At 71.9% G+C, this 115343-nt stretch carries 95 protein-coding genes, 2 tRNA genes and 1 pseudogene (1 of these 98 running past the window's edge); 61 read left to right on the forward strand and 37 right to left on the reverse strand.

Annotation, left to right across the window (positions count from 1 at the left end):
- Nucleotides 1-172: 172 nt before the first annotated feature.
- The 22 genes from P3X83_RS21865 to P3X83_RS21970 all read left to right on the forward strand — a co-directional run bounded on the left by P3X83_RS21865 (nucleotide 173) and on the right by P3X83_RS21970 (nucleotide 26357).
- Nucleotides 173-1462 (forward strand): folylpolyglutamate synthase/dihydrofolate synthase family protein, encoded by a 1290-nt coding sequence (locus P3X83_RS21865; protein ID WP_277307193.1) that lies wholly within the window; start codon nucleotides 173-175, stop codon nucleotides 1460-1462.
- Nucleotides 1463-1477: 15 nt separating this feature from the next.
- Nucleotides 1478-1816: a DUF4233 domain-containing protein gene (locus P3X83_RS21870; protein ID WP_277307022.1), complete on the forward strand. Its 339-nt coding sequence runs from the start codon at nucleotides 1478-1480 to the stop codon at nucleotides 1814-1816.
- Nucleotides 1817-1827: 11 nt separating this feature from the next.
- Complete coding sequence (locus tag P3X83_RS21875; RefSeq protein ID WP_277307023.1) at nucleotides 1828-3414, forward strand: hypothetical protein; 1587 nt, start codon at nucleotides 1828-1830, stop codon at nucleotides 3412-3414.
- A gap of 60 nt (nucleotides 3415-3474) precedes the next feature.
- A complete protein-coding gene (gene ndk / locus P3X83_RS21880) occupies nucleotides 3475-3885 on the forward strand; it encodes a nucleoside-diphosphate kinase (protein WP_277307024.1) in 411 nt (136 codons plus the stop codon).
- Nucleotides 3886-4094: 209 nt separating this feature from the next.
- Nucleotides 4095-5126: a rod shape-determining protein gene (locus P3X83_RS21885; protein ID WP_277307025.1), complete on the forward strand. Its 1032-nt coding sequence runs from the start codon at nucleotides 4095-4097 to the stop codon at nucleotides 5124-5126.
- Entirely contained in the window at nucleotides 5126-6388 is a 1263-nt protein-coding gene (locus P3X83_RS21890) for a rod shape-determining protein MreC (RefSeq protein WP_277307026.1), read from the forward strand. Before P3X83_RS21885 ends, P3X83_RS21890 begins: the two co-directional genes overlap by 1 nt.
- Before the next feature lie 91 nt (nucleotides 6389-6479).
- On the forward strand, nucleotides 6480-7004 hold the full coding sequence (mreD, locus tag P3X83_RS21895; protein WP_277307027.1) for a rod shape-determining protein MreD: 525 nt from the start codon (nucleotides 6480-6482) through the stop codon (nucleotides 7002-7004).
- Nucleotides 7005-7006: 2 nt separating this feature from the next.
- Nucleotides 7007-9073: a penicillin-binding protein 2 gene (gene mrdA, locus P3X83_RS21900; RefSeq protein ID WP_277307028.1), complete on the forward strand. Its 2067-nt coding sequence runs from the start codon at nucleotides 7007-7009 to the stop codon at nucleotides 9071-9073.
- Entirely contained in the window at nucleotides 9070-10227 is a 1158-nt protein-coding gene (gene rodA / locus P3X83_RS21905; RefSeq protein WP_277307029.1) for a rod shape-determining protein RodA, read from the forward strand. The genes mrdA and rodA overlap by 4 nt, the downstream gene beginning before the upstream one ends.
- A gap of 131 nt (nucleotides 10228-10358) precedes the next feature.
- A complete protein-coding gene (locus tag P3X83_RS21910) occupies nucleotides 10359-10655 on the forward strand; it encodes a hypothetical protein (protein ID WP_277307030.1) in 297 nt (98 codons plus the stop codon).
- Nucleotides 10652-12082, forward strand: coding sequence for a hypothetical protein (locus P3X83_RS21915; RefSeq protein ID WP_277307031.1), 1431 nt, complete (start codon nucleotides 10652-10654; stop codon nucleotides 12080-12082). Before P3X83_RS21910 ends, P3X83_RS21915 begins: the two co-directional genes overlap by 4 nt.
- Nucleotides 12079-12972 carry an aminoglycoside phosphotransferase family protein gene (locus P3X83_RS21920; protein WP_277307032.1) on the forward strand — a complete coding sequence of 298 codons (894 nt, stop codon included), beginning with the start codon at nucleotides 12079-12081 and terminating at the stop codon, nucleotides 12970-12972. Before P3X83_RS21915 ends, P3X83_RS21920 begins: the two co-directional genes overlap by 4 nt.
- Nucleotides 12973-12990: 18 nt before the next feature.
- Entirely contained in the window at nucleotides 12991-14901 is a 1911-nt protein-coding gene (locus P3X83_RS21925) for a TIGR03960 family B12-binding radical SAM protein (protein WP_277307033.1), read from the forward strand.
- A gap of 154 nt (nucleotides 14902-15055) precedes the next feature.
- The gene (locus tag P3X83_RS21930; protein WP_346742732.1) at nucleotides 15056-15835 is read left to right on the forward strand and encodes a TIGR03936 family radical SAM-associated protein; all 780 of its coding nucleotides are present in this window, start codon (nucleotides 15056-15058) and stop codon (nucleotides 15833-15835) included.
- A 97-nt stretch (nucleotides 15836-15932) separates the two neighbouring features.
- Nucleotides 15933-18734, forward strand: coding sequence for an Rne/Rng family ribonuclease (locus P3X83_RS21935; RefSeq protein WP_277307034.1), 2802 nt, complete (start codon nucleotides 15933-15935; stop codon nucleotides 18732-18734).
- 201 nt (nucleotides 18735-18935) lie between these two features.
- The gene (gene rplU, locus P3X83_RS21940) at nucleotides 18936-19238 is read left to right on the forward strand and encodes a 50S ribosomal protein L21 (RefSeq protein ID WP_277307035.1); all 303 of its coding nucleotides are present in this window, start codon (nucleotides 18936-18938) and stop codon (nucleotides 19236-19238) included.
- 18 nt (nucleotides 19239-19256) lie between these two features.
- Entirely contained in the window at nucleotides 19257-19514 is a 258-nt protein-coding gene (gene rpmA, locus P3X83_RS21945) for a 50S ribosomal protein L27 (protein WP_277307036.1), read from the forward strand.
- 98 nt (nucleotides 19515-19612) lie between these two features.
- Entirely contained in the window at nucleotides 19613-20965 is a 1353-nt protein-coding gene (obgE, locus tag P3X83_RS21950) for a GTPase ObgE (RefSeq protein ID WP_277307037.1), read from the forward strand.
- Between the two features lie 29 nt (nucleotides 20966-20994).
- Nucleotides 20995-22143, forward strand: a complete 1149-nt coding sequence (proB, locus tag P3X83_RS21955) for a glutamate 5-kinase (protein ID WP_277307038.1) — start codon at nucleotides 20995-20997, stop codon at nucleotides 22141-22143.
- Nucleotides 22136-23422 (forward strand): glutamate-5-semialdehyde dehydrogenase, encoded by a 1287-nt coding sequence (locus tag P3X83_RS21960; protein WP_277307039.1) that lies wholly within the window; start codon nucleotides 22136-22138, stop codon nucleotides 23420-23422. The genes proB and P3X83_RS21960 overlap by 8 nt, the downstream gene beginning before the upstream one ends.
- Nucleotides 23423-23531: 109 nt before the next feature.
- Complete coding sequence (locus P3X83_RS21965; RefSeq protein ID WP_277307040.1) at nucleotides 23532-24176, forward strand: DoxX family protein; 645 nt, start codon at nucleotides 23532-23534, stop codon at nucleotides 24174-24176.
- A gap of 141 nt (nucleotides 24177-24317) precedes the next feature.
- Nucleotides 24318-26357: a serine/threonine protein kinase gene (locus P3X83_RS21970; RefSeq protein WP_277307041.1), complete on the forward strand. Its 2040-nt coding sequence runs from the start codon at nucleotides 24318-24320 to the stop codon at nucleotides 26355-26357.
- 10 nt (nucleotides 26358-26367) lie between these two features.
- On the opposite strand, the gene P3X83_RS21975 is transcribed toward P3X83_RS21970, so the two are convergent.
- The gene (locus P3X83_RS21975) at nucleotides 26368-27381 is read right to left on the reverse strand and encodes a M48 family metallopeptidase (protein ID WP_277307042.1); all 1014 of its coding nucleotides are present in this window, start codon (nucleotides 27379-27381) and stop codon (nucleotides 26368-26370) included.
- A gap of 95 nt (nucleotides 27382-27476) precedes the next feature.
- Between P3X83_RS21975 and nadD the strand changes: the two genes are divergently transcribed.
- The 4 genes from nadD (at nucleotide 27477) to P3X83_RS21995 (ending at nucleotide 29372) form a co-directional block, all read left to right on the forward strand.
- Nucleotides 27477-28094: a nicotinate-nucleotide adenylyltransferase gene (gene nadD / locus P3X83_RS21980; RefSeq protein WP_277307043.1), complete on the forward strand. Its 618-nt coding sequence runs from the start codon at nucleotides 27477-27479 to the stop codon at nucleotides 28092-28094.
- Between the two features lie 36 nt (nucleotides 28095-28130).
- Nucleotides 28131-28535, forward strand: coding sequence for a ribosome silencing factor (gene rsfS / locus P3X83_RS21985; protein ID WP_277307044.1), 405 nt, complete (start codon nucleotides 28131-28133; stop codon nucleotides 28533-28535).
- Nucleotides 28532-29173: a histidine phosphatase family protein gene (locus P3X83_RS21990; protein WP_277307045.1), complete on the forward strand. Its 642-nt coding sequence runs from the start codon at nucleotides 28532-28534 to the stop codon at nucleotides 29171-29173. The genes rsfS and P3X83_RS21990 overlap by 4 nt, the downstream gene beginning before the upstream one ends.
- A 126-nt stretch (nucleotides 29174-29299) precedes the next feature.
- Nucleotides 29300-29372 (forward strand) — tRNA-Ala (locus P3X83_RS21995).
- A gap of 41 nt (nucleotides 29373-29413) precedes the next feature.
- Here the strand turns inward: P3X83_RS21995 and P3X83_RS22000 are convergent.
- The 4 genes from P3X83_RS22000 to P3X83_RS22015 form a co-directional block, all read right to left on the reverse strand.
- Nucleotides 29414-31582: a hypothetical protein gene (locus P3X83_RS22000; protein ID WP_277307046.1), complete on the reverse strand. Its 2169-nt coding sequence runs from the start codon at nucleotides 31580-31582 to the stop codon at nucleotides 29414-29416.
- Between the two features lie 48 nt (nucleotides 31583-31630).
- Nucleotides 31631-32419 carry a hypothetical protein gene (locus tag P3X83_RS22005; RefSeq protein WP_277307047.1) on the reverse strand — a complete coding sequence of 263 codons (789 nt, stop codon included), beginning with the start codon at nucleotides 32417-32419 and terminating at the stop codon, nucleotides 31631-31633.
- 97 nt (nucleotides 32420-32516) lie between these two features.
- The gene (locus tag P3X83_RS22010; protein ID WP_277307048.1) at nucleotides 32517-33749 is read right to left on the reverse strand and encodes a cytochrome P450; all 1233 of its coding nucleotides are present in this window, start codon (nucleotides 33747-33749) and stop codon (nucleotides 32517-32519) included.
- An 86-nt stretch (nucleotides 33750-33835) separates the two neighbouring features.
- Entirely contained in the window at nucleotides 33836-34939 is a 1104-nt protein-coding gene (locus P3X83_RS22015; protein ID WP_277307049.1) for an FAD-dependent oxidoreductase, read from the reverse strand.
- 186 nt (nucleotides 34940-35125) lie between these two features.
- Between P3X83_RS22015 and P3X83_RS22020 the strand changes: the two genes are divergently transcribed.
- Nucleotides 35126-36046, forward strand: a complete 921-nt coding sequence (locus P3X83_RS22020; protein WP_277307050.1) for a GNAT family N-acetyltransferase — start codon at nucleotides 35126-35128, stop codon at nucleotides 36044-36046.
- 26 nt (nucleotides 36047-36072) lie between these two features.
- Here the strand turns inward: P3X83_RS22020 and P3X83_RS22025 are convergent, their stop codons facing one another.
- Together P3X83_RS22025 and P3X83_RS22030 are read right to left on the reverse strand one after the other, a co-directional pair.
- Nucleotides 36073-36585 (reverse strand): DUF523 domain-containing protein, encoded by a 513-nt coding sequence (locus tag P3X83_RS22025; RefSeq protein ID WP_277307051.1) that lies wholly within the window; start codon nucleotides 36583-36585, stop codon nucleotides 36073-36075.
- Nucleotides 36533-38734, reverse strand: coding sequence for an MMPL family transporter (locus P3X83_RS22030; protein WP_277307052.1), 2202 nt, complete (start codon nucleotides 38732-38734; stop codon nucleotides 36533-36535). The genes P3X83_RS22025 and P3X83_RS22030 overlap by 53 nt, the downstream gene beginning before the upstream one ends.
- Nucleotides 38735-38862: 128 nt before the next feature.
- Here P3X83_RS22030 and P3X83_RS22035 point away from each other — a divergent pair, with 128 nt between their 5' ends.
- From P3X83_RS22035 to P3X83_RS22065, 7 genes are all read left to right on the forward strand, one after another.
- Nucleotides 38863-40086 (forward strand): histidine kinase, encoded by a 1224-nt coding sequence (locus tag P3X83_RS22035; protein WP_277307053.1) that lies wholly within the window; start codon nucleotides 38863-38865, stop codon nucleotides 40084-40086.
- Nucleotides 40083-40730 carry a response regulator transcription factor gene (locus P3X83_RS22040; protein WP_277307054.1) on the forward strand — a complete coding sequence of 216 codons (648 nt, stop codon included), beginning with the start codon at nucleotides 40083-40085 and terminating at the stop codon, nucleotides 40728-40730. Before P3X83_RS22035 ends, P3X83_RS22040 begins: the two co-directional genes overlap by 4 nt.
- A gap of 65 nt (nucleotides 40731-40795) precedes the next feature.
- Nucleotides 40796-41158 (forward strand): hypothetical protein, encoded by a 363-nt coding sequence (locus P3X83_RS22045; RefSeq protein ID WP_277307055.1) that lies wholly within the window; start codon nucleotides 40796-40798, stop codon nucleotides 41156-41158.
- The gene (locus tag P3X83_RS22050) at nucleotides 41155-41565 is read left to right on the forward strand and encodes a hypothetical protein (RefSeq protein ID WP_277307056.1); all 411 of its coding nucleotides are present in this window, start codon (nucleotides 41155-41157) and stop codon (nucleotides 41563-41565) included. The genes P3X83_RS22045 and P3X83_RS22050 overlap by 4 nt, the downstream gene beginning before the upstream one ends.
- Before the next feature lie 73 nt (nucleotides 41566-41638).
- Complete coding sequence (locus P3X83_RS22055; RefSeq protein ID WP_277307057.1) at nucleotides 41639-42319, forward strand: SRPBCC family protein; 681 nt, start codon at nucleotides 41639-41641, stop codon at nucleotides 42317-42319.
- A 179-nt stretch (nucleotides 42320-42498) separates the two neighbouring features.
- Entirely contained in the window at nucleotides 42499-43782 is a 1284-nt protein-coding gene (locus P3X83_RS22060) for an MFS transporter (protein WP_277307058.1), read from the forward strand.
- Nucleotides 43727-44584, forward strand: a complete 858-nt coding sequence (locus tag P3X83_RS22065; RefSeq protein ID WP_277307059.1) for a metal-dependent hydrolase — start codon at nucleotides 43727-43729, stop codon at nucleotides 44582-44584. The genes P3X83_RS22060 and P3X83_RS22065 overlap by 56 nt, the downstream gene beginning before the upstream one ends.
- 13 nt (nucleotides 44585-44597) lie before the next feature.
- Here P3X83_RS22065 and P3X83_RS22070 read toward each other — a convergent pair whose 3' ends face one another.
- From P3X83_RS22070 to P3X83_RS22090, 5 genes are all read right to left on the reverse strand, one after another.
- Nucleotides 44598-45149: a TetR/AcrR family transcriptional regulator gene (locus P3X83_RS22070; RefSeq protein ID WP_277307060.1), complete on the reverse strand. Its 552-nt coding sequence runs from the start codon at nucleotides 45147-45149 to the stop codon at nucleotides 44598-44600.
- A 1-nt stretch (nucleotide 45150) separates the two neighbouring features.
- Entirely contained in the window at nucleotides 45151-46002 is an 852-nt protein-coding gene (locus P3X83_RS22075; RefSeq protein ID WP_277307061.1) for an alpha/beta hydrolase, read from the reverse strand.
- Between the two features lie 49 nt (nucleotides 46003-46051).
- On the reverse strand, nucleotides 46052-46453 hold the full coding sequence (locus P3X83_RS22080) for a hypothetical protein (protein ID WP_277307062.1): 402 nt from the start codon (nucleotides 46451-46453) through the stop codon (nucleotides 46052-46054).
- Nucleotides 46454-46532: 79 nt separating this feature from the next.
- Entirely contained in the window at nucleotides 46533-47834 is a 1302-nt protein-coding gene (locus P3X83_RS22085) for a hypothetical protein (protein WP_277307063.1), read from the reverse strand.
- 1 nt (nucleotide 47835) lies between these two features.
- A complete protein-coding gene (locus P3X83_RS22090; RefSeq protein ID WP_277307064.1) occupies nucleotides 47836-48570 on the reverse strand; it encodes a VOC family protein in 735 nt (244 codons plus the stop codon).
- Between the two features lie 81 nt (nucleotides 48571-48651).
- Between P3X83_RS22090 and P3X83_RS22095 the strand changes: the two genes are divergently transcribed.
- Nucleotides 48652-51852 carry a BTAD domain-containing putative transcriptional regulator gene (locus P3X83_RS22095; RefSeq protein ID WP_277307065.1) on the forward strand — a complete coding sequence of 1067 codons (3201 nt, stop codon included), beginning with the start codon at nucleotides 48652-48654 and terminating at the stop codon, nucleotides 51850-51852.
- A 13-nt stretch (nucleotides 51853-51865) separates the two neighbouring features.
- Here P3X83_RS22095 and P3X83_RS22100 read toward each other — a convergent pair whose 3' ends face one another.
- The 3 genes from P3X83_RS22100 to P3X83_RS22110 form a co-directional block, all read right to left on the reverse strand.
- On the reverse strand, nucleotides 51866-52663 hold the full coding sequence (locus P3X83_RS22100) for an alpha/beta fold hydrolase (protein WP_277307066.1): 798 nt from the start codon (nucleotides 52661-52663) through the stop codon (nucleotides 51866-51868).
- 145 nt (nucleotides 52664-52808) lie between these two features.
- Nucleotides 52809-54014, reverse strand: coding sequence for a copper amine oxidase (locus P3X83_RS22105; RefSeq protein WP_277307067.1), 1206 nt, complete (start codon nucleotides 54012-54014; stop codon nucleotides 52809-52811).
- 2 nt (nucleotides 54015-54016) lie between these two features.
- Nucleotides 54017-54739, reverse strand: a complete 723-nt coding sequence (locus P3X83_RS22110; protein ID WP_277307068.1) for a hypothetical protein — start codon at nucleotides 54737-54739, stop codon at nucleotides 54017-54019.
- Nucleotides 54740-54948: 209 nt separating this feature from the next.
- On the opposite strand from P3X83_RS22110, the gene P3X83_RS22115 reads away from it, so the two are divergent.
- Nucleotides 54949-56505 (forward strand): MFS transporter, encoded by a 1557-nt coding sequence (locus P3X83_RS22115; RefSeq protein ID WP_277307069.1) that lies wholly within the window; start codon nucleotides 54949-54951, stop codon nucleotides 56503-56505.
- Nucleotides 56506-56514: 9 nt separating this feature from the next.
- On the opposite strand, the gene P3X83_RS22120 is transcribed toward P3X83_RS22115, so the two are convergent.
- Together P3X83_RS22120 and P3X83_RS22125 are read right to left on the reverse strand one after the other, a co-directional pair.
- The gene (locus P3X83_RS22120) at nucleotides 56515-57009 is read right to left on the reverse strand and encodes a DUF1990 domain-containing protein (protein WP_277307070.1); all 495 of its coding nucleotides are present in this window, start codon (nucleotides 57007-57009) and stop codon (nucleotides 56515-56517) included.
- Nucleotides 57010-57029: 20 nt separating this feature from the next.
- Nucleotides 57030-57860 carry a YndJ family protein gene (locus P3X83_RS22125; protein WP_277307071.1) on the reverse strand — a complete coding sequence of 277 codons (831 nt, stop codon included), beginning with the start codon at nucleotides 57858-57860 and terminating at the stop codon, nucleotides 57030-57032.
- A gap of 95 nt (nucleotides 57861-57955) precedes the next feature.
- Between P3X83_RS22125 and P3X83_RS22130 the strand changes: the two genes are divergently transcribed.
- A complete protein-coding gene (locus P3X83_RS22130) occupies nucleotides 57956-58699 on the forward strand; it encodes a methyltransferase domain-containing protein (RefSeq protein ID WP_277307072.1) in 744 nt (247 codons plus the stop codon).
- A gap of 23 nt (nucleotides 58700-58722) precedes the next feature.
- Here P3X83_RS22130 and P3X83_RS22135 read toward each other — a convergent pair whose 3' ends face one another.
- The 3 genes from P3X83_RS22135 to P3X83_RS22145 form a co-directional block, all read right to left on the reverse strand.
- On the reverse strand, nucleotides 58723-59907 hold the full coding sequence (locus P3X83_RS22135) for a serpin family protein (protein WP_277307073.1): 1185 nt from the start codon (nucleotides 59905-59907) through the stop codon (nucleotides 58723-58725).
- Nucleotides 59908-60131: 224 nt separating this feature from the next.
- Complete coding sequence (locus tag P3X83_RS22140; RefSeq protein WP_277307074.1) at nucleotides 60132-60734, reverse strand: hypothetical protein; 603 nt, start codon at nucleotides 60732-60734, stop codon at nucleotides 60132-60134.
- Nucleotides 60735-60750: 16 nt separating this feature from the next.
- On the reverse strand, nucleotides 60751-62148 hold the full coding sequence (locus P3X83_RS22145) for a selenium-binding protein SBP56-related protein (RefSeq protein ID WP_277307075.1): 1398 nt from the start codon (nucleotides 62146-62148) through the stop codon (nucleotides 60751-60753).
- A gap of 211 nt (nucleotides 62149-62359) precedes the next feature.
- Between P3X83_RS22145 and P3X83_RS22150 the strand changes: the two genes are divergently transcribed.
- Both P3X83_RS22150 and P3X83_RS22155 read left to right on the forward strand, forming a co-directional pair.
- The gene (locus P3X83_RS22150; protein WP_277307076.1) at nucleotides 62360-63937 is read left to right on the forward strand and encodes a von Willebrand factor type A domain-containing protein; all 1578 of its coding nucleotides are present in this window, start codon (nucleotides 62360-62362) and stop codon (nucleotides 63935-63937) included.
- Nucleotides 63938-64067: 130 nt separating this feature from the next.
- Nucleotides 64068-64143, forward strand: a tRNA-Ala gene (locus P3X83_RS22155).
- A 52-nt stretch (nucleotides 64144-64195) separates the two neighbouring features.
- Here P3X83_RS22155 and P3X83_RS22160 read toward each other — a convergent pair.
- Together P3X83_RS22160 and P3X83_RS22165 are read right to left on the reverse strand one after the other, a co-directional pair.
- Nucleotides 64196-66454 (reverse strand): hypothetical protein, encoded by a 2259-nt coding sequence (locus P3X83_RS22160; RefSeq protein WP_277307077.1) that lies wholly within the window; start codon nucleotides 66452-66454, stop codon nucleotides 64196-64198.
- A 358-nt stretch (nucleotides 66455-66812) separates the two neighbouring features.
- Nucleotides 66813-67775, reverse strand: a complete 963-nt coding sequence (locus P3X83_RS22165) for a winged helix-turn-helix domain-containing protein (protein WP_277307078.1) — start codon at nucleotides 67773-67775, stop codon at nucleotides 66813-66815.
- A 73-nt stretch (nucleotides 67776-67848) separates the two neighbouring features.
- On the opposite strand from P3X83_RS22165, the gene P3X83_RS22170 reads away from it, so the two are divergent.
- A complete protein-coding gene (locus P3X83_RS22170; RefSeq protein WP_277307079.1) occupies nucleotides 67849-69081 on the forward strand; it encodes an MFS transporter in 1233 nt (410 codons plus the stop codon).
- Here P3X83_RS22170 and P3X83_RS22175 read toward each other — a convergent pair.
- The gene (locus P3X83_RS22175) at nucleotides 68997-70067 is read right to left on the reverse strand and encodes a helix-turn-helix domain-containing protein (protein ID WP_277307080.1); all 1071 of its coding nucleotides are present in this window, start codon (nucleotides 70065-70067) and stop codon (nucleotides 68997-68999) included. The two genes, P3X83_RS22170 and P3X83_RS22175, sit on opposite strands and share 85 nt — an antisense overlap.
- 71 nt (nucleotides 70068-70138) lie before the next feature.
- Between P3X83_RS22175 and P3X83_RS22180 the strand changes: the two genes are divergently transcribed.
- Together P3X83_RS22180 and P3X83_RS22185 are read left to right on the forward strand one after the other, a co-directional pair.
- Nucleotides 70139-71428 (forward strand): MFS transporter, encoded by a 1290-nt coding sequence (locus tag P3X83_RS22180; protein WP_277307081.1) that lies wholly within the window; start codon nucleotides 70139-70141, stop codon nucleotides 71426-71428.
- Nucleotides 71429-71492: 64 nt separating this feature from the next.
- The gene (locus P3X83_RS22185; RefSeq protein ID WP_277307082.1) at nucleotides 71493-72170 is read left to right on the forward strand and encodes an aminoacyl-tRNA hydrolase; all 678 of its coding nucleotides are present in this window, start codon (nucleotides 71493-71495) and stop codon (nucleotides 72168-72170) included.
- A 9-nt stretch (nucleotides 72171-72179) separates the two neighbouring features.
- Here P3X83_RS22185 and P3X83_RS22190 read toward each other — a convergent pair whose 3' ends face one another.
- A complete protein-coding gene (locus tag P3X83_RS22190; protein ID WP_277307083.1) occupies nucleotides 72180-73229 on the reverse strand; it encodes a DUF3616 domain-containing protein in 1050 nt (349 codons plus the stop codon).
- A gap of 451 nt (nucleotides 73230-73680) precedes the next feature.
- Here P3X83_RS22190 and P3X83_RS22195 point away from each other — a divergent pair, with 451 nt between their 5' ends.
- Together P3X83_RS22195 and ftsH are read left to right on the forward strand one after the other, a co-directional pair.
- Nucleotides 73681-74181 (forward strand): DUF1269 domain-containing protein, encoded by a 501-nt coding sequence (locus P3X83_RS22195; protein ID WP_277307084.1) that lies wholly within the window; start codon nucleotides 73681-73683, stop codon nucleotides 74179-74181.
- Between the two features lie 72 nt (nucleotides 74182-74253).
- Nucleotides 74254-76332 carry an ATP-dependent zinc metalloprotease FtsH gene (gene ftsH / locus P3X83_RS22200; RefSeq protein WP_277307085.1) on the forward strand — a complete coding sequence of 693 codons (2079 nt, stop codon included), beginning with the start codon at nucleotides 74254-74256 and terminating at the stop codon, nucleotides 76330-76332.
- 195 nt (nucleotides 76333-76527) lie between these two features.
- Here the strand turns inward: ftsH and P3X83_RS22205 are convergent.
- Nucleotides 76528-76940: pseudogene (locus P3X83_RS22205) on the reverse strand (ATP-binding cassette domain-containing protein); the annotation flags it as partial.
- Nucleotides 76941-77071: 131 nt separating this feature from the next.
- On the opposite strand from P3X83_RS22205, the gene P3X83_RS22210 reads away from it, so the two are divergent.
- The 3 genes from P3X83_RS22210 to P3X83_RS22220 all read left to right on the forward strand — a co-directional run bounded on the left by P3X83_RS22210 (nucleotide 77072) and on the right by P3X83_RS22220 (nucleotide 78837).
- Nucleotides 77072-77227 carry a hypothetical protein gene (locus P3X83_RS22210; RefSeq protein WP_277307086.1) on the forward strand — a complete coding sequence of 52 codons (156 nt, stop codon included), beginning with the start codon at nucleotides 77072-77074 and terminating at the stop codon, nucleotides 77225-77227.
- A 103-nt stretch (nucleotides 77228-77330) separates the two neighbouring features.
- The gene (locus P3X83_RS22215) at nucleotides 77331-77921 is read left to right on the forward strand and encodes a nucleoside triphosphate pyrophosphatase (RefSeq protein WP_277307087.1); all 591 of its coding nucleotides are present in this window, start codon (nucleotides 77331-77333) and stop codon (nucleotides 77919-77921) included.
- A gap of 94 nt (nucleotides 77922-78015) precedes the next feature.
- Nucleotides 78016-78837: an EI24 domain-containing protein gene (locus P3X83_RS22220; RefSeq protein ID WP_277307088.1), complete on the forward strand. Its 822-nt coding sequence runs from the start codon at nucleotides 78016-78018 to the stop codon at nucleotides 78835-78837.
- On the opposite strand, the gene P3X83_RS22225 is transcribed toward P3X83_RS22220, so the two are convergent.
- Nucleotides 78734-79963 carry a DUF4192 domain-containing protein gene (locus tag P3X83_RS22225; RefSeq protein WP_277307089.1) on the reverse strand — a complete coding sequence of 410 codons (1230 nt, stop codon included), beginning with the start codon at nucleotides 79961-79963 and terminating at the stop codon, nucleotides 78734-78736. The two genes, P3X83_RS22220 and P3X83_RS22225, sit on opposite strands and share 104 nt — an antisense overlap.
- A gap of 173 nt (nucleotides 79964-80136) precedes the next feature.
- Complete coding sequence (locus tag P3X83_RS22230) at nucleotides 80137-80475, reverse strand: hypothetical protein (RefSeq protein ID WP_277307090.1); 339 nt, start codon at nucleotides 80473-80475, stop codon at nucleotides 80137-80139.
- A 540-nt stretch (nucleotides 80476-81015) separates the two neighbouring features.
- Here P3X83_RS22230 and P3X83_RS22235 point away from each other — a divergent pair.
- Nucleotides 81016-81642: a DUF1707 and DUF4870 domain-containing protein gene (locus tag P3X83_RS22235; RefSeq protein ID WP_277307091.1), complete on the forward strand. Its 627-nt coding sequence runs from the start codon at nucleotides 81016-81018 to the stop codon at nucleotides 81640-81642.
- A 32-nt stretch (nucleotides 81643-81674) separates the two neighbouring features.
- Here the strand turns inward: P3X83_RS22235 and P3X83_RS22240 are convergent, their stop codons facing one another.
- From P3X83_RS22240 to P3X83_RS22250, 3 genes are all read right to left on the reverse strand, one after another.
- Nucleotides 81675-83201, reverse strand: a complete 1527-nt coding sequence (locus P3X83_RS22240) for an ATP-dependent DNA ligase (protein ID WP_277307092.1) — start codon at nucleotides 83199-83201, stop codon at nucleotides 81675-81677.
- Between the two features lie 22 nt (nucleotides 83202-83223).
- Entirely contained in the window at nucleotides 83224-83985 is a 762-nt protein-coding gene (locus P3X83_RS22245; RefSeq protein WP_277307093.1) for a general stress protein, read from the reverse strand.
- Nucleotides 83986-84068: 83 nt separating this feature from the next.
- Nucleotides 84069-85508, reverse strand: a complete 1440-nt coding sequence (locus P3X83_RS22250) for a GuaB1 family IMP dehydrogenase-related protein (RefSeq protein ID WP_277307094.1) — start codon at nucleotides 85506-85508, stop codon at nucleotides 84069-84071.
- 169 nt (nucleotides 85509-85677) lie between these two features.
- Here P3X83_RS22250 and P3X83_RS22255 point away from each other — a divergent pair, with 169 nt between their 5' ends.
- A complete protein-coding gene (locus P3X83_RS22255; protein ID WP_277307095.1) occupies nucleotides 85678-86148 on the forward strand; it encodes an effector binding domain-containing protein in 471 nt (156 codons plus the stop codon).
- A gap of 25 nt (nucleotides 86149-86173) precedes the next feature.
- Here the strand turns inward: P3X83_RS22255 and P3X83_RS22260 are convergent, their stop codons facing one another.
- Entirely contained in the window at nucleotides 86174-87337 is a 1164-nt protein-coding gene (locus P3X83_RS22260) for a CaiB/BaiF CoA-transferase family protein (protein ID WP_277307096.1), read from the reverse strand.
- Nucleotides 87338-87461: 124 nt separating this feature from the next.
- Here P3X83_RS22260 and P3X83_RS22265 point away from each other — a divergent pair, with 124 nt between their 5' ends.
- From P3X83_RS22265 to P3X83_RS22275, 3 genes are all read left to right on the forward strand, one after another.
- On the forward strand, nucleotides 87462-89069 hold the full coding sequence (locus tag P3X83_RS22265; RefSeq protein WP_277307097.1) for a serine/threonine-protein kinase: 1608 nt from the start codon (nucleotides 87462-87464) through the stop codon (nucleotides 89067-89069).
- 275 nt (nucleotides 89070-89344) lie between these two features.
- On the forward strand, nucleotides 89345-90721 hold the full coding sequence (locus P3X83_RS22270; RefSeq protein WP_277307098.1) for an FAD-binding oxidoreductase: 1377 nt from the start codon (nucleotides 89345-89347) through the stop codon (nucleotides 90719-90721).
- 13 nt (nucleotides 90722-90734) lie between these two features.
- Entirely contained in the window at nucleotides 90735-91994 is a 1260-nt protein-coding gene (locus P3X83_RS22275) for a cyclopropane-fatty-acyl-phospholipid synthase family protein (RefSeq protein WP_277307099.1), read from the forward strand.
- A 138-nt stretch (nucleotides 91995-92132) separates the two neighbouring features.
- Here the strand turns inward: P3X83_RS22275 and P3X83_RS22280 are convergent, their stop codons facing one another.
- Nucleotides 92133-93668: a long-chain fatty acid--CoA ligase gene (locus P3X83_RS22280; protein WP_277307195.1), complete on the reverse strand. Its 1536-nt coding sequence runs from the start codon at nucleotides 93666-93668 to the stop codon at nucleotides 92133-92135.
- A gap of 217 nt (nucleotides 93669-93885) precedes the next feature.
- Between P3X83_RS22280 and P3X83_RS22285 the strand changes: the two genes are divergently transcribed.
- From P3X83_RS22285 to P3X83_RS22295, 3 genes are all read left to right on the forward strand, one after another.
- A complete protein-coding gene (locus P3X83_RS22285; protein WP_277307100.1) occupies nucleotides 93886-95448 on the forward strand; it encodes a GMC family oxidoreductase N-terminal domain-containing protein in 1563 nt (520 codons plus the stop codon).
- 101 nt (nucleotides 95449-95549) lie between these two features.
- Entirely contained in the window at nucleotides 95550-96728 is a 1179-nt protein-coding gene (locus P3X83_RS22290) for a cytochrome P450 (protein WP_277307196.1), read from the forward strand.
- 63 nt (nucleotides 96729-96791) lie between these two features.
- Nucleotides 96792-98063, forward strand: coding sequence for a cytochrome P450 (locus tag P3X83_RS22295; RefSeq protein ID WP_277307101.1), 1272 nt, complete (start codon nucleotides 96792-96794; stop codon nucleotides 98061-98063).
- A gap of 28 nt (nucleotides 98064-98091) precedes the next feature.
- Here the strand turns inward: P3X83_RS22295 and P3X83_RS22300 are convergent, their stop codons facing one another.
- Entirely contained in the window at nucleotides 98092-99339 is a 1248-nt protein-coding gene (locus P3X83_RS22300) for a hypothetical protein (RefSeq protein WP_277307102.1), read from the reverse strand.
- A 480-nt stretch (nucleotides 99340-99819) separates the two neighbouring features.
- On the opposite strand from P3X83_RS22300, the gene leuS reads away from it, so the two are divergent.
- Nucleotides 99820-102273 (forward strand): leucine--tRNA ligase, encoded by a 2454-nt coding sequence (gene leuS / locus P3X83_RS22305; RefSeq protein WP_277307103.1) that lies wholly within the window; start codon nucleotides 99820-99822, stop codon nucleotides 102271-102273.
- A 10-nt stretch (nucleotides 102274-102283) separates the two neighbouring features.
- Here the strand turns inward: leuS and P3X83_RS22310 are convergent, their stop codons facing one another.
- On the reverse strand, nucleotides 102284-103177 hold the full coding sequence (locus P3X83_RS22310; protein ID WP_277307104.1) for a DUF4429 domain-containing protein: 894 nt from the start codon (nucleotides 103175-103177) through the stop codon (nucleotides 102284-102286).
- A gap of 9 nt (nucleotides 103178-103186) precedes the next feature.
- Nucleotides 103187-104347, reverse strand: coding sequence for an aminotransferase class I/II-fold pyridoxal phosphate-dependent enzyme (locus P3X83_RS22315; protein ID WP_277307105.1), 1161 nt, complete (start codon nucleotides 104345-104347; stop codon nucleotides 103187-103189).
- A gap of 286 nt (nucleotides 104348-104633) precedes the next feature.
- Here P3X83_RS22315 and P3X83_RS22320 point away from each other — a divergent pair, with 286 nt between their 5' ends.
- Nucleotides 104634-105419: a putative protein N(5)-glutamine methyltransferase gene (locus P3X83_RS22320; RefSeq protein ID WP_277307106.1), complete on the forward strand. Its 786-nt coding sequence runs from the start codon at nucleotides 104634-104636 to the stop codon at nucleotides 105417-105419.
- 42 nt (nucleotides 105420-105461) lie between these two features.
- Here P3X83_RS22320 and lexA read toward each other — a convergent pair whose 3' ends face one another.
- On the reverse strand, nucleotides 105462-106166 hold the full coding sequence (gene lexA, locus P3X83_RS22325) for a transcriptional repressor LexA (protein WP_277307107.1): 705 nt from the start codon (nucleotides 106164-106166) through the stop codon (nucleotides 105462-105464).
- A gap of 745 nt (nucleotides 106167-106911) precedes the next feature.
- Between lexA and P3X83_RS22330 the strand changes: the two genes are divergently transcribed.
- The 3 genes from P3X83_RS22330 to P3X83_RS22340 all read left to right on the forward strand — a co-directional run bounded on the left by P3X83_RS22330 (nucleotide 106912) and on the right by P3X83_RS22340 (nucleotide 111018).
- Complete coding sequence (locus tag P3X83_RS22330) at nucleotides 106912-107217, forward strand: LysM peptidoglycan-binding domain-containing protein (RefSeq protein WP_277307108.1); 306 nt, start codon at nucleotides 106912-106914, stop codon at nucleotides 107215-107217.
- Between the two features lie 322 nt (nucleotides 107218-107539).
- On the forward strand, nucleotides 107540-108031 hold the full coding sequence (nrdR, locus tag P3X83_RS22335) for a transcriptional regulator NrdR (protein WP_277307197.1): 492 nt from the start codon (nucleotides 107540-107542) through the stop codon (nucleotides 108029-108031).
- Nucleotides 108032-108186: 155 nt separating this feature from the next.
- Nucleotides 108187-111018: a vitamin B12-dependent ribonucleotide reductase gene (locus P3X83_RS22340; RefSeq protein WP_277307109.1), complete on the forward strand. Its 2832-nt coding sequence runs from the start codon at nucleotides 108187-108189 to the stop codon at nucleotides 111016-111018.
- 57 nt (nucleotides 111019-111075) lie between these two features.
- Here the strand turns inward: P3X83_RS22340 and P3X83_RS22345 are convergent, their stop codons facing one another.
- Nucleotides 111076-112089, reverse strand: a complete 1014-nt coding sequence (locus P3X83_RS22345) for an Lrp/AsnC family transcriptional regulator (protein ID WP_277307110.1) — start codon at nucleotides 112087-112089, stop codon at nucleotides 111076-111078.
- Between the two features lie 761 nt (nucleotides 112090-112850).
- On the opposite strand from P3X83_RS22345, the gene P3X83_RS22350 reads away from it, so the two are divergent.
- Nucleotides 112851-115343, forward strand: the 5' portion of a protein-coding gene (locus tag P3X83_RS22350) for a serine/threonine-protein kinase (RefSeq protein ID WP_277307111.1). It continues 1011 nt past the right edge of the window; 2493 of the gene's 3504 nt are visible here — the first part of the coding sequence; it begins with the start codon at nucleotides 112851-112853; its stop codon lies off the right edge, out of view.

Below are 115343 nucleotides of genomic sequence, written 5' to 3' on the forward strand. Positions count from 1 at the left end.
GAGAGTAGGTCGCCGCCGCACGATCTTTGAATATGAAGGGGAGGGGTTCCCGCGCTTCGGCGCTGGGAGCCCCTCCCCTTTCTTGTTTGCCGCACTCGGGGCGGCGGGCTTGGCACCCTGTGGGATCAGTAGGGTTGGTCATGTGGAGTATCGCGAGGTAGAGCAGGCCATCATGGGCCGTGGCGTCGAGTGGCAGTTCGATCCGACACTCGATCGGATCAACGCGCTCATGGATGTGCTCGGCACGCCGCAGCGCTCCTATCCCGTCGTGCACATCGCCGGCACCAACGGCAAGACGAGCACCGCCCGGCTGGTCGAGAGTCTGCTCGCCGAGCGCAACCTGCGCGTGGGCCGGTTCACCAGTCCGCACCTGACGTCCGTCCGTGAGCGGATCTGCGTGGACGGGGCGCCGCTGTCCGAGGAGCGGTTCGTCGAGGTGTACCAGGACGTCCTGCCGTACATCGAGATGATCGACGAGCGGCTCGGCAAGGTGTCGTTCTTCGAGACGCTGACCGCGATGGGGTATGCGGCGTTCGCCGACGCCCCCGTTGACGTGGCCGTCGTGGAGACCGGCATGGGCGGCACGTGGGACGCCACGAACGTCGCGGACGGCGTGGTGTCGGTGATCACGCCGATCTCGCTGGACCACACCGACTACCTCGGTGACGACGTGGTGACCATCGCGGGGGAGAAGGCCGGCATCATCAAGCCGGACGGCACCGTCGTGATCGCGCAGCAGGAGGTCGAGGTGGCCGAGGTGCTGCTGCGCCGGGCGGCCGAGGTCGACGCGGTGGTGGCCCGTGAGGGGCTCGAATTCGGCGTGCTGGGCCACGAGCTGGCCTTCGGTGGCCAGTTGCTGCGGCTCCAGGGCCTCAAGGGCGTCTACGAGGAGGTCTTCCTGCCGCTGTACGGCGCGCACCAGGCGAGCAACGCCGCGTGCGCCCTGGCGGCCGTGGAGCTGCTGACGGCGGGCGACGAGCCGCTGGAGCAGGACCTCGTACGGCAGGCGTTCGCCGGCGTCACCTCTCCCGGCAGGCTGGAGGTCATTCGCCGCGGCCCCACAGTCCTGGTGGACGCCGCCCACAACCCGGGCGGCATGCGCGCCTCGATCGAGGCGGTCCACGACTCCTTCGACTTCTCCCACCTGATCGGCGTGGTCGGCGTGATGGCCGACAAGGACGTGCGCGGCCTGCTGGAGCTGCTGGAGCCGGTGCTCGCCGAGATCGTGGTCACCCGCAACTCCTCCCCCCGCGCCATGGACGTAGGGGAGCTGGCCGAGCTGGCGGAAGGCCTGTTCGGCGCCGATCGCGTGCGGGTCGCGCCGCGGCTCGACGACGCCATCGACATCGCGATCGGGCTGGCCGACGAAGGCGGCGAGTTCAGCGGCACCGGTGTGCTGATCACCGGATCGGTGGTGACGGCGGGAGACGCCCGCCACCTGCTGCACGCCAAAGGCATCTGAGGAAGGAGTGACGACGTGTTCCAGGTGACGCCAGGCATGCGCCGCTTGTGCGCCACCGTGCTCGGCATGGAGGCCATCGTGGTCGGCCTGACCGTTCCGGTGGCCATTAACCTGGACGGCACCGCCCCCGGTCCGGCCCTGGCGGTCGGGCTCGGCCTGGCCTTGCTGTGCGTGGTGGTCGCGGGTCTGCTCAAGCGCCCGTTCGCCTACATAGCCGGAAGTGTGCTGCAGATTCTGGTGATCGCCACGGGCTTCCTGGTATTTCCGATGTTCTTCCTCGGTGTGATCTTCGCCGCACTGTGGATAACGGCGATATTCGTCGCTCGCCGTGTCGAGGGAGTGACTTCGCGCTAAAGTCGGCCTACATGGCCGACCCCCTCATTCAGCGGTCCCAGGCGGTCACCGCCGGAGCCGCGACGCCGCTCTCGCGTGACCTGCGTGCCGCCCGGGCGTACGACGTGGTGCTCGGGCTGCTCGTCGTGGTCGCCCTCCCGCTGGCGATCGTCGCCGTCCCCAACACCGTCTCGGTGGTCTCCGCCCTGCTTCCGCCCGGCGTGCCGCCCAGCGACATGATCCGCGCCCATGGGCTCGCCCTGCCGGCGATGATGCTGACCGTGCCGCTCGCCGTGCTCCTGGTGCGCCGGGTGCGCGCGGCTCCGGTGCTGGTCGGCGGCCTGACCATACTGGCGGTCGCCGACGTCGCGGGCGGCTTCGCCGACACGGTGAGCATGGTGGGCACGCTGCGCGCCCTGCACGGCGTCGGAGCGGGGCTGCTGGTCCCGGCCACCCTGGTGGCCGTGTGGGAGCGCGCGACGGCGCTACGGGCGCTGTGGGCCGCCACGCTGGCCGTCAGCATGGTGGGGGCCCAGGCGCTCGCGCTGTGGCCGCTCGACGACGTGGCGAGCTGGCGGGTCACCCTGCAGCCGTATCCGTTGCTCACCGGGGTCGCGCTGGCGCTGGCCGCGCTCTACATGGTGGTCCGGATGTTCGCGGGCGACGCGCGGGAGGCCGCGAGTATCGGCGCGCGCGAGGGCGAGTCGGGGCCGAAGCGGGCGGCGCTCGTGCTCGCGCCCGCCGTGGGCATCGCCGTCCTGGCGTTCGGGATCTCCTATGACTGGCCGCAGCCGGTGGTGGTGCTGGCGTCCGCGGTGTGCCTGCTCGCGCTGCTGGTCATGGCGGCGCTCGGCGGCTCCTTCGAGGGGCGTGGCGCGCGGCAGGCGGCGTTCGCGATGGTCGTGGTGGGCGCGGTGGTGCTGCCCACGGGCGCGCAGGTCACCAACATGGAACTGGGCGGCATGGGCGGCCCGGGGCTGTCCGGGCTGTGGCCCGCGTTCGCGCTGACCGTGGTGCTGGCGCTGGCCGGGGCGTGGCCGGCGGTCCGCGCCCGCGCGCAGGCGCTGACCCGCATCGGGGAGGCCGGGCTGGTGGCGCTGGTGGCCGGGCTGTGCGCGGTCTGGTTCCTGGTGCCCGCCGAGCAGGGCATCGTGCTGCTGGCGCCGTTCGGGCTGATCGTCGCGGGCGCGGCGGTGGCGCTCGCGGCCTCCTTCGCCTCGACCGGCCTGGGCGGCGCCCTCTACGCGCTGTCGCTGTGCTTCCCGGCGATGCTGTCGGGGTTCCTGCTGGCCAGCGGCATCCAGATGCCGGGGCTGCGCGCGGCGACGTCCCGGCAGGCGCTGATGGAGGCGTTCCTTTCCGCGTTGCGCCTGTGGGCGCTGGTCGGCGGCTTCCTCGTGGTGCTGGTGATCGTCGCGGGCGCCTTCCTGGCGCGGCGGGCGTCGGCCGCGGCGGGGGGCGCCGTCGTGCTCGAAATGCCCGATGGCGACGAGCGCGGCGGTGGCGACGGGGAAGATCGTGATGATTCGGACGACGACGGAGAAGACCCTCCGCCGGTGGACCGGCCCTCGGTGCCGCCGCCCACCCCCTCTCCGGAAGGCGGCACATCGCCCCGGTGACGATAGGCTTCGCGCGTTCACCGCATTTCGCGAGAGCTTCCTGGTTGAAGGAGAACCACAGTGTCCGAGCGCACACTTGTCCTGGTCAAGCCCGACGGCGTCGCGCGTGGGCTGGTCGGCGACGTGATCGGCCGGATCGAGCGCAAGGGCCTCAAGATCGTGGCGTTGGAGCTGCGCACCCTCGACGCCGACACGGCCAAGGCGCACTACGCCGAGCACTCCGCCAAGCCGTTCTTCGGTGAGCTGGTCGAGTTCATCACCTCCGGGCCGCTGGTGGCGCTGGCCGTCGAGGGGCCGCGTGCCATCGAGGCGTTCCGCGCGCTGGCGGGCGCCACCGACCCGGTGAAGGCCGCGCCCGGCACGATCAGGGGCGACCACGCGCTGGAGATCGGCGAGAACATTGTGCACGGCTCCGACTCCCCGGAGTCCGCCGCGCGCGAGATCAAGATCTTCTTCCCGGACCGCTTCTAGGTCGCCGGGCCGCCGCCGTCCGGCGGGAGGCCGCATGCCCGAAACGAGGGACGCCGTACTCCGGCGTCCCTCGTGGTCGTTGCCGGGCTAAGCCAAGTTTTTCCCAGGACCGGGTGGCTCGTTGCGCTTGACGGTGGGTACGTCACGTTACGATGCGAATGCGGTACGTGACCGTCCGCTGATCGACGTACGGAAGGTTCGGCGTCCCCATGGGTAGCAAGCTCGCTTTCCTCGGCCGAGACATGGCCGTTGACCTTGGCACGGCCAATACGCTGGTCTACGTGCGGGGCCGCGGCATCGTGCTGAACGAGCCCTCCGTCGTCGCGCTCAACACCATGACCGGGAAGATCGTGGCGGTCGGGGTCGAGGCCAAGCGGATGATCGGCCGGACCCCCGGGAACATCATGGCGGTGCGCCCGCTCAAGGACGGCGTCATCGCCGACTTCGAGGTGACCGAGCGGATGCTGCGCTTCTTCATCCAGCGCGTGCTGCGCCGCCGACACTTCGCCAAGCCGCGCATCATCGTCGCGGTGCCGAGCGGCATCACCAGCGTGGAGCAGCGGGCCGTCAAGGAGGCCGGGTACCAGGCGGGCGCGCGGAAGGTCTACATCGTGGAGGAGCCGATGGCGGCCGCCATCGGCGCGGGGCTGCCGGTGCACGAGCCGACCGGCAACATGGTGGTGGACATCGGGGGCGGCACCACCGAGGTCGCGATCATCTCCATGGGCGGCGTGGTGACCAGTCAGTCCATCCGCGTCGGGGGCGACGAGATGGACCAGGCGATCATGACCTTCGCGAAGAAGGAGTACTCGCTGATGCTCGGCGAGCGCACCGCCGAGGAGATCAAGATGGCCATCGGCTCGGCCTGCGAGCAGCAGGACGAGGGCCACGCCGAGGTGCGCGGCCGCGACCTGGTGAGCGGCCTGCCCAAGACGATCGTGGTGTCGGCCCACGAGATCCGCAAGGCGACCGAGGAGTCGGTCAACGCGATCGTGGACGCCGTCAAGACCACGCTCGACCGCTGCCCGCCGGAGCTGTCCGGCGACCTGATGGACCGCGGCATCGCGCTCACCGGGGGCGGCGCGCTGATCAAGGGCATGGACGAACGGCTGCGGGACGAAACCGGCATGCCCGTCCATCTCGTGGACAACGCCCTCGACTCGGTCGCCCTGGGCACCGGCAAGTGCGTCGAGGAGTTCGAGGCGCTTCAGCAGGTGCTGGTGCCGGAGCCGCGGCACTGATGCGCGACACCCGCCGGACCCGGCTGATCCTGGCGCTGCTGCTGGCGACCGCCCTGGTGCTCATCACCGTCGATCACCGCGCCGGGCCGGGCTCACCGCTGGGGCCGATCAGGATCGCCGGCGCGTCCCTCTTCGGTACGGCGGAGCAGGCCGTCGCCGACGTCGTGCGTCCCGTGGGGGACTTCTTCTCGTCGGTCGCGGCGGCGCCGTCCTCGCGGCGGCGGGTCGCCGAGCTGAGCGCGGACAACGCCCGGCTGCGCGGGCAACTGAGCGCGCAGCGGCTCGACCGGCAGCGCTCCGACGAACTGCGCTCCATGCTGGGGCTCGCGGGGCGGGGCGGGTACAAGATCGTCTCAGGGAACGTGGTCGCCCGGCGTGGGCTGCCCGGCTTCGAGGACGCGGTAGAGATCGACGTGGGCTCGGCCGACGGGGTGCGGCGCGAGATGACCGTGATCAACGGTGAGGGGCTCGTGGGGCGGGTGGTGCAGGCGGCGCGCACCACGTCCACGGTGCTGCTGCTGAGCGACCCCTCGTCGGCGGCGGGCGCGCGGCTGGAGGGCGGCCGGGAGATCGGGGTGGTGCACGGGGTCGGCGAGACGGAGAGCCTGGTGCTGTTCCGGCTCCTGGACTCCTCGGCGCCGATCGCGGCGGGCAGCCGGATCGTCAGCTTCGGGTCGCAGCGTGGCGTGCCGTACGTGGCCGGGGTGCCGATGGGGGTGATCGAGCGGGTCGAGGCGACGCCGGGGGAGCTGACCAGGATCGCGTACGCCCGGCCGTACGCGGACCTGACGTCGCTCGACGTGGTGGGCGTGGTGGTCGGGGGGCCGCCGCGCGACCCGAGGGACGCGGTGCTGCCGCCGCGTCCGCGCGGGCCGGGGGAGAAACGTCCTGCGCAGCGGAAGAAGGACGGTGACCGGGCCCGAGAGGCCCGCGCGGTGGGCCGCGACGACCGCACCGCCGGTTCGCCCGAGCCGTCCAGGACCGATGGGCCCGCGCCCGCGGAACCGGCACGGGAGCGGGCGCGGGGGCGCGGAGGCGACAGGCCCTTCGACCGTCCGGTGGAACGGGAACGCCGCTTCGGCGGCCCGGTGGACCCGGACCGCCTTCTCGGGGGCCCACTCGACCGGCCCCGCGACCGTCCGCTCGGCCAGGCGCCGGATCGCCCGCTCGACCGCCTCCCCGGCCGCTCCCCGGACGACCACCGCCACCCGATCGTCACCGACTGGCGAGGCCGCCCACTCGACGACACGGGCCCGCGATGAACGCCCCCGCCATGCCACCACCCGCCCCCAGGACCGTCCGGGCGCGCCCGGAGACGACAGCTTTGGAGGGCGGGGGTTTGTAGTGGTTACGGTGCTTTTGGTGGGGTTGGCGCTGTTGGTGCAGGTGACATTGGTGAACAGGGTGCCGTTGCCGGGGGGAGAGGCGCCTGATCTGGTGTTGCTGGTGGTGGTCGCGTGCGCGGCGCAGCGCGGGCCCGTGGCGGGGGCGGTGATCGGGTTCGGGACGGGGCTGGCGGTGGATCTGCTGCCGCCCGCGCATCATGTGGCCGGGCAGTGCGCGCTGGTCTTCTGCCTGATCGGGTTCCTGGTGGGCCGGATGGTCGAGCGCACCGCGGCGGCCGTGGTGCCCGCCGCGATCCTGGCCGCGGTGGCCGCGCCGCTGCTCGCGGCGGCCGTCGCCGCGCTGATCGGCACGCCGGGCATCACCGGCACCGCGATGCTGTCGCGACTGCCCGGAGCCGTCGTGTGCAACCTGCTGGCGGCGCCCCTGGTGGTTTGGGGCGTGGGACGCCTGTTCGGGCGCACACGGCGCGGTGAGCACTCCGTACGGCCCCCCGTCGCGCACTCCGCCGACGGCACGAGAGGGGTGGCCTGACGATGACCCGGATCCGCGCCCGCCTGCTCGTGGTCCACGTGCTGGTGCTGACGATCCTCGCGGTGCTCGGCGTGCGCCTGTGGCAGGTGCAGGTGGTGCACGGCGCGCAGTACGTCTCGGCCGCGACGGAGACCCGCACGCGTGACGTGATGGTGCCCGCGGTGCGCGGCCAGATCCTCGACGCCCACGGCAGGCCGCTGGTGCGCAACCGGACGGCCCTGGTGGTGTCGGTGGACCGCACCGCGCTCAACCGGATGCCAGACACCGGCCAGGAGGTGCTGCAGCGGCTCGCCGGAGTGCTCGGCCAGCCGGTGAAGGCGCTGCGCGACCGGATCAGGTCGTGCGGGCCGGGGGTGACGCGCCCGTGCTGGCCGGGGTCGCCGTACCAGCCGATCCCGGTGGAGGAGGGCGTCTCGACCCGGCAGGCGCTGCAGATCCTGGAGCGCCAGGAGGAGTTCCCCGGGGTGACCGCCGAGGTGCAGGCGTTCCGGGAATATCCGATGGGCAGCGGGGCCGCGCAGATGCTCGGCTACCTGCAGCCGGTCACCCAGGGCGAGCTGGACCGCCGCAAGGGGCTCGCCGACGCGTTCTCCGGCGTCGACGTGGTCGGCCGCGACGGGCTGGAGTCGGTCTACGACGACGTGCTGCGCGGCGTCCCGGGGCTGCGCAGGGTGCAGGTGGACCGCCTTGGCAAGGTGCTCGGCGTGGAGCGGCAGGTGGCCCCCGTCCCCGGCGACACGTTGATCACCAGCATCGACGCGAAGGTGCAGGCCATCGTCGAGCGGGCGCTGGCGAACGCGATGAAGCGGGCGCCCAAGGCCGACGGCGCGGCCGGGGTGGTGCTCGACCCCCGCAACGGCCGGGTGCTCGCGCTGGCCAGCGCGCCGACGTACAACCTGGGCGTGTGGAGCGGCGGCATCTCCGAGGCGGAGTACCGCGGGCTACTGTCGGAGAAGTACGGCAAGCCGCTGGTGTCGCGCGCCACCAAGGGCGAGTTCGCCCCCGGCTCCACCTTCAAGATCTCCTCGGTCTCGGCCATGCTCACCGACGGTTACCCGCTCAACGGCAAGTACAGCTGCCCCGGTTCGTTCGTGGTCGGCGGCCGGCCGTTCAGCAACTTCCGGGGCCAGGGCCTGGGCGTGCTGACCCTGCACCAGGCGCTGGTCAAGTCGTGCGACACGATCTTCTACCGGGCGGCCTTCGAGCAGTGGCTGCGCGACGGCGGACTGAACCCGAAGGGCCCGACCAAGGAGCCGATGGCCGCGACCGCGCGGGCGTACGGGTTCGGCAGCCGCAGCGGCATCGACCTGCCCGGCGAGTCGCCGGGCCGCATCCCCGACCGCGCCTGGAAGAAGGAGATGTGGGCGGCCACCAGGAACGACAACTGCAGGCGGGCCAAGGTCGGCTTTCCGGAGGTCGCCAAGACCAGCCCGAGCCGCGCGACGTTCCTCAAGCGCCTGGCGCACGAGAACTGCCTTGAGGGCTTCCGGCTGCGGGCCGGTGACGCGGCGAACTTCTCCATCGGGCAGGGCGACGTGCTGGTCACCCCGCTGCAACTGGCCCGCGCCTACTCGGCGCTGGTGACCGACGGCAAGCTGCGCAGCCCGCGGATCGGCTGGGCGCGGATGCGCCCGGACGGCCGGCTGGTGGAGCGGATCGAGTCGCCCGTGACGGCCAAGCTGCCGATCACGCCCGAGCAGCGCGGCTACATCAGGCGGGCGCTGAGCGAGGTGCCCTCGGACGGCACCGCCGCCGGCGCGTTCAACGGGTTCCCGATGGACCTGGTCCGGATCGGCGGCAAGACCGGCACCGCGGAGGTGTACGGCAAGGAGGACACCTCCTGGTTCGCGTCGTTCGCCCCGGCGTCCAACCCCCGTTTCGTGGTCGTGGTGATGGTCTCGCAGGGCGGCATGGGCGGTTCGACGGCGGCCCCCGCCGTCCGCGAGATCTACGAGAAGATGTTCGGCATCGCCCCGCAGGGCGGCAAGAAGTCGGCGCCCGCGCTGCCGGGGATGCGCGCGGCCGGCCGGTTGCCCGTCATCAGGCCGGACGGGCTGGTGGATCGTTGATCGCCCCCGCCGCCCACAGGCGGGTGCCGCCGCACCGGGTGCCCGCATCGGCGAGCGCGGTGTGGCGAATGGACGCGGTGCTGCTCGTCGCGGTGCTCGCGCTGACCGTGATCGGGACCCTCCTGGTGTGGTCTTCCACTCGCACCTGGGCGCCGGGCGCGACGGGCCTGGTCAAGAAGCACGTGCTCAACGTGGCGATCGGGCTGACCCTGTACAGCGTGGTGTCGATGGTGGACCACCGGCTGCTGCGGGCGTACGCGCCGCTGATCTACGCGTTGTCGATCGCCGGGCTGGTCGTGGTGATCACGCCGCTGGGCTCGACGGTCAACGGCTCGCACTCGTGGGTGATGCTCGGTGCGGGCTTCGCCGTACAGCCCTCGGAGTTCGCCAAGCTCGGCCTGGTGCTGCTGCTGGCGATGCTGATGGCGCAGCCCGTCGAGGGCGGTGACCGCCCGCGCGGGCTCGACGTGCTGCTCTCGCTGGGGGCGGCGGGCCTGGTCATCGGGCTGGTGATGCTCCAGCCCGACCTGGGCACCACCATGGTGGTCGGGGTGATCACGGCCAGCGCCCTGGTGGTGGCGGGGGTGCGGCTGCGCTGGGTGGCGGTGCTCGGGCTGGCCACGGCGGGCGCGGGCGCGGCGGTCTGGTTCCTCGGGCTGCTGGAGCCTTACCAGGTGGCGAGGTTCACGGCGTTCATCCGCCCCTCGACGGATCCGCGCGGGGTCGGCTACAACAGCACGCAGGCCCTGAACGCGATCGGCTCGGGGCAGATGTTCGGCAAGGGGCTGTTCGGCGGCGGACAGACGACCGGGCGGTTCGTGCCCGAGCAGCACACCGACTTCATCTTCACGGTGGCGGGCGAGGAGTTCGGGTTCCTCGGGTCGGTGACGGTGGTGGCGCTGATCGGCGTGGTGCTGCTGCGCGGGGTGCGAATCGCGTGGCAGTGCGAGGACCGGTTCGGCACACTGGTGGCGGGCACGATCGTCTGCTGGTTCGCCTTCCAGGCGTTCGTGAACATCGGGATGACGATCGGCATCATGCCGATCACCGGGCTGCCGCTGCCGTTCGTTTCCTACGGTGGTACGGCCACGTTCACCAATCTGGTAGCGGTCGGCCTGTTGCAGGCGATTCACATACGAGACCGGCGCTTTTAGGGCACATCCCTAACGGAGAGCCGTTCTCATGGTGGTGACATGCGGCTCTCACTACCGGCGCGTGCGTCAAGCGAACATCCTGGGAACATACCCGGGTCGGGGGATGAACGCTCGATGACCGAGGAGCCGTGATGCCGGAACGACCGCCTCTCTTGACCGAGGGGCAGGAGGCCGCTCTGCGTAACCGAGCGCTTGAGCTGCTACGCATCGCCTTTCCCGACTACCGGATCGTGTACGGCGGCGGGCGCTGGGCGGCCGCCGCGGCGGGCGATCCCCCGCAGGTGTGGTTCGCGGACACCCCCGGCAGCCTGTGTGGCCAGTTGTTCACCGCCCAGTTGCGCAGTGGCGGCACCATCGTGCCCATGCAGGCACCGCCGCCGGAGCAGGCTTATCACGGCCCGCCACCGGATACGAAGGAGAACGCATGACGCTGCGGGCGCAGGATCGGCGTGGAGGCGAGCGTTCGGTGCAGACATGCGCCTCCATCGTGCGGGAGCGCGCGCTGGCGGACCTACGCGGTGCGTCGGTCACGGCGGAGGTGATCCACCGCATCGCCGAGGAGGTGCACGCGTGCTGCCCCCAGGCGTCGCGGTTCAAATGCTTCCGCCTCGCCTGCGGCTGGACGGTCGAGGAGGCGATCGAGAACTTCCACGCCATGTGCGACCGTGACGGCGTGCGCCGCCGCGGGCTCACCGAGCGGTCCTGGCGGGAGTGGGAGGCCGGGGCGCGCCCCGACCGGGAGTACACCGACCTGCTGTCGCGGTTGTTCGAGACCGGGCCGGTCCAGCTCGGCTTCGCCAACGACTACACCCCCGAGCACCTGCGCGCCGCGACGACGCCGACGCTCGACCCGATCGCGGCGGCGGCCGACGAGGCGGGCGAGCACGCGGAGCGCGCCGAGGCCAGCGAGCTGGGCCCGGGCGCGCTCGACCGGCTGCGCGCGGAGATGACCTGGCTGGGCCGCCGCTACGTGTGGGAGTCACCGCTGCCGCTGTTCGTGGAGATGCGGGCGTTACAGGAACGCACCAGAAAGGCGCTCGAACGCCGGGTCCACCCCGGCCAGGCCAGGGATCTGTACTTCCTGACCGGCGCGCTGTGCGGGCTGATGGCCAACGTCAGCATGGACCTCGGCCGCCGGGGCCCCGCCGACACCTTCGCCAGGGCCGCCTGGACCTACGGCAACGTCGCCGGGCACCGCTCGCTGATGGGCTGGGCGCGCGGCATGCAGGCGTCGGTCGCCCTGTGGGACGAGCGTTACCACGAGGCCGCCGGATACGCCGAAAACGGCTTGACCCACATGCGTACCGGCTCCGGCGGGGCGCGCCTGTACATGCTGCGGGCCCGCGCCTGCGCCAAGATGTCGCAGCGCGAGGAGGCCGCCGACGCCCTGGCCCGCGCCGCCGACGCCAGGGGCTCCGGCCGCGACGACCTGCACGACGAGATCGGCGGCGAGTTCGCGTTCCTGCCCGCCAAGCAGTACTACTACGCCTCGGTGGCCTGGCTGCACCTGGGCGACACCGCCAGGGCGATCGAGGAGGGCGAGGCGTCGCTGGCCTCCTACGAGGCCGGGGCCGGTCAGAACCGCTCCTACGGCTGCGAGGCGATGGCCCGCGCCCACCTGCTGATCGCGCACCTGATGGAGGACGACTCCGACGGCGCGGACCGGGTGGTGGCGCCGTTGCTCGCGTTACCTCCCGAACGCCGGATCAGCAGCCTGGCGATCACCCTGGGCGAGGGCGGCGAGCTGCTCTCCGGGCGTTCCGACTGGCAGAGCACGGCACGAAGGATCGAGAGCTTCTGCGCCACGGGGCTGCCGCAGGCGGTACCGGCGCTCAACGAGGGAGTCGGCCGATGACCATCAGCGCGGGAGACGGGCTCCTCACCGCGGCGGGCGCGGCCCTCACGCGGGCGTGCACCGGGGCCGGGCTCGACCCGGCCGGAGCGCGCCTGCTGCGCAGCTTCGCCACCACCGTCTACCACCTGCCCGCCGAGAACGCCGTGGTGCGCCTGGCGGAGCCGGCCCCCGGCAAGTACGACCGTCTGGTGACCTCGCTTCGGGTCACCAGGTGGCTGGCCGGCCAGGGCTACCCCGCGACCAGGCCGCTCGACGTGCGGCAGCCGGTCGCGGAGGAGGGTTTCCTGGTCACCTTCTGGCATCACGAGGACGACCAGGGCGATCGGCACGATCCGGCGGCCCTCGGCCCGATGCTCCGGCGGCTGCACGACCTGCCGCCGGTCCCCTTCGAGCTGCCGGTGTACGACCCGTTCGGACCGGTACGCGCGGCCATCGAGGTCAGCCGCGTACTCGGCGACGGAGATCGCGACTGGTTGCTCGACCGCTGCTCCGCGCTCGCCGAGACCTACTACGAGCGGCTGCAGTTCGCCCTGCCGTACGGGCTGATCCACGGTGACGCACACCGGGGGAACCTGATCCGTGCATCCGGGCGGCTGCTGCTGTGCGACTGGGATTCGGTGAGCGCGGGGCCGCGTGAGATCGACCTGGTGCCCACCCTCCAGGGCGCCCGGTTCGGCTACACGCCCGCCGAGCGCGCGGCCTTCTGCCGGGCGTACGGCTATGACGTCGGCCGATGGGAGGGCTATCCGGTGCTGCGCGACATGCGGGAGCTGCGCACGCTGACCGCCGTGCTGCGCAACGCGCACCGCGATCCGGCCGCCGCGGAGATCCTCTCTTTCCGGCTCGCGTCGCTGCGCGCGGGCGACGACCGCCAATGGCGGCCCTTCTGAGCCGCTACCCTTGGGCCCATGTCTGTCGAGTCACTTTTTCCCCGCCTGGAAGCGCTGCTGCCCAAGGTGCAAAAGCCGATCCAGTACGTCGGGGGTGAGCTCAACTCGACCGTCAAGGATTGGGACGACGCGCAGGTTCGCTGGGCGCTGATGTACCCGGACGCCTACGAGGTGGGCCTGCCGAACCAGGGCGTGGCGATCCTTTACGAGATCCTCAACGAGCTGCCGGAGACCCTGGCCGAGCGCACGTACGCGGTCTGGCCCGACCTTGAGGCGCTGATGCGCGCCGAGGGCGTGCCGCAGTTCACCGTGGACGGGCACCGGCCGGTGCGGGCCTTCGACGTGCTCGGGGTCTCGTTCGCCACCGAGCTGGGCTACACCAACATGCTCACCGCGCTCGACCTGGCCGGCATCCCGCTGCATACCGACGCCCGAGGCGACGACGACCCGATCGTGCTCGCGGGCGGGCACGCCGCCTTCAACCCCGAGCCGATCGCCGACTTCGTCGACGCGGCGGTGCTCGGCGACGGCGAGCAGATCGCCATCGCCATCACCGAGGTCATCAGGGAGTGGAAGGCCGAGGGCCGCCCCGGCGGGCGCGACGGCCTGCTGATGCGCCTGGCCGAGTCCGGCGGTGTCTACGTGCCGAGGTTCTACGACGTCGAATACCACGCCGACGGCCGGATCAGGCGGGTCGCGCCGAACCGCCCGGGCGTGCCGTGGCGCGTGCACAAGCACACGGTGATGGACCTCGACGAGTGGCCCTATCCGAAGAAGCCGCTGGTCCCGCTTGCCGAGACGGTCCACGAGCGGTTCAGCGTGGAGATCTTCCGCGGCTGCACCCGGGGCTGCCGGTTCTGCCAGGCGGGCATGATCACCCGCCCGGTGCGCGAGCGGTCCATCACCACCATCGGCGACATGGTCGAGACCGGCCTGACCGAGTCCGGCTTCAACGAGGTGGGCCTGCTGTCGCTGTCGTCGGCCGACCACTCGGAGATCGCCGAGGTCACCAAGGGCCTGGCCGACCGCTACGAGGGCACCCAGACCGGCCTGTCGCTGCCGTCCACGCGGGTCGACGCCTTCAACATCGACCTGGCCAACGAGCTGTCCAGGAACGGCAGGCGCTCCGGCCTCACCTTCGCACCCGAGGGCGGCTCCGAGCGGATGCGCAAGGTGATCAACAAGATGGTCAGCGAGGAAGACCTCATCCGCACCGTCACCGCCGCCTACGGCCAGGGCTGGCGGCAGGTCAAGCTCTACTTCATGTGCGGCCTGCCCACCGAGACCGACGACGACGTGCTCGGCATCGCCGACCTCGCCAAGAAGGTCATCAAGGCGGGCCGGGAGGCCACCGGCACCCGCGACGTGCGGTGCACGGTGTCCATCGGCGGGTTCGTGCCCAAGCCGCACACGCCGTTCCAGTGGGCCGCCCAGTGCGACGCCGAGACGGTCGACCGCCGCCTGTCCGCGCTGAAGGCGGCGCTGCGCGGCGACAAGGAGTTCGGCCGGGCGATCGGCTACCGCTACCACGACGGCAAGCCGTCCATCGTGGAGGGCCTGCTGTCGCGCGGCGACCGCCGGGTCGGCGCGGTGATCGAGGCCGTCTGGGCCGACGGCGGGCGCTTCGACGGCTGGAGCGAGCACTTCTCCTACGACCGCTGGGCCCGGGGCGCCGAATCCGCGGGCATCGACCTCGCCTGGTACACCACGCGCGAACGCGAGGAGAACGAGGTCCTGCCGTGGGACCACCTCGACGCCGGGCTCGACCGCGAGTGGCTGTGGCAGGACTGGCAGGACGCCATCGGCGAGGGCGAGGTCGAGGACTGCCGGTGGACCCCCTGCTACGACTGTGGCGTGTGTCCCACCATGGGAACCGAGATCCAGATCGGCCCGACGGGGCGCAAGCTGCTGCCGCTCACCGTTGTGTGACCCCTACCGGCCGCCCCCTGCGGGAGGATTTCCACCGCACAGCGCTTATCCTGGGATGACAACCAGACCATGGATTGTTGTAAGAAGGGACAACAGCACACTGAAACCTGTTCCTGAAGGGCCCTCGCCCGTGCCTGTGACGCAGCGCCTTCGTGTGCGCTACGCCAAGCGTGGCCGACTGCGCTTCACCAGCCATCGTGACATCACGCGAGCCGTCGAGCGTGCCGTGCGCCGTGCCGGAATACCGGTGGCGTTCAGCGCGGGCTTCACTCCTCACCCCAAGATCTCCTACGCCGGCGCGGTACCCACCGGGGTCGCCAGTGAGGCGGAATACCTGGAGATCGGCGTGACCGCGCCGTGTGAGCCCGAGCGGATCCAAGCGGATCTCGACGCCTCTCTCCCGCCCGGCCTTGACGTACTCGAAGTCGTCGAGGCACGCGAAGGTGCCCTGGCCGACAGGCTTGAGGCGTCCAGGTGGGAGCTGCGCCTCCCCGAGGCCGACCCCGGCCTCGCCGTGACCGCGGTGGAGAAGTTCCTCGCCGCCGAGCGTGTGGAGGTCGAGCGGCTCACGAAGAAGGGCATTCGCCGCTTCGACGCGCGCGGTGCGGTGCTGGTGCTGACGATGGACGGCCCGGTCACGGGCGAGACTCCCGAAGGAGCAGGCGGAACAGCAGGTCAGACGCCGGTACGCTCATGTGTCATACTTCACATGGTGGTACGGCACGCAACTCCTGCCGTTCGACCCGACGATGTTCTCACGGCTCTTCGACTCGTGGCCGATTTCGCGCCGCCGGTGCCCCCCGAGGTGACCAGGCTGGCGCAGGGGCCGCTGGACGAGGCAACCGGTGAACCCGCCGACCCGCTCGGCCTTGACCGCGATTTCACGCGCGGCGCCGAGGCGGGACCGGTCGGGCAAGTCGTCGGCGACCTATAGGACTTTGCCACCCGCCCGCGAGGGCGAGTGGGCAGCAGCGACGAGAGCTTCTGCGCGGCGCGGCGACGCGCCCGGGAGCTGACGGGAGAACGCCCGCATGCTCGACAACGAGCCCATCGCCGGGGCCGGGGGCCCCGATGGCGATACAACAGAACAGCCCACGACCACACCCCGCCGCCGGGCGGCCAGCCGTCCGGCCGGTCCTCCGCCCGAGCCCGCGGAGCCCGAGACCCGTAACGGCTCGGCCCCCTCGGTTCCCCTGACCCGTCCCGCCTTCGAGCCGGCCGCACCCGCCGCCGAGAAGACAGAGACGGCTGAGCAGTCAGGGCAGCCAGAGACCTCTGTGGCGGAGGACGCCGCCGAGACGGCCGCGCCCAAGCGCGCCACGCGCCGCCGGACCGCCTCGACGGCCACCACGACCGGTGCCGCGACCAGCACCACGCGCCGCCGTACCAGGAAGGCCGCCGCCGAGGAGGAGCAGCCGGAGACTCCGGAGCCCGCTCCGGCGGAAGAGGAGGCCGCGCAGGCCCCCGAGCCGGTCAAGCGGCGCCGCGTCCGGCGCAAGGCCGCCGAGGAGGAGCAGCCGGAGGCGGAACGATCCACCGCCGCCGAGCCCACCCCCGCCGTCCCGAGCGCCGAAGAGCTGCTCACCATGCCGGTCGACGAGCCGCTGGACGACGAGCCCGCCGGTGAAGACCTCGACGAGGAGAACGGCGAGGCCGGGCAGGAGTCCGCCCGTCCCGGCGTCCTGGCCGACCCGTTCGGGCTGGCCGCGCAGGCGCAGCTCCGCTACGCCGAGCCCGCGGTGAGCTACACCCCGCCCGCGGCCGTGTTCACCCCGCTCTTCCAGGCCCCCGAGCCGCGCGTGGGCGAGGCCCTGCGGCCCGCCGCCGCGCCGCAGCCGGTGCGTGAGGAGGAGCCCGCCGAGGAGCAGGTTCCGGAGCCCGAAGAGGCCGAGGAGATCGACGAGACCGAGGGCGACGAGGCCGACGACGACGCCGACGAGCAGGGCGGCGGCAGGCGCCGCAGGCGCAGGCGCGGCGGGCGCGGCCGGGGCAAGGTCCGCGACCGCGACGACGCCGATGGCGACGACGCCGACTCGGCCGACGCCGAGGCGGAGGAGCAGGCCGACGACGACGCCGACGATGACGCCTCGGCCGGTTCGCGCAGGCGGCGCAGGCGCCGCAGGCGCGGCAGCGAGGAAGGCGCCGAGCCGTCCGCCGACGACCCGCCCAACACGGTCGTCCGGATCCGCGCCCCGCGCGCGGGCCGCGGCGGCTCGATGAGCACCTCCATCGACGAGGTGCAGAGCGTGCGCGGCTCGACCCGCCTGGAGGCGAAGAAGCAGCGCCGCCGCGAGGGCAGGGAGCTGGGCCGCAGGCGACCGCCGATCATCACCGAGTCGGAGTTCCTGGCCCGCCGCGAGTCCGTGGAGCGGGTCATGGTGGTGCGCCGGACGGCCGGCCGCACCCAGATCGCCGTGCTGGAAGACGGCGTGCTCGTCGAGCACTACGTGGACCGCGAGGCCGGCCAGTCCTACGTGGGCAACGTGTACCTGGGCAAGGTGCAGAACGTGCTGCCCTCGATGGAGGCGGCGTTCGTGGACATCGGCAAGGGCCGCAACGCCGTCCTGTACGCGGGCGAGGTGAACTTCGACACCGCCGGGCTGGAGGGCCAGCCCAAGCGGATCGAGGCCGCGCTGAAGTCGGGGCAGTCCGTGCTCGTCCAGGTCACCAAGGACCCGATGGGGCACAAGGGAGCCCGGCTGACCAGCCAGATCAGCCTGCCCGGCCGTTACCTGGTCTACGTCCCAGAAGGGTCGATGACCGGCATCTCCCGCAAGCTCCCCGACAAGGAGCGCTCCCGGCTCAAGGCCATCCTGAAGAAGGTCACGCCGGAGAACGCGGGCGTCATCGTCAGGACCGCCGCCGAGGGCGCCTCGGAGGAGGAGCTCGACCGCGACGTGGCCCGGCTGTCCGCGCAGTGGGAGAACATCCAGCGTAAGGCCAAGTCGGCCAGCCCGCCCGAGCTGCTGTACTCCGAGCCCGACCTGACCATCCGCGTGGTCCGCGACGTCTTCAACGAGGACTTCTCCTCGCTGGTGGTCGCCGGAGACGTGTGGGAGACGGTCGACGAGTACGTGCGTTACGTCGCCCCGCACCTGGCCGACCGGGTGAACCGCTGGCAGGACGACGGAGACGTCTTCGCCGCCTACCGCATCGACGAGCAGATCGCCAAGGCGCTGGAGCGCAAGGTGTGGCTGCCCAGCGGCGGTTCCCTGGTCATCGACCGGACCGAGGCGATGACCGTGGTCGACGTGAACACCGGCAAGTTCACCGGCCAGGGCGGAAACCTGGAGGAGACGGTCACGCGCAACAACCTGGAGGCGGCCGAGGAGATCGTCCGCCAGCTCCGGTTGCGCGACATCGGCGGCATCATCGTCATCGACTTCATCGACATGGTGCTGGAGAGCAACCGGGACCTGGTGCTGCGGCGCCTGCTGGAATGCCTGGCACGCGACCGCACCAAGCACCAGGTGGCCGAGGTGACCTCGCTGGGGCTCGTCCAGATGACCCGTAAGCGGGTCGGACAGGGCCTTCTGGAGGCGTTCTCGACGCCGTGCGAGTGCTGCAACGGCCGGGGGCTGCACGTCTCCACGGAGCCCGCTCCGGCCGTCCCAGAGCCGCGTGGCACCCAGGGCAAGATGGCCATCGAGAAGGCCGTGGCCGGCAAGCTGTCGAAGAACGGCGATGCTACCGCTGTCGCCGCCGGAGACCAGGCCGGTCGTGATACCGTGACCGATGCGCTTGGCGGTGACCGGGCTGACGACGATCAGAGCGCCCAGGTCACGAGCAGGGGGCGGCGACGCTCCCGACGGACCGCCAAGCAAGCCGACTAGCGGCCGATATCCGGCCGGCGGCCGGCCGGTCCGACGATCCGCCCGGTTCGACCAGGGCTGCCGATATCCGGTACCCTAGTCAATCGGTGCGTCCGTAGACGCGCCCTGTTCGCGCGCCTTCCCGGTTCGTCGGTCCAGACAATGACGGTGACCGGATGCGGGGCGCAGCATCCAGCGAGCACGAAGCAGAAGGGTTCCGCGGTGTACGCGATCGTTCGTTGCGGCGGCAGGCAGCAGAAGGTCTCCGTCGGCGATGTCCTTGAGGTGGACAGGCTCGCCGGCGAGGTCGGTTCCACGGTGTCGCTGCCGACTCTCCTCGTCGTCAACGACGGGGACGTGACCACGGAGGCCGGTAAGTTCACGGTCTCCGCCGAGATCCTGGGCGAGACCAAGGGCCCCAAGATCCGCATCCTGAAGTACAAGAACAAGACCGGTTACAAGAAGCGCCAGGGTCACCGCCAGCGGTACACCCAGGTGAAGGTACTCGGAATCGACCAGTCCTGAGTTACGGGAGTTTACGAGATGGCACACAAGAAGGGCGCGTCGTCCACTCGGAACGGCCGTGACTCCAACGCCAAGCGTCTTGGCGTGAAGCGTTTCGGCGGTCAGCTGGTCAACGCGGGTGAGATCATCCTCCGTCAGCGCGGCACTCACTTCCACCCGGGCGACAACGTCGGCCGCGGTGGCGACGACACGCTGTTCGCGCTGGTCGCCGGGCACGTGCAGTTCGGCCGCAAGCGCGGCAGGCGCGCGGTCAGCATCGTCCCGCCCGCGGAGTAGATCCGCGCCGGTTAGACGTTTTCCGACAGGGGTGGATCGCCTTCACGCGGTCCACCCCTGTTCGTGTTCTCACATCTTGATGGGACGGGGAAGAAGCAGTGGCCGACTTCGTAGACCGGGTCGTCATCCACGTACGGGCGGGTGACGGCGGGAACGGCTGCGCCTCCGTCCACCGGGAGAAGTTCAAGCCGCTCGGCGGGCCCGACGGGGGCGACGGCGGCAGGGGCGGTGAGGTGATCCTGGAGGTCGACGCCAACACCTCCACTCTGCTCGACTACCACCACCGCCCGCACCGCGCCGCGCAGAACGGCAGGCAGGGCGAGGGCTCCAACCGCGACGGCGCGCGTGGCGCCGACCTGGTGCTCCCGGTGCCGAACGGCACCGTGGTCAAGAACGCCGCCACCGGCGAGGTGCTGGTGGACATGGTCGGCGTGGGCACCCGTTACGTGGTCGCCAAGAGCGGCCAGGGCGGGCTGGGCAACGCGGCGCTGGCCTCGGCCAGGCGCAAGGCCCCGGGCTTCGCGCTGCTCGGCGAGCCGGGCGACCGCCTCGACGTGGTCCTTGAGCTGAAGACCGTCGCCGACGTGGCGCTGGTCGGGTTCCCCAACGCGGGCAAGTCCTCGCTGATCGCGGCGCTGTCCGCGGCCCGCCCGAAGATCGCCGACTACCCCTTCACCACGCTCGTGCCCAACCTGGGCGTGGTCACCGCGGGCGACACCATCTTCACCATCGCCGACGTGCCCGGCCTGATCCCCGGCGCGTCCGAGGGCAAGGGGCTGGGCCACGAGTTCCTGCGGCACGTCGAGCGCTGTTCCACCATCGTGCACGTGCTGGACTGCGCCACCATGGAGCCGGGCCGCGACCCGCTGAGCGACTTCGACGTCATCGAGTCCGAGCTGCGCGCCTACGGCGAGCTGGACGACCGCCCGCGCCTGGTGGTGCTCAACAAGGCCGACGTGCCCGACGCCCGCGAACTGGCCGAGCTGGTCACGCCGATGCTCACCGAGCGCGGCCTGCGGGTGTTCACGATCTCGGCGGCCACTCACGAGGGCCTGCGCGAGCTGTCCTTCGCGATGGCCGAGATGGTCGCCGCGTTCCGCGCCGCGGCCCCGGTGCCGGAGCCGACCCGGCTGGTCATCCGGCCGAAGCAGCTCGGCGAGGAGGGCTTCGCCGTCCGCAGGGTGGACGACAACACCTTCCAGGTCACCGGCGAGAAGCCGGAGCGCTGGATCCGGCAGACCGACTTCACCAACGACGAGGCCGTGGGCTACCTGGGCGACCGGCTGGAGCGTCTCGGCGTCGAGCAGGCGCTGGTCGAGGCGGGCGCCACCGAGGGCGCCGAAGTGATCATCGGGCCGATGGAGGGCGGTTACGTCTTCGACTGGCGACCGTCGATCAGCGGCGGCATGCCGCGCCGGGGGCCGCGTGGCTCCGACAGCAGAATCGGCTGAGCGACCGAGCGAGAAAGTGGAGAAGACGAGTGAATTCTGAGCGCGGGGGAGTCCGCACCGCGTCGCGTCTGGTCGTCAAGGTGGGGTCGTCGTCGCTGACGACCCCGCAGGGGACGATCGACGTGGACCGGGTGGACGCGCTCGTCGACGTCCTGGCCGCACGACGGGCCTCCGGCACGCAGATCGTGCTGGTCTCCTCCGGCGCCATCGCCGCCGGTCTCGGGCCGCTCGGCCTGCCCACCCGGCCGCGTGACCTGGCCACCCAGCAGGCCGCGGCCTCGGTGGGCCAGGGCGTGCTCGTCGCCCGCTACACCTCCTCGTTCGCCCGCTACGGCCTGCGCGTCGGCCAGGTGCTGCTCACCGCCGACGACATGATGCGCCGTTCGCACCACCGCAACGCCCAGCGCACCCTGGACCGCCTCCTGGAGCTGGGCATCGTCCCGGTGGTCAACGAGAACGACACGGTGGCCACCGACGAGATCAGGTTCGGTGACAACGACCGCCTGGCCGCCCTGGTCACCCACTTGATCCACGCCGACGCGCTGCTGCTGCTGTCCGACGTGGATGCCCTCTACGACGGCGATCCCCGGCGCCCCGGCGGCGCCAACCGGCTGACCGACGTGCGCGGCCCCGAGGACCTCGTGGGCGTCGAGCTGGGCCGGTCGTCCGGGCGGGTCGGCACGGGGGGCATGGTGACCAAGGTCCAGGCCGCGCGGATCGCCACCGGGGCCGGGATACCGGTGGTGCTGACCGCCGCCGCCCACGCCGCCCAGGCGCTCGTCGGCGCCGACGTCGGCACCTACTTCCACCCCGGCGGCCGGCACCCCGGCACCCGCCTGCTGTGGCTCGCCCACGCGGCCACCGGGCGCGGGCGGCTGCACCTGGACTCCGGCGCGGTGGAGGCGGTGGTCGGACGGCGCAAGTCGCTGCTGCCCGCGGGCGTCACCGGGGTCGAGGGCGACTTCAGCGCCGGCGACCCGGTCGACCTGTGCGGCCCGCACGGCGACATCGTCGCCAGGGGGCTGGTGAACTTCGACGCCGCGGAGATCCCCGACCTGCTCGGCAGGTCCACCAGGGAGCTGGCCAGCTCGCTGGGGCCGGAGTACGAGCGTGAGCTGATCCACCGCGACGACATCGTCCTGCTCGAACCCGACCTCACTGGAGCATCCCATGTCTGACGAAGCAGAGTTCCGCGCGGTGGCCGCGTCGGCCAGGGAGGCCGCGGCCGTGCTCGCCCCGCTGGCCAGGGCGGAGAAGGACGCCGCGCTGCTGGCGATCGCCGACGCGCTGGTCGCCAGGTCGGCCGAGATCGTCGAGGCCAACGCCGCCGACGTCGCCAGGGCGCGCGAGGGTGGCACCGCCGAGGCGATGATCGACCGGCTCCGGCTCGACCCGGGGCGGATCGAGGCGATCGCGCGGGCGGTGCGCGACATCGCCGAGCTGCCCGACCCGGTCGGCGAGGTGGTACGCGGGAACACCCTGCCCAACGGGCTGGAGCTGCGGCAGGTGCGGGTCCCGCTCGGCGTGGTCGGCATCATCTACGAGGGCCGTCCCAACGTGACCGTGGACGCCGCCGCGCTGTGCCTGAAGAGCGGCAACGCCACGCTGCTGCGCGGGTCCTCCAGCGCGTACGCCTCCAACCAGGCGCTGGTCGGCGTGATGCGCGACGCCCTGGCGGAGACCGCCGTGCCCGCCGACGCGGTGCGGCTCGTGCCCGGCCTGACCCGTGACTCGGTCAAGCACCTGATGCGCGCCCGCGGCCTGGTGGACGTGCTGATCCCGCGCGGCGGGGCGTCGCTGATCAACTCGGTCGTGGAGGAGTCCACGGTGCCGGTGATCGAGACCGGGGTCGGCAACTGCCACGTCTACGTGGACGCCGACGCCGATCCGGCGCTGGCGCTGGAGATCCTGCTGAACGCCAAGGTCCAGCGGCCCTCGGTGTGCAACGCCGCCGAGACGCTGCTAGTGCACGCCGACGCGGCGGCGGAGTTCCTGCCCCGGGCGCTGACGGCGCTGGCGGAGGCGGGCGTGACGGTCCACGGCGACACGCGGGTGGCCGCCCACGGCGAGGTGGTGCCCGCGACCGACGACGACTTCTACACCGAGTACCTCTCGCTGGACATCGCCGCGGCCGTCGTGGACTCCCTGGAGGACGCGGTGGCGCACATCAGGAAGTACGGCTCGGCGCACACCGAGGCCATCGTGACGCGCTCCCAGCGGGCAGCCCGCCGCTTCGTGGCCCTGGTCGACTCGGCGGCGGTCGCGGTCAACGCCTCCACGCGGTTCACCGACGGCGGGGAGTTCGGCTTCGGCGCGGAGATCGGGATCTCCACCCAGAAGCTGCACGCGCGCGGCCCGATGGGGCTGCCCGAACTGACCTCCACCAAATGGATATATGTCGGAGATGGACATCTCCGCACCTCAGCGGGCACGGTGATCGCTCAGACTTCGGAGTGAAATTGGTGTGTCGCTCCTGGTAATCGACTGGTCATGCCCTTTGACTGGGAGTCATGGAGCTTGTCGTCGCATTGTGCCGGGGCCTTCCCGGTGAAGGGGGGCGATGGTCGTGAGACGGTGGCTTTACGACATCGCCGCGCTGATCGCCCGTATCGTCGTCGGGGTCGTGTTCATCGCACACGGCCTGCAGAAGCTGGCCGCGGGAGGTGTCGGACCAGTCGCGGCCGGGTTCGCCGAGAGCGGCGTGCCGATGCCACAGGTCGCCGCCGGGTTCACCTTGGTGGTCGAACTGGTCGGCGGCGCCCTGCTCGTCCTTGGCCTGTTCACCCCGCTGGCGGGCCTGCTGCTCGTGGTGGTCTGCCTCGGCGCCGCGATCTTCGTGCACGCGCGTCACGGGATCTTCGTGGACCGGGGCGGCTTCGAGCTGGTCGGCGGGCTGGGCTCGGCCGCGCTGCTGCTTGCCGCGGGAGGGGCCGGGCGGTTCAGTCTCGACCACCTGTTCTTCGGGCGGCGCAGGGCGCGCGCCCTGCGGGAGGCCGACCAGGTCACCCCCGGAGCCTGGTACGGCGGGCCGGAGGCGGGCCGTAGCGCCGGGCCGTCCCGTTACGACGACGGCGCCGACTCGGCCCATTCGGCCGACCAGGCCGACGACGCGGAGCACGCGGCGAGCCGCTCCGGCGGGCCGTCCGCGCCGGGCTCATCGACCGGCAGGCACGCGGCCCAGGGGCGCGATGAGCGTCCCGGCCAGAGGTGACCCGCGTCGGCGGAGCCGTGGCGACAATGTCGCTCAGATAACTTTGTGCCCATTTCCCGGATACGGCGCGGCGTAGGGGTGATCAGGGTGACCCTGCAATAGGGTTGTGGCCCCTGAGAATGCGCCGGGCGAGGAGGGGGCGTGGCAAAGCTCGGCCGGGTCGGGCCGTACACCCTGCTGGAACGTCTCGGCAGAGGCGGCATGGGCGAGGTGTACCTCGCCGGTACCCGGCGTGGTGACCGCGTCGCCGTGAAACTCCTGCGTGATCCGCCGGACTACGACGGCGAGGCCCGGTTACGCCTGGAACGCGAGGTGCGCGCGCTGCGCAGGGTCGAGAGCCCCTACGTGGCCCGCGTCCTCGACGCCGACCTGCGCGCCAGGCGCCCCTACCTGGTGATGGAGCACATCGACGGCGAGACCCTGCTGGAGCGGATCCGCCGGGACGGACCCTTCGATCGCGCCGAGCTGGTGGAGCTGGCCCAGCGGATGGCGACCGCGCTGGCCATCATCCACGCCGCCGGAGTCGTGCACCGAGACATGAAACCGGGCAACGTGCTACTCGGCCCCGAAGGGCCGGTTCTGATCGACTTCGGTATCGCCCAGCTCGTGGACGCCACCCGGCTCACCATGACCGGCACCTTCCTCGGCACCCCCGGCTACGCCGCGCCCGAGCTGTTCGCCGACGAGCCCGTGGGCCAGCCCGCCGACATCTACGCCTGGGCGGCCACCATGGCGTTCGCGGGCACCGGGCGGCCGACCTTCGCGGGCGGCACCGCCGAGGCGCTGATGTACTCCATCCTGAACGGGCAGGCCGATCTCGACGGCGTGCCCGCCGCGCTGCTGCCGCTGGTCAAGGCGGGGCTGCACCGCAGGCCAGCCAAGCGCCCCACCGCCGCCGTGCTGGCCGACCGGCTGACCAGGCTGGCCCGTGCGACCCGCGCCCAGGAGGCTGAGGCGTCGCCCGTCGCGGCCGACGCGCCCGACGCCGCGGTCGGAACGCGGCCGGAGTCCGAGGCCGCCGAGACCGACGGCGCCGCCAGGCGAAAATCCCCGGGCAGGCCGGTCGCCGGGCGCGCGGCGGCGGAGGCCCCGGGCCGGAGCGCGGCCACCGACACCACCGCCGACGGCCCGTCACCGGCCGGGCGCACCACCGGCAAGACCGAGACGCGGTCGGCGGCCTCCGCCAAGGCCGCCACCGAGAGCCGGGAATCCGACGGCCGGAGCTCGGCCGAGGGCCGTACCGGCACGTCCAGGAGCGCCGCCGAGGCACGCGCCGCGTCGGACGGCCGGACATCGAGCAGAAGCTCCGCTGAGGCACGCGCCGCGGCGGAGAGCCGCACGGGCGGCAGGGCCGCCTCCGACGGCCGGGCCGCGTCGGACGGCCGGACGTCGGGCAGAGGCCCCGCCGATGGCCGGGCCGCGGCGGAGAGCCGCACGGCCGGCAGAGTGGCCTCCGACGGCCGGGGGGCCGGCGTCGAGGCGCGGTCGGCGGCCGAGGGCCGGACGGGTTCGGCCAAGGGCGCGACGGAGGTCAAGACGGGCGCGGCCAAGACCCAGGGCGGGCAGAAGACCCGTTCCGGCAGGGCGCTCGGCCGCGCGGCCAACGGCAAGGGCGATGGTGCCACGAGGGGCGGGCGCGTCGCCAGGAGGTCGGGGTCCGCGCCGTCGCCCGCGGGAAACGCGGTGCTGGTGATGCTCGCGGTGCTGGCCGCGCCGTGTGTGGTGGCGGCGGTCATCTGGGCGCCGGTCTCGCTGGCGCTCACCGCGTTCTTCGCGGTGCTGGTGCGGGCGCTCTGGCTCGGCCACTGGCTGGTCCGCAACCGCAAGTCCGCTCCCGCGCGGCGGATCCTGCGCGTGGTGTGCTTCCCGTTCGTGTTCGCGATCTCCGCGCTGAGCGCGGTGGCCTGGCCCGGGCTGCCCGCCGCAGGGGCGGCGGGCCTGACGTTGTGGGCGGCCTCCGGTGGCCATCTGGGCCCCGACTGGCTGGACCGGCCCGTACCGGTGACCATCTCCGGCGTGGTGTTCGCCATCGTATGCGGTGGGATCATCGGCAGGGAGATCGAGCGGGTCGGTCCGGAGGTGCCCGAGCTGCGTAAGGAGGGGCTGCGCGCGCTGGCCGTGCTGGGCGGGTTCGTCGCCCTGTGCGCCGCGACCGTGCGCGTCATCTCCCTCCTGCTCTGACGCCCTCCGCTCAGCCGTCGCGGCGTGCGAACCGGTTGAAGATGCGCTCGCCCGCGTGGACCGCGCCCTCGGCGACGTCGCGCAGCACGCCGATGAACGGGTCCTGTGACTGCGACCAGGAGTCGCGGTAGGAGCGGGCGGCGGCCTTGACCTCTTCGGAGATCTTGGCGTTGGCGTCGTCCTCGCGGCGCGGGTAGGTGCCGCCGAGGATCCGCTCGTACTCGCCGCTGCGCCGCCACTTGTCGAGTTCGGCGACCCGGGCGACGGCGAACGGGTGGGTGGTGCCGAGCAGGTTGAGCACCTTCAGGAAGCCGTCGCGGACGTCGCCGCCGGTGTCGTACTCCCTGGCCTGGTCGAGGAACGCCTCGACGTTCATCTCGTGCAGGCGGGAGCCGCCGGCGAGCTTCATCAGCGCGCGCAGCGCGGCCTCGGGGTCCTGGCCGCAGAGCAGACCGCCACGGTCGGCGGACAACTCGGACTTGCGGTACCACTCCTCAAGGCCGGCCACGATCGCCCGCAGGCCGATGTAACCGAGCGGAATCCAGGCGACGCGGGTGGCGAGCCGGGTAAGGATGTCGAGCATGGTCCGGTAGACGGCGTGGCCGGACAAGATGTGCGCGGTCTCGTGGCCGATCACGAACCGCTGCTCCTCCTCGTCCATGAGGTCGAGCAGGCCGGTGGTGACCACGATGAACGGGTCGTCGAAGCCGATCGCCTTGGCGTTGACGGAGGGGTCCTGCTGTACGTAGACCTCGGGGATCCGGCGCAGATCGAGGATGTAGGCGGCGTCGCGGCCCATGTCGTGCAGGGCGCGGAACTGGGTCTCGCTGGTGCGGACCGCCGAGGCGAGGTAGATCAGGCGCAGCCGGCGCTCGCTGATCAGCCCTGACATCTGCTTGAGCACGGTGTCGAACCCGCTGAGTGAACGAAGGGCGACCAGCGCGGACCGGTCGGCGGGGTGTTCGTAGGCGCGGGATGAGATACCGGCGAGCTGTACTCGGTTTCGATCCGGGGTGGTCGTCATGCCCGGCATGCTACGTCGGGGAACCGCGCTTCGCGCGTGGTCCGGCGGAGGGGCCGAGTCAAGATTGTCTGATTGGGGCGCGTATGGTCCGTTGCATGATGAACGCGCCGAACGGCGAAGGGCATCGGCGGGTGGGGGTCATGGGCGGGACGTTCGATCCCATTCACCATGGGCACCTGGTGGCCGCGAGCGAGGTCGCCCACCACTTCGCACTGGACGAGGTCGTCTTCGTCCCGACGGGGATTCCTTGGCAGAAGGCCGAGCAGGCGGTCTCCGCGCCCGAGGACCGGTATCTGATGACCGTCATCGCCACGGCGTCGAACCCTCGTTTCTCGGTGAGCCGCGTGGACATCGACCGCCCCGGGCCGACCTTCACAATCGATACTTTGCGGGATATATCGGGAATATACGGACCTGGGGTTGAGCTTTACTTCATAACGGGAGCCGACGCGCTCGCGCAGATCCTCTCTTGGCGTGACGCCGAGGAGCTCTTCACCATCGCTCATTTCGTAGGCTGTACCCGACCGGGTCATGTCCTGCATGATCCCGGCCTCCCTGAGGGGAAGGTCAGCCTGGTGGAGATCCCGGCCCTCGCGATCTCGTCCTCGGAGTGCCGCCAGCGGGTGGGCGCCGGAGAGCCGATCTGGTACCTGGTGCCCGACGGGATCGTGCAATACATCAATAAACGCGGCCTGTACCGGGAATCCTCATAGGAGACAGCGCCGACAACAGGAGGTCAGACCCACATCGTGACCGCATCAGAACGAGCCGTCCGGCTCATCGAGGTCGCCGCCGAGGCGGCGTCCGAGAAGCTCGCCGACGACATTCTCGCCTACGACGTGAGCGAGCAGCTCGTCATCACCGACGCCTTCCTGCTCTGCTCCGCGACCAACGACCGCCAGGTCCGTGCCATCGTCGATGAGATCGAAGAGCGCCTGCGCGTGGAGGCCGACGCCAAGCCGGTGCGCCGCGAGGGCGAGCGCGAGGGCCGCTGGGTCCTGCTCGACTACGTCGACATCGTGGTGCACGTCCAGCACGAGGAAGACCGCACCTTCTACGCCCTTGAGCGGCTGTGGAAGGACTGCCCGCCCCTTCCGCTGCCCGAAGGCGTACGCCACGCCGCGGCGCAGCGCAGCCGCGGAGCGTCTACGTGAGCAAGCGGCGTGTCGTCTGCTGGCGTCACGGCCAGACCCTGTGGAACGTCGAGCACCGCTTTCAGGGCCACTCCGACATCGCCCTCGACGAGGTCGGCGTAGCCCAGGCCACGCGGGCCGCCGCGTTGCTCGCGGCGCTGCGGCCTTCCATGATCGTGTCCTCCGACCTGCAACGCGCCTTCGACACGGCCGCCGCCCTCGGCCGCCTGACCGGCATCGACCCGATCGCCGACAAGGACCTGCGCGAGCGCGGCGGCGGTGAGTGGGAAGGCCTGACCAGGCAGGAGATCGCCGAGCGCTGGCCGGACGAGTACTCCTCCTGGGAGGCCCCCGGCGGCGAGGAGGTCGCCGACGTGGCCGACCGCGTGGCGGCCTCCATCCGCCGCTGGGCGGGCGAACTCGGCGAGGAGGGCCTGCTCGTGGTCACCTCGCACGGAGCCGCCCTGCGGCTGGGCATCGCCCGGCTGCTCGGCCTGCCGGAGGAACTGTGGTCCACCCTCGGCGGCCTGGGCAACTGCTCGTGGTCGGTGCTGGAGGAGGGCCGCAAGGGCTGGCGCCTGCTGGAGCACAACGCGGGCACCCTGCCCGAGCCCGTGCACAGCGACGACACCCCCGAGGCGGCGGAAGACCGTCCGTGACCATTGGGACCATGGGCCCGCGCCGGACGCCCGGCGCGGGCCGTGTCGCGGCGATTATGCGTAGGGCGCGCCGTACCGGTATGCTTCCCAAGCGTCGCGAACGAAGGTTCGCCCGCGGCGCGACAAGGGGCTATGGCGCAGTTGGTAGCGCGCCTCCATGGCATGGAGGAGGTCTGGGGTTCGAATCCCCATAGCTCCACCTCTTTCACGATCAGCGCCCTCGGGTCTTCCCGGGGGCGTTCATCGTTGGCGTGAGTGCAACATCTCCGCGATGTCCCACGTGTCGTCCCACGGGTCGGCCGGGCGGCGCGGGTCGGGCCAGTACTTGACGGGGTAGCTGCGATAGGCGTGGTGCGAGCGGCGTTCGTCCTCGGTGGGCATGGTCACGCCGGTGATCCAGGACAGCGGAATGGTGAACGTCAGCCGGTCGATCAGCTCGACCGCCACGACCACGCCGCCGGTGACGAGCACGACGCGGGCCATCACCTCCGAGTGACGGCCCCTGCGGTCGGCGAACTCCAGCCAGCGGATGCCGTCGTGCCAGCTCGCCGCGGCCTCGCGCAGCCCGGCGACCTTGCGCGACTCACGGGCCGGAGGGCCGGGCCGGCGGTCGGCGGCACGCATGGCGTGGACGACGAGCGCGAGCTCGGTCTCGCAGGGGCTCCAGGCGTCGAACAGCTCGGAGGGGGAGTAGCGCAGCGGCACCCGATCGCGCTCGCGCGGCACCGCGGCCCGGCGGCGGGCGCGGTCACGGCGGTCGCGCAGCTCGCTCAGCGCGCTCGCCGAACGCGGGCGCGGCGCGGTGGGACGGCGCAGGACGGCGGGCAGCAGCCCGCCCAGACACTCGTCGCCGTCGCGACCGGCGAGCAGCGCCCGGCCGTACGTGGTCAGCGCGCCGTCGCCGGTGACGCCGAGGCGCGCGGCCTCGCCCAGCGACCGGCGGACCCGGAACCCGGCGTGCACCGGCCCTCCGGTGTGACGCCACTCCAGCAGGGCGTTCACCTGCGTGGGATCGGTGCCCTGCCCCGGCGGCAGGTCGGCCAGCACGTCGAGCGGGGCGCGGCGTTCGGCCGGGGAGGCGTACCGGTTGGGGCCGAGGACGGTGTCGTGCTGGGCGAGACCGGGCTCGGGGTCGGACGTGCGCTCCATGGCCAGCCAGGCCCGCGCGAGCGTGAACCAGCGTCGCGCGGGCGGCGCGGAGCGCCAGGCGTCGTAGAGCGGCGTGGGCAGCCACACGGTCTCGTCGGGCGCCAGGGCGAGCAGATCGGCCCACACGGCGATCTCCAGCAGCAGGGCGGCCAGGTCGCCGGGGACGTCGACGGCGGCGGTGAGGCGCTCCATCTCCCGCTCGTCGAGGCCGTGGTGCTCGGTGGGCTCGCGATCGAACGGGGCCTGCCGCCACCGCAGATTGGACGGCGGGTCGAGATCGCACCGCGCCAGGAGCCGGTCGGCCGCCCCCAGCACCGCGAACGCGCTCGCCGCGCCCGCTCGGTCGGCCCGCGCCACCCCCACCTCGACCGGCGCGAGATCGGGCGGGCACGGATGCAGCCGCCCATACGGCGAGTCGCCCCGCAGCGCCATGCCGATCTCGCGCGGCAGCTCCAGCCGCAGCGACCTGGCGGCGAAGTCGATCGGCTCGCCGGTGAAGGAATAGGTGGTCACGACCAGCAGCCCCTGCTCCACCAGGGGCATCACCAGGTCACGCGCGCCGGTCAGGCCGATCCGCCGGAACGGCTCGTCGCGGTCCCATACCGAGAACTCGTCGCCGTAGACCGAACAGCACGGACGGTCGCTCGCGGCGAGCCCCTCCAGCAGCGCCCGGGGCCGGTCGGCCAGCCTGGCGACGCGGCGGCGCGTGGCCTCGGCGTCGGCGAACACGGCGGCGACCCGCTCCAGTGGATCGCCGCCGCCGGACGTGAGACCGAGCGAGCGCAGCACCGGTGCGAGCTGCTCACGGTCGTAGCGCGCCAGCAGCCCCCGGATCGGGCGGCCGAGGCCCGAGCGCTCGTGGCGCTGCCCTGTCTCCGGGGCGAGGTGTGCCTCAAGCAGGCACAGGCCGTCGTCGTCGCCCCAGGCCAGCCCGAGCGCCCGGAACCGGTCGGCCGTCCGTTTCAGCGCGCCGGGACGGCAGGCCGGACCGAGCAGGCGCCCCAGCTCGGCGAGCCCGATCGGGCGGTCTCCGAGGATCAGCAGGGCGTCGCGCACCTCGTGTTCGAAGCGGTCGTACTCGATGCCCGCGGAGCCGCGCAGTACGCGTCGCACGATGGCCTCCGCGACCTCGCCGAACGTCACCGGGACCGGCGCGCTGCGGGCCAGTTCGTGTTCCGCGAGCAGCGCCACGAGGCGGGAGTCGGAGAGCGAGCGCAGGTGATCGACGTACGCCGGGGGCGGCGACGGCAACTCGTCCATGTCAGCACCATAGACACGTAGCGTGCCGCTCGCGGCACTTTCCGTGATCTAGTTGTACTTGTAGAGCGCGTCGCCGATCCGATGATCGCCGTCGAAGAGCGAAGCGCGGTACTTGCTGATGGTCCGCCGCCCGTGCACGGCCTTCCCGCAGGTGCCCGGACCGGCGAGCTGGTGGATCTCGAAGCGGGCGGTCGGGTCGCCGCCGATGTAGTACTCGGCGTGGACCTGCCGCCGGTCCGTGCCCGTGTCGCAGGCGAAGATGGTCGTCTTCTTCCCGGTGAAGCACACCAGGGCCCGGCCCCTGGTCGAGGTGCAGACCCTGGCGCGCGCCTGGGCGGTGGCGGGGCTGATGCCCGTCTCACGCGCGACGGGGTTCTTGGTGACCTTCTTGAGGGTCTTCCACTCGCTGACCTTGAGCCGGTGGTCGCCCTTGTAGAGCGCCGCCCGGTAGGTGATCGTGTCGCCGATCCAGGGGCTGCCCCGGACCTCGCCCTGGCGCGCGAGGTTGTGAACGGAGTACATGGTGCCCAGGTACCCGTTCAGGTAGTACTCGACGGCGGGGTGCAGCCGGTCGTTCTCGGTGTCCTCGACGGAGACGCCGGGCTGGAGGCTGTCGTCCCCGCCCACGCAGGCCGCCGCGCCCCTGACCCGGACGCACTCCGGCGCACTGCGGGCCTTCTCTTCGGCGGGTTCGTCCGTGGGCTCCTCCGTCGGGGCGTCAGTGGACGAATCGGCCGGTGTCTTGGTCGCCGCCACGACCACGATCGGCTGCCGCCCGGCCTCGGGGGGCTGCGGCGCGCCCGCGCAGCCCTGGGTGGCGGCCACCGCGCCCGCCACGGTCAGCAGCGCTAGACATCTAGTGGTTAACGCCTGTCTATTTACCGTAATCACAACGATGTGACGTGTTCCACATGGATGTGGTTCCGGAGTGACCTCAGTGCCAGATGAGGTGCAGCATTTCGGGGGAACGGTGGATCAGAGTGGGCGTCATCGCCGGAGACGGGCCGGGGGCGAGGCGCAGGCCGGGCAGGCGCGTGGTCAGCGTCTCCAGGGTGATCCGTAGCTGCTCCCTGGCGAGCTGTGCGCCCGGGCAGCCGTGGGCCCCGTGGCCGAAGGCGAGGTGGCGGGACGGCGTCCTTTCCAGGTCGAACTCCGCTGCGCGCTCGTAGCGGGACTCGTCGCGGTTGGCCGAGCCGTAGGCGACGAGCACGGCCGTGCCCTTCTCCAGGGCGGTGCCCGCCAGGGTGAGCGGGCGGGTGGTGACCCGCCGGAACGCCTGGATGGCCGTGTCGTGGCGGGCGGCCTCCTCGACGGCGGCCGGGATCAGCTCGGGACGGGCGCACAGGGTCTCCCACCGCGAGCGGTCCGACAGCAGGCGCAGCACGGTGGTGCCGATCAGCGCGGTGGTGGTGAGATGCCCGGCGATGAACAGGTTCTGCAGGTTGGACACCAGTTCGCCGGTCGGCTCCCCGGACTCCGTGCCGAGGGCGCGCACCAGCTCACCGCCCAGGTCGTCGCGCGGTTCCGCCAGGGTGCGCCGGATGTGGGCGGCGAGCCGGTGTTGCAGCGCCACCACGTCTTTGGCCGCGGCGATCTGCTCGTCCGGCGGCAGCGGCCGGAACAGCAGGGCCTCGGCGCGCTTGCTGCCGTCGACCGCCGACGGCACGTCGTCCGGGTCGAGGCCGAGCAGGCGGCCGATCACGTCGCCGGGCAGCCGCCGGGCGTAGGCCGCCATCAGCTCCGTCCGGCCGTCATCCGCGAACCCGGCGACCAGCGCCTCGGCCCGCTCGGCGATGTACGGCACGAGCGCCGCCACCTTCGCCGCCGACAGCCCCCGCACCAGCGGGGCGCGCAACCGCTGGTGCGCCTCGCCGTCGGCGGACAGGACGACCCGACCGCCGCCCATCCCCTTGGACAGCTCGGCCAGCACGGCGGGGGAGGGCGGCACGTCGGCCGTCAGCGCGTTCGCCGAGGAGAAGTCGTCCGGCCGCCGCAGCACCTCCAGCACGTCGGCGTATCTGCTGACCAGCCAGGCGTCCATCAGCGGCAGATAGGTGAGCCCCGGGGTCCGCCGGGCGCGGGCGAAGATCGGATGTGGGTCGCGGTAGAACGCGTCGCGCTCCCGCGCCTGCCTGTCGCCGCCTTCGGCGGCTGCGGTGTCACCCACGGGCTCATCCTCCGGTCGTCGTGGCGGCGGCGGGCCGCCGGATCTCCCCGGCCATCCTCCGGCAGCCGGCGTGATCAGTCGAGGGTTCAGGACACGGGATCGGTCTCGCGCAGGGGGGTGAACGGGGTGAGGTCGATCGTCGTGGGCTCGCCGATGGCGAGGTCGGCGGCGAGGCAGCCGGCCAGGGGGCCCGTGGTCAGGCCGTACGCGCTCAGGCCGGTGGCCACCACGACGCCCGGGGCGAGCGAGCCGATCATCGGACGGCCGTCGCCGGTCATCGGCCGGAAGCCCACGCGGATCTCCAGGGCCGTGGCGGAGGCGAGGCCGGGGGCGACCGTCAGCCCTGCGGACAGCAGCCCGGAGAGCCCGCCCACGGTGGCCCGCCCGTCGAAGCCCGCCTCCTCGCAGGTCGCGCCGAAAACCACCCGCGACCCCGGGAAGCCCAGCAGGTAGGGGCCGACCCTGGGCAGCACGATCGGCCAGCCGGAGGTGTCGGTGCCGGGGAGTTCGGCGTGCACGATCTGCCCGCGTTCTGGACGCACCGACAGCCGGTGGCCGAGGGGAGCGCACAGCTCGCCGGTCCACGCCCCGGCCGCGAGGATCACGGCGTCGGCCCCGATGGGCTCGCCGTTGATGGACAGGCGCCCTTTGGCGTCGAGGCCGGCCGTGCCGGTGCGCAGCATGGCCCCGCGCTGGGCGGCGGCGCGCAGCATCGCGTCCCTGACGCCCCGGCCGTCCACCCGCGCGGCCCCGCCGACGAACAGCGCGGCCAGGTCCTTGGTCAGCGGCGGGAACAGGCCGCCGGGATCGTCGGGGACCGACACCTCGCCCATCTCCGGCGCCAGCGGGCTCCGGTCGCGCAGCAGCGCGGCCACGTCGTCGAGCCCGGCCGCGTCGTCGGCGGTGAGCAGCGCGCCGGTCCGCGCGTATCCGGGGTCGGTCTCGCCGTCACCGGCCAGTTCCTCCAACAACGTCGGGTACGCGCGGGCCCCCTCCCGCGCGAAGCCGTACCAGGCGTCGTCGCCGTCGTGATCCACCCACGGGCAGATGATGCCCGCGCCGGCCGCGGTCGCCTGCCCCCGGCTGTCCGCGCGCTCCACGATGGTGACGGCGACGCCCTTCTTGCGCAGCCGGTACGCCGCGGCCGCCCCCACGATGCCGCTGCCGACGATGGCGATGTGTGTCCGCATACGCCCATGATCGCCCGGAACCGATTCCCATTAGAGGAATACGACGTGAATGTGATTGACTACCGGCACGCCCACGGAGAAAGGGAAGGAGGCGAGTCGCGATGAACACCGAAACGTACTCGCGCCTCCCCCTGACCCGGGCGGTTCTCTGACCGGGGAGGCGCACGCCTACCTGGAGGAATTCCCATGACCGATCTGGTCATCCGCCCGCTGGCCGCGGGCGAGCAGCACCGATTCGCCGAACTCCCCGACCCCTCGTTCGTCGGCATCGCTTGGACCGGCCGCGACTACGCGCAGGGCCTGGCCAAGAACGAATACCGGCCGGAATGGACGTGGGCGGCGCTGCGCGGCGACCGCGTCGTGGCCAGGGCCGCCTGGTGGGGCGGCCCCGACGACGCCGACCCCATCAACCTCGACTGGTTCGACTTCGGCGACGACACCGAGGCGGGCGTCGCCCTGCTCCAGGGCGCCCCGTTCACCTGCGAGTACTGCCTCGTCCTGCCGCCCGCCTGGCGGGAGGATCCCGTCGTTCGGGAAGAGGGACAGCGGCGGATCGACGTGTCGGTACAGGCCGGCATGCGCGTGCTGGTCGAGCGGATCCGGTTCCGCTGGACGCCCGCCGACGGCCTGCCCGCGCGTCCGGACCGCCTGGAATACCGCCCGTGCGACGACGACGCCATGCTCGACGCGATCAGGAGGGTCCACGTCGGCACCCTCGACGCCCACGCCAGGGCCCAGGCGGCCCGCGAGGGCGCGGAGGCGGCGGCGCTGGAGGATCTGAAGATCCTCCGATGGTTCCCCGGCCCGCGCGAGGACTGGCGCCTGGCCTACACCCCGGACGGCACCCCGGACGGCGAGCTGGCCGGGCTCACCGTGCCCACCCGCAACCACACCAGCCCGGTGATCGGCCTGATCGGAGTGGTGCCCGAGCGACGCGGCCACGGCTACGGCCTCGACCTGCTGGCCGAGGCCACGCACATGCTCGCCGAGCGCGGCGCGCAGGAGGTGATCGGTGAGACCGACTTCGGCAACGAGCCGATGGCGGCGGCGTTCCGCAAGGCCGGGTACCAGGTCACACAGGAACGCGTGTTCCTGACGTGGCAGTGATCCCCGGGATCCCCGGCGCGCGGTGATCAACCCGAGGCGGGCTCCAGGGTTTCGAGATAGGCGCCCGCCTCGGCGATCAGGTGTTCGCTGAACACGCGCACGCCGTGCGACTCAAGGAGGGCGGTGGTCACCCCGGCAGCGGGGATCTTCCGCCCGGTGAACGACCCGTCGTGCACGGCCAGCACCCCGCACGACGGGCTGCCCTCCTTCAGGATCGCGATCCGCGCGCCGTGCGATTCGGCCGCCTCCAGCGCCCGCCGCGCCCCGGCGAGGTAGGCGGCGGTCACGTCGGCTCCCCCCGAGGTCAGCACCCGGGCGGTCCCGGCCAGCACGGCTGTGCCTCCTGTGCCTCCTGCGCCGTCCTCGATCTCGGCGGGCGGGCGCGGCACCGGCAGCCCGCCCTCGACCTCGGGGCACAGCGGGACCAGCCGCCCCTCCTCACGCCACCGGGCGAGCAGGGCGTGGCCGCTGGTCTTCGCCTCGCCGTCAAAACGGACGCGCCGCCCCATCAGACAGGCGCTGACCAGGATCCTTTCCATGTCTCCCATCGTACGAAGGGTCGGCGTCGTGTGAACCCGCGTACGAACGGGTCCAGCTCGGCGCCCACCAGGCCCGGTGCCCGAGCAGCCCCATCACGGCGGGCAGCAGCAGCGCGCGCACCACGGTCGCGTCCACGACCACGGCGATCGTCAGGCCGACGCCGATCATCAGCATCAGCGTCATCTCCGCCGTCAGGAACCCGGCGACCACGACGGCCATGAGCAGCGCGGCACTCGTGATGATCCGCCCGGTGCGCTGCAGCCCCAGGGCCACGGACTCGCGCGCGTCGCCGCTCTTGCGGTACTCCTCGCGGATCCTGGCCAGCAGGAACACCTCGTAGTCCATGGCGAGGCCGAGCGCGATCCCCACCACCAGGACCGGGAAGTTGATGTCCACGGCCCCGACCGGCACGAAGCCCAGCACGCCGGACAGCCAGCCGTCCTGGAAGACCAGCTTGATCGCGCCGAACGCGGCGGTCAGCGACAGCAGGTTGAGCAGCACCGCCTTGAACGGGATCACCACCGAGCCGAACGCCAGGAACAGCACCACGAACGACACCAGCGCCAAGGCCAGGCCCATCAGCGGCATCCGGGAGAGGATCATCTCCACGACGTCCACCCGGGAGGCGGCCATCCCGGCGAATCCGGCCGTGCCCCCCGGCGGCGGGGGAGTCGCGCGCAGGCGCTCCACCATCGTGTACGCCTCGCGGGACATCGGCTCGGGCCGGTAGATCACCTGCAGCCGGGCCAGGTTCGCCTGGGCGCCGGTGACCCGCACGTCGTGCACGCCGTCCACGGCGGCGAGCCGCTTGCCGTAGTCCGCGACCGCGGTCGCGCCGGCCCCCGAATCGGCGCGTTCCCGCAGGGTGACCACGGCCGTGACGGACCTGGCCGGATCGCCGGAGAACCGCGTGGCCATCTGATCGGTCACGTATCTTGCCTGGGCGCCGGGCGGCAGCACCCAGTCCCCGGGCCGGGCCCAGTTCACCGAGAGGAACGGCGCGCCCAGCGCGAGCAGCAGCGCCACCACGCCGACCGTGGTCACCAGCGGACGGCGCAGCACCAGCCGCGCCAGGCGGTACCAACGCCCCTCGGCGGGACGCGCGCCCCTGGGCGGCGGCAGGAACGGCACGCGCAGCGAGTTGATCCGGTACCCGGCGAACCGCAGCATGGCGGGCAGCAGCACGAGCGAGGCGAGCACCCCGGCGAGGACCGTGGCGATCCCGCCCCAGGCCATCGAGACCAGGAACCTGGAGGGGAAGACGAACAGGCAGGCGAACGTCGAGGCCACCATCAGCCCGGAGAAGGCCACCGTACGGCCGGCCGTCGCCATCGTGCGCTCCACGGCCTGGTCCTCCGTGGCGCCGCCCGCCAGTTCCTCACGGAACCGGGTGACGATCAGCAGGGCGTAGTCCACCGCCAGGCCGAGCCCGAGGATGCTCACCACGTTGAGCGCGTAGGTCGAGATCTCGGTGGCCGACGACACCACCCGGAGCACGATCAGCGCCCCCGGCAGCGTCACCAGCCCGATCAGCAGGGACAGCGAACCGGCCACCACGGTCCGGAAGATCACCATGAGCAGCAACAGCACGATCGGCAGCGACAGTGCCTCCGCCCTGATCAGGTCGCGGGTGGCCAGCGAGTTCACCTGCTGCGTCATCGCCGTCGAACCGCCGAGGCTGACCTTGAGCCCGTCGGCGGCGAAGTCGTCCTTGATCCGGGTGAACTGCCGCACGCGTTCCTGGTCCACCGAGGAGCGCAGTTGCACGACGGCGTAGGCGGCGCGGCGGTCGGAGGAGACGAACGCCTGGTCGCCGGTGCTCCAGTAGGATTCCAGCCGGACCACGTCCTCCCGGGGGACCCGGTCGAGGGCGGCCCGGGCCGCCGTGGCGAACGCCGGGTCGTCCACGCGCAGCCGGTCGCTCTCGTACATGACGACCAGGTCGGGGCCGTACCGCCCGAGCGGCCCCGCGAGGAGGCGCTCGGTCCGCACCGCCTCCATGTCCGGCGACTCGAATCCGGAGCCGCCGATCAGGTTGCCGAACAGCCCGGTGGTGCCCCAGAACCCGCCGAGCAGCACCAGGAGGAGGGTGGCGATGACGACGGGCCATCGCCTTCTGGCCGCGAAACGGCCGAGGGAAGCGAACATGCCGCCACGATCTCGGCCCGGGGCCGGGGGGTGCGTCGGCCGACGGGCCGCAGCGCCGGCTCGAAGCAGGAGCCGCCTCCTCCCATCGGCGGAGGCCGGGCGGGCGGGGCTCGCCTACCGTAGGGGGCATGGTGGCGCGCTGGGCGGAGAAGGCCTTCCAGCCGGGATACGGCATCGCCCGTCAGGTGGTGCTGCTCGCGTGCCTGGCAGGCGATCTGCTGTTCATCGAACGGCAGGCCGGGCCGGGCGGCTGGGCGCTGTGCCTGGTCGCGCTCGCGGTGAGCACGGTGGGCCGCTGGTCGCCGCTCGGCGCGGTGCTGGCCCAGGTGGTGCTGCTCGGCGTGGCCGACGTCTACGGCGTCCCGGCGATGACCGCGATGAAGGTGCTCACCTGCGTGAGCCTGTTCGAGCTCGCGGTCCGCCGCTCCGGCAGGCAGGTCGGCGTGGGCGCGGCGGCGGTGGCTCTGGTCGTCTGCGTCAACCTGCTGGACGAGCTGCCCGCGGCGCTGCCGTCGGCGGTGTTCCGGATCGTCGTGGTGGTCGGCGCCCCGCTGCTGCTCGGCGGCTACGTCCGGCTGACGCGCGAGAGCGCCGAGCGCGAGCGGCGGCGGGCGGCCGAACGCGTCCTGGCCGCGAGGGCGGCCGAGCGCACCTCGATCGCCAGGGAGCTGCACGACCTGGTGGCCCACCACGTGTCCTCGATGGTGCTGCGCGTAGGCGTGGCCAGGCACCTGCTGCCCGAGCACACCGATCCGCAGGTCGCCGCCACGTTCGACGACCTGCACGCCTCGGGCATGGCGGCGCTCGCCGACCTGCGCAACCTGGTGGGGGTGCTGCGCGACCCGGCGACCGTGACCGGCGACCCCGGGGCAGAGCCGGGCGACGCCGTCTCGATCGTCGATCCGGCCGGGGTGCCCGCCGCGCTCGACGCCGTGGTCGAACGGGCCCGCCGCGACGGCCTCGACGTGAGCGCCCGCGTCGATCCCGGGGTCGCCGCGCTCGACGCGCTGCGCGGCATCGCGCTGCTGCGGCTGACCCAGGAGGGCCTGGCCAACGCCGCCAGGCACGCGGGTCCGGCCGCACGGGTGCGTCTCGGCGTCACGGTCGACGACAGCGGGGCGGTCGGCGTGGACATCGCCGACGACGGGCCGGGGGAGGGCACGCACGGGGTACCCGAGCCGGACCCCGGCTCCTCAGGGCACGGCCTGATCGGCATGCGCGAGCGGGTCCACCTGCTCGGCGGACGGCTCGACGCCGGTCCGTGCGGCGCGGGGTGGCGGCTCTCGGCCGTGCTGCCCGAGCGGACGGCGGGCGCCTCGCCGTCCGCGCTGCTGCCGGAGGGCGCCGGATGATCCGCGTGCTCCTCGTGGACGACCAGCACCTGGTCAGGATGGGCCTGGCCATGCTCTGCGGGTCGGCCCCCGACATGGAGGTCGTCGGCGACGCCTCCGGCGGGGCCGAGGCGGTGCGCAAGGCCGCCGAACTGATCCCCGACGTGATCCTGATGGACCTGCGGATGCCCGGCCTCGACGGCATCACCGCCACCCGCCGCATCACCGCCGCCCACCCCTCCGTCCGCGTGATCGCGGTCACCACGTTCGACGACGACGACCACCTGTATCCCGCGCTCGCCGCCGGGGCCTGCGGCTTCGTGACCAAGGACACCCCGCCCCCCGAGATGCTCGACGCCATCCGCCGCACCGCCGCCGGCGAGAGCGCCTTCAGCGGCCCCGTGCTGCGCCGTCTGGTCGAGGCCGCCGTGCGAGCCCGCGTGGCCGAGCCCGTGCCGCCCGCGCTGCCCGGCACGGTCACCGCGCGCGAGCGCGAGGTGCTGGCCCTGGTCGCGGGCGGGCTGTCCAACCGGCAGATCGCCGAACGGCTCAACGTCGGGGTCACCACGGTCAAGACCCACGTGGCCAGCCTGATGACCAAGACCGCCTCGCCGAACCGGATCCGTCTGGCCACGCTCGCCGTCCATCTGGGCCTGCGCCCCTGATCTGTGTCCCCTGATCTGTGTCCCCTGATCTGGGGGCGGCGCCGTGCGGCGGTAGCCTACTGGCCATGAACAGCGCGCTGGCCACCGGAGTGATCATCTGGGCGGTGGTCCTCACCTTGGTGAGCGGGGTCACCGCGATCCGGAACCGGGCGATGGGCATGGTCCTGCTGATCGGTTTCGCGGTGCTGGAGGTGGCCGTGCTCGTCCAGTCCGGCATCGCCGTGGCGGCGGTCATCGGCGGGCAGGGCCCGGAGGACAAGGTCACCCTGTTCGGCTACCTGGCGGGCACCGCCGTGATCCCGCCGGTCGGGGTCTTCCTGGCGCTGGCGGAGCGCAGCCGGTGGGGCACGGCGATCCTGGTGGTCGCCGGTTTCGCGATCGCCGTGATGACCGGGCGGATGCTGCAGGTCTGGCAGGGCGTGGCGTGAGCTCCCCCTCGCGCGAGGACGGCGCGGCGATCGGCACCGGCCCCGGCCGGGTGCTCGTCGCCGTCTACGGGATCTTCGCGCTGGCGGCCGGGGCGCGCGCGGCGGTGCAGATCGTCACCCGCTTCGACCAGGCGCCGCTGGCGTACTCGCTGTCGGCCTTCGCGGCGGCCGTCTACGTCCTGCTCACAGTGGCGCTGGCGGTGTCGGCCCGCCGTACCGCGCTGGTGGCCTGCCTGATCGAGCTGGCCGGAGTGCTGGTGATCGGCACGCTCAGCCTCGTCGATCCACAGGCGTTCCCGAGTGCCACGGTGTGGTCGGGTTTTGGAAGCGGATATCTGTTCATCCCGCTGGTGCTGCCCCTGGTGGGCCTGTTCTGGATCCTGCGCGCGCGCCGGGGATCGCGTTAAGCGCCTCGCTCCTCGGGCAGTGCGGCCTTTCGTACGCGAAAGGGCCGGAGCCCCAGAGGAGGCATGACACACGATGAGCACCATCGAGCATTCGATCGATGTGCACGTCCCCGTCCGAACCGCCTACAACCAGTGGACCCAGTTCGAGAGCTTTCCGGAGTTCATGGAAGGCGTCGAGTCGGTCAAGCAGCTCGACGACGTCCGCACCGCCTGGGTCGTCGAGATCGCCGGAGTCCGGCGGGAGTTCGAGGCGGAGATCACCGAGCAGCGCCCGGACGAGCGGGTCGCCTGGAGGTCCCTGGACCACCCGAAACAGGCGGGGGTGGTGACCTTCCACCGGATCGACGAGCGGACCTGCCGGGTGATGCTCCAGATGGAGCACGACCCGGAGGGCTTCGCCGAGACCGCGGCCGACTGGCTGCAGATCACCCGCCTGCGGGTGCGCGGCGACCTCGAACGCTTCAAGCGGTTCATCGAGGGGCGCGGCGGTGAGACCGGCGCGTGGCGCGGCGAGGTCCCGTCCGGGCACCGGCAGGACGGCTCCGCGCATCGGGAGAACGACACCGGCGTCGCGTTCCCCGGCCGTACCTCTACAGGTTCCCCCGGAGGGTTCGATGAGCCCGCGCCGCCGTCCACGGTGGGCGGCGACTATCCGCCCGACGCGCCTCTGCCCCCGCCCGGCCCCGGGCCGGTTCCCCCGGCCGGACGCCGTCCGGGCGAGGATCCGCCTCCGCTTCCCGGCCCCAGGATCTGACGTGCCGGGAGCGGCCACGCGGACCGTGCGGGGTCCGCGTGGCCCCGGCGCGGGAGTGTAACCGGAGTCACGTCCGGGACAGGAATCAAAGCGACATTTACTGCTGTTAGCCTAGAAACCATTGATTCATCCCATGACTCGATGATTTCTGGCGCAGCAGCAGGAGGACGTGACCCGACATGAGTGTGCTCACCCACGAGGCGAGGAGCCGTACCGGACCGCTCGCCTGGTTGCTCGTCTCGGGGATCGTGCTCGCCGCGCTCAACCTGCGCACCGCCGTCACCAGCGTGGGACCGCTGCTCGACCGGATCACCGACGCGCTCCAACTGACCGGGGTCACGGCCGGGCTGCTCACCACTTTGCCCGTGCTCTGCTTCGCCACGGTCGGCGCGATCACCCCCGCGCTGGCCAGGCGGCTGGGCGAGCACCGGCTGCTCCTGATCGCGCTGCTCGCGCTCGGGGCCGGGCTGCTGACCCGCGTGCTGGTGGACTCCGCGGGCGTCTTCCTGCTCGCCAGCGCGGTGGCGCTGTCCGGCGGGGCGATCGGCAACGTGCTGATCCCCGCCCTGATCAAGCGCCACTTCCCGCGCCGCACCGGGACCATGACCACCGTCTACACGACCGCACTGGCCATCGGGACCATGATGGCCGCCGCCGCAACCGTGCCCATCGAGCGGGCCGCGGACGGCGACTGGCACGTCGCGCTCGGCGTGTGGGCCGCCCTCGCCACGGTCTCCGCGCTGCCGTGGATCCTGCTGCTGCGCAGCGAGCCGGCCCGCGACGGCAACGCCCTCGACCTCGGGCCGCGCACGCTCGTGCGCAGCCGCCTGGCCTGGTCCGTCGCCGCCTACTTCGGCACCCAGTCGCTGGTCGCCTACGTGATGTTCGGCTGGCTGGCGCAGATGCTCATCGACAAGGGGCACACCGCGGGGCAGGCGGGGTTCCTGCTGGCCGTCTTCACCGCGCTCGGCATCCCGATCGCGATCGCGGTGCCCATGATCACCTCCAGGCTGGCGGACCAGCGGCCGATCGTCGTCGGGCTCGCCGTCCTGTACACCATCGGCTTCACCGGGCTCTGGCTCGCGCCGGACGCCACCGCGTGGGTCTGGGTGGTCGCCATCGGTCTCGGCATGGGTTCCTTCCCGCTGGCGCTGACCATGCTCGCGCTGCGCACCAGGAGCGCCGAGGCCACCGCCGCGCTGTCCGCCTTCGGGCAGAGCGTCGGCTATCTGCTGGCGGGAGCGGGGCCCCTGGTGGTCGGCGTCCTGTACGGCGCGACCGGCGGCTGGACCGCGCCGTTGCTGCTGCTGCTCGGCGTGGTCGTGGCGCAGCTCGTCACCGGCTGGCACGCGGGGAGCGACCGATATCTGGAGGACGAGCCCTCCAGCGTGCGGCAGGATGGTGGTCATGAGAATCGGCGGATCGACCAGGATCACGTATCCGGCGGGGGCGCTGTCCGGTAGCTCACCCATCATCGCCGTCGTCCCGAGAGACGACCGGTACGCCGTCGTGGTCGAGGAGACCCCGTTCCACCCCCTCGACCACACCTGGCCCGACCAGCCCGCCGACACCGGCACCCTGAACGGCGTGCCGGTCCTCGACTGCGTCACCGGCGCGATCGAGCACGGCGGCACCACTCTTTACCTCGGCCACGAGATCCCGGTGCGCCGGGGGCAGCCCGGCTGGCACTGGCTGGTCGTCCACCTGACCGGTGAGGTCCCCGCCGAGTCCGGCGAGCGGGCCGAGCTGGCGGTGGAACCGGCCGGGCGCCTGGCGCTCTCGGCGGGCCACACCGCCTGCCATCTGACGGCCCTGGCGCTCAACTCCGCCCTGGCGTCCCGCTGGCGCAAGGCCGTCGCCCCCGACGGCCTGGGCAACCCCGACTTCGACCAGGCCGCGATCACCAGTTCGCGCATCCTCCCCTACGGCAGCCTCGACACCTACCGGCTGGGCAAGTCGCTGCGCAAGAAGGGGTTCCTCGCCGACGGCCTGGCCGGCGAGCTGCCCGGCGTCGCCAAGCAGGTCGGCGAGCGGCTGGCGGAGTGGATCGCGGCCGACGCCCCGGTGTGGATCGATCTGCCCTCGCCCGACCTCGCGGCCCGCCGTACGTGGCGGTGCGGTCTTCCCGACGGGGAGGTGGCCATTCCCTGCGGCGGCACCCATCTGCCCGGCACCGGCAGGCTAGGCGCGGTGAGCGTCACCCTCGACCTCTCCGACGACGCCGCCGAGCTGACCATGCGCACCACCGTCACCGGCACGCCCTGATCCGGCCGATGTCTCACTGGTCGCGCAGGCCGCCGATGGTCATGGTGATCAGCAGGTCGTAGCTCGCGTCGAGGTTCTCGGGCAGGCCGAAGCCGCCCGCCGTCTCCAGGACGGCGAAGCCGTGCGCGGCGGCGCGCAGGCAGCGCGCCGCGTGCACGGCGGCCGAGCCGGTGAGTCCGTAGGAGCGCAGCGCGGCCATCAGGACGCCGAGCAGCCGGTCGGCGACCTCGGCCGTGCTCGGCAACGGACGCTGGTCGAGCGCGGCGTAACGCCCGGGGTGCTTGATCACGTAGGCCCGCCAGGCGTGCATCAGCGCGCGGACGGCCTCGTCGCCGGACCGGCCGAGGACGGCCTGGCCGACCAGCTCGCCCATCTCGCCGAGGATCCGTGCCGACAACAGTTCGCGCAGCTCGGCCAGGTTGCGTACGTGCTTGTACAGGGAGGGCGTGGCGACACCCGCGCGGGCGGCCACCGCCGAGAGGGTGAGCGCCGCCGGGCCCTCGTCGTCGACCAGCCGTACGGCGAGGTCCACCACGGCGTCGCGGGACAACGCGGCTCGCGGCATGTCAGCGCTCCTTGAGGAACGAGAGGATCGCCGCCTCGACCTCGTCGGGGCGCTGCCCGTGCGGGTAGTGCCCGGTGCCCTCGATCATCACCACGCTGCCCACCCCGGCCGGCATGCTCGCGACGATGCCCTCGGCCTCCGCCTTCGGGTCGGCCCAGTCGGGGTCCTCGGTGCCCATCACGACCAGCGCGGGGGAGCGGACGTCGCCCAGCAGCGCGCCGGCGTCGGACGGGGAGGCGGTGCCCATCTTGGTGAACGCCGCCATCCGGCCCGGCCTGCGCAGGTCGGCGATCATCGCCGCGAGGTACTCGGCGTGGTCGGCGGGCCTGGCGCCGGGGTAGGCGACGTCGAGGTAGCGCCGCCACAGGCCGACGCTGCGCAGCAGCGCGGTGCCGAGCAGCCGCGTCACGCCCTTGCGGTAGCGGGCGATCCGCATGCCCTTGAGGTCGATCTTCATCTCCCGGGTGACCGGGCCGATCCCCACGATGGCGGAGACCAGCTCCGGCGACCGGGCCGCCGCGATGGTGGCCGCGCCGCCGGAGAAGGAGTGGCCGACGACGACGGCCGGGCCGCCCAGGTGCCGGATCAGCGCGAGGATGTCGCTCGCCGCGTCGGTGCGGGTGTAGGCGGGCCAGCCGATGCTCGACTCACCGTGCCCCCGCACGTCCATGGCGGCGACCCGGAACCCGGCGGCGGCCAGCTTCGGCGCCAGGAACCGGTAGGTACGCCGGCTGTCGCCGATGCCGTGGGCCAGCACGATCAGCGGCCCTTCGCCGGTCACCTCGTAGGCCAGTTCGCCGCCCTCGATCTTCAGGTACTCGGTCATGCCCGCCTCCATGTGGCTAATGCTCATAGCCTCAAAGCTAATGGCATTAGCCGACGACGTCAAGGCGGGTGGCCGGTCAGTTCCGGCGCAGGCCTGTGTACTGGGCGGCGGCGAACACCCCCACCAGGACCGCCTGGGCGGCCCAGAAGGCCACGCCGAGGGCGTTCGGCGCGATCCACGGGGTGAACAGCAGCGCCAGGCTGCCCGCCGTCCACAGCACGTTCAGCGTGATCAGGCTCCACACCCCGGCTCGCGGCGGCTCGCGGCGGGTGGCCAGGAAGATCAGGAACGCGGTCACCGGCAGCAGCACCACACCGGCCCAGCGCAGGAACGGCTCCGGCAGCGCCAGCAGCGACGCGAGCGGCCCGGCCAGCGCCGCGAGCAGGACGGCGAACCCTCCGGTGAGCACGGTGTCGATCCGCAGCACGAGCCGGAGCGGGGGAGTGCGGCGGGCCGTGCCCGCGGTGGTCATGGTCATCGTCGTCTCCTCACGATCGGATGCGATGACCTCAGTTGACCGCCTCACCCACTGCCATCTGCAGACATGGCACTGCCATTCACTGCCAGTTCCCCCTGCGGAGGTCTTCGGCGACCAGTCTCGCCGCCTGGTTCTGCCAGTTGTGGCAGGTGCGTTCGGGGACCTCCCGGGTCAGCCAGTCGAACGCCTGCCGGTCGAGCGCCCCCAGCCCGTGACCGCTCGCGCCCCGGCGGTAGGGGCGCAGCCCCCGCACGTACGGGAAGTAGAGCACGTTGTAGAACCGCCACTCCTCGCTCGTGCCGAACTCGCCCTCGCGCGGCTTGAGCCGGCCGATGCTCTCCAGCAGCAGGTGCTTCAGCTCCGCCGCGCGTTCCAGCGGGACGTCGCCGGTGACCCGCTTGTCGATGATCGGGAGGTTCGCCAGCGGACTGCTGGCCAGCTTGCCCAGGTCGCCGTAGGCGGTCAGCGCCCGGCGGGTCAGCCGGGTGAACTCGGCGTCGTCGAGGGGCGGCGGGCCGTCCTCACGACGGGGCAGCGCCTCGGCGGACTCGCGGAGCACGGCGCGTTCGCGCCGGATGGCCGGGTCGGCGGGGAACGCGAGCCGGTCGAGCGCCCGCTGCACGGGCCCGGCGGCCGTCTGCACCGCGATCGCCACCGCGATCACCCCGTACAGCAGGGCGGTCAGCGCGGGCGTGGCCTCGCCGTAGGCGATCACGAGCACCACCTGGCCGCCGGTGGCCGCCGTCACGGCCACGGCCCCCAGCGCCGAGCGGAGCATGTCGCGCCACAGCGCCTCACCGTCCTGGAACGCGCTGGACATCGCCATCGCCACGCCGAGCAGCAGCAGGTCGGCCCCGATCGCCAGGACGGCCAGCGCCCCTGGCGGGCCGTACAGCTGGGCCGGCAGCAGCGCGGTGCCCAGGGTGAAGAACAGCGTGGCCACGGCCGCCAGCCATCCCGAGCGCACCGGACCGGCCCGCACCAGCAGCGCGAGCGCCCCGGCCAGCGGCAGCACCAGCACCGCCCCGGCGAGCAGGCGTCCCGTGCCGCCGGACAGCGCCAGCCAGCCGATCACCGCCACCGTGACCGGGACCAGCCCGCGCGACCAGATCCGGTCGAGCCTCTCGGTGCCCGGGACCAGCGTCAGCAGCGCCCCCGCCCACAGCGGCGCGGGCAGGAGGATCAGCGCGGTCTCCAGCGGCGTCAGGATTCCGGGCAGCGGCAGCGCGGCCTCCCTGACCTGTCCCACGGCCAGGGCCCCGGCGTAAGCGAGCAGGCCGAGCCCGGCGCGGCGTGGCCCGCGCTCACGCGGGTGCCTGCCGATCAGGTAGAGGCCGAGCCACCAGGCGGGGGCGAACACGGCGGCGACGAGGAGCCCCATGTCAGCTACGCGGGCGCGGCGCGAGCACGCGGAACTCGTTGCCCTCGGGGTCGGCCAGGACGTGCCAGGGGAGATCGCCCCCGCCGCCGATCCGCCGCGCCCCCAGGCCGATCAGCCGCTCGGCCGCGAGGTCGTGGTCGCCGCCCGTGGGCGGGGCGACGTCGAGGCGCAACCGGTTCCCGCCCGGCCCGGCGGCGGACGCCGGCGGGAACTCCAGCCAGGGGCCGGTGCCCGACGCGGCCCGCAACGCGGGCCAGGCCATGGGCACCCGGGCCCGCACCCGGCCGGTGGCCTCGGCCCAGAACGCCGCCAGGCGGTCCTGGTCGGCCGCGTCGATCAGGATCGCGGCGATCGCCCCGCAGTGGTTGTAGAGCGGGCCCGGGGCCAGCACCCGGAACCCGTTGCCCTCCGGGTCGGCCAGCGCCTCCCAGGCCGCGTCGTCCCGGCCGGGGTCGTCGCGGCGCCCGCCCAGCCGCAGCGCCCGCGCGATCCGGTCGGCCATCCGCTCGGGCGTCGGGCCGGTCAGGGCGAGGCGGACGCGGTTCCCGCCGTTCCTTGGAGCGGTCGTGAGCACGAAGCGGAGACCGAGATCCCATCCGTCGTCCTCGGGCGCGCGGACGCGGACCTCCTCCGGGGTCGCGAGCGCGATCGGCCAGCCGAGCAGGTCGGCCCAGAACGCGGCCAGCCGCCGGGGCTCGGCGGCGTCCACGATGAGATTCACCAGCCTGGTCGACACGGCTACCACGTTAGCCCGAGTAGGGGGATCCCCGGCTGCCGACCGCACCGGCCGATGTCCGCAGAAGTGGATAATCGTGGCATGCGGTTCGGCATTCTGGGCGCCATCGAGGCGTGGCACGACGATGGGCGTCCGGTGACCCTCGGCGGGCCGCGAACCCGGGGACTGCTCGCCCTGCTCGTCATGGAGGCGGGACAGATCGTCCCCGGCGACCGGCTCATCGACGGCCTGTACGGCGAGCACCCCCCGGCCGGCGCCACCAACGCCCTGCAGTCCCACGTGTCACGGCTCCGCCAGGCCCTGCGCGGCGACACCGGCGGCGCGACCGTCGAGTTCCACCCCGCCGGATACCGCCTGACCGCCGCCCCCGGCGACGTGGACGTGCACCGATTCACCAGGCTCGCCGCCGGCGGCCGGGCCGTGCTCGGCGCGGGCGACCACGCGGGGGCGGCGAACGCGCTGCGCGACGCCCTCGCCGAGTGGCGCGGCCCCGCGCTGGCCGACGTCCGCGACGCCCCGTTCGCCGAGTCCCACGCCGCGCGGCTGGAGGAGCTGCGCCTCGGCGTGCTGGAGGACCGGATCGAGGCCGACCTGTCCGTCGGCGCGCACCGCGATCTGGTCGCCGAGCTGCGTGATCTGGTCGCCGCCCACCCGCTGCGGGAACGCCCGCGCGGGCAGCTCATGCGCGCCCTGTACGCCGACGGCAGGCAGGCCGAGGCCCTGGCCGTGTTCGAGGACGCCCGGCGGGTGCTCGCCGACGAACTCGGCGCCGACCCCTCGCCCGAGCTGTCCCGCGTCCACCTGGCCGTGCTGCGCGCCGACCCCGCGCTCGACCGGCGGGCCGCGCGGATCGTCCGGCGCGGCCTGCCCGGCCAGCTCACCGGCTTCGTCGGCCGCACCGAGGAGATGGAACGCGTCGGGCGGCTGCTCGACGAGACCCGGCTGCTCACGCTCACCGGGCCGGGCGGCTCGGGCAAGACCCGGCTGGCCGTGGAGGCGGGCGGCCGGGTCGAGGGGGAGGTGTGCTTCGTCGACCTGGCGCCGCTGGCGGCGGGCGGCGACGTGCCGCTCGCCGTGCTGGGGGCGCTCGGGCTGCGCGAGGAGGGGCTCGCGCACCCCGCCGCGTCGGGGCCGCCCGATCCGGTCGCGCGGCTGCTCGCCGTCCTCGCCGATCGGGCCATGCTGCTGGTCCTGGACAACTGCGAGCACGTCATCGACGCCGCCGCCATCCTCACCGAGCGGCTGCTCGCCGCCTGCCCGCGGCTGACCGTGCTGGCCACCAGCCGCGAGGCGCTCGGCATCACCGGCGAGGCGCTGTGCCCGGTACCGCCGCTGCCGCTGCCGCCGCCGGGCGCGAGCGAGGAGGAGGCCGCCGCCTCCCCCGCCGTCCGGCTGTTCCTGGAACGCGCCGCCGCCGTGCGGCAGGACCTGCCCGGCGCCCCCGGCGTCGTCGAGACCGCCGTGCGCGTCTGCCGCACCCTCGACGGACTGCCGCTGGCCATCGAACTGGCCGCCGCCCGGCTGCGTTCCATGCAGCCCGCCGAGCTCGCCGACCGGCTCGACGACCGGTTCCGGCTGCTGTCGCGCGGCAGCCGTACGGCACAGCCCCGCCACCAGACCCTGCGCGCGGTCGTGTCGTGGAGCTGGGACCTGCTCTCCGAGGCCGAGCGGACGCTAGCCCGCAGGCTGACCGTCTTCCCCGGCGGCGTCACGCTGGACTCGGCGGCGCGCGTGTGCGGCCTGCCCGACGCCGAGACGGTCGAACTCCTCACCGCCCTGGCCGACCGCTCTCTGATCGAGGTCGCCGCGGGCCGCTACCGGATGCTGGAGACGATCCGCGCCTTCTGCCTGGAACGCCTGGCCGAGTCCGGTGAGGAGGACCGGTTCCGGGAGGCGCACGCCGCCCACTTCCTGGAACTCGTCGAGACGGCCGGGCGGTATCTGCGCGGCCACGAGCAGATCGGCTGGCTCGCGCGGCTGACCGACGAGCACGACAACCTGCACGGGGCGGCCAGGTGGGCGGTCGCGGCCCGGCGCACCGAGACGGGGCTGCGGCTGATCGCGGGCCTTTCGCCGTACTGGTGGCTGCGCGGGCGGCGGACCGAGGGCGCCCCGCTGGCCGCCCAGCTGCTGGCCACGATCGAGCACGACCCGCCCGCCGAATGGGCGGAGGAGTACCTGCTGTGCGTGCTGAGCGCGCTGGCGCGCCCGCCGGAGTGGGACCTCGGCCCGCGGCTCGCCACTGCGCTGCGGGCCGCGGGCTCGCTGACCTGGCCGTTGCGCCAGCCGTTCGTGATCCTGTTCTGGGGCGCGCTGGTCGGCGTGCCCGGCGAGGGCGAGATGGACGGCCTGCGCGCGCTGCTGCTGACCAGGATCGAGACCACCTCGGACGAATGGATCAGGGGCCTGCACCACATCGGCACCGCCTACCAGTTGCTGCTCGCCGACGGCGCGGTCGCACCCGCCGAAGCGGAGTTCGCCCGCTCCCTGGCGTCGTTCCGCCGGTGTGGCGAACGCTGGGGGACGGCCACGGCGCTGACGGAGCTGACCAAACTGGCCGACTGGCGCGGCGACCACGAGGCCGCGATGGCCATGATCGACGAGGCCCTCTATCTGACCGAGGAACTGGGCACGCTGGAGAGCGTGTCGGAGATCCTGTGCCAGCGGGCCTGGCTGCGCCTGCGCGACGGCGACCTCGCCGGGGCGCGATCGGAATTCGAGCAGGCCGACGTGCTGGCCAGGCGCACCGCACTGGAGGACTCGGTGCTCAAGGCCGCCCACGGGCTCGCCGAGGTCGCCCGGCTGGAGGGCGACCTCGCTCGCGCCCGCGAACTGAGCACGGCGGCGCTGGCCGGCACCGGCGCCGGCTGGTTCCGCGCCGACGAGATCCGCGCCGAGCTGTCGATCACCCTCGGCCGGATCGCCGCCGCCGAAGGCGACCTCGGCACGGCCTCCGGGCACTACGCGCGGGGGTTCGCGGCGGCGGTGCGCAACCCCAGCTTCCCCATCGCCGCCGACGCGGTGGAGGGGATGGCGGGCGTGGCCCTGCTGGAGGACGACCCCGGGCGCGGCGCGCTGCTGCTCGGCATCGCGCGGGCGATGCGCGGATCGGCCATGGCCCCCGGCGCCGACGTTTCCCGTGACACGGAGGGCATCCGGCGGCTGCTCGGCGACGCGGACCACGCCGCCGCCGTCGAGCGGGGCGCGGCGATGACCCGCGCCGAGGCCCTCCGGCTGCTCGACGGCCTGTTCCCGGAGACCCCGGCCGCCACGGGGGTCTGAGGGGGCGCGCGGGTCAGATCCGGCCGGCCAGCCGGGTCACCGCGCCGACCACCTGGGGGCCGTCGAACATCACCGGGTCGTTGTGCCCGGCGCCGGAGATCTCGACGGCCGCGACCAGCGCGGGGGAGGCGGCGGCGGTCTCGCGGCTCAGCGCGGCGGGGACGATCGTGTCGCGCGTGCCGTACAGGACGATGGTCGGGGCGCGTACGCCCCGCAGGGTCGCGGCCAGCGGGAAGCGGTCCCGCAGCAGTGTGCGGACCGGCAGGAACGGGTAGGCGGCCCGGCCCGCCGAGGCCAGGTCGGTGAACGGCGAGCGCAGCACCAGCCCGGCGGGCGGGTGCTCGGCGGCCAGCCGGGTGACCACCGCCGCGCCCAGGCTCTCGCCGAAGTAGATCAGCGACCTGCCCGGCCGGGCGAGATGGTCCCGCGCGGCCTTCGCGTCGAGCGCCAGTCCCTCCTCGGTCGGCTCGCCGGGGTTTCCGCCGTAGCCCCGGTAGTCCATCAGCAGGACTGACATCCCGTCGGCGGTCAGGGCGCGCGCCAGCGGCGCCCGCCCGGCCCTGTTACCGCCGTTCCCGCCCGCGACCAGCACCGCGACGCCGCGTGAGGGCCCGGCGGGCGGGAACTCCCACGCGTGCAGGCGCAGCCCGTCGGCGGTGGTGAACGTGACGTCGCGCCCGCCGGGCAGCACCGTCGCGGCGGACGGCACGGCCGAGCGGTCCGGCAGGTAGATCAGCCGCCGCTGGAACACCCAGGCCAGCACGACCACCAGCACCGCGACCAGCACCACGGCGAGCAGCCACACCAACATGCCGCCGACGATACGCCGCCCGGCGGATCGGCGGCGGACGCGAAAGACCGGTGCCGCGGCGAGGGGGCGTCGCGGCACCGGCGGATGTGCGATCCGGTCGTAGCGCTAGAGCGGACTGCTGAGGCGGACGGCCGGCACGGGCCCGCTAGTGCGGGTTCTTCGCGGTGATGTCGCGCGGCGCGACGTGGAAGCCCTGCCAGTGGGTCGGCATCGGGTCCTGGTCCTCGTCACGTGCCACGTGGTGGAAGTCGACGCTCACCCACACCACCGGGTCGGTGATGGTCTGCCCGTTGACGTACTGGTTGACCGCGCCCTTGCACGGCGGCTCTGCGTTCTCCGACGCCAGCCGCTCGCACTTGCGGTACTGCGTGACGTAGACGTCGGCCTGGGAGAACTTCTCACTGGCGGGCCCGCGGTACTCCGCGCTGTCGCTGTTGTTGATCTCCCACGACGCCGGGTGGTCGTCGGCGTTCTTCACGGTCTTGTCCACGACCCGCCACCAGCGGGTGCGGTCGTTCTTGGCGCTCGCCTCCTTGGCGAGGGCCGTGGTCTTCATGACCCGCTTGGCCGTGCCGGACCCGGTGAAGTCGAACTGTTCCACCGCGTCGTCCTTGGGGCCCTGGATGTCGAAGTCGAGCCGCCAGAAGATGTTGTGGCTGTGGCTCTCCTCGAAGTCGCTCGACCCGACGCCGATCGGCCAGCCGTGCTTGGGGCTGACCACGATGCCGTCGCTGCCGCGCAGCGAGCCGGTGGCGCCCACGCGCGGGGTGATGGAGCCGTCGTCGGCGAAGCGCCACTCGACCAGGTAGGTGTACCAGCCGATCTCGAAGGCGGAGAACACCACGAGCTCCTTCCCCTGCACGGAGGCCCGCAGAGACTCCTCACCGAGCGAGGGACGCAGGTAGGCGAGGCCGCGCGCCTGGTCGGGCAGTACGCAGAACATCGGGATGTCGTCCTGGACGCGGCGTTCGCCCTCGGGGCAGTCCTGGGTCTGCAGCGGCACCACGGAGGAGCCGAGGCCGCCCGCCATGTCCTGGAAGCGGGGCTCGCCGCTGTCGTAGGGCACGTGGATCTGCGCCAGGTGGCCGCTGCGCAGCACGCTCACCGGCTTGTGCCCGCGCGGCGTGTAGACGACCTTGGTGAGGGTCAGGCCTTCGATCTCGCGCATCTCCCAGCAGAGGGACCAGCGCGCGCCGTTCTTGAACTCGCGCTCGACCAGGTAGGGCTTGCTGCACGGGGCGGCGGCCTCGGGCGCGGCCTCGGAGGAGAGGGCGGACGCGGCCGGGGCGACCGCCGGGAGCAGGGCCAACAGCAGGCACGCGGCCATGGCGGCCGCTCGAATCGACCGCACGGTCACCACTCCAGCGTGTAGATCTTGTCGGCCGACAGGTCCATGATGATGCGGCTGGTGTCGAGCCACTTGCCCTTGGGCAGCCGCACGAACATCCGCAGGCAGCGGTGCTCGGCGCAGGCCGCCACGGACTTGGCGACGGCGTCGTCGTGCACGTTGCGCGGAGCGAAGGCCATGCCCCGCAGGTGCAGGTCGTCGGGGGAGCCCAGCGGGCGCCCGGCCAGCTTCTCGAACTCCTCACGCAGGCCCTTGCTCAGCTTGGGATCGGCCAGCAGTAACTCGGCCGCCCGGCGCTCCTCCTTGTCGGAGGGCGGCGGCTGCAGGCCCGTGCCGGTGCTCGTCTCGACGACCTTGGAGGTGGCCAGATCGATCGTCTTGATGGTGAGCTGATCGGCGCGGTAGTCGTAGATATAGGCGTCGGCCCTGCGGCCGGTGGCGTCCTTGTCGTCGTCGCGCTGCACGTAGAGCAGCTCCACGCGGCCCGCGCGCAGGTTCGTGGTGTCGCCGGCGACCTCGGCCGCCCGCTGACGCTCTTGCTCGCTCAGCGGGTCGTTCTGGGCCGGTTCGAGCCGGGTGTTCGCCTGCGCCGCGCCGCGGTCGGCGGCGACCGCCGGCCGGGTGCCCGCTGGATCACCGGTGTTCACCGCGAGCCCGATGGCGACGGCGGTACCCGCGCCCACCAGAACGGCCAGCGATGCCAGGCCGGTTTTCTTGCGCCTTGACATCTCGTGTTCCCCCTTTCACCCCGTAAGGCCCCCGAGCGAACCGATCATCCGTCATGGGGCGGGACTTTTTCAAGTCTTTTCTAAACCTCCATGACTATGCGCTCCTTAATGAAAGTCGTCCTGACCCATATAAACCACTTTTCAACTATTACCGATGGGTCGTCAGCGCATCGTGCGCCTTCCGTCAGTGGCTCCGCCAGACTGTGAGCATGGACGCCACCGACACCACGCAGACCACGCCGCGCGAGCCCGTAGGGAACGCGCGCAAGTGGGGAACCCTCGCCATCACCTGCCTGGCCACGGTGCTGCTCGGCATCGACCTGACCGTGTTGCACCTGGCCATCCCGTCGCTCGTCGCCGAACTGGCGCCGTCGGCCACGCAGATCCTCTGGATCGCCGACATTTACGGATTCGCCCTTGGTGGGCTGCTGGTGACCATGGGCAACCTCGGCGACCGCGTCGGGCGCAAGCGGCTGCTGCTCATCGGCGTGTCCATGTTCGGCCTGGCCTCGGCGGCGACCGCCTACGCCCCCACGCCTGAGCTGCTGATCGCCTCCCGGGCGCTGCTCGGAATCGCGGGCGCGACGATCATGCCGTCCACGCTGTCGATCGTCCGCAACGTGTTCACCGACCCCAAGGAGCGCACGGCCGCGATCGGCCTGTCCACCGCGATGGCCTCGGCGGGCATCGCGCTCGGCCCGATCATCGGCGGCGGGCTGCTGACCCACTTCTGGTGGGGTTCGGTGTTCCTGATCAACCTTCCGGTGATGGCGCTGATCTTCGTGGCCGGGATGTTCGTGCTGCCCGAGTCCAGCGACCCCCGCCCCGGACGGCTGGACCTGCCGAGCGTCGCACTGTCCACCTTCGGCCTGGTCACGGTCATCTACGCGATCAAGGAGGCGGCGCACGGCGGCGTCGCGAACCCCGAGGTGTGGATCGCGGCGGCGGCCGGGCTGACCGCGCTGGTGGCCTTCGCGCGCCGCCAGACCCGCATCGACCGGCCGCTGATCGACGTCCATCTGTTCCGCAGGCCCGCGTTCACCGGATCGGTCGGCGCGGCCCTCGTGGCCACCTTCGCCATCTCGGTGGTCTCACTGATCTTCTCCCAGCTCCTCCAGCTCGTGTGGGGATGGGCCGCCTGGAACACCGGCCTGGCCATGCTGCCCAGCGTCGCGGGGATCCTGGTCGGCGCGGTGCTGGCCGCCCCGCTGGTGTCCAGGCTGGGCCGGGCGGCCGTGGTGGCGCTCGGCCTCGGCTTCGCGGGCCTCGGCCTGCTCGGCCTGGTCCTCGCCGACGCCGACGGCGGCTACCCGCCGATCGCGATCGCGCAGGTCGTGCTCGGCCTGGGCGCGGCGGCCACGTTCACCATCACCTCCGACACGGTGCTGGCCACCGTGCCCAAGGAGCGGGCGGGCGCCGCCGCCGCCATCTCCGAGACCGCCTACGAGCTGGGCGGGGCCGTCGGCATCGCACTGCTGGGCAGCGTGCTGAGCAGCGGCTACCGGGCCCGCCTGGAACTGCCGGAGGGCGCGCTGCCGCCGGACACCGCGGCGGCCGTCGGCGACTCGGTCGGCGCGGCCATGGCCGCCGCTGCGGAGCTGCCCGCCCATCTGGCCGCGACTGTCACCGAACTGGCCGGTGAGGCGTACGCCGAGGCGGTGCGCGGGACCGCGGTGACGGGAGCGGCGATGCTGGCGGTCACGGCCGTCCTCGCGCTCATCGCCCTGCGCGGCCTGCCCAAGGTGATCGAGGACGGCGATCACTAGGACGGGTCGTCAGGACGGCCGCGCCTCGGCGCGGAGGGCGATCGCGTACAGGCGGGTGAAGGCCGCGATGACGAGCGGCAGCAGGGGCGCGCCGAGCCGGGTGTACCAGCGGGCCGGGCGGGCGAAGGCGGTGACGGTGAGCCAGACGGTCCCGTCGCCGTCGCGTTCCAGCACGAAGGACTCCTCGCCGGACTCGGGGTGGCCGGGCAGCGTGCCGTACGCGTACCCGGCGCGGTCGTCCTCCCGCACGGCCCACACCACGCGGCAGGGCACCCGCACCACGCCGAGCAGGCAGATCACCACGACCCCCGGGGCGGCGGCCGGTGCCGAGGCGATCGGGCGGAGCAGCAGCCTGCGGTGGACGCGCCAGCCGAACAGGGCGTCGGCGGCGTCCTCCAGGCTGGTGCCGGGGGCGAGCGGAGCCCGGTAGCGGACGTGGGCGTAGCCGTCCGGAAGGGGGCCCTCCCTGGTCGCCCCGACCTCTGGATAGGTGAACTCGGACATCACAGTCCTTTCTGTATGGGTCACAGTGGTCGTGCGCGCAGCCGCCACCAGGCGGCGATCCCGCACAGGGCGAACCCGGCCGCGTTGGCCAGGCCATGGGTGGCGATCATCCAGGGGATCGGCGGATGCGGCAGGCCGGTGGCCTCGCCGAACGCCCAGGAGAGCGCGAGCAGCATGGTCGCCGCGAGCACGGCGGCCGAGACGAACAGCAGGGCGCGGGTGGCACGGTCGGCACGGGCCTCCCGGCGCAGCCACGTGAGGGTGAGCCAGGCCACCAGCCACATCCCCGCCGTCAGGACCACCGTGCCCGCGAGCTCCGCCCACTCCCCGGCGAAGTAGCCGCCGAGCACCAGGAGCGTCCCGGCGGGCACGGCCAGCGCGGCGGCGCGGCCGAGGGGAGAGTCGGCGGAGGCCCGGCAGAGCAGCCCGGCCACGAGCGCGGCGGCGAACCCCGCGTAGTGGAAGTGCGCGGTGGTCAGGGCGAGGATGCCCAGGTCGAAGCCCCACAGCGGATGGCCGGCCCGCTCGGCCGACAGCGCGATCCCGGCGACCACCGGTGCGCCCAGCGCCGTCGCCACCGCGACCTCCCGCGCGGCGTCGCCCCAGGTCGCGAGGGTCCTGCCGCGCAGCCGCGACGGGATCTGGGCGGCGAGGAAGAGCGCGGCCACCAGGTAGGCCGCGGCCAGGGCCGCCGCGACCGCGCCGCGCCCGATCCACAGCGACGCCGCGCCCGGCACGGCCCCGGCCCACCACACGCGCGCCGCCGTGCGGGAGACCTCTACGAGGCGTAGTCCCAGCGGCACGACGAGCAGCATTCCGGCCATCACGATCGCGTTCAGTAACGGGGTCACGACATTCTCCCGATCGCCGTTGAACAGGTTCAAAACACTAGCAGGCCGCCGAAATTCGATGGCCATCGGGATGGGTGTAGGAAAAAATAGGAATTATGTCGCTGCGTTATCACGAAATCGCCGAATCGGGCCATCGCATTCTCAACCCGTTCACCGACTACAAGCTCGACCTGCTGGGCGAGGCGGTGCGGCTGGGTCCGGGCACGCGCCGGCTCGACCTGGCGTGCGGCAAGGGGGAGATGCTCTGCCGCTGTGCCGCGCGCCACGGGATCACCGGGGTCGGGGTCGATCTCAGCGAGGTGTTCCTCGCGGCGGCCGGACGGCGGGCCGACGAGCTGGGCGTCACCGGCGAGGTGCGCTTCGAGCACGGTGACGGCACCGCCTTCGCGCGCGGGCAGGCGGGAGCGGGCTACGACGTGGTGTCGTGCGTCGGCGCCACCTGGATCGGCGGCGGGCTGACCGGCACGATCGAGCTGATGCTCCCCGCCCTGGCCGGCGGGGGCGTGCTCCTGGTGGGCGAGCCGTACTGGATATCCGAGCCGCCGCCCGAGGCGCTCGCGGCACTCGGCTTCGGGCGCGAGGACTGCGGCACCCTGGGGGAGACGCTCACCCGGTTCGAGGCGGCCGGAACCGAGCTGGTGGAGATGGTCATGGCCGACGAGGAGAGCTGGGACCGCTACATGTCCTCGCAGTGGTGGCCGATGAGCGGCTGGCTCACCGTGAATCCGGGCGATCCGGACGCGGCCGAGTTCCGGGAGACACTCGGCCGCGCCCGTAGATCGCACCTGACCCACGGCAGGCGGTACCTGGGCTGGGGCGTGTTCGTGCTCCGCCCCTGACCCGCCCGCTCACATCGCGGGCGTCACTTCTTCTTCGGGTCGGCGACCTGGCCCATGAACAGCGGGGCGCCGGTCTTCTTGTGGACCACGGTGAAGGCGAACGGGTGGTCGGCGCGGATTTGGGTCTGCGGCTCGTCCATCGCCGAGACCGGGAACGCCAGCCCGGTGACGGCCGCCGCCTCGGTGCCCCTCTCGTCCACGGTGATGTTGGCCCGGTGGATCGCCTGCTCCAGGCGTGCGCCGTCGGCGATGCCGGAGAAGTCGCCGCTCGACAGCCCGAGACCGGCCATCGGCTTCATCAGGTCGAGGTCGGTGCCGAAGTCCCAGCGCGGCATGGTCACGCTGACGGGCGTGTCGGTGAGGCCGGAGGAGACCTGCTGGAGCACCGCCGGGCGCAGCAGGTCGCCGGGCGCGCCGCCCGCCGCGGGCACCAGCACCCACATGGCCAGGTCACTGTTGGCGTAGGGCAGTTCGACGGCCTGCCAGCCGGAACCCTCGGCGTAGCGCAGGCTGGCCGTCTGCTGCATCAGCTCGACGGTCTTCTTGCTGCCGTCCATCAGGGTGAACGGCGCGTTCTGCGTGGGCTTCGCGGTGAACGGGTACTGCCAGTCGGCCTTGAGGTAGACGGCGTTGGCCAGCACCAGCTTGGTGGCCGGGTCGAGCTGGTCGAAGAGCTTGTTGATCCGGCCCGCGGTCTGGTCGCGCACCCACTTGTCGATGGTCTTGGTGGCGTCGCCGGCGAAGTCGACGGTCTGCACGCCGGCGCCGTACTGTGACTTGGCGGTGGTCAGGAAGTCCGGCTTGATCGGCAGGCCCTTCTGCGCGAACAGCCCGTTGGCGATGCCCACGATCGGGTCGGCGGGCTCGTCGGACCCTTGCTCGGACTCGTCCTCCGACTTCTTGGACGGCTTGGGCGGCGCGCCGTCCACCGTCACGATCTCGCGGGTCAGCGCGTTGAAGGAGGAGTGCGGGCCCTGGGAGGGGAACCCGAACACGCGGTCCAGTTCGCTCCCGGTGGGCCCGGCCGCCCCGGCGCGTGCCAGCCCGTAGGCGTAGGCGATGCTCAGCGGTGAGATCACCGAGTTGTCGCCGGGCTTGGCGGTCGCGGCGTGCAGGGCGTGGCCGAAGGCCGTCACCCCCTGGACCGTCTGCGCGATCGGGGCGTCTCCCTTGGGGGCTTCGCGGCCGACCCCCTCAGCGGTCAGCATGTCGGAATCACCGGCCTTGACGGACGCGCCGGACGTTGGTGTCCCGGACGCTGCTCGGTTGCCTGACGACGACGGACTCTGCTCTGAGCCGCAGCCGGCGACGGCGGCGGCGAGAGCGACGGCTGTGATCGTAGTAGTAATAAAGGGACGCACACGACCTATGACGTATCCCGCGCGCACACGGTTCACGACATTCCGTAGATGTGGTCATCGCGTCGTCGGATTCAGGTCAGCACGGCCGCCGCCCCCGCCCCGATCAGCGCCACCGCCCAGGCGAGATCCACGTTGAACCACGCCTTGCGCAGCACCGCCACGCCGAGCCGGTCGTAGACCAGCAGCGCCAACGCCGTGGTGACGGTGAGCATGGCGAGCGTGTGCACCGCGGCCGAGGCCAGCGCCTGGACGCTCAGCGCCGCCACGGCCGTGTCGTGGCCGCGCAGGGTGATCGGCAGGAGCATCAGCCCGGCCCCGTGCGCCCCGGCCATCAGGAACGACCACCAGGCGAGCTGGAGGCGGGTGACCCGCATCCCCACCCAGCGGGGGTGGCGTCGCCGTACCAGCCGCCAGACGCCGAAGCAGCAGACCAGCCCGGCCACCGCGTACGACACGATCTTCGGCGGGGCGGCCGTCCTGGCCGCGGCGACCAGCGCCAGGGTCAGCAGCACCGAACCGGCGTGGCCCAGCACGATCGGCGGCAGCGCGCGCAGCACCGCGGCGCGCGAGCGTTCCTGAAGGCCGAGCGCGACGGCGAAGAGCCAGCCCATGGCCGGGTTCAGGCCGTGGAAGGCGCCGAGCCCGGCCAGGATCGTCCAGCTCACCAGATCCATCAGGCGATCTCGCCCGTCACGGGAAGCAGTAGGAGTCGGAGGAGGCGTCTCCGCCCTGCAACCGCACCTGGTGGGCTCGCCTGCCGTCGCCCGCGAAGTCCACCAGGAAGCCGGTGTCGAGCGACAGCGAGCCGTCGCCCGCGAGATCGGCCTTGGCCATCCAGCTCGTGATGCCGTCGGGGTAGAAGACGTCGTCCCAGGTCCGGTAGAGGGAGTTGGTGAAGTAGATCCGGCGGCCGTCGCGGCTGGCCTCGACCATCTGCGGCCCGCCGTTCAGCGGGCGGTCGGGCGCGCCGGGGTGGGCGGTGTGCTCCACGATGCCGCCGATCCGCACCGAGCCGGTCTTGCGCGGGCGCAGCGGGTCGGACACGTCGTAGGCGAGCAGTTCGCCGGTGCCCCAGGCCGAGATCAGCAGGATCCGGTCGTCGAGCGTCAGTGAGATGTCGCTGACCAGCGGCGGCACCGTGCCGAACCCCTTGAGCGCCTCGGGCAGCAGGTCGGGGTCGGCGGGCTCGGCCGGGATGGTGATGGTCTTCTCCGCCTTCCACACGCCGTCGTCCAGATACCAGGTGAAGATGTTGGCCGAGAGGTCATCGACGCTGACGACGGTGTTGACGAACCCGTACGTCTTGGTGGGGTCGTGCGCCGGGCGCAGCTCCAGTGCCATCTGGTGCTGGTCGCCGAGGTCGATCTCCTGCAGGTGCACCCGTTTGCGCAGGTCCCAGACGTGCAGGCGGTGGCCGTACTGGCGGTTCACCAACAGGTTGAGGTCGGGGCCCGCCTCGATCATGTTCGGCGTGCCCCACTCGCTGGTGATCATCGTGTCGTGGCCCAGGTGCCACCAGAAGTCGTAGTGCAGCCGCTGCGGACCGCGGTCTACCTCCCAGCGGCCGAGCGGCTCGAAGGTGTCGTGGTCGAGCATGAACACCCCGCCGGGCGCGTCTCCGGACACGTCGCCGAGCGCGCTGACGTAGATGGCGTCGGTGCCGCAGTGCACCGTGTGCGGACGGCTGTAGCCGGTGCGCTGGAGGACCGTGGCCGGTTCGATGGTCTTCACCAGGGTGGGGCACAGCGGGTCGGGCTTGGTGTCGAAGACGTAGATGCGGGACGACCTCAGCCCGGGGACGATCAGGTAGCGCCGCTCCACGTGCGGGTGCGGCGCGTAGGGGCAGAGCGCGGCGCTGCAGACGTTCCACCCGAAGTGATGGAGTTCGTCGCCCGCGACCGGCATGTCGGCGACGTTCACGATCGCGCCGTAGCCGGGGGAGGTGGGGTCGAGGTCCACCGTGGCGAGGGCGTCGGGCCGTCCCTCGCCCGCAGCGTCGAGCAGGGCGACGTATGCGTGGCGTTCGCGTGGGCCGCGCATCGCCTCGCGGGCCGATGGATAGAACGTGGGATCGGGCTGGACGAGCATTCGTGCTCCCTTGTGCGAGACCGATACCCAACCAATCTTGTAGGGATGCCGCCGATTGTCCAGCGCTATCGGCGAGTTACACACGGTCAGATTATTCCGCCGCCGGTCCGATCACGGGCCGGGAACGGTTCGCGCTCGCTTGAGTCAAGGCCTCGGCCCGCGCCGGACGAATGCCGTCGTACCGGGTGACGCTGACCCAGGAGGCGACCCGATGAAGGCACGACCCCAGTCACGGCTCCAGTCACGACCTCAGGCACGGCCGATCGCGCTCGTGTTCGCGCTGATCGTCTCGATGTTCGCGGCGGCCTGTTCCGGCAGCGGTGCCGACAACTCCTCCGAGGCGGCCCCGAAGGCGGGGAGCAAGGCGACCTCGCCGGTCCAGCCGCCCGCGCCCCGCGCCAGCGCGGCCGAGCGCAGCGCGCCCGCCGAGCCCGGCGAAGAAGGGGAGGACCAGAAGGCCGCCGAGTCCGCCGAGCGGGGTGAGCGGTACCTGTCCACGTTCGCGCTGGACGTGGACACCGCCTCGTACGGCTACGCCCGCCGCACCCTGCGGGAGGGCGCGCTCCCCGATCCCGCCCAGGTCCGGCCGGAGGAGTTCGTCAACGCGTTCCGGCAGGACTACACCGACCCTGCGGGCGACGGGTTCACCGTCAGGATGGACGGGGCCCGGACGCCGGAGAACGGCACGGCCGTGGTCCGCGTCGGGCTGCGGACCCGGGCGGTGGAGGCCGCGGCCCGCCGTCCGGCCAACCTGACCTTCGTCGTGGACGTGTCCGGCTCCATGGCCGAGCCGGGACGGCTCGACCTGGTCCGCGAGTCCCTGCACACGCTGATCGACCAGCTCGCGCCCGCCGACTCGGTCTCGATCGTGTCCTTCAGCGACGACGCCCGCCTGGTGATCGGCACGACCCCGGTGAGCGACCGGGCGGACCTGCACGCGGCCGTCGAGCGCCTGTCCACCGAGGGCGGCACCAACCTGGGCCAGGGGCTGGAGGTCGGCTACCGCGAGGCCGCCGCCGCGTTCCGGTCCATCGCCACGAACCGCGTCGTGCTGCTCTCCGACGGCCTGGCCAACTCCGGCGAGACCGACTGGCGGGCGATCCTGGACCGCGTCGGCGAGCACGCCGGACGGAAGATCACCCTGTTGTGCGTCGGGGTGGGCAGGGAGTACGGCGACGAGCTGATGGAACAGCTCGCCGACAACGGCGACGGCGCGGCCGTCTACGTGAGCACCGGCGAGGAGGCCCGCGAGGTCTTCGCCGAGCGGCTCACCACCACCCTGGAGGTCCGCGCCCGCGACGCCAAGGCGCAGGTCGCCTTCAACCCGTCCACCGTCGAGTCCTACCGGCTCATCGGCTACGAGAACCGGGCGCTGAGCGAGGAGGAGTTCCGCGACGACTCCCGCGACGGCGGCGAGATCGGCCCCGGCCACTCGGTGACCGCCCTCTACCGCGTGCGACTGCGCGCGGGCGGCGAGGGAAAGCTGGCCACGGCCACCGTGCGCTGGCAGGATCCCGACACCCGCGACCCGGCCGAGGCGGGGGAGAGCCTGGAGGTGGGGGCGCTGGCCGCCGGCCTCGCGGAGTCCTCGCCCCGGCTGCGCGTTGACACGGTCGCCGCCGACTTCGCCGAGCACCTGCGCGGCCGGTGGCGGGCGCACGCGGCCACCGCCGAGGGCTCCGGCCTCGCGGCGCTCGGGGCGGAGGCCCGCCGCCTGGCCGAGAGCACGGAGGACCCCGCCGTCGCCGAACTGGCCGACCTGATCGACCGGGCGCGATCACTGGAGTGATGCGGAGGGGCGGCCCGCCCCAGTGGACGGGCCGCCCCGGGGGCGCCGCAAACGATTACGACCGGACCCGGATGTCCTATAGACTTACGGCGTGCCGCCTCGCAGAGAGGTCCGAGGGCGGGCACACCAAGGGGCTATGGCGCAGTTGGTAGCGCGCCTCCATGGCATGGAGGAGGTCTGGGGTTCGAATCCCCATAGCTCCACCACCGGTGCCGATCCACCCGCCAGGGTGGGTCGGCGCTATGTGCGTTGGCCCGGCTATGTGCGTCGGCCCCGGCGCCACTCCTGGAAGCCGGCGGAAGCGGCGAAGTCCGCGAAGTCCCGGAAGCCCGGATCACGGGTCAGCACCTGATCGACGATGAGGTACGCCTGCTCGGTGCGGCCCATCTCGACCAGGACGCGCACCTGAGTGTCGCGGATGTGGTCGTACTCGGGCTTCGCGGCCACCGACACGGCCCGTTCGACGGTCGCCAGCGCGCGCTCCAGGTCTCCCGCCCGCATCAGGTGCCAGGCGAGGGCGTTGCCCGCCAGGCGCACCACCTCCTCCTGGAACTCCCCTTCGTCCGTGTAGTGCCAGATCACTTCGGGCACCAGGGAGAGGGCCAGCTCGGCGTAACCGGTGAGCTTCTCGACCATGGCGGGCCGGTCGTCACCCGCGGAGCCGACCAGGTGCCCCAGCGCCTCGATGAGCCCGTACAGGGCATAGAGACGGTCGTACTCGGAGAAGGCGGCGCCGGGGACGCAATGGTCCAGCGCCTCCTCGAAGACGCGCACCGCCTTCTTGCGCTTGTCGGCCTCCAGGGCCGCCGAGCCGGTCCTGACCAGGGCGTGCACGGCCCGCCAGGTGGGGTCCTTGCTCTTGGTCGTCGTCTTCACGTCGCGCAGGTCGAGCCGCACTCGCGGGAACGCGGTGGTCAGGCGGCCGAGCGTCGCCTTGCTCAGCTTGGTGAAGCGCAGGTCGACGCTCTCCAGCCGGTCCAGGGCGTAGAACGACTCCGGGAGCTCGGTGAGTTCGTTGAAGGAGAGGTCCAGCCGCCGCAGCCCGGGCATGCGCGCGAACGCGTCGTCCGGCAGCGAGGTGAACGCGGTGCGTACCGTGCGGCCCTCATAGGTCTCCTCGCCCCACCTGTCGATCTCCAACCGCTCCAGCGTGGCGATGGCCCACACCCCGGCGAGCAGGTCCCGGCTCGGCTCCGGCTGGAAGGCCCACGGGGTGTTGCCGCTGAGCCGCAGGACCCGCAGGCGAGGCAGTTTCGCCAGGTCCGGCAGCCGCTCGACGCCGCTGGACAGGGAGCCGCTCAGCGCCAGTTCCGAAAGCTCCGTGAGCCTGAGCAGATCGTCGGGGATGGACGACAGCCACACGTGCGACAGGTCGAGCGACTTCAGGCCGGGTAGCCGGATGACGGGCGACGGGAAGTCCACCCGTTCGTTGTACTCACCCGGCTGCAGGCCGTGCAGGTCGAGTTCCCGTAGCCGGTGCAACCGGTCCAGCGCGTCGGGAACCGGGCACGACAGGCGCCGCGCGCGCAGGACTTCCAGCCGGGACAGGTTGCCGATCGCGTCGGGGAGGCGCTCGAACTGATTGCCCGAGATGTCGAGGACACGTAACTCGCTCAGCTTGCCGATCGTCTCCGGCAGCTCGCGCAGCCCCATGCCCGACAGGTCGAGTTCCCGCAGCGACGCCAGGTCTCCGATGCGCTCGTCGAGTTCGCCGATGTCGTCGTTGCCGGCGAGGGACAGCACGCGCAGCTCGCGGAACGCGAACAACCGCTCGGGCAGCCCGCGCAGCTTGCGCTTGGAAAGGTCGAGCGTGGTCACCTCCGCGGCGCGCTCCGACAGCGCCTCCAGTTCCTCGGCCGCCGCCACGTGACTCGGCCGCACGCCTGCCCGCAGGATCGGCCGCCCGGCGCACAGCGCCTTCCCGGTCTTCCGCGTGTCCACGTAGTCGCCGTCGAGGAACTCCGGCAGTACCACGTCTGCCAGCTCGTCGTCCGTGAAGTCGACCGGGCAGCTCGTGGAGGACGGGTTCGCGGCGAGCACCGCCTCCGGCTGCGAACCGAAGGACATGTTGAAGTAGAGCGTGTTGATGATGATCTGTGCCTGAGTCCGGCCGCGCACCGTTAGCGCGCCGCCGTCGTCGCCGTAGCTGCCCTGGACTCCGCCGCTCACCACCAGGTCGCCTCGCACGACGACGTCGGGGCATCCGGCGAGGATCACGTTGCGCGCCCGCACGTCGCCGGTGACGAGGAGGAAGTTGCCGCTGGCCCCGTCCCACCACGAGAGGTCTCCGGCCACGGTCAGGTCGCCGTCCACGATCACGTTGTACGGCACCCAGTCGTCGTCGGTCACGGACTCCAGATCCCCCGCCACCCGCAGGCCGCCCTCGTAGAGGCGGATCTCCTGCTCATCGGCGAAGTCTTCGTAGGGGTGGGCCACGTCGTCCGAGACGGAGAAGAGTTCTTCCGCCTCCTCGGCGGTGATAACGCGGTACCCCGGAGGTGAGGTGATCTCGGTCATGCGGGCGATGCTAGATCCACTGGCCGACATATGTCGCCGGTTGTGCGCGCGGTTGAACACCTCGTGCCGCGACCGCGACGCCGACCGCCCGCGCGACCGGCTGACGGGGAGGTGACACCCGTCAGCCGGCCGGTTCGCGGTGCGCGAATTCCGCGCCCGCCCCGGCGTCCTCGGCGAGCGCCCGGGGTGCCGGTGCTCACCGCTCCCTCCGCCGGGGCGGCGCCGTCCTGATAGGTCAGCGTGGTGGCAGGCGGTGGATTGTGGCCTGCCCCTCCATGAGGATGGAGGATGGGGCGCGTCCAAGTAAGGGATTTCGGCTGGCCAATTGTCGACATGTCGTGAAGATGACAGCAGCGGATCAGGGATACTCCGCCAGCGCGTCGCCGACCGGAGTGCGCCGGTACAGCACCGTCCGGCCGCTGCGCGACCGCGACACCAGCCCCGATCCGCGCAGCACCGCCAGGTGCCCGCCGACGCCGCCGAGCGACATCCGGAGCTGGGCGGCGAGCTGGCTGGTGGTCGCCGGGGCGTCCAGGGCGGCGAGCACCCTGGCGCGTCCGGTGCCGAGGAGCGCCGCCAGGCCGCCCGGCACGGGGGCCGGGGTCTCCCACAGCCCCGCCGTGCCCTGCGCGGGGTAGACGAGCCCGTAAGCGCGCGGCGGGTCCAGGTAGACCCGGCGCCCGCCGAACGCGCTGGGGATCAGCACCAGGCCGACGCCGCCCAGCCGGTGCGACTGGCCGCGCCGTCCCAGCTCGATCCTGCCGTGCTCGCCCAGACGCATGTCCACGTCCAGGCCCTCGAAGGTGCGCTCCCAGCCGTACACGGCCAGGCGGCCCGCGCGCCCGACGATGTCGCGCTCCAGCACTGTGCGGACCCTCGCCCAGTCGGGGGCGATCAGAGCCGACCACAGCGAGGCCAGCGCGTCCGCCACCTCGCGTGCCACGTCCGGCACGTCCAGCACCGGGTCCATCGGCCGGCCCCGGTGGCTCAGCAGCAGGTCGGCCCTGGCCATCGCGTACGGCGTGCGGGCCACCCCCGCCACCTCGCCCGCGAAGCCGGTGCTCACCTGGGCGGGCGGCGGCACGCAGAAGAAGTCGGGCAGCCAGTCGGTGTGCCCGCACAGCACGCCGATCGCGTCCAGCACCGGATCGCGCGCCGCCAGTGCCCGGTACGCGCCCGCCCGCTCGTTCCGCCACTTCGCCACCCCCGCCGGCACCGGCCGGCCGTTGAACGCGCACAGCGCGGCGACCACCTGGGCGAGCGGGGACAGCGCGAAACGGGTCCTGGCCAGATCCTCGGGAGTGACTTCGAGATAGGCCATCGGCGCCCCTAGGAGGTTTCGTTCACGACCGAAACATTAGCCGGGGCGGCGGCGGGCGCGTGAAGATCAACAGGTGAACACTTATCGCGAAGTCTTCGCCATCGGCGAGTTCCGCGCCCTGTTCGGCGGCCAGACCGCGAGCATCGCCGGCAAGACCACCCAGATGCTGGCCTTATCCACCCTCGTCTACGCCAGCACCGGCTCCCCGCTGCTGGCCGCCCTGGCGTACTTCGCCGGGTTCCTGCCCCAGGCGATCGGGGCCCTCACCCTGCTGTCGCTGGCCGACCGGATCCCGCCGCGCCGACTGCTGGTCACCTGGGACCTGATCATGACCGGTGTCGTCGCGCTGCTCGCGCTCGGCGTCCTTCCGGTCTGGGCCATGATCGCCCTGGTGATGGCGTGCGGCGTGTTCGACGCGGTGGCGGGCGCCGGACGGGTCGCCCTGCTGGCCGACCTGCTCCCCGGGAACGGCTACGTGCTCGGCCGGTCGATCTTCAACATCGCGTCGGGCGGCATGCAGATCGCCGGGTTCGCGGGCGGCGGGCTGCTGCTCGGCACCATCGGCCCGCACGGCGCCCTCTGGGTCACCGCCGGGCTCTACGCGGTCACCGCGCTGATCAACCGGCTGGGCCTCACGGCCAGGGAACCCAGATCGTCGGAGCGGGCCACGCCCGGGGCCACCTGGCGCGCCAACCGGGTGCTGTTCGGCGACCGGGCGATCCGCGGTCTGCTGTTCGTGCAGTGGCTACCGAACGGGCTGATCGTCGGGGCCGAGGCGTTGTTCGTGCCGTACGCGCCACACGCGGCGGGGCTGCTGTTCGGCTCGGCGGCGGCGGGCATGCTGCTGGGCGACGTCATCATCGGCCGGTGGACCACGCCCCGGCAGCGGCTGCGCCTCGCGGTGCCGCTGTACGTGCTGCTGGCCGTGCCGTACCTGGCCTTCGTCGCCACGCCCCCGGTGCCGGTGGCGGCGGCGCTCATCTTCGTGGCCTCGTTCGGCTACGCCGGGCACCTGAGCACCCAGGAGCGCTACCTCATGGTGGTGCCCGAGCGCACGCGCGGGCAGGCCCTCGGCCTGGCCGGCACCGGCATGCTCACCATGCAGGCGGTGGGAGCGTCCACGGCGGGGTCGGTGGCGGAGTTCACCGCGACTCCCGTCGCGATGGCGATCATGGCGGGGGCGTCGCTGGTGGTGACCGTCTGCCTGCTGCCGTCCGTGCGCTACTGGCCCCCGACGGCCGCCGACTCCGAGTCCGAGACGGACGCCCCGTCCGGGACGGCCCCCACCGACGCGCGGAAGGTGTGACGGTATGCGAGCGGTGCGACGCCGACCGCGGCGTGCAGGTGCTGGCGGAGAGAGACCGCCGTGGCGAAACCAGACAACCTGGATACCTCGTCCACCGGCAGGTCGGTCGTCTCCAGCAGGTGCCGGGCGCGCTCCACCCGCTGCGCGGCCAGCCACCTGGCCGGACTGACCCCCGTCTCCTCGCGGAACCTGCGGGTGAAGGTCCGCACGCTCATCCGGGCGTGCGCGGCCAGCGCCGCCAGGTCGAGCGGTTCGTGCAGCCGCTCCAGCATCCAGGCGCGGGTGGGGCCGGTGCCGGTGTCGCCGAAGGCGGGCAGGTGGCGCTCGATGAACTGGGCCTGGCCGCCCTCCCGCCAGGGGGCCACGACGCAGCGGCGCGCCAGCGCGTTGGCCGCCTCGCTGCCGTGGTCCTTGCGCACCACGTGCAGGCACAGGTCGATGCCCGCGCCCACCCCGGCCGAGGTGAGGATGTCGCCCTCGTCCACGAACAGCACGTCGGAGTCGAGCCGGACGGCGGGGAACATCTCGCGGAAGCGGCCGGCCTCCTGCCAGTGGGTGGCCGCGCGCCTGCCGTCCAGGAGGCCGGCCGCGGCCAGCACGAACGCGCCGGTGCAGATGGAGACCAGCCGGGCGCGCCCGGCGGCCTCGCGCAGCGCGCCGCGCACCGGCTCGGGCAGGACGCCCTCGTGCAGCGGCGGGCCGCCGTGGATGCCGGGAATGAGCACGGTGCCCGCCCGGCTCAGCGCCTCAAGGCCGTGCTCGGGAAGCACCTGGTAACCGGTGGAGACCTGTACGGCCGCGCCGTCGGCCGAGCAGACCTCGACCTTGTAGAGCCGGCGCCCGCCGCGCTTGGCCTGGTGGAACAGGTGCGTCGAGATGCCGAGGTCGAACGGCACGACGTGGTCGAGCAGCAGCACGGCGACGCGATGCCGCTCGTCATGCCCGTACGGCTCGTCGTGTGATTCGTCCGACTCTTCTGGATGCATGGCCTGATTCTTTCATATATTGGCTAACCGGCCACTCCCGATGATTGCCCCCTGTACTGAAACATGAGGACGTGACTCTCACCGCTGACGACAAACGCGCCCGGCGGCGCCCGCACCGGGCCTGGTACGTCGCGCTGATCGCGCTCGTGGCCATCATCGGCGCCGCCGGGTTCCGCGCCACCCCCGGCGTCCTGATCGGCCCGCTGGAGCAGGAGTTCGGCTGGACCCGGGGCACGATCTCCATGGCCGTGTCGATCAACCTGGTCCTCTACGGCGTGACCGCCCCCTTCGCCGCCGCGCTGATGGACCGCTTCGGCATCCGCCGGGTGGTCTCCCTGGCGCTGCTCCTGGTCGCGGTGGGCAGCGGCCTCACCGTTCTGATGAACGCGAGCTGGCAGCTCGTGCTCTGCTGGGGCGTGCTGGTCGGGTTCGGCACCGGGGCGATGGCCCTCGCCTTCGCCGCCACCGTCGCCGACCGCTGGTTCGTACGGCACCGCGGCCTGGTCGTCGGCGTCCTCACCGCGGGCGGGGCCACTGGGCAGCTCATCTTCCTGCCCCTGCTCGCCTACCTGGCAGGAAACGAGGGCTGGCGCGTCGCCTCGCTGACCGTGTCCGCCGCCGCCCTCGCCGTGGTCCCGCTGGTGTGGCTGCTGCTGCGCGACCACCCGCAGGACGTCGGCACCACCGCGCTCGGCGCGCCAGCCGACGCGCCCCGCGCGGACCCGCCGTCCGGGGGCGCCGCCCGGCGAGCCCTGCGGGTGCTCGGCGAGGCCGCCCGCACCAGGTCGTTCTGGATGCTCGCCGGCGGGTTCGCGATCTGCGGCGCCAGCACAAACGGGCTGATCCAGACCCACTTCATCCCCGCCGCCCACGACCACGGGATGCCCGAGCAGACCGCGGCCGGGCTGCTCGCGCTGGTCGGGATCTTCGACATCGCCGGCACCGTCCTGTCCGGCTGGCTCAGCGACCGGGTGGACCCGAGGATCCTGCTCATCGCCTACTACCTGCTGCGCGGCGGATCGCTGCTGATCCTGCCCAGCCTGTTCGACTCCACCGTGGTGCCCAGCATGCTGATCTTCATCGTCTTCTACGGACTGGACTGGGTGGCGACCGTCCCGCCCACGGTGGCGCTCTGCCGGGCCGTCTACGGGCCGGACGGCTCGGTGGTCTTCGGCTGGGTCTTCGCCTCCCACCAGGTCGGCGCGGGCCTGGCCGCCGTCGGCGCCGGGCTCACCCGGGACATCTTCGGCGAGTACACCTTCGCCTGGTACGGCGCGGGCCTGCTGTGCGCGATCGCGGCCGTGATGTCGGCGCGCATCCCGAAGAGGGCATCCTTGAGTGGTGAACCGGTCGCAGGATGACAATCAGGGTGCAGAGCGCGGTGGCCAGCGTAGTGAGGAGCTTCGTGACAAGCGGGTCCTTCCCATGGTCGTGCGCATCGAGCGGGCCTCGCCGCCCGAGCGCACCGACGCGCTCGAAGCCGCCGCCCGCGCGGTGCTGACCCTGCTGAACGACCCCAGGTCGGCCGACCCGGAGGAGTGGCGGCCCGCGGTGCGCGAATGGGAGACGCTGGGCATCAGGAAGGTCGTACGGCGGGCGCGGGGCGCGGAGTGGACGCGCGTGCTGGCCCTGCCCGGCATCACCGTCACCGTGCGGACCGCCGAGGTCAGGGTCCACCCACCGGTGCCGCTGGACGACTGGCCCAAGGACCTGTCGAGACTCCAGGTGCGCGGCACCGAACTGGAGGACACGGCCCCGCCACCGGCCGCCGATTTCGAGGGTGCCGTGCTGTGGGTCAACCCGGCACTGGAGATGTCGGCGGGCAAGGCCATGGCCCAGGCCGGGCACGCGGCGCAGCTCGCCTGGTGGGGGAGCGGCCCGGCGGACCGCCTGGCCTGGCGGGAGGCCGGGCTCGCGGTCGCGGTGCGGACGGCCGGGAAGGACGACTGGGAGCGACTGGTCGCTGCCGGTCTGCCCGTCGTCCGCGACGCCGGGTTCACCGAGATCGAGCCGGGCTCCTGCACGGTCGTCGCGGACGCCCCGTGGCTGCGCGGCGGAGGCTACCGCCCGCCCGGCGAGGGCCCGCTGCGCGACGGCGCCTGACGGCGGGTTCTAGCGGTATTCCAGGATGTCGGCGTAGACGCCCCCGGCCGGGCTGAAGCGCTCCGGCGCCGGGCTGTCGTAGACCACCATCAGCGAGCCGTCGGCCAGCACCGCGAGGCCCTCCGGGTGGTCGTCGCCGACGCCGTAGGCCGGTTCGGCGACCTCCTCCAGGTCGGCCGCCGTGATCAGCCCCGAGGCCGCGGGGCCGCGCTCGCTCATCGCCCCCGGCCAGCGCACGATCCGCACCGGGCCGTCCAGGTCCATGCTCGGCCCGGCCAGGATGAGCAGGTCATCGCCGTGCGGGCACAGGTCCCGCACGCCGAGGCCGCGCAGGTTCACGAAGTGCTTGCGGTACTTCCGCTCGTGGCCCTCGCCGTCGTCGAGGTCGGCCAGCCGCAACCGGTCGTGCCGGTGCTCCTTCGGCCGGATCTCCAGCAGCACGGCCCAGCCGCGCAGCACGGGCCCGCGCAGCCCGATGTAGAACCGTCCCTTCCGTACGGCGATGCCCTCGATGTCCAGGCCGTTGTCCTTGCCGGGGATGGCGAGGAAGGGCGCGAGGTGGGGGTCGTCCTGCAGGATGGCGGCCAGGTTGTCGTCGCGTCCGGCGAGGATGGCGGCGGTGCGCTCGCCGTCCTCGCGGACCGGCCGGACGTGCGGGGTCCCCTCGCCGATCAGCGGCAGCCGGACCAGGGTGAACCGGTTCTCCTCGCGGATCACCGTGGACAGCCGCCGGTGCGCCTTGGCGGTTTCGGATCCCTTGACCCTGCGGCGTTTGAGGCTGTGCGACCCGACCGCCCACAGCCAGCCGTCGTCGCGGGCGATGCCCTCGATGTCGGCCTCCTCCTCGCGCCCCGCCGGGAGGTCCACGAAGTCGGCGAGGGCGAAGCCGCGCTGGTCGTCGTAGCGGCCGTCGCGCAGCACCAGGTGCTCGATGGTGGCGGTCTCGTCACCGGCCACCCACAGGCCGGGGCCGTCGGTGCGGACGGCGGACAGGTTGGTGTGGGTCTCGGCGGTCTGCGAGTCGGTGGTGAAGCGGAGTTCCACCCGATGCTGCGGCATGGGGACATCATGACAGTGCGATCAACGATTGCCGAGAAGGCACGCGATATACCGAGCTGACCTGAACTTTCATGAATTCCAGTGGAGAGGGCGGAGTTTGCCGTACGCTGCCGAACGTGCCTGATGGGGCGGATGGGAATCCCGGGACTCCAGGGACCGCCCGCCTCTGTCACGTGCACCACCAATCCCGTTCCGGCGGAGCGCAGGCGCGGGTTTTCATAGAAGCGCGGCCCGACCGCCGCGACCAGGCCCATGGCCGGTCGTCGCGTTCCCGTCGCGTGGACCGGGCGAGGTGACGCCTGGGCCGATCGCCGCGCCATCGACCCATCCGCCCCTCGCCCGGTCCACTCCTTCTCGCGCGGCCGTGCCCCCTGGTCAACTGGTTCAACGACCCCCTCGCGGGGGAGGAACGCGGTGTTCGTCGCGGTCCATGATGATCCGGGGGTAACTCATGGCCGAACTGATCGCCGTCACCTATGACGACGTCGACACCGCCGTCCAGGTCCGAGAGACGCTGCTGGGGCTGCAGCGGGAGAACCTGATCCAGCTCGCCGACCTGGTGGTGGCCGAGCGCAGGCCCGACGGCGCCATCGAACTGCGTCAGTCGCAGAGCACGACCGGCACCGGTGCCGCGGGCGGCGCGCTGTGGGGCGGCCTGATCGGGCTGATCTTCTTCATGCCGCTGCTCGGCATGGCGGTCGGCGCGGCCAGCGGATCCACGGCGCGTGCCGTCACCGACATCGGCGTGGACGACGACTTCATGCGCGACCTCGCCGAGGCGCTGCGCCCCGGCGCCGCCGCCGTCTTCATGATCCTTGTCTCGGCCTCCCGCGACAAGATCGCCGAACAGCTCGCGCCGTACGGCGGGAGCCTCGTCGCCACCCGGCTCAGCCGCGAAGCCGAACGCCAGCTCAAGGAGGCGCTCGCCGTCGCCAGGTCCGCGCACCGGTGACCTGGCACCGACCCGCCGACCGGTGACGCGACAGGAGAGACTGGAAGGAGGCGGACGGACGGAGGTGGGCTCGTGAAGCGGACGGACACCACGCGTGGAGGCGGCGGCGGTGGCTCCGAGCATCCCGAACGCCCCCGCGACGACCGCGCCCCCGAACGCTCCAGAGGCGGCGGCGCCCCCGAGCACTCCAGGGAAGACGGCGACGATCGCCGTGGCCGGGGCATCAAACCCTGGCGGGCCGAAGGGCTCCCCGGCGGAGCCTCCGACCGCCCGAAACGCCCGAAGATCAACTGGTGGCGGTTCGCGCTCACCCTGCTCGCCGCCTACACGCTGTTCTTCGTCATCTCCATGTTCTTCGACGAGGGCGCCGCCGAGACCATCTCCTACACCCAGTTCACCAAGCAGGTGCAGGCCGGCAACGTCAAGGACGTCTACGCCCAGGGCTTCTCCATCGAGGGCGACCTCAGGAAGCCCGCCACCGACCCCGACAACGACAACGTCACCTACACCAAGTTCCGGACCGAACGCCCCGCCTTCGCCGACGACGACATCTACCGGCAACTGGTGAACAAGGGCGCGGTCGTCAGCGCCGAGCCCATCGCCCAGCAGCGCGGCTTCGCGCTCAACCTGCTGCTCGCGCTGCTGCCCGTGCTGATCCTCGCCGGGCTCTGGTTCTGGCTGCTGCGCCGTTCGGCGAGCATGATGGGCGGTGGTGGCGGGTTCGGCGGCCTGGGCGGGCTCGGACGATCCAAGGCCGCCAAACCGGTGGAGAGCGCCAGGATCCGCGTCAACTTCGACGACGTGGCCGGAATCGACGAGGTCGAGAACGAACTCGTCGAGATCGTCGACTACCTCAAGGACCCCGACAAATACCGCAGGCTCGGAGCGAAGCTGCCCAAGGGCGTGCTGCTCGCCGGGCCGCCCGGCACCGGCAAGACCCTGCTGGCCAGGGCGGTCGCCGGCGAGGCCGACGTGCCGTTCTTCTCCGCCGGCGCGTCCGAGTTCATCGAGATGATCGTCGGCGTGGGCGCCTCACGGGTCAGGGAACTGTTCGAGGAGGCCCGCAAGGTCGCCCCCAGCATCATCTTCATCGACGAGATCGACGCCATCGGCCGTACCAGGGGCGGGGCCACCGTCGGCGGGCACGACGAACGGGAACAGACCCTCAACCAGATCCTCACCGAGATGGACGGCTTCACCGGTTCGGAAGGCGTCATCGTCATCGCCGCCACCAACCGTCCCGAGGTGCTCGACCCCGCGCTGCTGCGTCCCGGCCGCTTCGACCGCACCGTCATGGTCGCGCCACCCGACGCGGCGGGACGCGCCGCGATCCTCAAGGTCCACACCCGCAGCGTGCCGCTCGCCTCCGACGTCGACCTCACGCGGCTCGCCAAGACCAGCCCCGGCATGACCGGCGCCGACCTGGCCAACCTGGTCAACGAGGCCGCCCTGCTCGCCGCCAAACGCGGGCAGAACGCGGTGCGCAGCGCCGACTTCGCCGACGCCCTGGAAAAACTCCAGCTCGGCACGGCCCGCGCAATCGTCATGCCCGAGGAGGAACGCCGCCGCACCGCCTACCACGAGGCCGGGCACGCCCTGCTCGGCATGCTCCAGCCCGGCGCCGACCCGGTCCGGAAGATCTCCATCATCCCGCGCGGCCGGGCCCTGGGCGTGACCCTGTCCACGCCCGACACCGACCGCTACGCATACGACGAGATCTACCTGCGTGGCCGCATCATCGGCGCACTCGGCGGCATCGCCGCCGAGGAACTCGTCTACGACGTCGTCACCACCGGCTCGGAAAGCGACCTCGAACAGGTCACCTCCATCGCCAGGGGCATGGTGGGCCGCTGGGGCATGTCCGCCAGAATCGGGCCGCTCACCATCCTCCCCGGCCCGAACCAGGACGGCCCGCCCGCGGCGTCCCCCGCCACCCTCGCGACCGTCGACGAGGAGACCCGCCGCATCGTCGAGGAATGCCACAACGAGGCCCGCCGCGTCCTCGCGGACAACCGCGACCGCCTCGACGCCATTGTCATCGCCCTCCTGGAAGAAGAAACCCTCGACGAATCCCAGGCCTACACCGCCGCCGGCCTCCCCCCACCCCCCAAACACACCACCGCCCCCCTCCTCCCCCCACCCCCCGACTAACCCGATCCACGCCCCCACCCAGTCCGCCCCTCACCCAGGACGGGCTAACCCGATCCACGCCCCCAGTCGGCCCCCTCACCCACGGGACGGGCTTACGCGCTGCCCACTCACCGGTGCCCTTCGCTTGCGAGGCGGGTCTGCGCGCTGTCGCGCACCCAATCGCCCTCGCTGCGCTCGGGCCGTTCTTTCATGTCGGGGGCGTCCCACCAGGCCGATCGCGACGTCGAGGCGGCGGCGCTGCCCGCCGGAGTGGGTTCTGACCCTATCGTCCGCGTGCTCGGTGAGCCCGATCGCGGCGATGAGCGGGTCGGCGTCCCACGGGCGTTCGATCGAGGGCGTGGAGAAGGGGGCGTAGTAGCGACCGAGATGCTGGAGCAGTTCGCGGACGCGCCATTCGCCGTGGTCTCGCCACGACTGCAGGACGATGCCCGCTCTGGCCCGCCAGCCCTCGTCGCCGTGCGCCGGGTCGACGCCGAGGACCTCGACCCGGCCCGCCGACCGGCTCCGGAAGCCATCCATGATCTCGATGCTGGTCGTCTTCCCGGCGCCGTTCGGCCGAGCAGGCACAGGACCTCGCCGCGATGCGCCTGGAAGGTCACATCGTGCAGGACGTCGGTCGTGCCGTAGTGGTGCGGCTGGAGCCGTTGTCCGCGCAGCACGCGGAGGGGTTGTGGGAGGCCGGGGGTGATCCGTCCTGTGGACGTGAGTCGGGCAGGTACGTCCCGCAGGCCTTGACGGCATGCGCTCCCTGGTCGCCCGGGCCCTGGAGCAGTACGGCGAGCGGCGGCGCGTGCCCTGGGTGCAGGTCGAGGTGGCCACCAGCCGGATCGCGGGCACGACCTCCTACCACGACGTGTCGCCCGGTGATCGCGGCCTGTGCATCGGCCATACCTAGGTCGGCACACCGTGGCAGCGCACCGGCCTGAACTCCGAGGCGAAGCTGCGCGGAGCCGCCGTCCATACGACCAGGCCCCCGGTGGGGATTAGGGTGAGTGGCCGTGACGACGATCGTGTTGGCTTCCGCTTCTCCGGCCAGGCTGGCGCTGCTGCGCAGTGCCGGGCTGGACCCCAAGGTGATCATCAGTGGTGTGGACGAGGAGGCCGTGAGCGCGGAGACGCCCGCGGCGCTGGCGCTCACGCTCGCCCGGGCCAAGGCGGCGGCGGTGGCCGAGCAGGTGGGGGACGGGCTGATCATCGGGTGTGACTCCGTTCTGGAGTTCGACGGTGTCGCGTACGGCAAGCCGGAAACGCCGGAGACGGCCAAGGCACGCTGGGCGCGGATGCGCGGCAGGAGCGGGCGGTTGCTGACCGGCCACTGTGTCGTCGACGCGGCGAGCGGCCGTGAGGCCGCCGAGGTCGGATCGACGGTCGTGCGGTTCGGCACGCCCACGGACGGCGAGATCGCCGCCTATGTGGCGACCGGTGAGCCGTTGCGGGTGGCCGGGGCCTTCACACTGGACGGGTTCGGCGGCTGGTTCGTCGACGGGATCGACGGCGATCACGGGAACGTGCTCGGCATCTCGCTGCCGCTGGTGCGCCGCCTGTTCGGGGAGCTGGGCGTCGAGGTCGCCACTCTCTGGCGGGCCTGACACAGGGGGGTCCGCGCCCTTTGGCGCTGATCGGACGGCGGAGATCGCCGAGGTTGCGGGCCAGGAGGCGAAAGGACGCGTTAGCCTGCCGGGCATGGGTGTAATGCGTGCGTTTTTCGGCGGCATCGGGTTCTTCTTCGAAGGGTTGCGCTGGTGCGCGCGACACCCGCGATGGTGGCTCTTCGGACTGTTGCCGGCGCTCGTCGCGCTGGTGATCTATGTGGCGGCGCTGATCTTCCTGGGGAACCGGGCGGGTGAGTTGGCGGAGTTCGCCACGCCCTTCGCGGACACCTGGAACACGGTGCTCCGGGACACCATGCGGGTGCTCCTCGGAATCGTGATCTTCGGTGCGGGCCTGGCGATCGCCGTGCTGACCTTCACCGCGCTGACGCTGATCATCGGGGAGCCGTTCTACGAGAAGCTGTCGGAGAAGGTCGAGGAGTCGTACGGCGAGGTGCCGCAGGGGCACGACGAGCCGTTGTGGCGATCGATTCCGCGCTCGATCCGCGACAGCCTGGTCACGTTGGGATATGTCCTGCTCTTCACGATTCCGTTGTTCGCGCTGGGATTCGTACCGGTGATCGGGCAGACGGTGGTGCCCGTGCTCGGCGCGGCCGTGTCGGGCTTCTTCCTGACGGTGGAACTGACCGCGCTCGCGCTGGAACGCCGGGGCATGCGGCGTAAGGCCAGGTTCGGGGTGCTTCGCGGGAACAAGGCGAGCGCCCTCGGTTTCGGGGTCATGGTGTTCGTCATCTTCCTGATTCCGGTCGGGGCCGTGGTGGCGATGCCCGTCGCGGTGTCCGGGGCGGCGATCATGGTGCGTCAACGTCTGGCTCCCGCTCCCGTGAACGGCCCGCTGGGGCCGGAGGGTCACGATCCGAGGACGCCGTGGCCTCCGCTGGGGCGGCAGCCCTGACCGTGGTCCCGGCGGGCCCGGCGGTGGGCATGGAAGGAGCGTCGCCGCCCTGGTCGTCGACCAGGGCCAGCAGGGGGAGCAGCCAGGACATGTGCGGCCTGCCCATCGCCTGATCGAGGTCGGCCGGTCGCGGTATCCGGTCGTCGAGCCGGTCGGGCGGCAGCATGTGGTTCAGCGCCTGCGACAGCAGGACGGCCATGGAATAGCCGGGATCGGCGGCCAGGGCGCGCCGCAGGGCCAGGTCGGCCAGCGCGCAGTCGCCGCTCCGCCAGGCTGCGAGGGCGAGCAGGGACGCGACCGGAGGCAGGAAACGGGGCTCGGCCCTGCGGACCAGGTCGTGCCACAGCGCGAGATGCGCGCGCAGGCCGTCGGCGCCCATCGAGGTCCAGGCCTCGTCGCGGACCCTGATCACGGCCAGCGCGAGGCCGAGGCGCGCGGCGTCGTCGTCGCTCAGCCGTCCGCCCGATCGGTAGGCCTCGACGGCGGCGTGAACGCGGGCGATGCCGTCGGTGACGACCTCCGAGGCGAGCCCGTCGGCGTCGCGGCAGCTCTGGAAACGGCCGATCATGTTGGTCATCGCGCGCCGGGTGGCCTTGCGCATGGCCTTCCTGACCGCGCCGCCGAGCGGCGTGACGGACTCCTCGAGCGCGGCGCGGTCGGGGAGGGCGACCATGCCGTGCAGCGTGGCCATGGCCGGGATCTGGCTGGTGGCCACGTCGTAGGGGGTGCCGTCGGCGGGGCAGCACGTCGTGGCCTGGCAGATGTAGGACCAGTAGCGCCCGCCCTCGGTACGCAGCGCCTCGGCCACGAAGATGTCGGCCCCGTGGGACAGGGAGCGGATCCGGTCGACGGCGGGCGTGACCAGCGGGCCGGGGCCGTAGCCGATGGCGATGACGTGGGTGATGCGCTCGTTGAACAGGATCGGTACGTAGCCGTCGAGCGCGTCGGGGGAGAGCGGGAGATCCCAGCGCAGGGTGAGCCGGGCCTGCCCGTGGGGATGCGGATGGGCGCCGGACAGGCCGAGCACGACGAGACTGCGGGTGGGGTGGAAGCCGATCAGATAGGGGACGGCGGCGAGCACGTCGACGGGGCCGGACAGGGTGAGGCTGGGCGGGGTCGATGCCATGCGCGAGAGCCTGCCGCCATCGCGGCCCCCGATTTTCTACCGAACCGCGTTCTGTGGATGACCGGCCATGAGGTCGTCGGCGGGGCTGTGGATAAGACTCCCGCTCGCGTCACCGCATTGCGGGCTCGATGAACCCGGCCACGGGCGGCGTGGCCGGGCGAACGCCGGAAGGATCAGCCTTCTGCCTGCTTGCGACGCTCGTTGTAGGCGCGCATCCGCGCCGGGTAGCCGGTGAGCTGGACATCGTAGACGGGCAGCGCGAGATTGCGCGCCACCTTGATGATGACCTTGGGGGAGCCCACCCTGCGCCTGGTCCACTCGCCGTCATCGGCGACCGCGACCGCTGTCGTGTCGGTGGCGAAGGTCTCCGGCTCGACGTAGAACTCCACGCCTCGCCGGCTTTTCGCGAACTCGATCAGCGCCTCGATGTCGGCATCCGTCGCCTCGCGGTCGAACTTGGCCAGGCGTTGGCCGCGCTGCTTGCGCAGCCCGTATCGGTCACGCCATCTCATGTTCCTTGTATACCTCCCCGGACGTATTCCCGTTGAGCCTCGGGGAATCCTAGGACATTTCGCCGCATCGGTATACCGATCCGGGTGGCGTGCGCCGGATCGGCACCTGTGAGTAAAACAACGTTCACCGGGCCGGCGAAGTTCCATGCGTTATCGGTTCATTGCCCGTGCCGGAGGGTGACCGCGTCCGTGATCACCATGCCGCCGCTCCCGCCCGGGGCGCGGCCGATCGCCGTCCGCTCGCCCCGGAAAGGACTCGCCGCGAAAGGGGCCGATCCAAAGCTGAGAAATGTGGAAGTGTCCGGTGGAATGCGCGGGGGAATGTCTGGAAAGGGAGAGCGTGTTCGCCGGATGGCGTCCCAGGTGGCCGATGAACGCGGGCGAGGCGCGGCGGGGCATGATCGCCCCGCCCACCCTGATGGAGGTATGCCGGTTTCGGGGGACACGTAGGGGTTTCCACTGATGTGTGGATGAGGAACTCTGCGGAAGATGGACTGACAAGCAGAGGCCGACGTTGTCCCACGGAAGGGCGTCCTCATCATGGCAGGGCCAGCGACATCATCCTCGACGCCGTACTGGCAGGGTCCGCCCCCGCAGCACGCGCACCTCAGAGTCGGCAACGAGGATCGCGAGCAGGTGGTGGAGCACATCAAGGCCGCCTACGCCGACGGGCGGTTCGAGAAGGCCGAGTTCGACGAGCGGGTGGACCGCGCGATGACCGCGCAGGTGCACGCCGACCTCATGCCGATCATGAACGAGCTGTACGGCACGCCGTCCGCTCCCGCCGTCCCCCCGCCCTACCCCTATCCGCACCCGCAGCCGCCGTCGTACCCCCGGCAGCCGGCGCCTCCCTCCGTGTCGTCCGAGCGGTCGGGCGCCGCCGCCGCGCACATCCTGGGGATCCTGGGCCTGTCCTTCGTCGGCCCGCTGATCATGCTGCTGACCATGGGCAAGACGTCACCGTACGTCCGGATGCACGCGGTCGAGGCGCTGAACTTCCACCTCACCCTGCTGGGCGCGACCGTGCTGCTGTCGATCACCGTCGTCGGGCTCGTCGCGGTGCCGTTCGTGTGGATCGGCGCGTTCGTCGCCGGGATCGTCGGCGGCGTCGCGGCGCTCGGCCACGGATCCTTCCAGTACCCGCTCACGCTCCGCCTGGTGAAGTGACCCAGATGGTGACCCGGGTGAAGTGACCCGAACTAGAGCATCAGCGACCGCACGGTCTCCACGGTGTCGGCCTCCTCGGCGCGCTTGTCCTCCCGGTAACGCAGCACCCGGGCGAACCGCAGGGCCATCCCGCCCGGGTAGCGCGGCGAGGTCTGCACGCCGTCGAAGGCGACCTCGACGACCTGCTCGGGCCGTACCCTGACCGTCCAGCCGTCGGTCGGGCCGTCGGCCAGTTCCAGGAAGCGCCTGGTCTGCCAGGCGAGCAACTGGTCGGTGAGGCCCTTGAAGGTCTTGCCGAGCATCACGAAGCCGCCGGTCTCGGGGTCGCGCGCGCCGAGGTGCAGGTTGGACAGCTTGCCCTCGCGCCTGCCGTGCCCCCACTCCACCGCCAGGACCACCAGGTCGAGCGTGTGCCGGGGCTTGACCTTGATCCACCCGGCGCCGCGCCGCCCGGCCGCGTACGGCGTGCGCGGCGATTTGACGACCAGGCCCTCGTGACCTTTCCGCACCACCTCGGCGAAGAACGCCTCGGCCTCCGGTACGTCGGAGGTCACCAGCCGGGGCGTGATCAGGCCGTCCGGGACGGCGGACGCCAGCGCGTCGTGCCGCTCGGCGTCGGTCAGGTCGAGCAGGTCGCGGCCCGCCACCCGCAGCGCGTCGAAGAAGAACACGCTGAGCGGGGTCCTCTCACGAACCTTGGCCACGTCGGTACGGCTGGCCACCCGCGCCGCCGTCACCTGGAACGGCTCCGGCCGGCCGTCCGGGCGCAGCGCGATCACCTCGCCGTCCAGGATGAGATCGTCGCAGGGCAGCGCGCGCACCGCCTCCACCAGCTCGGGCACCTGCCCGGTGATGTCGTCGAGCGTGCGCGTGAACACCGCGACCGTCTCGCCCGCGCGGTGCGCCTGGACGCGCACGCCGTCCAGCTTCCACTCCAGCGCGGCCGGTCCGTCCACCTTGGCGAGCGCGGCGGCAACGGTGGGCGCGCTCTGCGCCAGCATGGGGGAGACCGGGCGGCCCACCTCGATGTGGAACCCGCGCAGCGCCTCCACCCCGCCGGAGAGCGCCGCCGCGCCCACGGCTGGCAGCCAGCCGCGCAGCGTCAGCGCCCGGCGGACCTCCGCCGACGGGACGCCCGAGGCCTTGGCGATCGCCTCGATCATCACGCCGTCGAGCGCGCCCTGCCGCAGTTCGCCGCTGAGCAGCTTGATCAGGAACGCCTGCTCCTGCTGGGTCACGCCGCCGAACAGCTCGCCGACCAGCGCCCTGCGGGCCGCCTGGGAGCCCGCCCCGCCCTGCCGTTTGATCTCGTCCAGCAGGGCGTGGACCCTGGTCAGCGTGATGGTGGCGACCTGGCGTGGCGAGGGGAGGTCGCGCAGGGAGCGCCAGCCCACGCCGATCTGCCGCTGCGGCAGCTCGCCGGACAGGTAGGCGATCGCGATCTCCGCCTCGGCGCTTCCCACCCTGCCGAGCAACTCGGCCAGATGGCCGACCTTGCCCAGTCGGGAGGAGGTCCGGCTCACCTCTTCCGACACCCGCGCCACGTCGATCAGCAACACACCGTCAATGGTGCCCTACGGACTAGCTCTGATGGCGGTGGGGATGCGGCTCGTTTTCGATCTCCGTCGTCGCGTCGGGGCCGGTGCCAGGCTCACGGAAGCCGGGAGACCCGGCCTGCGGACCCGCGGGCGGCTTCTGCGGCCGGTCCTCCTCCGGGGCGGGTCCGCCGGGACGGCCGGGCACGTCGCCGGTCTCGGGCCTGGGGTAGGGGACCGGGGTGCCGTCCTTGCCGTAGGTGCCCGCAGTGGGAGGGGTCTCCATGCGGACGGTGTCGCCCTGCCCGGTGCCGTCTGGCCCGCCGGGGTGGCCCTGTCCCGTCAGGACGGCCCGCGCGCGTTCGAGGTGGGCGGCGGCGACCATCACGTCGTACCGCCCGGCGACGAGCGCGTTGCGCGAGGCGAAGTCGCGCTGCCCGCGCTGGAAGGCGTGGTTGATGAAGCCGAACGCCGCGCCCAGGACCGAGCCCCACAGCGCCGCCCACAGCACCAGCACGATGAAGGAGGCGGTCGTGCTGGTGAACAGGCCGAGGAACAGCCCCACGATCGCCCCGAACAGCACGCCGCTGCCGGCCCCGGTGAGCGCGGCCCTGGCGTTCGTCACGCGGCCGGTGACGGTCTCCTCCAGCCGCAGGTCCGAGCCGACGATGGACACGTGCTCCACCGGGAAGCCCGTGTCCGACAGCTTGTCGACGGTCCGCTGGGCGGACGCGTAGTTGTCATAGCTGACCAGGAGCCTCCGGTCGACGACGACGGGAGTGTCCAGGCCGACGGATGGTGCGGTCATGGTAGGACTGCCTTTCGAGGAGTCGACGTGCCCACTCACCGGCCACTACCCCGCACCAGGCGGATATGCCTGGAATCGGCGCCCTACCAGCTCTGATGGAGGGGCATGCCCTCGGTGTAGCCGGAGGACCCCTGGACCCCGATCACCGCCCGCTCGTGGAACTCCTCAAGATCGCCCGCGCCCGCGTAGGTGCAGGCCGAGCGCAGCCCGGCGACGATCGCGTCGATCTGGTCCTCGACGCTCGGCCGCACCGGGTCCAGGTACATCCGCGAGGTGGAGATGCCCTCCTCGAAGAGGGCCTTGCGGGCCCGGTCGAACGGCGTGTCCTCGGTGGTGCGCAGCCGTACGGCACGCGCCGACGCCATCCCGTAGTTCTCCTTGTATCGGCGGCCGTCGGCGTCGGTGCGGACGTCGCCTGGAGACTCGTAGGTGCCCGCGAACCAGGAGCCGATCATCACGTTGGCGGCTCCGGCGGCCAGCGCGAGCGCGACGTCGCGCGGGTGGCGCACGCCCCCGTCCGCCCACACGTGCCTGCCCAGCGCGCGGGCCTGGACAGCGCACTCCAGCACGGCGGAGAACTGCGGGCGGCCCACGCCCGTCATCATCCGGGTGGTGCACATGGCGCCCGGGCCCACGCCCACCTTGACGATGTCGGCCCCGGCCTCCACGAGGTCGCGGACCCCCTCGGCGGTGACCACGTTGCCCGCCGCCACCGGCACCTGCGGCCCGAGCCCTCGTACGGCCCGCAGCGCCGTCAGCATCTTCTCCTGGTGCCCGTGGGCGGTGTCCACCACCAGGCAGTCGACGCCCGCCTCAAGCAGCTCCTTGGACCGGGCGGCGACGTCGCCGTTGACCCCGACCGCCGCGCCGACGCGCAGCCGTCCGGAGTCGTCCACGGCGGGCCGGTAGAGGGTGGCGCGCAGTGCACCCGTGCGGGTCAGGATGCCCACCAGGCGGCCCTCGCCGTCCACGATGGGGGCGAGCCGGTGGCGTCCCTCGTGCAGCATCTCGAAGGACCGGCGCGGGTCGAGCCCGGCGGGCAGCGTGAGCGGTGAGGCGGACATCACCTGGGCGAGCTGGGTGTACATGTCCACGGCCTGGAGGTCCTGCTCGGTGATCACTCCGACCGGGCGGCCCTCCCAGTCCACGACGATGACCGCGCCGTGGGCCCGCTTGGGCAGCAGGGTGAGCGCCTCGCCGACGGTGTCGTGCGGGGTCAGGGTGATCGGCGTGTCGTGGACCAGGTGCCGCTTCTTGACCCAGTCGACCACGTCGGCCACGACGTCGATCGGGATGTCCTGCGGGATGATCGTGAGGCCGCCGCGCCTGGCCACGGTCTCGGCCATCCGCCGCCCGGCGACGGCCGTCATGTTGGCCACGACGACGGGGATGGTGCTCCCGGTGCCGTCGTGGGTGGACAGGTCCACTTCGAGCCTGGACCCGACCGAGGACCGCGACGGCGTCATGAAGACGTCGCTGTAGGTCAGGTCGAAGGCCGGCTGCAAGTCGTTCAGGAACTTCACGTATATCCATTCTACGTGGGACATCTCCACCTATGGGTCTTCCCGGGGTCGGCTGCGGACCGGGCGACGGAGACGGATCGTTACCACTTAGGATCCGATTTGCGCCTGGAGGGGCTACATTGACGGCGCGGATCCAATGTGCATGTCGTTGACGCCAGAGGGAGGCGCAGTGAACATCGTTGACCGGCCAGAGGTCCTGGTCATCGGCTTCGCCGTGAGAACGGCCAACGCCGATGAGATGGACCCTTCCCGGGCGCGGCTTCCCGCCCTGTGGGGCAGGGCCGGCGCCCCGGGAGCGTTCGCGCACGTCCCCGGGAAGATCGACGAGAATCTCTACGCGGTGATGACCGACTACCAGAGCGATCACAACGGCGCGTACACGCAGGTCGTGGGGGTCGCGGTGCGCAGCGCTGCGGCCCTGCCCGAGGGCATGGTGGCGGTGCGGGTGCCCCGGGCCACCGCGATGAAGGTGGAGGCCAGGGGCCAGATGCCCGGCGCGCTCGTGGAGTCCTGGCAGCACTTGTGGAAGCACACCGAATCGGGCGCGTCCCCGGCGCGGGCGTTCACCACCGACCTGGAGGTTCACCATCCGGGCGGGGTCGATCTCTACATAGCGGTGCTGCCGCCCCGGCAGGGGTGAGCGAAGCCGTCCGGAGACGCTGTGGCTATGCCAGGACGCCCTTCTCCCGGAGTCCGGCCGCCCTGGCGGCGGGCAGGCCCCACGCGGACAGGTCGTCCAGCCGGGTCGCGGGGGAGAGCCCAGGCGCGGGCGAGCCGGGCAGACGCGGGGCGGGGGACGGCTGAAGCATGCCGTGCGCGCGGCTGAACGTGCCCCGCGCGCGGTTGTGCGGATGCTCGGCGGCCTCGCCGAGCGACAGCACCGGCGTCACACAGGCGTCGGACCCGTCGAAGACCTCCTCCCACTCGGCCCGCGTGCGTTCCCGGAACGCCCCGGCGAGGATCTCGCGCAGCGCCGGCCAGTTCGCCGGGTCGTCCCTGTCGGGCAGATCGGGACGGCCCGGCCCGGCCAGCTCCAGCCCGGACACCAGCTCCTCCCAGAACCTCGGCTCCAGCGCGCCCACGGCGACGTACCGGCCGTCGGCGGTCTCGTAGGTGTCGTACATCGGCGCGCCGGTGTCGAGGAGGTTGGTGCCGCGCGGGCCCCACGATCCGTTCTCGACGAAGTGGTAGAACATCGCGAACAGCGCGGCGGCGCCGTCCACCATGGCCGCGTCCACGACCCGGCCCGCGCCGGTGCGCTCCCGCTCGAAGAGCGCCAGGAGCACGCCGTAGGCCAGCATCAGGCCGCCCCCGGCGAAGTCGCCGAGCAGGTTGATCGGCGGCGTCGGCCGCTCGCCCGCCCTGCCGAGCCCGGAGAGCACCCCCGAAAGGGCGAGGTAGTCGATGTCGTGCCCGGCGGTGCCGGCGAGCGGGCCGTCCTGCCCCCAGCCGGTCATCCGGCCGTAGACGAGCCGGGGGTTGACGGCCGCCAGGTCGGCGGGGCCGATGCCGAGGCGTTCGGCGACGCCGGGGCGGAAGACCTCGATCACCACGTCGGCCTGCGCGGCCAGCTCCTTGAAGGCGGCCACGCCCTCCGGCGACTTCAGGTCGAGCCCGGCGGTGCGCTTGCCGCGGTCCATCACGCCGGGGCGGGGACGGTCGCCGTCGCGCCGCACGGCCTCGACCCGGTCGATCCGCAGGACCTCCGCGCCGTGATCGGCGAGCATCATCCCGGCGAAGGGGCCGGGGGCCAGGCCCGCGAGTTCGAGCACCCTGATCCCGGACAGCGGCGCGGCGCCGTCGCGCCGGACTCCGTCACTTTCCGTCATTCTTCCTCCCGGGCTGTTCAAAGATTCGGTCATCGCGGGCAAGACGCGCGCATGCCCACGCGAGCACGTCCGGATGTGGAAAACTTGCCGCCTAGCCAAAAGGGATCAAAGGGCGGAATCTGACATGGCGTCACCGGACGGCGAACGACTGATCGCTCGACGTTACCGGCTTTCCAGCAAACTGGGTCAGGGCGGCATGGGGGTGGTCTGGCTCGGCTACGACACGCTCCTGAACCGCCGCGTCGCGATCAAGGAAGTGCTGGTGCCCCCGGGGCTGCCCCCGATGGAGCACGAGCGCCAGTTGCTGCGCACGGCCCGTGAGGCGCGGACGGCGGCCAGGCTCAACCATCCGGGCATCGTGCAGATCTACGACGTCGCCGAGCAGGACGGCAGGCCGTGGATCATCATGGAGCTGATCGACGCCCAGCCGCTGGACGAGATCGTCCGCGCGACCGGGCCGATCCCCGTCCGGCAGCTCGCCGACATCGGCAGGCAGATCCTGTCGGCGCTGACCACCGCGCACGAGGCCGGGATCCTGCACCGCGACGTGAAGCCGAGCAACATCCTGCTGACCGACGAGGGCCGGGCGGTCCTCACCGACTTCGGCATCGCCACGGCCGAGGGGGACAGCTCGCTGACCCAGACCGGCATGGTGGCCGGTTCGCCGAGCTTCCTCGCGCCCGAGCGCGCCCGGGGCCAGGCCGGCGGCCCCGCCTCGGACCTGTGGTCCTTCGGCGCGACCCTGTACGCGGGCCTGATGGGCCGCTCGCCGTTCGAGCGGGGCGACACCATGGCCACGCTCACCGCGCTGCTCACCGAGGAGGCGGTCTACGGCAGGATCCCGAAGGTCTTCCACGGCGTGCTGCGCGGCCTGCTGGAGCGCGACCCCGCCAAGCGGCTCGACGCCGCGGCGGCGGACCGCATGCTCGCCGCCATCCAGGACGAGCAGCGCGCCAAGGGCGGCGTGCCCGCGCGCTCCGCCGCCGAGGAGGGGCAGCGCAGGGGACGACGGGGGATCCTGCTGGGCGCCGTCGCGGCCGCGGTGGTGGTCGGCGCGGCCGTCGCGTGGGTCGCGCTGCCGCGCGGTCAGGGCGTGCCCGCCGACGCGGCCATCTCCGCGCCTCCGAGCGCCGTGGCGGCCACGACGCCGCTGCCCGCCACGCCGTCGGCGACCCCCACGGCCGAGGCCGACCCCACCCGGAGCGCGACGCCCCAGGCGAGTCCCACGCTCGCCCGCAGGCCGCCGCCGGTGTGGCGGTCGCGGGACGGATGGTCGATCGCCTTCCCGCGCGGCTGGCGGGGATCGCGCTCCGACGTGTACACCGAATGGCTGCGGCGCGACGGCAACGGCCATCTGGGCGTGCACCGGGTATCCGCGGAGCAGGTGACGGACGCGGGCTCCGACCCCGTGGAGATCCTGCGGGCGGCGGAGGAGATCTTCACGCCCTACACCGTGGAGCTGACCACCCTGCGTTCCGGCGGGGTGAACAGCCCGGTCGGAGTGGCGGCCGAGTGGGAGTTCACGTGGGTGGGCGGCGACACCACCCGGGCCGAGTGGGTGGTGCAGGGCCAGACGTACCGCGAGCTACGGCGGGCCGTGGTCGTGGACGGCGCCGCGTACGTCGTCGAGTGGACCATGGTGGCCGACGAATGGGACAAGCGGCGCAAGGTCCGGGAGCACGTGCTCCGCTCCTTCACCACAGGGGACGCCGAGGTCGGAACGCCGGGCTAGCGGCCGGGGGGAGCCGCCGACGGAGGTGAACGAACGTGCGATCCGCCGGGGGGTCGTGCACGGCGAACGGATCCATCAGGAGTAGAGTTTCGCTCGTTTCGACAGGTGTTCGAGAAGCAGGTGTTCGAGAAGACGGGGCAGGGGCCGGCCGGTGACGGTGAGTTTTCCGGTGCTTAACACACCGAGGCTGGTCTGCCGACTTTTCTGGATATAGCGTGCCAGGGGGCGATCTCCGTCTCCGGAAATCTGGGGGTGCTGTCATGCCAGGACGTTCCATGGGCGATACAGGGCAGATGGCGGCACACCGGCGGGCCGTCGAGCAGATCAAGGAGTCCTACGCCTCCATCCCCGGCGACTCCGCCCCCCGGCTCTCCAAGGCCACGACCAACCTGTTCAGGTTCCGCGACCCGAGCGGCTCTGGCAAGGCGGCCAAGCTCTCCGCCCGCGACCTCGACCAGGTGATCTCGGTCGACCCGGAGACCCGCACCGCCGAGGTGCAGGGCATGACCACCTACGAAGACCTGGTCGACGCCACGCTCCCGCACGGCCTGATGCCCTACGTCGTGCCGCAGCTCAAGACGATCACGCTGGGCGGCGCGGTGACCGGGCTCGGCATCGAGTCCACCAGCTTCCGCGACGGCCTGCCGCACGAGTCGGTGGAGGAACTGGAGATCCTCACCGGCGACGGCCGGATCATCGTGGCCCGCGAGGACAACGAGCACGGCGACCTCTTCCGCTCCTTCCCCAACTCCTACGGCACCCTCGGTTACGCGCTGCGCATCCGCATCAAGCTCAAACCGGTCTCGCCGTACGTCCGGCTCACCCACCTGCCGTTCACCGACGCCGCCAAGTGCCTGCTGGCCATGCAGGAGATCTGCGACAGCGGCGAGCACGACGGCGAGCCGGTCGACTTCGTCGACGGCGTGTTCTTCGGGCCGGGCGAGCTGTACATCACGCTGGGGCAGTTCGCCGACCGCGCGCCGTACGTCTCCGACTACACCGGCATGCGCATCTACTACCGCTCGCTGCAGAGCCGCACCCGCGACTGGCTCACCGTCCGCGACTACCTGTGGCGCTGGGACACCGACTGGTTCTGGTGCTCGCGCGCGTTCGGCGTGCAGGAGCCGCTGGTGCGCTCGATCATGCCGCGCCGCTGGATGCGCTCTGACGTCTACCGCAGGCTGGTCGGCTTCGACCGCAAGCACGGCTTGATGGCCCGCTACGACCGCTGGAGGGGCAATCCGGCGCAGGAGTCGGTCATCCAGGACGTCGAGGTGCCCATCGAGCGCGGGGCCGAGTTCCTCGACTTCTTCCACTCCGAGGTAGGCATGACCCCGGTGTGGATGTGCCCGCTCAAGGCGGCGGCGGACTGGCCGCTGTACCCGCTGGAGCCGGGGCGTCTGTATCTGAACTTCGGGTTCTGGGGCACGGTGCCGCTGCCCAGGGGCCAGTTCGACGGCTATCACAACCGGCTCATCGAGCAGGCCGTCCACGACCTCGACGGGCACAAGTCCCTTTACTCGACCTCGTTCTACCCCCGGGAAGAGTTCTGGCGCCTCTACAACGGAGACGCCTATTGGCCGGTCAAACGGGCATATGACCCGGGTGGCCGGTTGCTCGACCTCTACGACAAATGTGTACGGGGGCGTTAAGGAGGTTGCTTCTGTGTCACTCGCACAGATCTTTGAGAAGGTAGTAGGAGCGGAGGCGGGCGTCGCCTTCAGCGCCTACGACGGAAGCAAGGCCGGTCCCGACGGCGCCGACCTCAAGGTCGAGGTCAAGACGCCGATCGCGGTGGCCTACCTGGCCCAGGCGCCCGGCGAGCTGGGCCTGGCCAGGGCCTATGTGTCCGGCCACATCGACCTGCATGGCGACATGTACACCCTGCTGGACCGCATGTGGTCGCTCACTCTCAACGACATGCCGACAAAGGAGAAATTCGCGGCGATCCGGTCGCTGGGCATGAAGCCGCTGCTGATGCGGGTGCCGCCGCCCAAGCAGGAGATGCGCAACAGTGTGCTCGCCAAGCTGGGCAGCAGGCACGCGAAGAAGCGTGACGCCGAGGCCATCCACCATCACTACGACGTGTCCAACCGGTTCTACGAGTGGGTGCTCGGCCCGTCCATGGCCTACACCTGCGCGGTGTTCCCCGAGGACGACTCCTCCCTTGAGGAGGCGCAGTTCACCAAGTTCGACCTGGTCGCCAAGAAGCTCGACCTGCGTGCCGGCATGCGACTGCTCGACGTCGGCTGCGGCTGGGGCGGCATGGTCATGCACGCCGCCAAGCACTACGGCGTCAAGGCGCTCGGGGTGACCCTGTCGCGCCAGCAGGCCGAGTGGGCGCAGAAGGCGATCGCCGACGCGGGGCTGGGCGAGCTCGCGGAGGTCCGGCACATGGACTACCGCGACGTCGCCGAGACCGGCTTCGACCGGGTCAGCTCGATCGGGCTGACCGAGCACATCGGCAAGGACAACCTGCCGTTCTACTTCAAGTTCCTCTACGACCGGCTCAAGCCGGGCGGTCGGCTGCTCAACCACTGCATCACCCGTCCGACCGGCGTAGAGAAGACCATCAACAAGGGCGGTTTCATCAACCGCTACGTGTTCCCCGACGGCGAGCTGGAGTCCGTCGGCCATCTGGTCCGCCAGATGGAGGACATCGGCTACGAGATCCGCCACGAGGAGAACCTCCGCGAGCACTACGCGAAGACGCTCCAGAAGTGGTGTGCCAACCTCGACGAGCACTGGGACGAGGCCGTCGCCGAGGTCGGCGGGGGCACGGCCCGCGTGTGGCGGCTCTACATGGCCGGCTGTGTGGTCGGCTTCGAGCGCAACAAGGTGCAGCTCCACCAGATCCTGGCCACCAAGCTGGAGGAGAGCGGCGAGGCGCGGGTACCTCTGCGCCCGGCGGTCGGCTGGCCCTAATGGATCGGCGCTAATGGATCGGCCCCGATAGAGCGGCGCTGATAGAGCGGCGCTGATCGATTGGGCTGATCGATCGGCGCCGATCGACCGACGCGCGACGGCCCGGCCCCCGGTGCGGGGGGCCGGGCCGTCCCGTGTCTACCTGAGTTCGCGCTTGAGGATCTTGCCGGTGGCGGTCATCGGCAGCGCGTCGCGGAACTCCACGATCCGCGGGTACTTGTAGGCCGCCATCCGCTCCCTGGCCCAGGCGATCAGCTCCTGCTCGCCGACCTCCACGCCCGGCCGGGCGATGATGAACGCCTTGACCTCCTCGCCGTGGGAGTCGTGCGGCACGCCCACCACGGCGGCCAGCGACACGCCCTCGTGGCCCATCAGGGCCTCCTCGACCTCCCGGGGATAGACGTTGAACCCACCTCGGATGATCATGTCCTTGGCGCGGTCCACGATGAAGTAGTAGCCGTCGGCGTCGCGGGTGGCGATGTCGCCGGTGCGGAACCAGCCGTCGCGCATCACCTCGGCCGTGTCGTCCGGCCGGTTGTAGTACCCCTTCATCACGTTGTGGCCGCGGATCGCGATCTCGCCGGGGCCCTCGCCCTCGACCGTGTTCCAGGCGGGATCGACGAGCTTCAGCTCCACTCCCCAGATCGGGGTGCCGATCGAGCCCGGCTTGTTGGGCTTGCCGCGCTGGTTGAAGCTGGCCACCGGCGAGGTCTCCGACAGGCCGTAGCCCTCCAGGATCCCCACCCCGAACGTGGCCTGGAAGTCCTTCAGCACCTCGATCGGGGCGGCCGAGCCGCCGGACACCGCCGTGTGCAGTTTCGTGGGGATCTCGTCGCCTTCGGAGTGGATCTTGGCGAGCATCGCCCAGAACATCGTGGGCACGCCCGCGAACAGCGTGACGCCCTCCTTGCGCATCAGCGTGAGGGCGGGGCCGGGCTCGAAGCGGGGCAGCAGCACCAGGGCGGCCCGGCGGCGGAATCCGGCGTTCATCAGCACGGTCTGGCCGAAGGAGTGGAACAGCGGGAGGGCCGTCAGGTAGACGTCGCCGTCGTCGGAGCGCTGGTGCATCTCGTCGGAGACGATCGCGTTCATGAGCATGTTCTGGTGGCTCAGCTCGGCGCCCTTGGGGCGGCCTGTGGTGCCGCTGGTGTAGAGGATGACGGCGGTCTCGTCGGCGGAGGTCTGCACCGTCTCGAACGTGGGCGGCATGCCGGAGAGGGCGGCCCAGAGCGACTCGCCGTGCGCGCACTCGGTGGCCAGCGGGGTGGCGGGCAGCACCACGAACAGCTCGGCCGTCGACGACGCCTCGAAACCGGCCTTGCCGCGCTCACCGAGCGGCAGTTCGGGAGTGCCCTCGAAGCAGAAGAGCGCCTTGGCCTCGGAGTCGTCGAGGTGGTAGGCGATCTCGGAGGGCTGCAGCAGCACGTTGAGCGGCACCACGGTCGCGCCGGCCTTGAGGATGCCGAAGTAGACGAACGGGAAGTACGGAACGTTGGGGCAGGCGAGCGCCACCTTGTCGCCCCGGCCGATGCCCCGGGCGACGAGGAGGTTGGCGACCTGGTTGGCGACGGTGTCCACCATCGAGTACGGCAGGCGCAGGTCGCCGAAGATCACGGCGGTGTTGTCGGGAACGTCCCGCGCGCTGTCCTCCAGCACGATCGCCAGGTTGAGCATGGGGGTCATCCTCCTCCGTCCGGAGTGGTGCGAACGACGCCATACTTTCAAAGCGACATACCAACTGGTAGGTAACCAACGTTACAAATCAGCGGCCCTCCCATTGTGGTGATCTCCCGTTTCCGTGGACGCGGACGGCCGGTCCAGAGTAAGCAGGTGTCAGGTCGCCCCTCCGGCGGTGCTGTTTCCACGTGACCACAACGGAAGAGGCGTGGCGATGTCCACCGAATACGACTACGTGATCGTCGGTGCCGGTTCGGCGGGGTGCGTACTGGCCAACCGCCTGTCCGCCGATCCCGAGGTGTCCGTGGCGCTCGTCGAGGCGGGCGGGCCGGACGACAAACTGGAGATCCGGATCCCCGCGGGTTTCAAGAAACTGTTCAAAACCCCATATGACTGGGATTTCACCACCGAGAAGCAGCCCGAACTGAACGGCCGGCGGCTCTACTGGCCGCGCGGCCGCATGCTCGGCGGCTCCTCAGGTCTCAACGCCCAGATCTGGGCGCGCGGAGTCCGCGCCGACTACGACGGCTGGGAGGTGCCCGGCTGGGCCTACGACGACGTCCTGCCGTACTTCCAGCGGGCCGAGCACCGCATCGGCTCCAACGCCGGCGGCGTGTACGGCACGTCCGGCCCCCTGCACATCTCCGAGCTGCGCAGCCCCAACCCGCTGACCGGCCTCTTCCTGCGCGCCTGCGAGGAGATCGGGCTGGCCCGGCTGCCCGAGCTGAACGGCCCCGAGCAGGACGGCTGCTCCCAGACCCCGGTGACGCAGTACCGGGGCAGGCGGTGGAGCGCCGCCGACGCCTACCTGCGCCCCGCCAGGCGCAGGGCCAACCTCACGGTGCTGACCGGCGTCCAGGCCGGGCGGGTGCTCATCGCCGACGGCAGGGCGATCGGCGTGGAGTGCTTGGACGGCGACGTGCTCGCCGCGCGCCGCGAGGTAATCCTCTCGGCGGGCGCGATCGGGTCGCCCCACCTGCTGATGCTGTCCGGCGTGGGCGACGCGGCCGACCTGCGCGCCAACGGGATCGAGCCGGTGACCGACCTGCCGGAGGTCGGCCGCAACCTGCAGGACCACCTGTCCTCGGGCGTCATCGTGGGCTGCACCAGGGAGATCACCCTGGCGAGCGCGGAGTCGCTGGCCAACCTGGCCCGCTTCCTGTTCCGCCGTACCGGCATGCTCACCTCCAACGTCGGCGAGGCCGTGGCGTTCGTCCGCACCTCGGCCGACGAGCCCGCCCCGGACATCGAGCTGGTCTTCGCGCCCGCGCCGTTCGCCGACCACGGGCTGACCGACCCGCCCGGCCACGGCATGACCGTGGGCGTGATCCTGCTGCGGCCGGAGAGCCGGGGCCGGATCTCCCTCAGCGGACGCGACGTGCTGATCGACCCGTGCTACCTGACGGCCGAGGCCGACCTGCGGCGGCTGGTGGCCGGGCTGGGCCGCGCCCTCGAAGTGGTGGACAGCTCGGCGCTGCGGCCCTACGTCGGCCCGCCCATGACCCCGTACTGGGGCGCGCGGACACCGGCGGAGCTGGCCCGGTGGGTGCGGGAGCGGGCGGAGACCCTGTACCACCCGGTCGGCACCTGCCGGATGGGCGCCGACGACGCCTCCGTCGTGGACCCCGAGCTGCGGGTGCGCGGGGTGGCCGGGCTGCGCGTGGCCGACGTGTCGATCATGCCGTTGATCAACCGGGGGCACACCCACGCGCCGGCCGTGATGATCGGCGAGCGCGCGGCGGATCTCATCACCGGCGCGGGGGAGTGGCAGGATTGAAGCCGACCGCCGATCATGGAGGGCCAGTGTCTGTGCCGTCAGCGTTACCTGTCCGGGCCGAGGACATCGACCTCTCCGACGTGGCCTTCTGGGCGCGTCCGATGGCGGAGCGCGAGGCGGCTTTCGCCGCGCTGCGCGCCGAGCCGGGGCCGATGCGGTTCGCCGAGCCGGTGGTGAGCTTCGCCCCCGAGGGGCCGGGCTTCTACGCCCTGGTACGGCACGCCCAGGTCGTCGAGGCGAGCCGCAACCCGGAGATCTTCAGCTCCGCCCAGGGCACGACCAGCATCCACGAGATGCCCGTGACGTTTCTTGAGTACTTCGGCTCGATGATCAACATGGACGATCCGCGGCACGCCCGGCTGCGGCGCATCGTGTCGCGGTCGTTCACGCCGAAGATGATCAAGCAGTTCGAGGCCGACGTCGAGGCCGCGGCCACATCGATCGTGGACGACCTGCTCGCGGCGGGTCCCGGCGGCGACTTCGTGGCGCAGGTGGCGGCCCGTCTACCCCTGAAGATCATCTGTGACCTGATGGGCATTCCGGAAGAGCACCACCAGACGGTGTTCGAGGCGTCCAACATCCTGCTCTCCGGGGGCGACCCGGAGTTCATCACCGACCCCGAGCAGGCGGGCGCGCTGCTGCTCGGCACCGCCAAGCGGCTCCAAGATCTCGTCGCCACGCTCGCCGACTCCTCGCCCCAGGGGCTGATCCAGTCGTTGACCAGCGCGAACATCGACGGCGAGGCGCTCACCCCGCAGGAGCTCGGCTCCTTCTTCATCCTGCTGGTGGCGGCGGGCAGCGAGACCACCCGCAACGCGATCTCGCACGCGCTTGACCTGTTCACCCGGCACCCCGACCAGCGGGAGCTGGTGCTGGCCGACCTCGCGGGCCGCCTGCCCGGCGCGGTCGAGGAGATCGTGCGGGTGGCCTCGCCGGTGGGCTGGATGCGCCGTACCCTCACCCGCGACCACGAGATGGACGGCACGCGGCTGCGCGAGGGCGACAAGGTCCTGCTCTTCTACTGGTCGGCGAACCGCGACGAGGCGGTGTTCGCCGAGCCGTACCGGTTCGACGTCACCCGCGACCCAAACCCGCACGTCGGCTTCGGCGGCCCGGGACCGCACTTCTGCCTGGGCGCGCACCTGGCCCGCCGCGAGATCACCGTGATGTTGCACGAGCTGCTCACCCGGGTGCCCGGGATCAGGTCGGTCGGCGAGCCCGACCGGCTGCGGTCAAGCTTCATCAACGGCATCAAGCGCATGCGATACGACTTCCAGTAGCAATGCGCGCACCACACGCCGTGTCCGTTGACGCGCGGCGGCGGCCGTGCGCAGCATGGGCCTATGAGCGCGATCCCTTCCGCCGAGCCTGCGCCGATCTTGACCGCCGCCGACTTCGACCTGTCGGACACCGCCTTCTGGGGCCGGCCGATGGCCGAGCGCGAGCACGCCTTCCGGCTGCTGCGCGGCCTGCCGGAGCCCGTCTTCTACCAGGAGCCGGATTTCGCCATGGCGCCCAAGGGGCCGGGCTACCACGCGCTGGTGCGCCACGCCGACGTGCTCGCGGCCAGCCGTGACCCCGAGGTGTTCAGCTCCGCCGACGGCGGCGCGACGAACATCCCCGACATGCCCAGCGAGTTCACCGAGTACTTCGGCTCAATGATCAACATGGACGATCCACGCCATGCCCGGCTGCGGCGCATCGTGTCGCGGTCGTTCACGCCGAAGATGATCAAGCAGTTCGAGGCCGACGTCGAGGCCGCGGCCACCTCGATCGTGGACGACCTGCTCGCGGCGGGTCCCGGCGGCGACTTCGTGGCGCAGGTCGCGGCCCGTCTGCCCCTGAAGATCATCTGCGACATGATGGGCATCCCCGAGAGCGAGTACGCCTTCGTCTTCGAGCACTCCAACGTGATCCTCGGCGGCTTCGACCCCGAGTTCGGCGACATCGACGGCATGGCCGAGCGGCTGCTCACGTCGGGAATGGAACTGCAGCGGCTGGTCCAGGACCTCGCCGCCCACCGTGCCAGGAACCCGGGCGGCGATCTGACCTCGTCGCTCGTCAACGCCAACATCGACGGCGAGGCGCTGACCCTCCAGGAGCTCGGCTCGTTCTTCATCCTGCTGGTCGTCGCCGGGAACGAGACCACCCGCAACGCCGTCTCCCGGGGCATGCGCCTGCTCACCGAGAACCCGGGCGAGCGCGCCCGCTGGCTCGCCGACATCGAGGGCCGCGCCCCCGCCGCCGTGGAGGAGATCGTGCGCCTGGCCTCGCCGGTCATCTTCATGCGCCGCAAGGTCACCCGCGACCACGAGATGAACGGCACCCTCTACCGCGCCGGTGAGAAGGTGGTGATGTACTACTGGTCGGCGAACCGCGACGAGGCCGTGTTCGACGACCCCGGCCGGTTCGACATCGCCCGCGACCCCAACCCGCACGTCGGCTTCGGCGGCCCGGGACCGCACTTCTGCCTGGGCGCGCACCTGGCCCGCCGCGAGATCGGCGTGATGTTCCGCGAACTGCTGCGCAGGGTGCCCCACCTGGAGGCGGGTGAGCCGGAGCCGCTGCTGTCCAGCTTCATCAACGGCATCAAGCGCATGGAGGCGCGGTTCTAGCCCGAAGCCGTCCGGCGCCGGGCGGGTATTACGAGGCGTTGATCAGGCGGACGTTGCCGAAGACCGTGTTGATGTCGGGCATCAGCCGCTTCTTGCTCTCCGGGACCATCATGAAGACCACGGTCGGCAGGTCGCCGCCGGTGCTCACCGCCGCGACCACCATGGTCGTCTTGGTCTGCGCCGAGGTGATCTCGTAGGCGATCAGCTCGGCGGGCATGCCGCCGATCGACTTCGACTGGTGAACGGTCTTGGCGATCGTGTTGCCCTCGGCGAAGTACTTGCTCCGCGCCTGGAAGGCCACCGCGCTGACCACGGGGGTGAGGTTCTCCGGCGAGCTGTACTTGCCCGCCAGCCGCTTGGGCAGCGGCCCGGACAGCACCTGGGCGAACAGCGCCCGGCCCGTGGCGTCGCGGCCCGCGGGCACGAACTGCCTGGTGGCGTAGCCGAACTCGGCGAGCACCCCGGGGCGGGCGTCCAGCCGCCACGGACGGCCGAGCCTGGGCAGCGTGATCGCGCCGGCCTGGTCGGTGACGGTGCCGGCGGGCTGCGAGGCGGCACCCTTGTACCTGGGCAGGCGGGGCAGCGTCTTCTTGGGCGCGGTCGGCCGCTTGGGGGCCACCGACGCCTGGGAGTTCGGCGTGCCCTGGGGGGTCTCGGCGGCCAGCGGTCCGGCCAGGAACGCCCACAGCAGCAGCGCGACCAGGGCCACGACGACCGTGCCGACCAGCGCGAAGATCCACACCGGCCGCCCGGAACGCTCGTTGTCCTCGTCGTCCTCCCCCATCGCCTGGTAATTGTCGCCGAAGACGGTGTTCCAAAGCTCCTGCTGCCGCTCGGGCGGAGGGGTCTTCGGACCGCTGATCTGCCCTGCGGTGACGAAGGGGCGGTTGGGGTCGGCCGGGTCGCGGCTCAGCGAACCCCCGGGCGTGTCGCCACGGGGACGCGGCGGCGGGCCACCGGGGCCGGGCGGCGGGCCCGGCGGCACCGGAGGTCCTTGATGCCCGGGCGGTCCCTGCGGCCCCGGCTCCGCGCGGGGGCGCATCGGCACCGCCATGGTCCGCTCGTAGTTCACGTCGGTGGTCGCGGGCGGCGGTACGGCGGGCGCCGTGTGCGGCGGCCCCAGCGGGTCTTCGTCCCACGCCTGGGAAGGCGGGGAGGCCGCGTGGCGGCGGCCCCGGCGGCCGTGCTCCTGCGCGCCCGGACCGGGCTCGCCCTGAGACGACGGCTCCGGCCAGGCCGGCGGCAGATGGGATGGGCTGGACTGATCCGGGGCCATGGGTGCCGTACCTCTCGCGATCGTGCCCGGACTTGCGGTGCTGGGCATGATCTCATGCGAATCAGGGGGTACCGCAGGAAAATGGGAGAATCCCTTCGGATCGGTAGGGGGATCCTGAAGGGGCAGGCCGATCGTGGTGGGGTCCGGCGGCCCATGTTCGCCTGAGTTCGCCACGCGGACAAGCGTAAACTAATGGGACAGAAGAGGTCACAACGGATCTATCACCATCAGGTCTCACATGTCGCTTCTGTTATGCCGGGTCCCGCGACCCCGCAGCGGGTGCCTGTACTCTGCGCTACCCTTGGCGTATGTGTTACGCGGCCCTGCTCCTTCGCGGGCCGCGCCGGTCGGGCTGACCGCCAGCCCCCACCGGTGCGGCCGTCCCCTTGCGTTCGCGAGGGGTTTCTTTATGTGGCCTCCCAAAGGCCCGGCGCGACGCCAGGAGTCGCCTCAGCAGCTTCACGACCGAGGGACCGAACCGTGACCGAGCATTATGATCCGAAGGCGCTGCAGGCCAAGTGGCAGCGGCGGTGGGAGGAGCTTGACCCCTTCCGGGCGAGCGAGGACCCCGCCGACACCCGCGAGCGGCGCTACATGCTCGACATGTTCCCCTACCCCTCCGGCGACCTCCACATGGGCCACGGCGAGGTCTTCGCCCTCGGCGACGTCATCGCCAGGTACTGGTTCCAGCGCGGCTACAACGTGCTGCACCCTATCGGCTGGGACTCCTTCGGCCTGCCCGCCGAGAACGCCGCGATCCGCCGCAACGCGCACCCGGCGGAGTGGACCTACGCCAACATCGAGACCCAGGCCAACTCCTTCCGCCGCTACGGCATCAGCTTCGACTGGTCGCGCCGTCTGCACACCAGCGACCCGGCCTACTACCGGTGGAACCAGTGGCTGTTCAACCGGTTCTTCGAGCGCGGCCTGGCCTACCGCAAGGGCGGCCTGGTCAACTGGTGCCCGCAGGACCAGACCGTGCTGGCCAACGAGCAGGTCGTGGACGGCCGCTGTGAGCGCTGCGGCGCCGAGGTCGTGCGCCGCGAGCTGACCCAGTGGTACTTCAAGATCACTGACTACGCCGACCGGCTGCTGGACGACATGGCCACGCTGGAGGGCAAGTGGTCCGACCGCCTGCTGACCATGCAGCGCAACTGGATCGGCCGCTCCGAGGGCGCCGACGTGCTCTTCCGCGTCGAGGGGCGCGAGGAGCCGGTCACCGTCTACACCACCCGCCCCGACACCCTGTACGGCGCGACCTTCTTCGTGGTGGCCCCCGACGCGGCGCTGGCCGACGAGATCGTCGCCCCCGACCGGCGGGAGGCGTTCGAGGCGTACCGCGCCGAGGTCGCCAAGCTGAGCGACATCGACCGGCTGTCCACCGAGAAGGAGAAGACCGGCGTCTTCCTGGGCGTCCACGCGATCAACCCGGTCAACGGCGAGCGCATCCCGGTCTGGACGGCCGACTACGTGCTCTCCGACTACGGCCACGGCGCGGTCATGGCCGTGCCCGCCCACGACCAGCGCGACCTCGACTTCGCGCTGAAGTTCGGCCTGCCGGTCCAGGTGGTCGTCCACACCGGCCTGGCCGACCCGGGCGAGACCGGCGAGGCCACCGCGGGCGAGGGCACCCTGGTCAACTCCGGGCCGCTGGACGGCCTGGCCAAGACCGAGGCCATCCGGAAGATCATCGAGGTCCTGGCCGGTCAGGGCATGGGCAGGGCGGCGGTCAACTTCCGGCTGCGCGACTGGCTGCTGTCCAGGCAGCGGTTCTGGGGCACCCCGATCCCGATCATCCACTGCGCCGACTGCGGCGAGGTGCCCGTCCCCGACGACCAGCTCCCCGTCACGCTGCCCGACCTGCGCGGCGAGGCGCTGGCCCCCAAGGGGGTCTCCCCGCTGGCCGGCGCCACCGACTGGGTCAACGTCGAGTGCCCCAAGTGCGGCGGCGCCGCCAAGCGCGACACCGACACCATGGACACCTTCGTCGACTCCTCCTGGTACTTCCTGCGCTACTGCTCGCCGGACTACGAGGACGGGCCGTTCGACGTCGAGCGGGTGCGCCGGTGGGGGCCGATCGACCAGTACGTCGGCGGCATCGAGCACGCCGTGCTGCACCTGCTGTACTCCCGGTTCTTCGTCAAGGTGCTGCACGACATGGGCATGCTCGACTTCGCCGAGCCGTTCGAGCGGATGCTCAACCAGGGCCAGGTCATCAACCGCGGCAAGTCGATGTCCAAGTCGCTGGGCAACGGAGTCGATCTCGGCGCCCAGATCGACGACTTCGGCGTCGACGCGGTGCGGCTGACCATGGTGTTCGCCGGGCCGCCCGAGGAGGACATCGACTGGGCCGACGTCTCGCCCGCCGCCTCGCAGAAGTTCCTGGCCCGCGCGCTGCGGGTGATGAGCGAGGTGCGCAGCGAGCCCGGCGTGTCCTACGCCGGCGGCGACCTCGACCTGCGCAAGGTCACCCACCGCACCATCGACGAGGTCACCAAGCTCGTCGACTCCTACCGGTTCAACGTCGCGGTGGCCCGGATGATGGAGCTGACCACGGCCATCCGGCGGGCCATCGACGCGGGGCCCGGCGCGGCCGATCCGGCCGTGCGCGAGGGCGCGGAGGCGCTGGCCGTCATGCTGTCCCTGGTCGCGCCCTACGTCGCAGAGGAGGGCTGGGAGCGGCTGGGCCGCAGCGCCTCGGTGGTCAGGGCCGGGTGGCCGCATGCCGAGCCCGAGCTGCTGGTGCTGGACTCGGTGACCTGCGTAGTGCAGGTGGCGGGCAAGGTCCGCGACCGGCTGGAGGTCTCGCCGGAGATCTCCGACGCCGAGCTGGAGGCGCTTGCCCTGGCCTCGGAGAAGGTCACCGCGCACCTGTCCGGCCCGCCGCGCCGGGTGATCGTGCGCGCGCCCAAGCTGGTCAACATCGTTCCCTGACGCGCGCCGCTCACAGCCGTGAGAGGAGTTCCACCTTCTTGGCCTGGAACTCCTCCTCGGTGAGCAGCCCGGCGTCGCGCAGGTCGCCCAGCTTGCGGATGAGCCCGGGAATGTCGCCGCCCTCCGGCGCGGCGACGGCGGCCTTGTGCTCATCCGGCTCACGCGCATCCGGCTCGCGCTCATCCGGCTCTGGTTCGAGGACGGGAGCCGGGGCTTCCCGTAGCGCGTGGACCACCGCCGCGGCCAGCGGCAGCGACTCCGCGGTCGCGCCGTAGCCGAGCCGGAACACCACCGACGCCGGGTCCTGCTCCGGATCGCGCGGAGCCTCGCGCCCCCGCACCCGGAACCGCAGGCAACCGGCGGAGACGTCGGGTGAGCGCCACTCCACGCCCTCGATCTCCGAGAGGGTGAGACGCTGGTCGCCGGCCTGCTGCTTGGCCTTCGCGGCGCTCGACCAGAACCACTGCAGCCGCACGGCCTCGCCGTCGAAGGCGGCCTGGCCGTCCCAGCCTTTGAACGCCCGGGGCACGGACGGCGCGGCCACCAGGCAGCGGGCCACCGGCCCCCGGCCGTCCATCGAGGAGCGCATCAGGTCGGCGTACTCCTCGGCCTCCTTCTCCCGTTCGACCGGCAGCACCAGCCGATACGGGTCGAGGGCCTCCTTGAGCTGCCCGGCGGCGGCGATCAGCAGCGCGTCGGCGCCCTGCCTGGGCACCGCCCGCATCACCAGTGTGCCCCGTTTGCCGGGGGTCAGCGAGACGTCGGCGAGCGCCTCGTAAGGGACGCGCCGCTCACCCAGCGCGTGCAGGAGCTTGGGGACCTGCAGCCCACGGTGGAACCTGACGCGCACCGCGCCCGCCTCGAAGATCCACGAGCAGCCGTGCCCGGCCAGTACCTCCGCCATGAGGCCAGCCTAGAGCCGGGCCAGCGCGGAGGACACGCGCGACAGCGCCTCGGCCATGATGGGGCCGGAGGTGGCGAAGTTGAGCCTGGCGAATCCGTCGCCGCCGGGGCCGAACGACGGTCCCGAGCTGAGCAGCACCCGCGCCTCCCGGCGCAGGAACTCCGCCGGATCCTCCGGTAGCGAGAGGCCGCGGAAGTCCAGCCAGCCCAGGTAGGTGGCGTCCGGCACGCGGTAGCCGACGGTGTCAGGGAGGCGTTCGGCGACCATCCGCCGGTTGCGGTCCAGGATGGCCAGCACCCGCGAGAGCCAGGGGTCGCCGTGCCGCCAGGCGGCCAGCGTCGCCTCCACGCCGAGCAGGTTCGGCGAGCCGTACAGGTGGGCGGGCTGCGCCGCGAGCGTCGCGCGGACGGCGGGCGGGCCGACGTGCGCGACCGCGCAGCGCACCCCGCCCAGGTTGAACGCCTTGGTCGCGGAGGTGAACGTGACCGTCCTATCCGGCAGGAGCGTCGCGAACGGGATGTGCCGGGCGGGCGCGTACGTCAGGTCCGCGTGGATCTCGTCGGCCAGCACCAGCAGGTCATGCCGTTCGGCGAGCTCCGCGAGCGCGGTCAGCTCGGCCTCCGTGAACGCGCGTCCGGTGGGATTGTGCGGGTTGACCAGCAGGAGCGTCCGGCAGTGCGGGGCGGCGGAGAGATCGGCGGCGAGCCGCCGCACGTCGAACGCCCACGACTCGCCGTCCGGCACCATCGGGACGGCGAGCAGCGGCCGGTCCATCGACGTGAACGTCGAGATGAACGGGCTGTAGGCCGGGACATGCGCGGCGACGGCCTCGCCGGGCCGGGTGGTCAGGTGTAGCAGCACCTGCAGCGCCTGGTTGACGTCGGTGAACGCGTGCACGTGGGCGGGATCGGCCCGCCAGCCGTACCGCGTGGCCATCCGCTCGGCGAAGACCTCCGCCAGCGGCCCGGCCGCCGGATCGGTCAGCCAGCGGGGGTAACCGAGATCCCCGGCGCGAGCGATGATCGCCTCGGCGATCGCGGGGGCGGTGGGGAAGTCCATGTCCGCGACCCACGCGGGAATCACGCCATCGCCGGCCTCGGTCCACTTGAGCCCTAGGCGGGGGCCAACCGTGTCCAGTGTCAGATCATCGAGTCCGAAGTCCTCTGTCACCGACACATCGTATTCATCCGGATAAAAGTGATCGGTGACCGGATGGGCGGCGACGCAGTCGGTGATCGCTTTCATGGTGGGTGATCGGCGAGTGTATGCAGGTGTATTAATGCTTTTGCCGGGCTGAGCCGGGCTCCGGTAGTGTTGTCGTCTCCGGAGACGTGCCGAGGAGGTGAGACCCATTACCGCTGGATCAGGCCGGGTGCTCACCTCGCGCGGCCGTTCGGCCCGCCGGTCCTAGGCGGCCGGAAGAGCGCCCGTTGATGTGACGAAAGGCGCTCTTGTGATGACTTCCCCCGCTACGTGCCCTCGATCGGCGATCGTCGCCAAGCTCCGGGCCGCGGGTTGTGTGTTCGCCGAGGACGAGGCGCGGCTGCTGGTCTCCGCCGCGCGGACCGAGGCCGAGCTGTGCGCGATGGTGGACCGCCGGGTCGCCGGGCTGCCGCTTGAGCAGGTCGTCGGCTGGGCCGAGTTCTGCGGGCTGCGGATCGCGGTGGACCCCGGCGTCTTCGTGCCGCGGCGGCGTACCGAGTTCCTGGTGGGCCGGGCCGTCTCGCTGGCCCGGCGCGGGCCCGTCGTGGTGGACCTGTGCTGCGGCACCGGCGCGATGGGAGTGGCGGTGGCCCAGGCCCTCGGCGGAGCCGAGCTGCACGCCGCGGACCTCGACCCCGCCGCCGTCGCCTGCGCCAGGCGCAACTGCGCGGCGGTGCGCGGGCGGGTCTACCAGGGTGATCTGTACGATCCACTGCCGGGACGGCTGCGCGGCACGGTGCAGGTGCTGCTCGCCAACGTGCCGTACGTGCCGACGGAGGAGGTCGAGCTGCTGCCGCCGGAGGCCCGGGTCCACGAGCCGAGAATCGCACTCGACGGCGGCCTCGACGGGCTCGACGTCATGCGGAGGGTGGCTGGGGAGGCGCCCGCGTGGCTGGCCCCCGGAGGGCATCTGCTGATCGAGACAGGGGAGCGGCAGGCGGAGGCGGCGCTGGAGGCGATGAACGCCGCCGGGCTGCACGCGTGGGCGGCGCGCTCGGAGGAGCTGAGCGCCACCGTGGTGATCGGGAACCGCCGTTGACCGCCACGGCCGGAGGGGCGTGGCGGTCGGTTCAGCGGGGGGTCAGAGCTTGCGGAGAACCGCGACGACCTTGCCGAGGACACTGGCCTCGTCGCCGGGGATGGGCTCGTAGTTCGGGTTGTGCGGGACCAGCCACACGTGGCCGTCCTTGCGCTTGAAGGTCTTGACCGTGGCCTCGCCCTCGATCATGGCCGCGACGATGTCGCCGTTGTCGGCCACCGGCTGCTGGCGCACGACCACCCAGTCGCCGTCGGCGATGGCGGCCTCGATCATCGAGTCGCCGGTCACCTGGAGGAGGAAGAGGGTGCCCTCGCCGACGAGCTGCTTGGGGAGGGCGAAGACGTCTTCGACGCTCTCCTCGGCCAGGATCGGCCCACCGGCGGCGATGCGGCCCACCAGCGGCACGTAGGCGGCGGTGGGACGGCTGACGGAGGTCTCCTCGGTGGCGGCGTCGGGATCGACCCACAGGACCGGCTCGCCCGGCAGGCGCACCTCCAGAGCGCGCGGCCGGTGCGGGTCGCGGCGGAGGTAACCCTTGCGCTGGAGGGCGGTGAGCTGGTGGGACACGCTCGACGTGCTCGTGAGCTGCACCGCTTCGCCGATCTCGCGCATGGAGGGCGGATAACCCCGCTGCTGCACCGAATCTCTGATCACTTCCAGGATCTTGCGCTGTCTGGGGGTGAGGCCCAGCGAGTCGCGCCTGCGCACCGCGAGGTCGCTCACCGCCTCCTCGTCACGCCCACTCATGAATTGCCTCCTCGCCTGGTGGCCCGGCCTGCCGAGCTCACGTGGCTTCCTTCCGGAACGTGGTCTTCATGTCGCACACAGCAACCGTATCTTCATCGAAGATCATCATCAAACAATTGTTCGACTTGCTCCTCGAAATTGTCGGTCCTGTGGTGTACAACATCGTACGGGAGTTCGATCGACACCGTGTTCGATTTGGCGATCTTAATCCGGCCGTTTTCGCGGCCGGCCCGTGGGGCGGGAGGTCATCATGCGGGCGACGACCACAACGACGAGCACCACCGGGCGGGCCGAGGTTCCCCTTTCGGCCGCGGCACGGCGAGAGGCGCTGCGCAAAGCGGCGGAACGACGAGACGCGCTGCGTAAAGCGGCGGCCCGCCGTTCCGCCGCCCGGCGCCGCGCGGAGGCCCCCCGGCCCCCCGCGCGCCGCCGTCCCCCACCCTCCTCGGCCATCCGCGTGGAACCCCGAACCCTGGCCCCATCTGCCGCCCGGGCCACCTCGCGGAGCCGGGTCCGCACCGCCTTCGGCGGCCGTGCGGGGGCTACGGGCTCGTCTGTTGATGGCAGGGTCGAGCCGCGGGACTCGCCGGGTGCACCTTCCGGGCCTCGTGTTGCCGCTCGGCGGTCGAGGCGTGGCCGCCTTCGTGGTGGCGCCATGCCGTCGGCCTCCGGTCGGTCGCCGCGGGCTTCCTCTGGCCTCGCTTCGCGGGGGCGGCGTGGGGGTGGTTCGGAGGACGGCGGGGCGGTGCGGTTGACGCGGCGGGGGAGGGCCGTGCTGGTGGTGGTCGTGGCGGTGGTGGCGCTGGGGGTGTTCTGGCTCGGGACTCGTGCCGCCGGGGCCGTCTCGGCGTGGCGGGTGCCCGGTGCGGCCGGGGTGCCGTACATCACGGTGGGTGAGGGCGACACGCTGGAGGAGATCGCCGACGCGCTGAGCCCGCAGCCCGACACCGGGCCCATGGTCCGGAAGATCATGAACCTGAACGGCCTGCCCGACACGCGGATCCGGCCCGGTGCCCGGCTCTACCTGCCCGGCTTACATACCGCGCGCTGAGCGGCGGCGGCCCGGTGGGACCGCTCCCGCGACCGCCCTGGCGGGGAAGGAGCGACACGCCCGGAGCGTTGTGACTACAGGGTGCTGAGCAGCGATTTCGGGAGTGACCGGGGGTTCGACTTGCGTTCATCGTCGCGCACTTCTAGGTTGGGACCACAACATCTAGTAGTTACACCGATGTAGTTCACCATAGGTTGTGTTCCTGTTACCGCACCATGGCAGGCCGTGGGGCGTGCGCGAGCGTCCCTTGACGAGGGGGCCGTAACGTGCGGTGACGGCGCGACGCCGGGTGGGCTTCGAGTGGGCGGTCGAGGAGGCGCGCGTGCACTGTCCGTTCTGCAGACACCCTGACACGCGGGTGATCGACAGCCGCTCGACCGAGGACGGCGCGGCCATCAGACGACGCCGCACCTGCTCGGAGTGCGGCAAGCGGTTCACCACGCAGGAGACGGTGCTGCTCATGGTGAGCAAGCGCAGCGGCGTGACCGAGCCGTTCTCACGCGACAAGGTGATCGCCGGAGTGCGGCGGGCGTGCCAGGGCAGATCGGTGAGCGAGGACTCGCTGGCCCAGCTCGGGCAGCGCGTCGAGGAGAGCATCAGGGCCACGGGCGTGGCCGAGATGCCGTCCAACGAGGTCGGCCTGGCGATCCTCGGGCCGCTGCGCGACCTCGACGAGGTGGCGTATCTCCGGTTCGCCTCGGTCTACCGGGGGTTCGAGACCCTCGCCGACTTCGAGGCGGAGATCGGCCGGTTGCGCGCCGAGCGCGCGCCGGGTGACGAGGCCGTTCCGGCCGCGCGGGCCGACTCCGGCTGAGTCGGCCGGTCGAGACCCGTAGACGCGCCGGCCGTGACGCGTCACCCGTGACGAGCTACGCGGGCGGATTGAACCCCGGCGCCGGGGACGGCAGGTTGCGGCGCGACCAAGTGGATCGGTACGAGGGCTCCGGGTGAGTCCAGAAGGGGGAAGTCATGACGGAGACGGTGAGCGGCGCGGCGGCGCGCGGGGGCAGGCGGAGCCGCAGGGGGTTGAAGGTCAAGCGCGTCCACACCACCCCGGGGGTGCACCCGTACGACGAGGTGACCTGGGAGCTCCGCGACGTCGTCATGACCAACTGGCGCGACGGTTCGGTCAACTTCGAGCAGCGGGGCGTCGAGTTCCCCGACTCCTGGTCGGTCAACGCCGCCAACATCGTCACCACCAAGTACTTCCGCGGCGCGGTGGGCACCCCGCAGCGCGAGTGGAGCCTGAAGCAACTCGTCGACCGGGTCGCGGGCGTCTACACCCGCACGGGCCTGGAGCACGGCTACTTCGCCTCCGAGGAAGACGCCGAGATCTTCGACCACGAGCTGAAGTACGCCCTGATCCACCAGCTCTTCGCGTTCAACTCCCCGGTCTGGTTCAACGTGGGCACGGCCAGCCCGCAGCAGGTGTCGGCGTGTTTCATCCTGGCGGTCGACGACCAGATGGAGTCGATCCTGGAGTGGTACAAGGAAGAGGGTGTGATCTTCAAGGGCGGCTCCGGCTCCGGGGTCAACCTGTCCCGCATCCGCTCCAGCAAGGAGCTGCTGTCCAGCGGCGGCACGGCCAGCGGCCCGGTGTCGTTCATGCGCGGCGCCGACGCCTCGGCGGGCACCATCAAGTCGGGCGGGGCGACCCGCCGGGCGGCGAAGATGGTCGTCCTCGACGTGGACCACCCCGACATCGAGGAGTTCATCGAGACCAAGGCGCGCGAGGAGGACAAGATCCGCGCGCTCCGCGACGCCGGGTTCGACATGGACCTCGGCGGCCAGGACATCGTCTCGGTGCAGTACCAGAACGCCAACAACTCCGTCCGGGTCTCCGACGAGTTCATGCGCACGGTCGAGGGCGGCGGCCGGTTCGGCCTGCGCGCCCGGCTGTCCGGCGAGGTCATCGAGAAGGTGGACGCCCGCGAGTTGTTCCGCAAGATGGCCCGCGCCGCCTGGGAGTGCGCCGACCCCGGCGTGCAGTACGACGACACGATCAACGCCTGGCACACCACCCCGGAGACTGGGCGGATCACCGCGAGCAACCCCTGCTCGGAGTACGTCCACCTGGACAACTCCTCCTGCAACCTGGCGAGCATCAACCTGCTGAAGTTCCTCGGCGACGACGGAACCTTCGACGTGCAGCGGTTCGTCAAGCTGACCGAGCTGATCATCACCGCGATGGACATCTCCATCACCTTCGCCGACTTCCCGACAGAGAAGATCGCCGAGACCACGCGGGCCTACCGCCAGCTCGGCATCGGCTACGCCAACCTGGGCGCGCTGCTGATGGCGACCGGCCACGCCTACGACTCCGAGGGCGGGCGAGCCATCGCCGGGGCGATCACCAGCCTGATGACGGGCGTCTCCTACCGCCGCAGCGCCGAGCTGGCCGGGGTGGTCGGGCCGTACGACGGCTACGCGCGCAACGCCGAGCCGCACAAGCAGGTCATGCGCAAGCACGCCGCCGCCAACGACGAGCTGTCCACGCTGGGCGGCATGGACGAGCGGATCCACCGCGAGGCCACCCGCCAGTGGGCGGAGTGCCTGCGGGTCGGTGAGAAGAACGGCTACCGCAACGCCCAGGCGTCGCTGCTCGCCCCCACGGGGACGATCGGCCTGATGATGGACTGCGACACCACCGGCATCGAGCCCGACCTCGCCCTGGTCAAGCTGAAGAAGCTGGTCGGCGGCGGGTCGATGCGGATCGTCAACCAGACCGTCCCGCGCGCCCTGGCACGCCTCGGCTACCAGGGGGAGCAGATCGAGGCGATCGTCGAGTACATCTCCGAGCACGGGCACGTGGTCGACGCCCCCGGCCTGCGGCACGAGCACTACGAGGTCTTCGACTGCGCGATGGGCGAGCGCGCGATCGCGCCGATGGGCCACGTGCGGATGATGGCGGCCACCCAGCCGTACCTGAGCGGGGCGATCTCCAAGACGGTCAACCTGCCGGAGTCCGCCACCGTCGAGGACATCGAGCAGGTGTACCTGGAGGGGTGGAGGCTGGGGCTGAAGGCGCTGGCCGTCTACCGCGACAACTGCAAGGTCGGCCAGCCGCTGTCGGTGGCCAAGAAGGGCGGCGAGGAGAAGCCGGCCGAGAAGGCGGCAGAGGCGCCGGCCGTCCAGGTGGTCGAGGTCACCCGGCCGACTCGGCGGCGGATGCCGAGCCAGCGGCCGAGCACCACCACCCGGTTCTCCGTCGGTGGGGCCAAGGGCTACATGACCGCCTCCTCCTACCCGGACGACGGGCTGGGCGAGGTCTTCCTGAAGATGTCCAAGCAGGGCTCGACCCTGGCGGGCGTCATGGACGCCTTCTCGGTGGCGATCTCCATAGGCCTCCAGTACGGCGTGCCGCTGGAGACCTACGTCAGCAAGTTCGTCAATATGCGCTTCGACCCGGCGGGCATGACGGACGACCCCGACGTTCGCATGGCTGCCTCGGTGATGGACTACATCTTCCGCAGGCTGGCCCTCGACCACCTGCCCTACGAGGAGCGGGCCGCGCTGGGCATCTTCTCGGCGTCCGAGCGCGCGGCGCAGCAGCGCGGCGAAGACCCCGCGGCGGTGCACGAGGAGGTCATGGACGCCGAGGCGCTGGCCCAGTCGGCGCCGATAGAGCCCGCGCCGCGTCAGGAGGAGGCGCCCAAGCCGTCCTCGCAGGGCCTCGCCCTGGAGAGCCACCAGGGCCGCACCGCCGACGCTCCGCTGTGCATGACCTGCGGCATCAAGATGCGTCCCGCCGGTAGCTGCTACGTCTGCGAGGGCTGCGGCTCCACCAGCGGCTGCAGCTGACCGCGGCTCGGCGGCGGGATCCGGGCGTTTCTCCGGATCCCCCGCCGCGTCCTGGGGTCAGCCGGGCTCCCGGGCCGCCGGGAGCACCGGGAACGCGGTCAGGTGGGTACGGGCGGCGGGCACCCGCAGGAAATCGCGTTTGACGGTGACGAGCTGCACGTTCGCCGTCCAGGTCCGGACGCCGGGGATCTCAGCCAGGGCGTGGCCGGTGAAGCGGTGCAGGTCCGAGGTGTCCCGCATGATCACCTCGACGGCCAGCGACGCCTGGCCGAGCACGGCCGAGATACGGCGTACCTCCGGGTGCGCGGCCAGCGCCTTGGCCACGGCATCCAGCCTGCCCGGTTCGGCCGCCATCCAGAACAGCACCTCGGTCCCGTAGCCGAGCGCCGCCGCGGGCACGTAGGTGACGATCGCCGCGCAGCCGCGTTCCGTCATCACCTCGAAGCGCCGCCGGACCGTGCTCTCGCTGACCCCGAGGTGCTTTGCGACGGACTGGAAGCTGGCCCGGCCGTCGGCGCGCATCACGGTGAGGATCTCGTGGTCCACCTCGTCGAGGTGCTGCGGGCCGCAACCGTGCTCGACCGGTCGCGGGGCGAGCGCCCCGAGGGCGAGGTCGATCCCGCGCAGGCTCCACTCCTGGGAGACCTGGTAGGTGTGCAGCACGAGGTCCGCCTGGCTGCTGAGCGCGCCGGGGATGCGCTGCACTTCGTCCACGAGGAGCGAGAACAGGTCGCGGTTCCTGGGCGCGACCAGCTCGAAGACGATGTCGTGCCCTCCGGTCACCACCGTGACGGACCTGATCTCCGGGAGTCGCGCGAGGCGGTCGGCCACCCGTAATTGGGTGCCGGGGGAGCAGGCGAGCCGTACCAGGTACGCGTCCACCGGGCCGCGGTGCTCGACGTGCGGGATCGCCGAGACGACGACCACGCCGTCCTGGATGAGCTGCTGGGCGCGCCGCGCGACGGTCGTGGTGGAGGTGCCGATGGCCTGTGCTATGTCAGTCCAGCTCGCCCTGCCGTTCAGGTGCAGGGCGACCAGGATCTTCCTGTCAAGCGTATCGAGATCATTCATCGGGTGCATCTTGGCGCTTTTAATACGCCTTAGTGCCCCTTTTATGAAATCACCTGACTTTTCACCAATTCGCCGACAGTTGTCCTGAACAGGGAAAGGCGTCAGGCGGCAGGGGCGGGTCCCTTCGGGCACGGGAAGCGAATGACGTTGCGTCCCGCCCACGCCCTGAGGTCCACGACCGTGGAATCGGTGGCGGCGCCACCCGGACGGCTGCGCGCCGAGCGGATGTCGCGAACCTTGTGTCGTGCGACACGTGGCGGCACCGCCACGAGCTTCCTCATCGAGCCCCCGATCGTGATGTTTCCGTTACCTGTGTTACCAGAAGATAACTACAGATCACCCCGTAAGGCGGCGGTAAAGCCGGGATCCGCGCGTCAGTAGGGGAGCCTGCGGCCGGACGGCGAGCGCAGGTCAAGCCCGTTCGTGGTAGCGGGGCGCCGCCGAGCGCGCGGTCGAGAGATCCTGATTCGTCGCATGATCTGCCTCCTTTCCATTCGTCCTCAGCGTCCTGATCCGACCATCTCCCGGCGGAGTTGACGGATGGTTGGCGTGCGGTTGCAACGGTGCGTGGACGCCCCCGCGCCGAGGTAAGTGCCCGCCGACATAGGACGCGGGCCGGGCCGGGGCGGATTACCCGCGACTCGCGTGCCCGACGCGGCCGGCCGCGCCAAACTTTGTCGTGGGCCGCTGCGTCCAACCATGCGTCGTCGGCGTCCCCGCCAAGGGAGCCCCCTTGAAGGGAGCCCCGCGAAAGGAGCATCGTGCGGTCACTGCTCGAAGGCGATCCCGAACGCGTCGGCGGCTACTGGGTGGCGGGCCGCCTGGGGGCGGGCGGTCAGGGAGTCGTCTACGACGCCTACGACGAGGGCGGGCGCAGGGTCGCGCTCAAGGTGCTCCACGCGTCGGGCGACGTGGCCGTGCGCGACCGGTTCGCAAGGGAGGCGCGGGCCGCGCAGCGGGTGGCCTCGTTCTGCACGGCGCGGGTGCTCGCGGTGGACCTCGAAGGGCGCAAGCCGTACATCGTGTCGGAGTACGTGCCGGGGCCGAGCCTGCGGCAGGCCGTGCGCGACGGCCGGCGCTTCACCGGTGACGACCTGCACCGCCTGGCCGCCGCCATCGCCACCGCGCTGACCGCGATCCACGACTCCGGGGTCGTGCACCGCGACCTCAAGCCGGACAACGTGCTGCTCGGCCCGGACGGGCCGCGCGTCATCGACTTCGGCATCGCCAGGATCGAGGGCATGTCGCTCAGCGGCACCGGACAGGTCGCGGGCACCCCCACCTACATGGCCCCCGAGGTGTTCACCGGCCAGCGCGCGGGCACCGCCGCCGACGTGTTCGCCTGGGGCGCGATCATGGTCTATGCGGCCACCGGGAAGGACCCGTTCACCGCCGACAACCTCGGCGGGGTCATGCACCGGGTGCTCTCCCACCAGCCCGACCTCGGCGTGCTGCCGGAACGGCTGCGCGCCCTGGTGGAGTCCGCGCTGGCCAAGGACCCCGCCACGCGGCCGTCGGCCAGAGACCTGCTGCTCGCCCTGGTCGCCGCCCACGTCACCGACACCCCGCGCCTGCTGGCCGAGGGCAGCCAGGCCGGGCGCGAGGTGCGGGTGAGCGCCACCGCCGACCCCGCGCTCGGCACGCTCGCCGAGGACGCCTACGGCGCGCTGCCGCTGGAGGAGCGCGAGCTGGCCGCCGAGGTCTTCCTGCGGCTGGTCGCCGTCGGCGAGGACGGCGCCGAGACGGTGCGGTGGGCCCGGAAGGACGAACTGCTGGAGGGCAGGCCCGAGGCCGAGGCGCAGGCGGTCCGGCACATTCTCGACGTCTTCGCCTACCTGCTGACGGTCAAGCAGGACCGGGTGGGGATGTCCCGCCCGGCGCTGCTACGGGCGTGGCCGCGGCTGCGGTCCTGGGTGGAGGAGGAGCGCGACGGCCTGGCCGTGCTGGGCGCCCTCACGACGGCGGCCCGGCGCTGGGAGGAGGGCGGACGCAGGGACGGCGACCTGCTCCAGGACGCCCGGCTGGAGCACGCGCTGCGCTGGGCGGCGACCGGCAGGCGGCACCTGACGCTGAGCAGGCTGGAACGCGACTTCCTCGACGCGGGCAGCCGGATGACCAGGACCCGCACCCGGCGGAGGCGGGTCGTGACGGCCGCGCTGGCCCTGCTGCTCGTGCTGTCCCTGGCCGGCGGCGGCCTGACGTACTACCAGAGCGGCCAACTGGCCGAGCAGCTCGCCCTCTCCAGCGGACGGCGGGCCGCCGCCACCGCCGAGGAACTGCGGACCACCGACCCGGTCACCGCGATGCTGCTCAGCGTGGCGGCCTGGCGCCTGGCCCCCGGGCTGGAGGCCAGATCCGCGCTGATGTCCTCGCTCTACGGGCCGGAGGAGGGGGTCTACCGTCCGCCGCCGGTGGGCGGGATCGGCCAGCGCGTCGTGGCCCGTGACGGCCGGACGATGGTCAGCGTCGAGGAGAAGGGCGTCCGCGTGTTCGACGTGGTCTCCGGCCGGCAGCGCGCGGCGTGGCAGTGGCCGGACGGCGCGACCGTGGTCGGCGACACGCTCGACGTCAACCGGAACGGCTCCGCCGTCGCCGTGCTCAGCGACGACCGCCTGACCGTCTGGGACACGATGACCGGCAGGAGGCTCGGCGAGCGCCGGGTGGAGCGGGCGGACAGCCGGATGGTCCGGTTCGGCGACCACGAGACCACGCTCGCGGTGGGCTACGTGGGCGAGGTGATCCTGCTCTGGGACTACGCCGGGAAAAGGATCCACCCCGTCGCCTGGGACAGGATCAACGGCTTCGCCGTCGCCCGCCGCGGCGACCTGGCCGCGTCCCTCCCGGATGGCAGGCTCGACGTCCGGCGGCTCCCCGGAGGCGCCCGCGACACCCGTTTCCCCCGCTCCTGCGGGCCGGAGGCGAAGCTGGTCGCGTTCAGCGCGGACGGCCGCCTGCTGGCCTGCGCGGGCACCGAGATCAGGCTGTTCGACACCGCGACCGGGCGGCGGCTGCCGGCGCCGCCCGGCAAGGTCACCTGGCCGTGGGCCGGAGACGACGAGTCCCCGAACGTCGTGTTCTCGGCGGGCGGGCTCAGGTTCAGCCCGGACGGCAGGCTGCTGGTCGGCTTCACCGGCACCACGGTCCGCGTGTGGGACGTGGCCACCTGGGCGAGCCTGCTGGTGCACACCGCCGACGGCGTGGTGAGCGACGCCTGGGCCGACGCCGGCGGGCACACCGTGCGCTACCTGCTCGAC

Origin of the sequence: Spongiactinospora sp. TRM90649, assembly GCF_029382225.1 — a bacterium.
Classification (GTDB): Bacteria; Actinomycetota; Actinomycetes; order Streptosporangiales; family Streptosporangiaceae; genus Spongiactinospora.

What these genes read in the sequence shown, in the direction of transcription:
- P3X83_RS21865 (WP_277307193.1), top strand. Translation starts at nt 173, where the DNA reads ATGGGCCGTGGCGTCGAGTGGCAGTTCGATCCGACACTCGATCGGATC.
- P3X83_RS21875 (WP_277307023.1), top strand. Translation starts at nt 1,828, where the DNA reads ATGGCCGACCCCCTCATTCAGCGGTCCCAGGCGGTCACCGCCGGAGCC.
- P3X83_RS21885 (WP_277307025.1), top strand. Translation starts at nt 4,095, where the DNA reads ATGGGTAGCAAGCTCGCTTTCCTCGGCCGAGACATGGCCGTTGACCTT.
- P3X83_RS21890 (WP_277307026.1), top strand. Translation starts at nt 5,126, where the DNA reads ATGCGCGACACCCGCCGGACCCGGCTGATCCTGGCGCTGCTGCTGGCG.
- mrdA (WP_277307028.1), top strand. Translation starts at nt 7,007, where the DNA reads ATGACCCGGATCCGCGCCCGCCTGCTCGTGGTCCACGTGCTGGTGCTG.
- P3X83_RS21910 (WP_277307030.1), top strand. Translation starts at nt 10,359, where the DNA reads ATGCCGGAACGACCGCCTCTCTTGACCGAGGGGCAGGAGGCCGCTCTG.
- P3X83_RS21915 (WP_277307031.1), top strand. Translation starts at nt 10,652, where the DNA reads ATGACGCTGCGGGCGCAGGATCGGCGTGGAGGCGAGCGTTCGGTGCAG.
- P3X83_RS21920 (WP_277307032.1), top strand. Translation starts at nt 12,079, where the DNA reads ATGACCATCAGCGCGGGAGACGGGCTCCTCACCGCGGCGGGCGCGGCC.
- P3X83_RS21925 (WP_277307033.1), top strand. Translation starts at nt 12,991, where the DNA reads ATGTCTGTCGAGTCACTTTTTCCCCGCCTGGAAGCGCTGCTGCCCAAG.
- P3X83_RS21935 (WP_277307034.1), top strand. Translation starts at nt 15,933, where the DNA reads ATGCTCGACAACGAGCCCATCGCCGGGGCCGGGGGCCCCGATGGCGAT.
- rpmA (WP_277307036.1), top strand. Translation starts at nt 19,257, where the DNA reads ATGGCACACAAGAAGGGCGCGTCGTCCACTCGGAACGGCCGTGACTCC.
- P3X83_RS21960 (WP_277307039.1), top strand. Translation starts at nt 22,136, where the DNA reads ATGTCTGACGAAGCAGAGTTCCGCGCGGTGGCCGCGTCGGCCAGGGAG.
- P3X83_RS21975 (WP_277307042.1), bottom strand. Translation starts at nt 27,381, where the DNA reads ATGACGACCACCCCGGATCGAAACCGAGTACAGCTCGCCGGTATCTCA.
- nadD (WP_277307043.1), top strand. Translation starts at nt 27,477, where the DNA reads ATGATGAACGCGCCGAACGGCGAAGGGCATCGGCGGGTGGGGGTCATG.
- P3X83_RS22000 (WP_277307046.1), bottom strand. Translation starts at nt 31,582, where the DNA reads ATGGACGAGTTGCCGTCGCCGCCCCCGGCGTACGTCGATCACCTGCGC.
- P3X83_RS22015 (WP_277307049.1), bottom strand. Translation starts at nt 34,939, where the DNA reads ATGCGGACACACATCGCCATCGTCGGCAGCGGCATCGTGGGGGCGGCC.
- P3X83_RS22020 (WP_277307050.1), top strand. Translation starts at nt 35,126, where the DNA reads ATGACCGATCTGGTCATCCGCCCGCTGGCCGCGGGCGAGCAGCACCGA.
- P3X83_RS22025 (WP_277307051.1), bottom strand. Translation starts at nt 36,585, where the DNA reads ATGGAAAGGATCCTGGTCAGCGCCTGTCTGATGGGGCGGCGCGTCCGT.
- P3X83_RS22030 (WP_277307052.1), bottom strand. Translation starts at nt 38,734, where the DNA reads ATGTTCGCTTCCCTCGGCCGTTTCGCGGCCAGAAGGCGATGGCCCGTC.
- P3X83_RS22035 (WP_277307053.1), top strand. Translation starts at nt 38,863, where the DNA reads ATGGTGGCGCGCTGGGCGGAGAAGGCCTTCCAGCCGGGATACGGCATC.
- P3X83_RS22040 (WP_277307054.1), top strand. Translation starts at nt 40,083, where the DNA reads ATGATCCGCGTGCTCCTCGTGGACGACCAGCACCTGGTCAGGATGGGC.
- P3X83_RS22045 (WP_277307055.1), top strand. Translation starts at nt 40,796, where the DNA reads ATGAACAGCGCGCTGGCCACCGGAGTGATCATCTGGGCGGTGGTCCTC.
- P3X83_RS22055 (WP_277307057.1), top strand. Translation starts at nt 41,639, where the DNA reads ATGAGCACCATCGAGCATTCGATCGATGTGCACGTCCCCGTCCGAACC.
- P3X83_RS22060 (WP_277307058.1), top strand. Translation starts at nt 42,499, where the DNA reads ATGAGTGTGCTCACCCACGAGGCGAGGAGCCGTACCGGACCGCTCGCC.
- P3X83_RS22065 (WP_277307059.1), top strand. Translation starts at nt 43,727, where the DNA reads ATGAGAATCGGCGGATCGACCAGGATCACGTATCCGGCGGGGGCGCTG.
- P3X83_RS22070 (WP_277307060.1), bottom strand. Translation starts at nt 45,149, where the DNA reads ATGCCGCGAGCCGCGTTGTCCCGCGACGCCGTGGTGGACCTCGCCGTA.
- P3X83_RS22075 (WP_277307061.1), bottom strand. Translation starts at nt 46,002, where the DNA reads ATGAGCATTAGCCACATGGAGGCGGGCATGACCGAGTACCTGAAGATC.
- P3X83_RS22080 (WP_277307062.1), bottom strand. Translation starts at nt 46,453, where the DNA reads ATGACCATGACCACCGCGGGCACGGCCCGCCGCACTCCCCCGCTCCGG.
- P3X83_RS22085 (WP_277307063.1), bottom strand. Translation starts at nt 47,834, where the DNA reads ATGGGGCTCCTCGTCGCCGCCGTGTTCGCCCCCGCCTGGTGGCTCGGC.
- P3X83_RS22095 (WP_277307065.1), top strand. Translation starts at nt 48,652, where the DNA reads ATGCGGTTCGGCATTCTGGGCGCCATCGAGGCGTGGCACGACGATGGG.
- P3X83_RS22100 (WP_277307066.1), bottom strand. Translation starts at nt 52,663, where the DNA reads ATGTTGGTGTGGCTGCTCGCCGTGGTGCTGGTCGCGGTGCTGGTGGTC.
- P3X83_RS22110 (WP_277307068.1), bottom strand. Translation starts at nt 54,739, where the DNA reads ATGTCAAGGCGCAAGAAAACCGGCCTGGCATCGCTGGCCGTTCTGGTG.
- P3X83_RS22115 (WP_277307069.1), top strand. Translation starts at nt 54,949, where the DNA reads ATGGACGCCACCGACACCACGCAGACCACGCCGCGCGAGCCCGTAGGG.
- P3X83_RS22120 (WP_277307070.1), bottom strand. Translation starts at nt 57,009, where the DNA reads ATGTCCGAGTTCACCTATCCAGAGGTCGGGGCGACCAGGGAGGGCCCC.
- P3X83_RS22130 (WP_277307072.1), top strand. Translation starts at nt 57,956, where the DNA reads ATGTCGCTGCGTTATCACGAAATCGCCGAATCGGGCCATCGCATTCTC.
- P3X83_RS22135 (WP_277307073.1), bottom strand. Translation starts at nt 59,907, where the DNA reads ATGCTGACCGCTGAGGGGGTCGGCCGCGAAGCCCCCAAGGGAGACGCC.
- P3X83_RS22140 (WP_277307074.1), bottom strand. Translation starts at nt 60,734, where the DNA reads ATGGATCTGGTGAGCTGGACGATCCTGGCCGGGCTCGGCGCCTTCCAC.
- P3X83_RS22145 (WP_277307075.1), bottom strand. Translation starts at nt 62,148, where the DNA reads ATGCTCGTCCAGCCCGATCCCACGTTCTATCCATCGGCCCGCGAGGCG.
- P3X83_RS22150 (WP_277307076.1), top strand. Translation starts at nt 62,360, where the DNA reads ATGAAGGCACGACCCCAGTCACGGCTCCAGTCACGACCTCAGGCACGG.
- P3X83_RS22160 (WP_277307077.1), bottom strand. Translation starts at nt 66,454, where the DNA reads ATGACCGAGATCACCTCACCTCCGGGGTACCGCGTTATCACCGCCGAG.
- P3X83_RS22165 (WP_277307078.1), bottom strand. Translation starts at nt 67,775, where the DNA reads ATGGCCTATCTCGAAGTCACTCCCGAGGATCTGGCCAGGACCCGTTTC.
- P3X83_RS22175 (WP_277307080.1), bottom strand. Translation starts at nt 70,067, where the DNA reads ATGCATCCAGAAGAGTCGGACGAATCACACGACGAGCCGTACGGGCAT.
- P3X83_RS22185 (WP_277307082.1), top strand. Translation starts at nt 71,493, where the DNA reads ATGGTCGTGCGCATCGAGCGGGCCTCGCCGCCCGAGCGCACCGACGCG.
- P3X83_RS22190 (WP_277307083.1), bottom strand. Translation starts at nt 73,229, where the DNA reads ATGCCGCAGCATCGGGTGGAACTCCGCTTCACCACCGACTCGCAGACC.
- P3X83_RS22195 (WP_277307084.1), top strand. Translation starts at nt 73,681, where the DNA reads ATGGCCGAACTGATCGCCGTCACCTATGACGACGTCGACACCGCCGTC.
- P3X83_RS22210 (WP_277307086.1), top strand. Translation starts at nt 77,072, where the DNA reads ATGCGCTCCCTGGTCGCCCGGGCCCTGGAGCAGTACGGCGAGCGGCGG.
- P3X83_RS22220 (WP_277307088.1), top strand. Translation starts at nt 78,016, where the DNA reads ATGGGTGTAATGCGTGCGTTTTTCGGCGGCATCGGGTTCTTCTTCGAA.
- P3X83_RS22225 (WP_277307089.1), bottom strand. Translation starts at nt 79,963, where the DNA reads ATGGCATCGACCCCGCCCAGCCTCACCCTGTCCGGCCCCGTCGACGTG.
- P3X83_RS22230 (WP_277307090.1), bottom strand. Translation starts at nt 80,475, where the DNA reads ATGAGATGGCGTGACCGATACGGGCTGCGCAAGCAGCGCGGCCAACGC.
- P3X83_RS22235 (WP_277307091.1), top strand. Translation starts at nt 81,016, where the DNA reads ATGGCAGGGCCAGCGACATCATCCTCGACGCCGTACTGGCAGGGTCCG.
- P3X83_RS22245 (WP_277307093.1), bottom strand. Translation starts at nt 83,985, where the DNA reads ATGACCGCACCATCCGTCGGCCTGGACACTCCCGTCGTCGTCGACCGG.
- P3X83_RS22260 (WP_277307096.1), bottom strand. Translation starts at nt 87,337, where the DNA reads ATGACGGAAAGTGACGGAGTCCGGCGCGACGGCGCCGCGCCGCTGTCC.
- P3X83_RS22265 (WP_277307097.1), top strand. Translation starts at nt 87,462, where the DNA reads ATGGCGTCACCGGACGGCGAACGACTGATCGCTCGACGTTACCGGCTT.
- P3X83_RS22270 (WP_277307098.1), top strand. Translation starts at nt 89,345, where the DNA reads ATGGGCGATACAGGGCAGATGGCGGCACACCGGCGGGCCGTCGAGCAG.
- P3X83_RS22280 (WP_277307195.1), bottom strand. Translation starts at nt 93,668, where the DNA reads ATGCTCAACCTGGCGATCGTGCTGGAGGACAGCGCGCGGGACGTTCCC.
- P3X83_RS22285 (WP_277307100.1), top strand. Translation starts at nt 93,886, where the DNA reads ATGTCCACCGAATACGACTACGTGATCGTCGGTGCCGGTTCGGCGGGG.
- P3X83_RS22290 (WP_277307196.1), top strand. Translation starts at nt 95,550, where the DNA reads ATGGCGGAGCGCGAGGCGGCTTTCGCCGCGCTGCGCGCCGAGCCGGGG.
- P3X83_RS22295 (WP_277307101.1), top strand. Translation starts at nt 96,792, where the DNA reads ATGAGCGCGATCCCTTCCGCCGAGCCTGCGCCGATCTTGACCGCCGCC.
- P3X83_RS22300 (WP_277307102.1), bottom strand. Translation starts at nt 99,339, where the DNA reads ATGGCCCCGGATCAGTCCAGCCCATCCCATCTGCCGCCGGCCTGGCCG.
- P3X83_RS22310 (WP_277307104.1), bottom strand. Translation starts at nt 103,177, where the DNA reads ATGGCGGAGGTACTGGCCGGGCACGGCTGCTCGTGGATCTTCGAGGCG.
- P3X83_RS22320 (WP_277307106.1), top strand. Translation starts at nt 104,634, where the DNA reads ATGACTTCCCCCGCTACGTGCCCTCGATCGGCGATCGTCGCCAAGCTC.
- lexA (WP_277307107.1), bottom strand. Translation starts at nt 106,166, where the DNA reads ATGAGTGGGCGTGACGAGGAGGCGGTGAGCGACCTCGCGGTGCGCAGG.
- P3X83_RS22340 (WP_277307109.1), top strand. Translation starts at nt 108,187, where the DNA reads ATGACGGAGACGGTGAGCGGCGCGGCGGCGCGCGGGGGCAGGCGGAGC.
- P3X83_RS22345 (WP_277307110.1), bottom strand. Translation starts at nt 112,089, where the DNA reads ATGAATGATCTCGATACGCTTGACAGGAAGATCCTGGTCGCCCTGCAC.